The organism is Acinetobacter zhairuonensis (assembly GCF_022601715.1).
Lineage (GTDB): Bacteria > Pseudomonadota > Gammaproteobacteria > Pseudomonadales > Moraxellaceae > Acinetobacter.
Window position 1 is genome coordinate 1 of record NZ_JAKVIM010000017.1, and the last position, 86,221, is coordinate 86,221.

The 86,221-nt window shown below is 42.9% G+C and carries 78 protein-coding genes, 4 tRNA genes, 1 pseudogene and 1 riboswitch; of the genes and pseudogenes, 54 read left to right on the forward strand and 29 right to left on the reverse strand.

Annotated elements, in window-relative coordinates; genetic code table 11:
- Positions 1 to 545 precede the first annotated feature (545 nt).
- The 3 genes from MKI85_RS13095 (at position 546) to MKI85_RS13105 (ending at position 3,389) form a co-directional block, all read left to right on the forward strand.
- Positions 546 to 1,895: an aromatic acid/H+ symport family MFS transporter gene (locus MKI85_RS13095; protein WP_241628231.1), complete on the forward strand. Its 1,350-nt coding sequence runs from the start codon at positions 546 to 548 to the stop codon at positions 1,893 to 1,895.
- A 490-nt stretch (positions 1,896 to 2,385) separates the two neighbouring features.
- Positions 2,386 to 2,676 (forward strand): hypothetical protein, encoded by a 291-nt coding sequence (locus MKI85_RS13100; RefSeq protein ID WP_241628232.1) that lies wholly within the window; start codon positions 2,386 to 2,388, stop codon positions 2,674 to 2,676.
- Between the two features lie 464 nt (positions 2,677 to 3,140).
- Entirely contained in the window at positions 3,141 to 3,389 is a 249-nt protein-coding gene (locus tag MKI85_RS13105; RefSeq protein ID WP_241628233.1) for a hypothetical protein, read from the forward strand.
- A 197-nt stretch (positions 3,390 to 3,586) separates the two neighbouring features.
- Here MKI85_RS13105 and MKI85_RS13110 read toward each other — a convergent pair whose 3' ends face one another.
- The gene (locus MKI85_RS13110; protein ID WP_241628234.1) at positions 3,587 to 4,132 is read right to left on the reverse strand and encodes an NADPH-dependent FMN reductase; all 546 of its coding nucleotides are present in this window, start codon (positions 4,130 to 4,132) and stop codon (positions 3,587 to 3,589) included.
- Positions 4,133 to 4,378: 246 nt separating this feature from the next.
- Here MKI85_RS13110 and MKI85_RS13115 point away from each other — a divergent pair, with 246 nt between their 5' ends.
- The 3 genes from MKI85_RS13115 to MKI85_RS13125 all read left to right on the forward strand — a co-directional run bounded on the left by MKI85_RS13115 (position 4,379) and on the right by MKI85_RS13125 (position 9,292).
- Positions 4,379 to 5,746 carry an MFS transporter gene (locus MKI85_RS13115; protein ID WP_241628235.1) on the forward strand — a complete coding sequence of 456 codons (1,368 nt, stop codon included), beginning with the start codon at positions 4,379 to 4,381 and terminating at the stop codon, positions 5,744 to 5,746.
- 272 nt (positions 5,747 to 6,018) lie between these two features.
- Positions 6,019 to 8,418, forward strand: a complete 2,400-nt coding sequence (locus MKI85_RS13120) for a YgiQ family radical SAM protein (RefSeq protein WP_241628236.1) — start codon at positions 6,019 to 6,021, stop codon at positions 8,416 to 8,418.
- Between the two features lie 328 nt (positions 8,419 to 8,746).
- Positions 8,747 to 9,292 (forward strand): DUF2726 domain-containing protein, encoded by a 546-nt coding sequence (locus tag MKI85_RS13125; RefSeq protein WP_241628237.1) that lies wholly within the window; start codon positions 8,747 to 8,749, stop codon positions 9,290 to 9,292.
- A 39-nt stretch (positions 9,293 to 9,331) separates the two neighbouring features.
- Here the strand turns inward: MKI85_RS13125 and MKI85_RS13130 are convergent, their stop codons facing one another.
- The 4 genes from MKI85_RS13130 to mdtD form a co-directional block, all read right to left on the reverse strand.
- Positions 9,332 to 9,688 carry a RidA family protein gene (locus MKI85_RS13130; RefSeq protein ID WP_100242609.1) on the reverse strand — a complete coding sequence of 119 codons (357 nt, stop codon included), beginning with the start codon at positions 9,686 to 9,688 and terminating at the stop codon, positions 9,332 to 9,334.
- A gap of 415 nt (positions 9,689 to 10,103) precedes the next feature.
- Positions 10,104 to 11,159, reverse strand: a complete 1,056-nt coding sequence (dinB, locus tag MKI85_RS13135) for a DNA polymerase IV (RefSeq protein WP_241628239.1) — start codon at positions 11,157 to 11,159, stop codon at positions 10,104 to 10,106.
- Between the two features lie 100 nt (positions 11,160 to 11,259).
- A complete protein-coding gene (locus MKI85_RS13140; RefSeq protein WP_241628240.1) occupies positions 11,260 to 12,030 on the reverse strand; it encodes a glycoside hydrolase family 25 protein in 771 nt (256 codons plus the stop codon).
- Between the two features lie 76 nt (positions 12,031 to 12,106).
- Positions 12,107 to 13,498 (reverse strand): multidrug transporter subunit MdtD, encoded by a 1,392-nt coding sequence (gene mdtD, locus MKI85_RS13145; protein ID WP_241628242.1) that lies wholly within the window; start codon positions 13,496 to 13,498, stop codon positions 12,107 to 12,109.
- A 328-nt stretch (positions 13,499 to 13,826) separates the two neighbouring features.
- Between mdtD and MKI85_RS13150 the strand changes: the two genes are divergently transcribed.
- Positions 13,827 to 14,792: a hypothetical protein gene (locus MKI85_RS13150; RefSeq protein ID WP_241628244.1), complete on the forward strand. Its 966-nt coding sequence runs from the start codon at positions 13,827 to 13,829 to the stop codon at positions 14,790 to 14,792.
- Between the two features lie 62 nt (positions 14,793 to 14,854).
- Here MKI85_RS13150 and MKI85_RS13155 read toward each other — a convergent pair whose 3' ends face one another.
- Positions 14,855 to 15,475: an LOG family protein gene (locus MKI85_RS13155; protein ID WP_241628332.1), complete on the reverse strand. Its 621-nt coding sequence runs from the start codon at positions 15,473 to 15,475 to the stop codon at positions 14,855 to 14,857.
- A gap of 335 nt (positions 15,476 to 15,810) precedes the next feature.
- Between MKI85_RS13155 and MKI85_RS13160 the strand changes: the two genes are divergently transcribed.
- The 6 genes from MKI85_RS13160 (at position 15,811) to MKI85_RS13185 (ending at position 24,483) form a co-directional block, all read left to right on the forward strand.
- A complete protein-coding gene (locus tag MKI85_RS13160; protein ID WP_241628246.1) occupies positions 15,811 to 17,391 on the forward strand; it encodes a TerC family protein in 1,581 nt (526 codons plus the stop codon).
- Positions 17,392 to 17,463: 72 nt separating this feature from the next.
- The gene (locus tag MKI85_RS13165) at positions 17,464 to 17,931 is read left to right on the forward strand and encodes a YchJ family protein (protein WP_241628247.1); all 468 of its coding nucleotides are present in this window, start codon (positions 17,464 to 17,466) and stop codon (positions 17,929 to 17,931) included.
- A 63-nt stretch (positions 17,932 to 17,994) separates the two neighbouring features.
- Complete coding sequence (locus MKI85_RS13170; protein ID WP_241628248.1) at positions 17,995 to 18,639, forward strand: trimeric intracellular cation channel family protein; 645 nt, start codon at positions 17,995 to 17,997, stop codon at positions 18,637 to 18,639.
- 216 nt (positions 18,640 to 18,855) lie between these two features.
- Positions 18,856 to 20,175, forward strand: coding sequence for a niacin transporter NiaP (gene niaP / locus MKI85_RS13175; RefSeq protein WP_241628249.1), 1,320 nt, complete (start codon positions 18,856 to 18,858; stop codon positions 20,173 to 20,175).
- Between the two features lie 260 nt (positions 20,176 to 20,435).
- Positions 20,436 to 22,655 (forward strand): DNA topoisomerase IV subunit A, encoded by a 2,220-nt coding sequence (gene parC / locus MKI85_RS13180; RefSeq protein WP_241628250.1) that lies wholly within the window; start codon positions 20,436 to 20,438, stop codon positions 22,653 to 22,655.
- A gap of 151 nt (positions 22,656 to 22,806) precedes the next feature.
- Positions 22,807 to 24,483, forward strand: coding sequence for a long-chain-fatty-acid--CoA ligase (locus MKI85_RS13185; RefSeq protein WP_241628251.1), 1,677 nt, complete (start codon positions 22,807 to 22,809; stop codon positions 24,481 to 24,483).
- Positions 24,484 to 24,533: 50 nt separating this feature from the next.
- On the opposite strand, the gene MKI85_RS13190 is transcribed toward MKI85_RS13185, so the two are convergent.
- On the reverse strand, positions 24,534 to 24,920 hold the full coding sequence (locus MKI85_RS13190; RefSeq protein WP_241628252.1) for a hypothetical protein: 387 nt from the start codon (positions 24,918 to 24,920) through the stop codon (positions 24,534 to 24,536).
- Positions 24,921 to 25,027: 107 nt separating this feature from the next.
- Here MKI85_RS13190 and MKI85_RS13195 point away from each other — a divergent pair, with 107 nt between their 5' ends.
- On the forward strand, positions 25,028 to 25,426 hold the full coding sequence (locus MKI85_RS13195) for an MAPEG family protein (RefSeq protein ID WP_241628253.1): 399 nt from the start codon (positions 25,028 to 25,030) through the stop codon (positions 25,424 to 25,426).
- A gap of 111 nt (positions 25,427 to 25,537) precedes the next feature.
- On the forward strand, positions 25,538 to 26,062 hold the full coding sequence (ppa, locus tag MKI85_RS13200; RefSeq protein ID WP_241628255.1) for an inorganic diphosphatase: 525 nt from the start codon (positions 25,538 to 25,540) through the stop codon (positions 26,060 to 26,062).
- A 102-nt stretch (positions 26,063 to 26,164) separates the two neighbouring features.
- Here ppa and MKI85_RS13205 read toward each other — a convergent pair whose 3' ends face one another.
- Positions 26,165 to 27,436, reverse strand: coding sequence for an OprD family outer membrane porin (locus tag MKI85_RS13205; RefSeq protein ID WP_241628257.1), 1,272 nt, complete (start codon positions 27,434 to 27,436; stop codon positions 26,165 to 26,167).
- Between the two features lie 1,133 nt (positions 27,437 to 28,569).
- Here MKI85_RS13205 and MKI85_RS13210 point away from each other — a divergent pair.
- Positions 28,570 to 29,316 carry a TorF family putative porin gene (locus MKI85_RS13210; RefSeq protein WP_241628258.1) on the forward strand — a complete coding sequence of 249 codons (747 nt, stop codon included), beginning with the start codon at positions 28,570 to 28,572 and terminating at the stop codon, positions 29,314 to 29,316.
- Between the two features lie 37 nt (positions 29,317 to 29,353).
- Here the strand turns inward: MKI85_RS13210 and MKI85_RS13215 are convergent, their stop codons facing one another.
- Together MKI85_RS13215 and MKI85_RS13220 are read right to left on the reverse strand one after the other, a co-directional pair.
- Entirely contained in the window at positions 29,354 to 30,838 is a 1,485-nt protein-coding gene (locus MKI85_RS13215) for a YifB family Mg chelatase-like AAA ATPase (protein WP_241628260.1), read from the reverse strand.
- Between the two features lie 66 nt (positions 30,839 to 30,904).
- On the reverse strand, positions 30,905 to 31,132 hold the full coding sequence (locus MKI85_RS13220) for an accessory factor UbiK family protein (RefSeq protein ID WP_241628261.1): 228 nt from the start codon (positions 31,130 to 31,132) through the stop codon (positions 30,905 to 30,907).
- Between the two features lie 279 nt (positions 31,133 to 31,411).
- Between MKI85_RS13220 and glnK the strand changes: the two genes are divergently transcribed.
- The 7 genes from glnK to MKI85_RS13255 all read left to right on the forward strand — a co-directional run bounded on the left by glnK (position 31,412) and on the right by MKI85_RS13255 (position 37,541).
- Positions 31,412 to 31,750 carry a P-II family nitrogen regulator gene (glnK, locus tag MKI85_RS13225; protein ID WP_016168502.1) on the forward strand — a complete coding sequence of 113 codons (339 nt, stop codon included), beginning with the start codon at positions 31,412 to 31,414 and terminating at the stop codon, positions 31,748 to 31,750.
- Between the two features lie 58 nt (positions 31,751 to 31,808).
- A complete protein-coding gene (locus MKI85_RS13230; protein WP_241628262.1) occupies positions 31,809 to 33,209 on the forward strand; it encodes an ammonium transporter in 1,401 nt (466 codons plus the stop codon).
- 140 nt (positions 33,210 to 33,349) lie between these two features.
- A complete protein-coding gene (gene nrdR, locus MKI85_RS13235; protein WP_116762406.1) occupies positions 33,350 to 33,811 on the forward strand; it encodes a transcriptional regulator NrdR in 462 nt (153 codons plus the stop codon).
- An 8-nt stretch (positions 33,812 to 33,819) separates the two neighbouring features.
- A complete protein-coding gene (ribD, locus tag MKI85_RS13240) occupies positions 33,820 to 34,905 on the forward strand; it encodes a bifunctional diaminohydroxyphosphoribosylaminopyrimidine deaminase/5-amino-6-(5-phosphoribosylamino)uracil reductase RibD (RefSeq protein ID WP_241628263.1) in 1,086 nt (361 codons plus the stop codon).
- Positions 34,902 to 36,197, forward strand: a complete 1,296-nt coding sequence (locus MKI85_RS13245) for a DNA adenine methylase (protein WP_241628264.1) — start codon at positions 34,902 to 34,904, stop codon at positions 36,195 to 36,197. Before ribD ends, MKI85_RS13245 begins: the two co-directional genes overlap by 4 nt.
- A 26-nt stretch (positions 36,198 to 36,223) precedes the next feature.
- Positions 36,224 to 36,883, forward strand: a complete 660-nt coding sequence (locus MKI85_RS13250; RefSeq protein WP_241628265.1) for a riboflavin synthase — start codon at positions 36,224 to 36,226, stop codon at positions 36,881 to 36,883.
- A 109-nt stretch (positions 36,884 to 36,992) separates the two neighbouring features.
- Entirely contained in the window at positions 36,993 to 37,541 is a 549-nt protein-coding gene (locus MKI85_RS13255; RefSeq protein WP_241628266.1) for a VTT domain-containing protein, read from the forward strand.
- A gap of 44 nt (positions 37,542 to 37,585) precedes the next feature.
- Here the strand turns inward: MKI85_RS13255 and MKI85_RS13260 are convergent, their stop codons facing one another.
- The 4 genes from MKI85_RS13260 to MKI85_RS13275 all read right to left on the reverse strand — a co-directional run bounded on the left by MKI85_RS13260 (position 37,586) and on the right by MKI85_RS13275 (position 40,438).
- Positions 37,586 to 37,804 carry a hypothetical protein gene (locus MKI85_RS13260; protein ID WP_241628267.1) on the reverse strand — a complete coding sequence of 73 codons (219 nt, stop codon included), beginning with the start codon at positions 37,802 to 37,804 and terminating at the stop codon, positions 37,586 to 37,588.
- Between the two features lie 130 nt (positions 37,805 to 37,934).
- Positions 37,935 to 38,567: a cell division protein BlhA gene (gene blhA / locus MKI85_RS13265; protein ID WP_241628268.1), complete on the reverse strand. Its 633-nt coding sequence runs from the start codon at positions 38,565 to 38,567 to the stop codon at positions 37,935 to 37,937.
- Positions 38,568 to 38,589: 22 nt separating this feature from the next.
- A complete protein-coding gene (locus tag MKI85_RS13270; RefSeq protein WP_241628270.1) occupies positions 38,590 to 38,997 on the reverse strand; it encodes a DNA polymerase III subunit chi in 408 nt (135 codons plus the stop codon).
- Positions 38,990 to 40,438, reverse strand: coding sequence for a leucyl aminopeptidase (locus tag MKI85_RS13275; protein ID WP_241628271.1), 1,449 nt, complete (start codon positions 40,436 to 40,438; stop codon positions 38,990 to 38,992). Before MKI85_RS13275 ends, MKI85_RS13270 begins: the two co-directional genes overlap by 8 nt.
- Before the next feature lie 159 nt (positions 40,439 to 40,597).
- On the opposite strand from MKI85_RS13275, the gene lptF reads away from it, so the two are divergent.
- The 4 genes from lptF (at position 40,598) to MKI85_RS13295 (ending at position 45,631) form a co-directional block, all read left to right on the forward strand.
- Positions 40,598 to 41,698, forward strand: coding sequence for an LPS export ABC transporter permease LptF (gene lptF, locus MKI85_RS13280; protein WP_241628273.1), 1,101 nt, complete (start codon positions 40,598 to 40,600; stop codon positions 41,696 to 41,698).
- A gap of 2 nt (positions 41,699 to 41,700) precedes the next feature.
- Complete coding sequence (lptG, locus tag MKI85_RS13285; protein WP_241628275.1) at positions 41,701 to 42,771, forward strand: LPS export ABC transporter permease LptG; 1,071 nt, start codon at positions 41,701 to 41,703, stop codon at positions 42,769 to 42,771.
- A gap of 122 nt (positions 42,772 to 42,893) precedes the next feature.
- Positions 42,894 to 44,441: a 2,3-bisphosphoglycerate-independent phosphoglycerate mutase gene (gene gpmI / locus MKI85_RS13290; RefSeq protein ID WP_241628276.1), complete on the forward strand. Its 1,548-nt coding sequence runs from the start codon at positions 42,894 to 42,896 to the stop codon at positions 44,439 to 44,441.
- 23 nt (positions 44,442 to 44,464) lie between these two features.
- The gene (locus MKI85_RS13295; protein ID WP_241628277.1) at positions 44,465 to 45,631 is read left to right on the forward strand and encodes a S41 family peptidase; all 1,167 of its coding nucleotides are present in this window, start codon (positions 44,465 to 44,467) and stop codon (positions 45,629 to 45,631) included.
- On the opposite strand, the gene MKI85_RS13300 is transcribed toward MKI85_RS13295, so the two are convergent.
- The 3 genes from MKI85_RS13300 to gacA all read right to left on the reverse strand — a co-directional run bounded on the left by MKI85_RS13300 (position 45,632) and on the right by gacA (position 49,294).
- Positions 45,632 to 46,978, reverse strand: a complete 1,347-nt coding sequence (locus MKI85_RS13300) for a sigma-54-dependent transcriptional regulator (protein ID WP_241628334.1) — start codon at positions 46,976 to 46,978, stop codon at positions 45,632 to 45,634.
- An 85-nt stretch (positions 46,979 to 47,063) separates the two neighbouring features.
- Positions 47,064 to 48,623 carry a sensor histidine kinase gene (locus MKI85_RS13305; protein ID WP_241628278.1) on the reverse strand — a complete coding sequence of 520 codons (1,560 nt, stop codon included), beginning with the start codon at positions 48,621 to 48,623 and terminating at the stop codon, positions 47,064 to 47,066.
- A gap of 35 nt (positions 48,624 to 48,658) precedes the next feature.
- Positions 48,659 to 49,294, reverse strand: a complete 636-nt coding sequence (gene gacA, locus MKI85_RS13310; protein WP_100242578.1) for a response regulator transcription factor GacA — start codon at positions 49,292 to 49,294, stop codon at positions 48,659 to 48,661.
- Positions 49,295 to 49,510: 216 nt separating this feature from the next.
- Here gacA and pbpG point away from each other — a divergent pair, with 216 nt between their 5' ends.
- Positions 49,511 to 50,569, forward strand: coding sequence for a D-alanyl-D-alanine endopeptidase PBP7/8 (gene pbpG / locus MKI85_RS13315; RefSeq protein ID WP_241628279.1), 1,059 nt, complete (start codon positions 49,511 to 49,513; stop codon positions 50,567 to 50,569).
- A gap of 180 nt (positions 50,570 to 50,749) precedes the next feature.
- Here the strand turns inward: pbpG and thrC are convergent, their stop codons facing one another.
- From thrC to xerD, 4 genes are all read right to left on the reverse strand, one after another.
- On the reverse strand, positions 50,750 to 51,889 hold the full coding sequence (gene thrC, locus MKI85_RS13320; protein WP_241628280.1) for a threonine synthase: 1,140 nt from the start codon (positions 51,887 to 51,889) through the stop codon (positions 50,750 to 50,752).
- A 57-nt stretch (positions 51,890 to 51,946) separates the two neighbouring features.
- Positions 51,947 to 53,251: a homoserine dehydrogenase gene (locus MKI85_RS13325; protein WP_241628281.1), complete on the reverse strand. Its 1,305-nt coding sequence runs from the start codon at positions 53,249 to 53,251 to the stop codon at positions 51,947 to 51,949.
- 124 nt (positions 53,252 to 53,375) lie between these two features.
- A complete protein-coding gene (locus MKI85_RS13330; RefSeq protein ID WP_241628282.1) occupies positions 53,376 to 54,191 on the reverse strand; it encodes a DsbC family protein in 816 nt (271 codons plus the stop codon).
- A 108-nt stretch (positions 54,192 to 54,299) separates the two neighbouring features.
- Positions 54,300 to 55,217: a site-specific tyrosine recombinase XerD gene (xerD, locus tag MKI85_RS13335; RefSeq protein ID WP_241628284.1), complete on the reverse strand. Its 918-nt coding sequence runs from the start codon at positions 55,215 to 55,217 to the stop codon at positions 54,300 to 54,302.
- 171 nt (positions 55,218 to 55,388) lie between these two features.
- Here xerD and MKI85_RS13340 point away from each other — a divergent pair, with 171 nt between their 5' ends.
- From MKI85_RS13340 to ftsW, 5 genes are all read left to right on the forward strand, one after another.
- Positions 55,389 to 55,652: a FeoA family protein gene (locus MKI85_RS13340; RefSeq protein ID WP_241628336.1), complete on the forward strand. Its 264-nt coding sequence runs from the start codon at positions 55,389 to 55,391 to the stop codon at positions 55,650 to 55,652.
- Positions 55,649 to 57,505 (forward strand): ferrous iron transporter B, encoded by a 1,857-nt coding sequence (gene feoB / locus MKI85_RS13345; protein WP_241628285.1) that lies wholly within the window; start codon positions 55,649 to 55,651, stop codon positions 57,503 to 57,505. Before MKI85_RS13340 ends, feoB begins: the two co-directional genes overlap by 4 nt.
- 20 nt (positions 57,506 to 57,525) lie before the next feature.
- Positions 57,526 to 57,780, forward strand: coding sequence for a DUF6587 family protein (locus tag MKI85_RS13350; protein WP_241628287.1), 255 nt, complete (start codon positions 57,526 to 57,528; stop codon positions 57,778 to 57,780).
- A 159-nt stretch (positions 57,781 to 57,939) separates the two neighbouring features.
- On the forward strand, positions 57,940 to 59,286 hold the full coding sequence (gene murD, locus MKI85_RS13355) for a UDP-N-acetylmuramoyl-L-alanine--D-glutamate ligase (protein WP_241628289.1): 1,347 nt from the start codon (positions 57,940 to 57,942) through the stop codon (positions 59,284 to 59,286).
- Positions 59,287 to 59,309: 23 nt separating this feature from the next.
- Complete coding sequence (gene ftsW, locus MKI85_RS13360; RefSeq protein WP_241628291.1) at positions 59,310 to 60,506, forward strand: putative lipid II flippase FtsW; 1,197 nt, start codon at positions 59,310 to 59,312, stop codon at positions 60,504 to 60,506.
- A 98-nt stretch (positions 60,507 to 60,604) separates the two neighbouring features.
- Here ftsW and gluQRS read toward each other — a convergent pair whose 3' ends face one another.
- The 6 genes from gluQRS to MKI85_RS13390 form a co-directional block, all read right to left on the reverse strand.
- A complete protein-coding gene (gene gluQRS, locus MKI85_RS13365; RefSeq protein WP_241628293.1) occupies positions 60,605 to 61,525 on the reverse strand; it encodes a tRNA glutamyl-Q(34) synthetase GluQRS in 921 nt (306 codons plus the stop codon).
- 2 nt (positions 61,526 to 61,527) lie between these two features.
- Positions 61,528 to 62,055 (reverse strand): RNA polymerase-binding protein DksA, encoded by a 528-nt coding sequence (gene dksA, locus MKI85_RS13370; RefSeq protein ID WP_241628295.1) that lies wholly within the window; start codon positions 62,053 to 62,055, stop codon positions 61,528 to 61,530.
- Positions 62,056 to 62,266: 211 nt separating this feature from the next.
- Positions 62,267 to 63,076: a 3',5'-cyclic-AMP phosphodiesterase gene (gene cpdA / locus MKI85_RS13375; RefSeq protein ID WP_241628297.1), complete on the reverse strand. Its 810-nt coding sequence runs from the start codon at positions 63,074 to 63,076 to the stop codon at positions 62,267 to 62,269.
- Between the two features lie 10 nt (positions 63,077 to 63,086).
- A complete protein-coding gene (locus MKI85_RS13380) occupies positions 63,087 to 63,707 on the reverse strand; it encodes an NUDIX domain-containing protein (RefSeq protein ID WP_241628299.1) in 621 nt (206 codons plus the stop codon).
- Between the two features lie 75 nt (positions 63,708 to 63,782).
- Complete coding sequence (thiC, locus tag MKI85_RS13385) at positions 63,783 to 65,678, reverse strand: phosphomethylpyrimidine synthase ThiC (protein WP_241628301.1); 1,896 nt, start codon at positions 65,676 to 65,678, stop codon at positions 63,783 to 63,785.
- A gap of 109 nt (positions 65,679 to 65,787) precedes the next feature.
- A riboswitch (TPP riboswitch) is annotated at positions 65,788 to 65,909 on the reverse strand.
- A 108-nt stretch (positions 65,910 to 66,017) separates the two neighbouring features.
- Entirely contained in the window at positions 66,018 to 67,076 is a 1,059-nt protein-coding gene (locus MKI85_RS13390; protein WP_241628303.1) for a hypothetical protein, read from the reverse strand.
- 250 nt (positions 67,077 to 67,326) lie between these two features.
- On the opposite strand from MKI85_RS13390, the gene abuO reads away from it, so the two are divergent.
- Together abuO and phoU are read left to right on the forward strand one after the other, a co-directional pair.
- Positions 67,327 to 68,649: a multidrug efflux outer membrane protein AbuO gene (abuO, locus tag MKI85_RS13395; RefSeq protein WP_241628305.1), complete on the forward strand. Its 1,323-nt coding sequence runs from the start codon at positions 67,327 to 67,329 to the stop codon at positions 68,647 to 68,649.
- A 98-nt stretch (positions 68,650 to 68,747) separates the two neighbouring features.
- Positions 68,748 to 69,470 (forward strand): phosphate signaling complex protein PhoU, encoded by a 723-nt coding sequence (gene phoU / locus MKI85_RS13400; protein WP_241628307.1) that lies wholly within the window; start codon positions 68,748 to 68,750, stop codon positions 69,468 to 69,470.
- A 451-nt stretch (positions 69,471 to 69,921) separates the two neighbouring features.
- Here the strand turns inward: phoU and MKI85_RS13405 are convergent, their stop codons facing one another.
- On the reverse strand, positions 69,922 to 70,194 hold the full coding sequence (locus tag MKI85_RS13405; RefSeq protein ID WP_241628309.1) for an oxidative damage protection protein: 273 nt from the start codon (positions 70,192 to 70,194) through the stop codon (positions 69,922 to 69,924).
- A gap of 11 nt (positions 70,195 to 70,205) precedes the next feature.
- On the reverse strand, positions 70,206 to 71,636 hold the full coding sequence (gene argH, locus MKI85_RS13410) for an argininosuccinate lyase (protein WP_241628310.1): 1,431 nt from the start codon (positions 71,634 to 71,636) through the stop codon (positions 70,206 to 70,208).
- Between argH and MKI85_RS13415 the strand changes: the two genes are divergently transcribed.
- From MKI85_RS13415 to MKI85_RS13505, 19 genes and pseudogenes are all read left to right on the forward strand, one after another.
- The gene (locus tag MKI85_RS13415) at positions 71,627 to 72,781 is read left to right on the forward strand and encodes a sensor histidine kinase (RefSeq protein ID WP_241628313.1); all 1,155 of its coding nucleotides are present in this window, start codon (positions 71,627 to 71,629) and stop codon (positions 72,779 to 72,781) included. The two genes, argH and MKI85_RS13415, sit on opposite strands and share 10 nt — an antisense overlap.
- Positions 72,782 to 72,837: 56 nt before the next feature.
- On the forward strand, positions 72,838 to 73,575 hold the full coding sequence (locus MKI85_RS13420; protein ID WP_241628314.1) for a LytR/AlgR family response regulator transcription factor: 738 nt from the start codon (positions 72,838 to 72,840) through the stop codon (positions 73,573 to 73,575).
- Positions 73,576 to 73,681: 106 nt separating this feature from the next.
- Positions 73,682 to 74,599 carry a hydroxymethylbilane synthase gene (gene hemC, locus MKI85_RS13425; protein ID WP_241628315.1) on the forward strand — a complete coding sequence of 306 codons (918 nt, stop codon included), beginning with the start codon at positions 73,682 to 73,684 and terminating at the stop codon, positions 74,597 to 74,599.
- A 3-nt stretch (positions 74,600 to 74,602) separates the two neighbouring features.
- Positions 74,603 to 75,382: a uroporphyrinogen-III synthase gene (locus MKI85_RS13430; protein ID WP_241628316.1), complete on the forward strand. Its 780-nt coding sequence runs from the start codon at positions 74,603 to 74,605 to the stop codon at positions 75,380 to 75,382.
- Complete coding sequence (locus tag MKI85_RS13435) at positions 75,379 to 76,233, forward strand: hypothetical protein (protein WP_241628317.1); 855 nt, start codon at positions 75,379 to 75,381, stop codon at positions 76,231 to 76,233. The genes MKI85_RS13430 and MKI85_RS13435 overlap by 4 nt, the downstream gene beginning before the upstream one ends.
- Position 76,234: 1 nt before the next feature.
- Positions 76,235 to 77,428 (forward strand): heme biosynthesis protein HemY, encoded by a 1,194-nt coding sequence (locus tag MKI85_RS13440; protein WP_241628318.1) that lies wholly within the window; start codon positions 76,235 to 76,237, stop codon positions 77,426 to 77,428.
- An 8-nt stretch (positions 77,429 to 77,436) separates the two neighbouring features.
- Complete coding sequence (locus MKI85_RS13445; protein ID WP_241628319.1) at positions 77,437 to 77,865, forward strand: acyl-CoA thioesterase; 429 nt, start codon at positions 77,437 to 77,439, stop codon at positions 77,863 to 77,865.
- A gap of 150 nt (positions 77,866 to 78,015) precedes the next feature.
- Entirely contained in the window at positions 78,016 to 78,342 is a 327-nt protein-coding gene (locus MKI85_RS13450) for an H-NS histone family protein (RefSeq protein WP_116763490.1), read from the forward strand.
- Positions 78,343 to 78,507: 165 nt separating this feature from the next.
- Positions 78,508 to 79,251 (forward strand): type II secretion system protein N, encoded by a 744-nt coding sequence (gene gspN / locus MKI85_RS13455; protein ID WP_241628320.1) that lies wholly within the window; start codon positions 78,508 to 78,510, stop codon positions 79,249 to 79,251.
- Positions 79,251 to 80,078 (forward strand): type II secretion system protein N, encoded by an 828-nt coding sequence (locus MKI85_RS13460; RefSeq protein WP_241628322.1) that lies wholly within the window; start codon positions 79,251 to 79,253, stop codon positions 80,076 to 80,078. The genes gspN and MKI85_RS13460 overlap by 1 nt, the downstream gene beginning before the upstream one ends.
- 42 nt (positions 80,079 to 80,120) lie before the next feature.
- Positions 80,121 to 82,379 (forward strand): type II secretion system secretin GspD, encoded by a 2,259-nt coding sequence (gspD, locus tag MKI85_RS13465; protein WP_241628324.1) that lies wholly within the window; start codon positions 80,121 to 80,123, stop codon positions 82,377 to 82,379.
- 71 nt (positions 82,380 to 82,450) lie between these two features.
- On the forward strand, positions 82,451 to 83,134 hold the full coding sequence (locus MKI85_RS13470; RefSeq protein ID WP_241628326.1) for an FHA domain-containing protein: 684 nt from the start codon (positions 82,451 to 82,453) through the stop codon (positions 83,132 to 83,134).
- Between the two features lie 70 nt (positions 83,135 to 83,204).
- Entirely contained in the window at positions 83,205 to 83,876 is a 672-nt protein-coding gene (locus MKI85_RS13475; protein WP_241628328.1) for an HAD-IA family hydrolase, read from the forward strand.
- Between the two features lie 115 nt (positions 83,877 to 83,991).
- On the forward strand, positions 83,992 to 85,485 hold the full coding sequence (trpE, locus tag MKI85_RS13480) for an anthranilate synthase component I (protein ID WP_241628330.1): 1,494 nt from the start codon (positions 83,992 to 83,994) through the stop codon (positions 85,483 to 85,485).
- A 99-nt stretch (positions 85,486 to 85,584) separates the two neighbouring features.
- A tRNA-Thr gene (locus tag MKI85_RS13485) sits at positions 85,585 to 85,660 on the forward strand.
- Between the two features lie 54 nt (positions 85,661 to 85,714).
- Positions 85,715 to 85,798: transfer RNA gene (locus MKI85_RS13490), tRNA-Tyr, on the forward strand.
- Between the two features lie 36 nt (positions 85,799 to 85,834).
- Positions 85,835 to 85,910 (forward strand) — tRNA-Gly (locus MKI85_RS13495).
- A 12-nt stretch (positions 85,911 to 85,922) separates the two neighbouring features.
- A tRNA-Thr gene (locus MKI85_RS13500) sits at positions 85,923 to 85,997 on the forward strand.
- A 147-nt stretch (positions 85,998 to 86,144) separates the two neighbouring features.
- Positions 86,145 to 86,221: pseudogene (locus tag MKI85_RS13505) on the forward strand (hypothetical protein); the annotation flags it as partial.

Sequence of the window (86,221 nt, forward strand, 5' to 3'; positions counted from 1 at the left end):
AAGTCATCGCCAGCTCATTAATTCTAAAAACACCCCCTTCTACTAAGAAGGGGGTGTTTTTTTATTGTCGGGAATAATTAAACGGCTTGAATGGTTGAAAATTAAACATTCATAAAATTGGGTTTAGCTGATCGAGAATAAAATAAAATGTGAAGAATCTATAATCATTAATCAATGTTTTCTTGGTATTGTTTGGAGATTTTAAACCTTATACTTTATTTTGGATTATCTAAAAAATTTATTAAGTCACTTAGCTTAATATATTTAATTTCAGTTTAATTGTATTAAACAAACTATTTTAAGTTTGAATTTGCTTTAATTATTTTTTTCTTACTATTTTAAAATAAACAATATAAAACAATAAGTTAAATATAAAATAAATATTAGTTAGACTAATGTTGAATTTTTATATCGCCATAAGATATGTGAATATTGTCTAAATTACTTTAGTGAATGACTTCTGTTTAAACTGGATATACAGATTATAAAAACCGAAGGGCGCTAGTTAAAGTGCAATGAAACAATCGATTCACAGGGGGTGGGTAATGTCAGCTAAAGCAGTAAATGTGAATGATATTATTGATCACGCAAAATTTAAGCCATTTCATTTTAATGTTGTCGCTTGGTGCCTACTAATCATTTTATTTGATGGTTATGATTTGGCGATTAATGGCGTCGTTTTACCATTATTGATGGATGAATGGGGCTTAAGTGCCGTACAAGCAGGGATGCTGGCAAGTACTGCATTGGCAGGAATGATGTTTGGTGCGATGACCTTCGGTTCTTTGGCCGATAAAATTGGTCGTAAAAAAGTCATCATGATTTGTATCGTGTTGTTTAGCGGTTTAACTTTCGCAGGTGGTTTTGCTTCAAATCCAACAGAATTTGCGATCTTACGTTTTCTTGCTGGTTTAGGGATTGGTGGGGTGATGCCAAACCTTGTTGCGCTGACTTCTGAATATGCTCCTAAGACCATGCGTAGTACATTGGTGACCACAATGTTTAGTGGTTATGCAGTTGGTGGTGTCATGGCGGCATTATTAGGTGCAGCATTTACCCCAACTTTTGGTTGGCAGATTATGTTCTTTATTGCAGGGATACCATTATTTTTATTGCCTGTAATTTGGAAATTCTTACCTGAATCTTTAATGTTCATTGTCAAAGAAAACAAACAAGAACAGGCACGCCCGATTGTTGCACGCTTGGCTCCTGAATTAAGCATTACTCAAGAGACAACCTTTGTTTTACATCAGACCAATGAGCCTGAAGCGGCGAATGTGGTGAGCTTGTTTAAACGTGGTCGTGCCATGAATACGTTGCTGTTCTGGCTGGCTTTCTTTACCTGTTTACTGACCATGTATGCTTTAAGTAGCTGGTTGCCTAAACTAATGATGGCAGCAGGTTATTCTATGAATAACAGCTTAATGTTCATGATGATCATGAATGTAGGGGCTGTGGTTGGTATTATTGGCGGTGGTGTACTGGCAGATCGTTTCCATCTCAAACCAGTCTTGATGTGTTTAGGCATTATGGGGGCGATTGTGATGAGCTTGATGGGCTTTCAATCGAACCAGTTCTTGCTTTACATGTTGGTCTTCTTGGCGGGTGCAGCATCGATTGGTTCACAAATGCTGTTGTATAGCTATGTGGCGCAATATTATCCTTTAGCTGTACGTTCGACGGGAATCGGTTGGTCATCTGCGATTGGTCGTATGGGGGCAATTGTTGGTCCTATTCTAATCGGTGCTTTGCTTGGCATGAATTTACCTGCACACTTCAACTTTATTGCGGTGGGTTTACCTGTATTAATTACTGCGATAGCTGTCGCGTTAATTATGGATGAAAGTGACCTCGAAAAGATCAAAAACAATGCTTCTGTTACGGCTAAAGCTTAAGTTGTTCTAAATCTAATAGCGTCTATGCAAGAATCCAAATACCCAAATCGATCGATTTGGGTATTTTTTTTTGGCAAATTTGCGAATGAGAGTTTTGCAGAATAAGATTGTTTTTGCTGAAAATATGATCTAATTTAAAATTAACGAAGAATAACAATATGTATACCTATCTAGAAAAAGCATAGGAGGATTTATACTTGGAAATTCAATCAGCTGAATCTGCTTTTCGTGCCGTTTGGGTTGCTCCTTCAATTATTTTAAGTTTGGGCATCACACGGCTGTGTTCAGATATGATTTTATGGGTGCGATCCTATCGACACTTTTCTTTAGATTGGATTCCGCTCACATGGTCAGCCTGTATTTTTATTTGGCAAATTCAATATCTCTGGGCAATTATTGAACTCCCAAGTTTGATTCGAACATGGACCTTACCTGAGTTTTTGGCCTTGCTTTTATTATCCTTGACCATTTTTTTGCGAGTGCACTGGTTGTGCCTCAGCAGGAAAAAGATATCCAAGGTATTCATGAAGAGCGCACCATTTGGCGAGGGCGTGGTGCCTTAATTGCCGTGTCAACTTGGGGGCTGGTTGCAGTATTGGTCGATGTCTGGATGTTTAAAGAATCATTATTTGCGTTGGGCACAATTTTAATGTTTGGCGTGGGCGTAATGCCGCTCTTGTTTTTGCTGACGAAGAACCGCTGGAAACGTGGTGTAATCACTATAGTTAATTTTATACTTACGCTTTGCGCTGCTTGGATTCAATCACCGAAATCTTATTAAAAATCTTGCGAGCCTACATTGGCAACATCGAGGAACTTTGTCTCATTCAACGTATTGCATTTCTAATTTAAAAATAACACCTTTCCAATCTAGCTTAAATTGCAGATATGCTCTGACGAAGTCCCATCAATGGCATTTGTGCTTTGCTTGAAGTGTAAACAAAAATATCAAAAAGTACCGCAGAAGAGCGTCGCGTATCATGCTAGCAAATAAAAGGGAAAAATAGGGCACGCTTTGCTTGAAAAGCTAGAGCCAGTCTACTCTTGATGATTGTCTACAAGCGTTCTATATTGAGTGAAAATTAAACAAATAAAGGTGGTGTCAGCATCCAGTAACTTTTCCTCTCGTACTTGTTATTTAGCCCATGAACTTTGATTTTCATTCAATTTCAGGAGATTTTATCTATTAAAAATTAAAGCTACACGCAACTCAGGCGTGGAAAGGAGATAAAAGAGGATACCCTCATGGGAACAACATTAATTCACAATTCACGACGGCTTTTCATCATCGGACAGCGTATTCCAGCAATCTATGATGTCGTCATCCCAAAAAATTGTCCTCCTGCTCATCCATGGAAAATTAATCGATATTATTCAACAAAGGTAAACCATCAATCACTTTCATCACAAGCATTAAGCATAGTGAATGTGGCAGAATTTATACGACTAGCATCAGTTGATTTAATGAAAGAGACTAAAAGGATGAGATTGTAACCAAAGTTATCAATCGCTCAATGAAGGAGATCAAGTCTTAAAGAAAATATACTGAATCATCCATACATGGATTTAAAAAGAAACAGGAAAAAATCAATTCACGTAGAGTTAACAGTTTTGAAAACGAGTATTAGATTAAGATAAGAAACGCTGTTAGACAGGGTTTCTTATCTTCAAAATAATAAAAAGAATTATATTTAGCGGGTTGCAGCATATTTCAGCAGTTTGTGCAGCATCGCTTGCAAGCCACGGACTTCAAATTCATTCGCCTCAAAAATTTCATCTTTATTGCGTTTAAAAATATCACGAATTTCAAGCACGGCATTTGGATCAATCATGCCTAAACTCGAGGTCACTTGACGGATTTGGCTGATGGAGCGAGAGCCATTGGTTGCGCCATAGCCGATAAATGCCGCGGGTTTGTCTTGCCATTCTTTGCCCACATAATCCAAGGCATTTTTCAGTGCGGGGCTATAACCATGATTGTATTCAGGGCTAATAAAAATAAAGCCCTCAGCTAAGGCAATTTTATCTGCCCATTGTTGTTGTTGTGGCTGATCATAAATGCCTGTTGCAGGCGGATGTGATCCCGCAAAGAGCGGCAAATCCCATTGTTTGAGATCGACTAACTCAATTTTCAGGTCATTCAATGCAAAGCTGGGGATACACGCATTGACCCAGTTTGCGACTTTAATGGCGGTTCGACCTTCACGAACACTGCCCACAATAATGTAAATCAGCATGATGTTTCCGATATTTTATTCTTGTTGTTAAATTAACCAGAGCATGCAAATTTTCCCAGTGTAACTTTGTGAATAATACCGGAAAATAGCTCGATCTATATCTTGAACAATATAAAAACGTGAATAATTAAGTAATTGCATACCTTTATGGCATATCTATATATGCAATCGGTTTTGGACAATAAAGTAGCTTTGCCGCATTGTGGAGGTCTAATTTTGGACTACTTCACAGATTGGAGGTGAAGCGTGAGTACACAAAACTTAAATATCAACACGGTGGTTGATGAAGCCAAATTTAAGCCTTTTCATTGGAGTGTTTTGATTTGGTGTCTGCTGATTATTATTTTTGATGGCTACGATTTGGTGATTTATGGCGTTGCCTTGCCTTTACTGATGCAGGAGTGGGGGATGAGTGCGGTACAGGCAGGTTTACTCGCCAGTACGGCATTATTTGGGATGATGTTTGGTGCCATGAGTTTTGGTACTTTGTCCGATAAATTGGGTCGTAAGAAAACCATTATGATCTGTGTGGCGATCTTCAGTGGTTTTACTTTTCTGGGTGCATTTACTTCGTCACCAATTGAATTTGGTATTTTAAGATTTCTAGCGGGATTGGGCATTGGTGGGGTGATGCCGAATGTGGTTGCCTTGATGACTGAATATGCCCCAAAGCGCATTCGCAGTACTTTGGTTGCGGTGATGTTTAGTGGTTATGCCATTGGTGGTATGACCTCAGCTTTACTTGGTGCATGGCTAGTCGCTGATTATGGCTGGAAAATCATGTTTATTATTGCAGGTATTCCTTTCATTGCTTTGCCGATCATTTGGAAATTTTTACCTGAATCTTTGATGTTTTTAACCAAAAAAGGTGACACGGAACAAGTGGCGAAGATCGTTCAGAAAATTAGTCCTGAACAAAAAATAAATCCCGAAACACAGTTTGTGCTGAATGATGTGATTGCTGGAGATGAAGCTCCTTTACGTGCCTTGTTCCAGCAGGGTCGTATGTTTAGCACCCTGATGTTCTGGGTTGCCTTTTTCATGTGCTTGTTGATGGTCTATGCTCTTGGTAGCTGGTTACCAAAACTGATGATTCAGGCTGGTTATTCACTTGGCGCGAGTATGTTATTCCTGTTCGCCTTGAACATTGGTGGCATGGTGGGGGCGATTGGCGGTGGGGCTTTGGCGGACCGTTTTCATCTAAAACCGGTACTCAGCATTATGTTTACCGTCGGTGCATTAGCCCTGATTTTACTGGGCTTTAAAAGTCCGCAGGCAATTTTATATGCCCTGATTGCGATTGCAGGGGCTGCTACCATTGGTTCGCAAATTTTACTTTATACCTTCGTCGCGCAGTTTTATCCAACCGCAGTCCGTTCAACAGGGATGGGATGGGCATCAGGGATTGGTCGTATCGGTGCGATTGTCGGTCCGATTTTGACGGGGGCATTGCTGACTTTACAATTACCGCATCAGATGAATTTTATGGTGATTGCCATTCCAGGTGTGATTGCGGCACTGGCGGTATTTATGGTGAATCTAAAAGCTTCAGTCGATGGGGCTTCCCAGAAACAAGCTCCGTTACAGACTTCCAAAAGCTCAGCAGTAAGTTAAGCTTTTGTTCTGAACTCGCTTAAAAAGATAAATGACCACCCGTAGATGCTTCGGCAATTAACTGGGTGGTTTTTTATGTGAGCAGAACTCTAAGCGTGGCAAGTGCGCTAAATGTGCAGGGTTTTGATTTTAGAATAAACATTAATTTTTAGATGCTTGTTTTTGTATATATTTTAATCAAGCAAGCTGAATGGAATTCATGGTAAAATGATCGGCTTTCATCTTTGATCTATTTTTTGGATCTTCCATCTGCCAGCCGAGAATTGCTAGCCATGTCTACTGCTTATACCATGCAGACTGCGCCAAAAGCGTTGTTTGATTACGACAAATATTGGGCGTCATGTTTTGAACCCGCACCATTTTTGCCGATGTCACGCGAGGAAATGGATCAACTCGGTTGGGATAGTTGCGACTTTATTTTGGTGTGCGGTGATGCGTATATCGATCATCCCTCATTTTGTTCGGGCATTATTGGTCGTACTTTAGAAGCACAAGGCTTCCGTGTCGGCATTATTGCGCAACCTGATTGGACCAATGCTGAAGCATTCCGCGTTTTGGGTAAACCGAATATTGCTTGGGGCGTGACCGCAGGTAATATGGACTCGATGATTAACCGTTATACGGCTGATCGCAAGATTCGTTCCGATGATGCCTATTCTCCAGACAATGTCCCGAACAAGCGTCCAGACCGTGCTGCAACGGTGTATTGCCAACGTGTACGTGAAGCTTTCCCTGATGTGCCAGTATTACTGGGCGGAATTGAAGGTTCTTTACGTCGTATTGCGCATTATGACTACTGGTCAGATAAAGTACGTCGTTCGATTTTGATGGATTCGAAAGCCGACTTATTGATGTATGGCAATGGTGAACGCTCAATTATTGAAGTGATGCACCGTCTAGCCAAAGGTGAAAAAATCCACGAAATTACCGATGTTCGTGGTACTGCATTTATTATTAATAAACACAATCGTGCTTCTAAAGCACAGTTTGTAGAAATTGCCTCGAATGATGTTGATGCCATTGGTCGTGTTGATCCGATCATCAACCCGTATGTTATGACGGAAGATATTGATGGTTGTGAGGTTGAAAAAGAAAAAGGCAATTCACTCGCCCAATATCAAGATTTTCAAAAAGAAATTGTAGCAAACCCGATTGTCCGTGAAGGTGATCAGCTAGATCCAGATACGCAAATTGTTCAGCTTAAAGCAGCCCCATCGAAAGCGATTAAGCATAAATTACCGCCACGAGAGCTGGCAGTCATTCGTCTGCCATCTTTTGAGCAAGTCACGGATGATCAGGTGCTGTATGCGCATGCCAACCGTATTTTGCATTTAGAAACCAACCCCGGTAATGCACGAGCGTTGGTTCAGCGTCATGGTGAACGTGATGTGTGGATCAACCCACCGCCAATTCCGTTAACGACGGAAGAAATGGATTACGTATTTGATTTGCCGTATGCACGTTTACCGCATCCTGCTTATGGCAATGCGCGTTTCCCTGCATTTGATATGATCAAATTCTCGGTCAACATTATGCGTGGCTGTTTTGGTGGTTGTACTTTCTGTTCGATTACTGAACATGAAGGTCGAATTATTCAGAACCGTTCGGAAGAATCGATTCTGCGTGAAATTGAAAAGATTCGCGATACTGCACCACAATTTACTGGCATTATTTCGGATTTGGGTGGCCCAACCGCCAACATGTACCGTTTGCACTGTAAAGACCCTGAGATTGAAAAGAACTGTCGTAAGCCTTCGTGTGTCTATCCAGGGGTGTGTCAGAACTTACATACCGACCATGCACCTTTGGTACAGTTGTATCGTAAGGCACGTGCAATTAAAGGCGTGAAGAAGATTCTGATTGGTTCAGGTCTACGTTATGACTTGGCGGTACTCAACCCAGAATATGTGAAAGAACTGGTTCAGCATCACGTTGGTGGTTATCTCAAAATTGCACCTGAACATACTGAGAAAGGTCCATTATCTAAGATGATGAAACCGGGAATCGGAACCTATGACCGTTTCAAACAAATGTTTGATCGTTTCAGTAAAGAAGCAGGCAAAGAGCAATATCTGATTCCTTACTTCATTGCTGCGCATCCGGGTACTACCGATTACGACATGATGAACCTTGCGGTGTGGTTAAAGAAAAATGGTTTCCGTGCCGATCAGGTGCAAACCTTCTATCCATCACCAATGGCGACTGCAACCACCATGTACCATACGGGTAAAAACCCATTGGCGAAAGTGGCGCGCTATACGGAAGTTGTTGACATTGTCAAAGGTGAAAAACGTCGTCGTCTGCATAAAGCCTTCTTGCGTTACCATGATCCAAACAACTGGCCTTTACTTCGTGAAGCTTTGAAGGATATGGGACGTGCGGATCTGATTGGTAATTCGAAGCAGCATTTGATTCCGACTTATCAGCCGCAAGGCACTGAAGGTGAATATAAATCTGCACGTAAGAAAAACTCGACCGTTGCAGGTGATTCGCAGAAACGTACCAGTGCAACAGGGGCACGTAACTCAAATAGCCAAGATCAAAATAACCGTCCGAAAAAGGGACAGGTCTTGACTCAACATACGGGCTTACCGCCACGTGAAACAGGCGAGAAACGCCCATTCAATACCAATGCGGCGAAGAAAGGAAAAAAGCCTAAAGCGCGAGCTTAACAGGATTGAAAAAGACGCTTCGGCGTCTTTTTTTGATTCTGTTTGTCGGAATTGTCTTACATAAGGCGTAAGATGAATTGCATCTAGTCTTAGAATTGGGCTAAAGTAAATTTTATAAGTATAAGCAGAATTGTGTCTATAAAATGTACAAATTGGCTTAATTTTGTCAAGTGAGATGCAGTCAGTTTTTATTATAATTTTCGTCAAGATGAATGTAATTTTTTAACTTGAACGCTTGAATAAAAATAGAGGCGCTATAATCGCGTTTCGGCAAGAAAAATCGGTATAAAGCCGCAGGATTATAAAAATAGAATTAAGGAATAAATTTATGAGTATGTATTTGTTGATTGGTCTCCTTTTGTTGTTCAGTTTAATGGTATTTAAAGGTCTTAATAATCAGTCAAAACAACAGGATAGTGTGCTTAAACGGCGTGCGGTATTCAGTTTCAATGAGCAGTTGGCATTTGCACGGTTAAAAGAAATGCTCCCGACACATACCATATTGGCGCATGTGTCCTATGATGCTTTAATGACCACCAAATATGCCCGTACCCGCAATAAGTATCGAAATTTATTGGCTGATTTTGTGGTGATGGATGCATCACATCAAATTGTGGCGATTATTGGCTTAGATGATTCGAATGTATTAAAGCGATTCCAACAGGCACAATATAAAGATGCATTATTATCTATGGCCGGCTATCGGGTCATTCGCTACGATGAAGTGCCGAGTTATCAGCAAATTCGACGCGATTTTTTGGGGGAGTTACGCAAGGAGTGGCAGGAACCCGATGCTCAAGAGCTGGATACATCTTTGAAAAAGTATAATTTTTATCATAACCACGAAAAGCGTAAGCTGAAAGTTTGGGGATAAAATCAGCTTAAACCTTGGTTTAAGCTGATTTTATAAAGATTATTCTGGACGAACCGCTACGACGGTCATTTCAACCAGCACATCAGGGGTATACATCTTCGCTTCCACACAAGTACGCGGCAAAGCTTGCATATCTGCACACCATGCATCCCAAACTTCATTCATACCTGCATAATCATTTTCAATATCTTTTAAAAAAATCATGACGGATAGAATATGGCGTTTGTCTGTGCCTGCATCGGCAAGGAAACGATCAATAATGTCTAAAGTCTGTTGGGTTTGGCCTTTAATATCGAGACTGGTGTCTGCAGCCAATTGTCCTGCAAGATGAACCAAGTTTCCTGAAATGGCAATTTCAGAAAAACGTTTTTCGACATGTAAACGTTGAACCGTCATGTGATTTCCATGATGTAAAGAGAAAGCTCAGTTTACGTGATCTGCGATGAACTGCAAATGCTGTTTTGTCGGCGTAATAAGGTCTTGTACAGAATAATTAAGGTAGGTTGAATTAGAGAAAGTCTAAGAATCTGAATAAGAACAGAAAGATGAAATGCGATAGTGTTGAAGTTTTTTAGAAGAAGACAATTTATTGAAACCATGCGACTTGTTCAGAATTGCCCTGTAATACTCGGATTGGATCGTCGCGTTCATCACAGGACAACATGCTAAAAGTAAAGGTGATTTTTAGCAGTTCAGCGTTTACATGGATAATGTCTCGCGTGAACTAGGTTAACCTAAAAATAAAAAAAGTGTAGTTCTAATTGTTGTGTTTTTATTCTTTTGTCTAAAAAATAAACAAAAAGTATCGCGCTTACCACAGGCTAAGTTGTGGTTGTTCATCACTGCTACTTAATTGATAGACCCCCACACCAATCAGTCGGAATTGATAGGTATCGGGAATATGCATTTCACTGAGTAGTAGCTCCAGCACTTGGGTAAGTTCGACAAGACTACGAAGCGGGTTTTTAAAACTTTTACTATGTTGCAGTACTTGAAAGTTCTTTAATTTCAGTTTGACGGTGACGCCCCGTGCCAGTAGTTGTTTCCGATTTAAACTCTCCCAGACCTGAGCTGTTAACGTGGACCAATAAGGCTGACATTGCTGCAAGGTAAAATCATCATCAAAGGTGGTTTCTTTGGAAATTTGCTGGCGTTCACGTTCCACCTGTACAGGACGCTCATCAATGCCCTGTGCGTATAAAAACAGTTGGTGACCATATTTACCAAAGTGATGAATCAGGATGCTTTCCTCGATTTTTTGTAAATCACCCAATGTTTCCAGGTGTAGTTGTTTTAATTTTTCTTGGGTGACTTTTCCAACCCCAGGAATTTTTTTCAGGGGTAAATGTTGAATAAAGCTTTGGACTTGGCTGGGTTTGATCACACACAGACCATCGGGTTTATTCCAGTCTGAGGCGACTTTTGCCAGAAATTTATTTGGTGCTACACCTGCGGAGGCAGTCAGTCCCGTGGTCTGAAAAATCTCAGCACGAATGCGCTGTGCCACTTCGGTTGCACTGGGTAAATGAAACAAATTTTCTGTGACATCCAGATAGGCTTCATCTAAAGACAGCGGTTCAATGAGTGGGGTATATCTTTGGAATATTTGATGAATTTGTGTGGAGACTTCACGATATTTATTAAAATTAGGCTCTATCACCACCACGTGTGGGCATAGCTTCTTGGCTTGGCTCATAGACATGGCGGAACGTAGACCAAACTGGCGGGCAGGATATGATGCAGCAGCAATGACCGCACGTGGATGATGCGAGGAAATCACCACAGGCAGATGCTTGAGTTCGGGGCGATCACGCAATTCGACTGATGCAAAAAAAGCATCCATATCAATATGTATGATTTTTCTCATAACACTCAAATCAAACTTCCTGAAGCTGAGAGTATGGCATGCTCAGGTATCGCTGTGTAGTCTCACTTTTTACAGCGCGACAAAGTATGACGGTTATCGTTTAAGGTGACGTTGGCGTAAGCGGTTGAATGCCATTTTTTTGCAAAAAGATGCTCCAGTCGTAGACAGAACCATGAAAGACATTCATGTCGACAGGTTTGTTGATCCCTTGAATTTTGCCTTGACTGGTATGTTGCCAAAAGGTCCATTTTGGATTGCCTTTGAGTTCAGGTTGACCTTGATATTCGCGCACCCAAAGCGGCGTTTGTTTAAATTCACCTGCCAGCACGATGTTATAGAAGGTTTTGGAAATATAGAAAATCGGCTGTTTCCCGTAGTGCTGTTGCAACTGGTCATGCATGACCTGAATCTCGGATAACAGCTGTTCTTTGGTATAGGTATTAATACAGTTGCTGTCATATTCCAAATCGATCACAGGCGGTAGGGCATCAGGTTTATTGGGTACCGTTTCAATAAAATTCTGTGCTTGAATTTGACCATCGCGGCAGAGACGATAAAAGTGATAAGCCCCGACCAGAAAACCTTGTTCTCGTGCTTGTAGCCAGTTGTCCTGAAACTTACGATCTTTAAAATCACCACCTTCTGTGGCTTTTAAATAGATAAATTGGAATTTTTTACGCGGAATCTGTTTCCAGTGAATCTCTCCCTGATGATGTGAGACATCGAAACCCTGAACAGGAAATTCCTGCGCAGACGCAGGATTCTGATGAAAAATGAAGAGATAAAGTACAACGGCAAGCGCAAATGTGCCTAACCCAATACAGGAGGCAAGTAAAGAGTTTGATTTTTTCTTGCGCGTTGGTTTAGTCATGCGTGTTCTATATGAATAATGTGCCACTATGATAACGTGATCATAAAAGTGACTCCATCTGCATTTTGCAAAAGCATTAGAGCGTACTATCTTTTGGAATTTGCCAGAAAATTGCCGCAGTAATGATATTGATCGTACCCAAACAAATTAAGGTCAGGTGAAACGCTGTAGTGACTTGTTCCACACCATAATGTGCCGTAAACAGATTGACCAGGGTTCCTGCCAGTGCGACCCCAATACTCATAGACAGCATCATGATCATGGACAGGAAACTGTTACCGCTGCTGGCATTTTGCTGAGAGAGATCTTTTAAGGTAAAGGTGTTCATGGCGACAAACTGAGTCGAATTGAGCATCCCAAAGATAAAGAAATGGAGTGTGCGTAGCCACAGCGGTGTATCTGCTGTGGTAAGGGCAAAGCTTGCAATACAGCTGCCGACCAGAAGGGTATTGATGATCAGGACACGTCGATAACCCAATTTTTGGATCAACGGTCGGACCAGTGGTTTAGATGCCAATGAACCGAGCACCGTGGGAATCATTAATAAACCGGTAATAAAGGGTTCAAAATGAAATGCGACTTGCAGCATTAATGGTAGGAGAAAGGGTAAGGCATTGCCCCCCAGTCGTGCAAAGAAATTGCCGAGAATACCAATTGCATAGATTTTATTTTTAAACAGGCGACTTCGAAATAAGGCATTTTCATGCGTGTGGGCATGATAGGCATAAATGGCTGTACTGAGTAAGCCCAATCCGACCAAAGCCAGTCCTTGCCAATGACCATGTTTGGGGCGGGCAAAACTTTCGATACCCAAGGACAGTCCGATCATCGCCACCACAAGCCAGAGGAAACCACTAAAATCAAAAGTTTTTACAGTTGGTTCAGTTGCATTTGGTAGCGCCTTTAACGTGACCAAAATCCCTAAAAGCCCCATAGGTAAATTAATTAGAAAAATCCAGTGCCATGTTGCCACTTCGACCAGCCAACCGCCCAGCGTGGGACCAATTAAGGGACCAATCAATCCTGCTAAACTCATTAAACTCATGGCAGACAGGAATTGATCGCGTGGAATCAATTTCAGCATGGCTAGACGACCCACAGGTAAAAGTAATGCTCCGCCGATACCTTGAATAATCCGAAAAACCAACAGTTGATTTAGACTTTGTGAAAGTCCGCAGCCAAGTGAGGCGAGGGTAAAAATCACAATCGCAGCAAAGTAAGTATTGCGGACCCCAAATCGATCAGCCAGCCAACCACTGAGCGGAATACATGCAGCCACAGCCAAGACATAAGCCACCACCACACTGTGCATATTCAATGGGTCTTCTTGTAAATGTGCGGCCATAGCAGGAATGGCGGTATTTACAATAGTGGTATCCAGCGCTTGCATAAAAAAGCCGATGGAAACCAGTAATACCAAGAGTCGGTATTCAGGTTGTAAGGCTTGATGCGGCGTGGATTGGCTCATAGCTACGAAGTGTGAATAATCAATGAAATTGAGAATTTTATCATAGCAAAACGTAGCTCATGAATGCTCAAAAAGCATATGAGCCGATTAATTAAATTAAAGTGCCGGGCTCTGGAAGGGAGATTTGCTGTACTGAAACGGAAATAATTTAGCATTGATGTATTTGAGTTGTTTTAACTTTAACCAATTGAAATAAAAGTAATAATTTTTGTTTTCTTCGGTAATTATACCGTTGGTCACTCTAGTGTCATTAAAATGAAATAAAAATGTCATAATTTATGAGCCTTCCCCATAAGGGGTCCTTTTTACTGACAAAGGTTTAGGTTTTATGACAATCGAGATTTTGATGATTGTAGGCTTCTGTTTAGCAGCTTACTCAATTGTCGGAAATGATGTGCCACAAACTTTGGGGACCTTTATTTCCTCCAATGCACACCGTCCTTGGTGGGTTCTTTGGCTCTATACCAGTAGTATTCTCATCGTTGTATTACTCTATGGTTGGTATGCTTCAGGGATTGGTGATGCGTCTTATGGACGTTTGGAAACCATTCCTTTTCCAGAAACTGGGATCACTTGGCTGTATATTGTTCCACCGATTTTACTGATTATATTGACCCGTTACGGGATTCCAGTCAGTACCACCTTCTTAGTACTGACCATCTTTTCTCCAAGTAGCTTAAGCTCCATGCTGACCAAATCCATGATGGGCTATGCAGTAGCCTTTGTGGTGGCGATCTTGGTTTACCGCTATGTGATGAAAGGGATTACGATTTACCTGAGTAAAACCCGTCACAAAGAACCTTCGCATATTTGGGTGGGCTTACAGTGGGTATCGACTGCATTTTTGTGGAGTCAGTGGCTGATTCAGGATTTAGCCAATATTTTTGTCTATGTACCGCGTCAAGTCCCGTTTGAATTCCTGATTTTTGGCATTCTGGTCTTTGTGGTGTTACTCGGCTGGATTTTCTACCGCCGTGGTGGGGCAATTCAAAATATTATCGATACCAAAACTGGGGTTGCAGATATTCGCTCAGCCACCATTATCGACTTTATGTATGCGTTGATTTTGTTGGTGTTCAAAGAGTGGAGCAACATTCCAATGAGTACCACATGGGTCTTCCTCGGTTTACTTGCAGGTCGTGAGTTCGCCATGTCGATGCATCTGGCTGAAGTGAACAAATACCGTACTTCACGCAATGTGAGTAAGGATGCTATGAAGCTGATGTTTGGTTTGGCAGTGAGTGTCTTATTGGCAACAGGTTTACCTTGGTTGTATCAGCAAATTTCAGGTTAAATTTGCCTAGAATATGAAAAAAGCGAGCTGTTGATGCTCGCTTTTTTATAACTAAAATAAAGTTAAATCACGAAGCGCGCTGGTGCTTGTAAACTTCTCAATGCATTTAGAATCTGATCGGCATGGTTGCAGATAATGAGCTTGGCGCGATGTTGAGGGGGTAAGAAGCCTTCTTGTACCGCATGATCCAGTTGTGTAATTAGGGCATCATAAAAGCCATTCACGTTGTACAGCATCATCGGTTTTTGGTGTTGGTTGAGCTGCCCCCAAGTGGCAATTTCTAAAATTTCTTCAAAAGTGCCTAAGCCGCCAGGTAAGGCAACAAAAGCACTGGCACGCTCCGCCATCATGGCTTTGCGTTCATGCATGGTTTTCACGATGTGTAATTCAGTCAATTGATGGTGTGCAATTTCGTAGTCCAGCATAAATTCAGGAATCACGCCCACGGCTTGACCACCATGCTCAATCACGCTGTCTGCAACTTGACCCATTAAGCCAATACTGGCACCACCATAGACCAAACCGAAGCCTTGTTCTGCCATTGAGCTTGCCAATGCAATGGCTTTTTCTTGATAAATTGGACGATTTCCAGAACGTGAACCACAGTAGAGGGCAATGAGGGGCTGAGTTGTTTTCGTTGTTACTTTTTCATGTTCTACAGTCATTTTTAATACGCTATTCATCATTCTCTGTTTTACCTTATCACTTTCTTGTTTGCTGCTCTAGCTTATGCAAGAAATATGACAAGGCAATGTTAAGTGTAGTGAGGCACGGTATCTTTAATGTTGTCGCTCAGTGAAGCAGCCTCGATCAGGTACCGAAAAAAAGATGAATTTAGCGTTAATCTTGCCTATACTGATGTTCTGTTTTACAACAAATGAATCAACATGAGTCGTGGTTGTTGTCACATAAGACGAACACACATTTTTGCCATAATAAAAGAGAAGATGATGCAGAGCCCATCTGCGCTTAAACCTCACCTTATTTATCTTGAAAACATGTCGAAGGAGTACATTCAATGATTTTTGAGTGGATGTCTGATCCTTCCGCATGGGTGGGGTTGGCTACCTTAATCGTACTTGAAATTGTATTGGGGATTGATAACCTCGTTTTTATTGCAATTTTGGCAGAAAAATTACCTCCTGAACAACGCAATACGGCACGTATTCTCGGACTGTTATTGGCGCTTGGTATGCGTTTGATTCTATTGGCATCAATTGCATGGGTCGTGACTTTAACCAATCCTTTATTTCATATCTTTGAACATCCATTCTCAGGTCGCGATTTAATTTTGCTACTGGGCGGGGCATTTTTGCTGTTTAAAGGCACCATGGAATTGCGTGAGCGGATTGAAGGCAAGCCTCCATTGAAAGAAGAAAACCCTGTGCATGCCACCTTCTGGATGGTGATTATTCAGATTGTCATTTTAGATGCAGTGTTTTCTTTAGACAGTGTGATCACGGCTGTGGGGATGGTCAAACATCTTTCGGTGATGATGATTGCGGTGATTATTGCCGTCGGTATTATGTTGTGGGCATCGAAACCGCTCATGGATTTCGTCAATAAGCATCCGACCGTGGTCATTCTGTGTCTGTGTTTCTTGATGATGATTGGTTTCTCTTTGGTGGTGGAAGGCTTCGGCTACCATATTCCGAAGGGTTATTTGTACGCTGCGATTGGTTTCTCGGTCTTGATCGAATTCCTGAACCAAACCGTAAAGAAAAATCAGGAAAAAATGGTCACGACCACCGATTTACGTTACCGCACAGCATCAGCCGTGTTACGTATGATTGGCGGTAAATCCAGTGATGCCCCTGAACATCAAAATGAAGATGTCTTGGCGACCCGTGCATTTGCTGATGAAGTCTTTAATCAAGAAAATGGGGTTTATCACAGTGTGATGGTGCAAGGCGTATTGGGTCTTGCTGAGCGCCCTGTGAAATCGGTGATGACGCCGCGTCCTGAACTGGAATGGCTCGATTTAGACGAAGATGAAGCATCGATTAAAGAGCAGCTGCTGAGTATGACGCATTCGCGTTTGATTGTGGCGCATGGTGAATTGGACAATATTGCAGGTATTGTGCTCACGCATAAGGTCATGAATGAATATATTGAAACTGGTGTACTGAATTTCGAGAAACATTTACGTGACCCTGTGATTGTGCATGAAAATGCGCAGGTACTGATGGTGATGGAACAGTTACGTCAGGCGCCGTTACAATTAGCCATTGTATTGAATGAATATGGTTCGATTGAAGGCATTGCGACCCCGATTGATGTGCTTGAAGCCATTGCAGGCGAGTTCCCAGATGAAGATGAACTGGAAACTGCTGCGGAAAGTCTGGAAGATGGAACTTTGATGTTGGAAGGTTCGACCGATATTCGCCATGTCTCTTTATTATTGGGCAAAGATTTGGTGGATGAGTCTGAACAGTACTCGACTTTATCGGGCTATTTACTGTTCCATTTAGGGCGTTTGCCTGAAAATGGTTCCAGCATTGCCGCAGATGGTTTTATTTTTGAAGTGGTGACCATGGATGGACATAAAATTGAGAAAGTCCATGTCATTCCTCAACATGACGAAGTGAAAGACGGTTAATTCAAAGCAGAGTCTGACTGTAACTTCAGTTAAAATAGCCCGAAGATTCGGGCTATTTTATTGGAAAAATGTATGTCAGACAAACAATGTCCTTGTGGCTTAGGTGTTTATGCAGATTGTTGTCAGCCTTTGCATTTAGGACAACGTGTTGCAGCAAGTGCGGAACAACTGATGCGTTCTCGTTATAGCGCTTTTGCCAAGCATCAGATTGATTATATTGTGCAAACCACAGCATTGGGACAGCAGCGAGCCTTAGATGTCCCAGCGATTAAAGCATGGAGTGAATCCAACCAATGGCTTGGACTGGAAGTGGTGCAGGCGCAGGAAAAGCTGGACAAAACTCATGCGCAGGTGGAATTCAAAGCCCATTATCATGATGGGCAGCAAGCACAAACTCATCATGAAATTTCACATTTTGTGAAGCAGGCGCAGCACTGGTATTTTCTCGATCCGACTACAGCGCAAGTTGTGACCATGAAACAACCTTGCATTTGCGGCTCAGGGAAAAAATTTAAGCAATGTTGTGCACAATTTTTATAACGTTCAGTTCTGATATGGCTTAGAATAGCCCGCATCTTAACCCTTCAATGGAAGCGCAGGGCGATGTTATTGACCATAATTTATATTATTGCGATTACGGCTGAGGCCATGACTGGAGCGCTGTCTGCGGGTCGACGTAGTATGGATTGGTTTGGGGTGATTCTGATTGCCTGTGTCACTGCACTCGGTGGTGGTTCCGTCCGTGATGTATTGCTGGGGCATTATCCTTTGACGTGGGTCAAGCATCCTGAATATCTGGTACTGACCTGTTGTGCGGCACTGTTTACTATTCTGATTGCCAAATGGATGCGTCATTTACGCAATATCTTCTTGATTCTGGATGCTTTGGGTTTAATTGGCTTTACCATTATTGGTTGCCAAATTGCCTTGTCGATGGGGCATGGTTTTGTGGTTTCTGCGGTGGCGGGAATTATGACGGGGGTATCGGGCGGGATTTTGCGCGATATTCTGTGTAATGATGTGCCGTTGGTGTTCCGTCGTGAGTTATATGCCAGTATTTCCTTTGTCGCAGTGATTTGCTATTGGGTCTGTCAAGAGATTGGACTATCACTCGAATTGACCGTGATTTCCACCTTAGTTTTCGGTTTCACGCTGCGTCTGATTGCGATTTATTTTGGTTTGGAAATGCCGAAATTTATTTATAAAGAAGATGACGGTGACTCGGCTTCTTCAACCGATGCACATTAATTCGATTTAAAAAAGTTGAATCTCTAAAACCCACTAGCCCAAAACCTGATTTGGGCTAGTTGAAGCAGATAAAAATCAAATTCATTTTCACATCCCCAGACAGAATTTTATTAAAATAGGGGAATCTGCCGTTTTTCTTATTCAACCACTTGAGCACGCTATCGTGAGATTACATCAAGTGCTGTTGTTTTCCTTTTCCTTACTCGAGTCATCACTATGGATTTAGTTTCACGTGTACAACGTTTACCTGTTGGAAAGTTCCACTATACCTTGCTGTGGGTGATTGGCTTGGGCTGGATGTTCGATGCCATGGATACAGGATTGATTTCCTTTATTCTGACCCAGATGGCAACCGAGTGGAATATGAGTCCTGCCGAAAAAGGCTGGGTGGTGTCGATTGGTTTTGTTGGCATGGCAATTGGTGCGGTGTGTTCAGGCGCTTTGGCAGACCGTTGGGGACGTCGTAACATCTTTGCTGCAACATTGGTAACTTATAGTATCGCAACGGCTTTGTGCGCTTTCGCTCCGAATTTGACTTGGCTGTTAGTATTTCGTTTTATTGTCGGCTTGGGATTGGGTGGGCAGTTACCTGTGGCAGTGACTTTGGTCAGTGAATACATTCCTGCACAGGTGCGCGGGCGCTTTATTGTATTGCTAGAAAGCTTCTGGGGACTGGGCTGGTTGGTCGCAGCGTTGGTGTCTTATTTTGTGATTCCGAGCTATGGCTGGCATGTGGCGTTCTTAATTGGAGGTCTGCCTGCCTTATATGTGTTTATGATTTTAAAGAAAGTACCTGAATCGGTGCCGTATTTAATTAATCGTGGACGGATTGAAGAAGCACATGCCTTGGTACAAAAACTGGAGCGTGAATGCGGCGTTGAAGTGATTCAGCAAATTGAAGTTCAACCCGTTGCTGCCAAGCAAAGCGTATCTTTTTCACAACTCTGGTCAAATCCTTTTGCCAAAAGAACCTTGATGCTGTGGCTGATCTGGTTCGGAATTGTTTATTCTTATTACGGCATTTTTACCTGGTTGCCAAGCCTGTTGGTGAAACAAGGCTATAGCATTGTGCAGTCCTTTGAATATGTACTGGTGATGATCTTGGCACAACTGCCTGGCTACATCGCCGCCGCATGGTTGGTGGAAAAGCTGGGACGTAAATTAACCTTGGCAGGTTTTATTGGCTTTTGTGCTTTATCCGCTTACTTCTTTGGACAAGCCAACACGGTCACTCTGATTATGTTCTGGGGCTGCCTGATGTCATTCTTTAATTTGGGCGCATGGGGCGTACTGTATACCTACACGCCAGAACAGTATCCAACCAATATTCGTGCCTTTGGTTCAGGTTGGGCATCAGCAGTTGGACGGATGGGGGGCATTCTAGCACCGTTGATCGTCACCCAGATGATGGTGCAGCAAAACGGATTTAATCATGTGTTTATGATGTTCACTGCTGTATTGCTGGCGGTAGCATTGGTGATTTTGGTTTTGGGTGAAGAAACTAAAGGTAAAACCTTAGAGTCGATTGGCTTGTAAAATACGCAGGCTGCAATGGTGATGTAGCGTTCACCATTCGGCTTTTCTAGCACGTACACATGTGCTCTAAAAATGGATTCTTTGGGAAATAAAAATTATAAGTTGATCATTTATTTAAAAGTGGATAATTTTACGACATCAGTGCCTCGTTAAGACACAAATTGTCGTGGTAGTGGATGGCACACCCTTGTGCAGTCACAGTCTGAGACTTAGCATAAGAACTTAGTGAAAAGAACTATTTATTAGGATAAAAGGTTGTTATGACAAACCTTGCACATCAAGCAACAGAAAACCGTTCTGTCGCAGAATTTACTGAACGTGCCTACCTCAACTATGCCATGTACGTAATTATGGACCGTGCTTTGCCTCACATCAGTGATGGTTTAAAGCCTGTGCAACGTCGTATTGTCTATGCCATGAGTGAACTCGGTTTAAAACCAAGTGGTAAGCCGAAGAAATCTGCACGTACCGTGGGTGATGTGTTGGGTAAATACCATCCGCATGGCGATTCAGCCTGCTATGAAGCGATGGTGTTGATGGCGCAACCATTTAGCTATCGTTATCCATTTATTGAAGGACAGGGCAACTGGGGTTCACCTGATGATCCGAAGTCCTTTGCTGCGATGCGTTATACCGAAGCCAAACTATCTGCCTATAGTGAAGTGCTATTGGCAGAGCTGGGACAAGGGACTTGCGACTGGCAAGACAACTTTGATGGCTCCTTAAAAGAACCTGTGAATTTGCCTGCACGGGTACCGAATATTTTGATGAATGGCACCACGGGTATTGCCGTGGGTATGGCGACCGACATTCCACCACATAACTTGCGTGAAGTGATCAAAGGTACTATTGCCTTGATTCGTAATCCAAATTTAAGTGATGAGAAAGTTGCAGAATATATTCCTGCGCCTGATTTACCGACCAAAGCTGAAATTATTACTCCGCCTGAAGAATTACTCAAAATTCAAACCACAGGGCGTGGTAGCTACCGTATGCGTGCAGTGTATACGATAGAAAAAAATGAAATCGTGATTACTGACTTGCCGTATCAAGTCTCAGGTTCAAAAGTCATCACCCAAATTGCGGATCAAATGCAGGCGAAAAAACTGCCATTGGTCAGTGATATACGAGATGAATCAGATCATCAAAATCCAACCCGTTTAGTGGTCGTCTTGCGCTCCAACCGTATTGATGCGGAAGCGGTGATGAGCCATTTATTTGCCACCACCGATCTAGAATCCAGCTATCGCGTCAATATGAATATGATTGGTGCAGATGGACGTCCGCAAGTGAAATCGATTCGTCGCATTTTGCTGGAATGGATCGAAATCCGTAAAGACACCGTGACCCGTCGTCTGCAATATCATCTCAATAAAATAGAAAAACGACTGCATATTTTGGCGGGTTTACTGATCGCGTATCTGGATCTGGATACCGTGATTCGAATTATTCGTGAAGAAGATCATCCCAAAGCAGAATTAATATCGCATTTTGGCATTGATGAGATTCAGGCCGAAGCCATTTTGGAATTGAAATTACGCCATTTAGCGAAATTGGAAGAAATGGAAATTCGCCGTGAGCAGGAAGAATTGGAAGCCAAGGCGGCCATTATTCGTGAACAATTGGCGAATCCAGAGTCTTTAAAATCATTGATTATCAATGAACTTAAAGAAGATGCGAAACGTTTTGGTGATGATCGCCGTTCGCCGATTGTACAACGTGCTGAAGCAACTGCGATTAGCGAGCAAGATTTGATGCCTGCGGATCCTGTGACTGTGGTGTTGTCAGAAGCGGGCTGGATTCGTAGTGCCAAAGGGCATGAAGTCGATGCCGAGAATCTGAATTTCCGTGCCGGTGATCAATACTTGAGTCATGCACAAGGTAAATCTAATCAGAAAGTGTATATCTTGGATCAGACGGGGCGCAGCTATGCGCTGGCTATCAATAGCTTGCCATCGGCACGTGGTTTGGGTGAACCGTTAAGTTCTAAGCTGGCACCTGTCAGTGGCGTCGGTTTTCTGCAAGTGCTGATTGAAGATGATGAGTCAGAAATTTTAGCAATGAGCAGTAAAGGCTACGGCTTTAAAACCCAAGCCAAACAGCTGGATACCAGTGCTAAAGCAGGTAAAGCCTTCCTGACTATTCCTGAGGATGCGAAACCGTTACCGTTATATCCTTTACAGCAAGCCAGCCATTTGGCACTGTTAAGTTCGGCTGGACGTTTACTGATTATCGATTTGTCAGAATTGCCAATCCTGAATAAAGGGAAAGGTAATAAATTGATACAACTCGAAGAGAAAGATCAGATTATTGCTATGATAACCTTGAATTTAGATGAAATAATTCAGGTGGTTGCGGGACAACAACAATTGAAATTAAAAGGTGACGATTTACAAAAATATATGGGCAAACGTGCGACAAAAGGGCAACTGCTACCACGTGGATATCAAAAAGCAAATAGACTGTTGGTTCAGAGATAAAGCTAGCATGTGGTTGTTGAAATAAGTTATATATGTGGCAGTGTTCGTGAAAATGGATACGGGAATGTGCATTAACAAGCTAAATAAACACGCACATACCCGAAAAAAAAGCTGCATATTTTAAGGACTATAGATTGGAGAGATTGGGATTATGGAAAAGATTTGGTTCGCTGAATACCGCAAGACAGGCATTCCTGAAACAGTAGAATTACCGCCAGAGAATACCTCCTTGGTGGACGTATTTGAGCGTAATTTCCAAAAATTTGGCTCACGTGATGCCTTTATCTTTATGGATAAAGCACTGACATTTAGTGAACTTGACGAAGCGAGTCGTAAATTTGCTGTTTATTTGCAAAGTTTAGGTTTAGCGAAAGGTTCTCGTGTAGCAGTCATGATGCCAAACGTTCTCCAATATCCAGTGGTTGCTCTTGGTGTATTGCGTGCGGGGCTGGTGCTGGTGAATGTTAATCCACTTTACACTGCACGTGAATTGGAACATCAATTAAATGATTCTGGTTCTGAAGTTTTAGTCATTATTGAAAACTTTGCTTCGGTTTATCAAAGCATTATTGGAAAAACTCCAGTCAAGCATGTGGTCGTGGCTTCTGTGGGCGACATGCTTGGTACCCTAAAAGGCACTTTAGTGAACTTTGTGTTACGTTCAGTACGTAAACAAATTCCAGCATGGAATATTCCGGGTCATATCCGTTTCAATGCGGCGATGTCTAAAGTTAGTCCAAGCAACTACAAACGTCCAAATCTGACTTTAAGCGATACGGCTGTGCTTCAGTACACAGGGGGGACTACGGGTGTATCTAAAGGTGCAGAGTTAACGCATCGTAACCTTGTGGCGAACTTATTACAGTGTGATGGTATTTTCCAAAGTAAATTTGGTGTGCAAGACGGTTCAAGCACGGATCGTATTTTCTGTGCTTTACCGCTGTATCATATTTTTGCATTCATGGTTTGCGCCATGTACGGCATGTATAAAGGTCAAGCCAACGTCTTGATTCCAAACCCGCGTGATTTACCTGCGGTGATGAAAGAATTACGTAAATATCAACCCACTTTCTTCCCAGCAGTCAATACACTGTTTAATGCGCTTGTGAATAATGAAGAGTTTAAACAGCTCGATCACAGCAAGTTAAAAATGGCGATGGGTGGTGGTATGGCAGTACTGCCTTCGACTGCTGAAGCGTGGAAAAAAGTCACAGGAACCAATATCATTGAAGGGTATGGTTTGTCTGAAACTTCACCTGTGGCAACAGCAAACCCACCGGCTTCAGATGAATTTAGCGGAACCATTGGTATTCCATTACCGTTAACAGATATTGCAATCTTAGATGATGATGGCAAAGAAGTTGCTTTGGGTGAACAGGGTGAAATCTGTATCCGTGGTCCTCAAGTCATGAAAGGCTATTGGAACCGTCCAGATGAAACAGAAAAAGTTATGGTGAATGGCTTCTTCCGTACAGGTGACATCGGTGTCATGGATGAGCGTGGCTATACCAAAATTGTCGATCGTAAGAAAGACATGATTTTGGTATCTGGTTTTAACGTTTATCCTTCTGAAATTGAAGAAGTGATTGCGAAGCATCCAAAAGTATTGGAAGTTGCTGCAATTGGTGTACCTGATGAAAAATCAGGCGAAGTACCAAAGTTATTCGTTGTGAAAAAAGATGCATCTTTAACGACTGAAGAAGTACTTGAGTTCGCGAAAGAAAACTTAACCGGTTACAAGCGTCCACGTTATGTCGAGTTTATGGAAGAATTACCGAAATCAAATGTCGGTAAGATTCTACGTAAAGACTTGCGTAAGAGCGCGTAAGAACTGGATTTAAAAAAAGCGCCTATGGGCGCTTTTTTTATTGGATTCAATTACTTTTTCTTCATCAACCAACGATCGAAATAAGGGCGTCCGACCCCTGCAATCCCGACAAAAATGAAGATAGTACCGAACTGACGGCTAAAGCCAGAACGATTAAAAGTGCCGTAGCTGAGGAAATTATCCACTAAGCAATAAATAAGGGTAATTAGCACCCAATGCCAGAGAGGAAGGCGACGAATGCCTACTGCCCAAAAGGCAACCCAGAGCAGAATAAAAGTACAGACCGTCGACCAAATGTTCATGTTGGCGCAAATGATCGTCAGTAAGAAAGCAACAATGGGGAACACGATGGCGAGTACACGATCCATCTGCCGTTGATGTTGCTGCTGTTTCTCCAGCTCATCAAACAGTTTGTGCTGATCTGCATTGAATGACATAGCAATTCCCGAAAAGCTTGGTTATAAAAACACTATATTTAACAAAAAATATTCCAGAATTGCCATGCTATGATTGGTCTTATTGCTTCTTCAAGAGAACAAAATTAATGCAAAGCATTAGCGGGATTGTCTATCTCATTTTAATTGCATGCTTATTGCCGTATGTGTTTAGCTTTATTTCCAGATTAGCAGGTGGTTTTCAGGTTAAAGATAATCAACATCCGCGTGATTTTTTAGCGCAAACCACCGGTTTGGCAGCACGCGCCAATGCTGCACAACAAAATAGTTTTGAAGGGCTACCTTTGTTTATTGCTGCTATTTTGATGGCAGAATACATGGTGGTATCGCAATCTATTATTATGACCTTTGGCATTGCCTATTTGGTCTTACGCGTGATTTATGGCATGTGTTACCTAGCGAATTGGGCAACTTTACGCTCAATTGTTTGGTGCCTGTCCTTATTGTGTCCAATTTCTCTGCTGATTTTGGTGATCAAACTCAGCTAATGAACGCACATATTCCCTATTTTTACGGGGCAGATGTATAATCGCTGCGTGATTAAACCGAATACGATTATTTGGCTTTCAATATAAATTAATTCATTCAAGAGTGATGCTATGAGCTACAGCAATATCCCAGCGGGTAAAGATGCGCCAAATGACATTTATGTCATCATTGAAATTCCTGCAAACGCAGCACCAATCAAATACGAAATCGATAAAGACTCTGACGCGTTATTTGTAGACCGTTTCATGGGTACAGCTATGTTCTACCCAGCAAACTACGGTTATGTACCAAATACGTTGTCTGAAGATGGTGACCCACTTGACGTACTTGTTGTGACTCCACACCCAGTTGAGCCAGGTTCAGTGATTCGTTGCCGTCCAGTAGGCAAATTGAACATGGAAGATGATGGCGGTATTGATGCGAAATTGATTGCTGTTCCACACGAAAAATTAACACCGTTGTATAAAGATATTCAGGAATATACCGATCTTCCTGCATTGCTGATTCAGCAAGTAGAACACTTCTTTGCACACTACAAAGACTTAGAGCCTGGTAAATGGGTGAAGTTGACAGGTTGGGAAGGTGCAGATGTAGCGAAAGCTGAAGTACTTAAAGCAATCGAAGCTGCAAAATAATCCTTTCAAGGATTGAGATTGAACTTTATTTTGTAAAGTTCAACCCATAAAAAACCTGCACATTGTGCAGGTTTTTTTTAGATCTCTGAAAATTACTTCAAATTAGAAGAATTTTACAGGGATATCTAACCAAATACGCCATTCATTGGTGTCACCGATGTACGCAGATTGGTAAGAGTCACTTGCACGGTAGTAAGAGTGACGTAAACGTAAGCTTGCATCTTTAGCAAAACCAGATTGAACGGTATATTTCACTTGGTTAAAGAACTCGCGTTCTTGAGCATCATCAGTTACATCTTTAACTTTGATATCCCAACCGTAAACAAAAGCAGTTGTCCACGTTAAACCAGGAAGGTTCATACCAGCAAAGTTGTAAGTGTATTGTAGTTGTGCTGATTTTTCATCGTTACCGATGAAATCAGAAAGGTAAGAGTTTGGTAGGTAGATACTTTGACCACCATCCGCATTCTCACCATAGTCATAACCAGTGTTACCGCTGTTTTGTTGGTAAGCCAACATCACGTTGTGGTTGCCAGTATTGTATGTACTTGAAATCGCGAAAATATCGTTTTTACGATCAGAAAGGTCATCTGTAGTTTGTGAATAAGTGCTCGCTGCCTCATCCCACTCAGTGTGATAACCGCTAAAATCAAATGTTAACGTGCTGTTATTCGCTAGTGGGTGAGCATAGTTTGCATTGATATAATGACGTTCAAGCGCATTTTTACTGTCTAAGCCATAGTAAGATGCATTGATTTGGTCATTAAACTTGTATTTAGCACCCCAAACTACAGCGCGGTCTAAGTGGCGACCATCAGTTTCGATTTGGTCTGAGTATTGGTCTTTGGTAAATTTACCTGCAGTTAACTCTAAACCGTTAATCTCGCGGCTAGTCGCTAAAACACCTTCAAAGTATTCAGGAACTAAACGTGCTGTGTTACTTGCAAGTACAGGAAGATCAAGCACTTGAGTACCATAACGAACTTCAGTGTTGGAGATGCGTGCTTTTACGATACCGCCACCACGACCCCAGTGGTCATAAGCAGAACCATCGTTATGCTTAGGAATCATTTGGTTGCCAGCATTTTTGTTTTCACCAAGTTTGAATGAGCCGTCACCAATGACGCCCACACCAAAACCAACGATCCCTTGGGTATAACCAGATTCGATTTTAACCATAGCAGTTTGAGCAGCCGAGCTCGTATCTGCTACACCATTTTTCTTGTCGCGAGAAAGGTAACCAGTGCGGAACAATACTGATCCTTCAGCATCTTCTACAAATCCTTTTGCTTCACTTTGTTCGCTTGCATAAGCGGTAGTAATAAGGGCAGCCTGAATTAATACTGCTAATGTAAGTTTTTGCGCCTTTGGCATAAGAAACAACCTCAAAAAAAGATAGATTCAGAATTTCGTTTTTTGGCATAACTCGAAATTTTATAAATTGTATAATTAATCTATAAAAAAGATAGATTTTTATTAATTTTATTTCATTCTTGTTACACGCTACTTGACGAAATTGCATTCTTGTTGTTGGAAAAAACATAACCATATTTTATACATAAGCTATTCATTCATAATAAAAATATATTTTACTGAACGGAAAATTTAGCCGTATTTAGTTTTAAATCAAGATAAGAAAAATGCCAATTCTTTTGTTTATATTTTCTTCACTATTGGATTGTTTGCTTGTTTTTTATGCTAATTGTGACTTGTTTTTATTTTTAAATGCTATTTCTAATTGAAAATGAGAAATGTTTCATTTTGGTTCATCAAAATATTCCCTTTGAAAAAGTAAAGCAGCGTAAGATGGAGTTGTGATTTTGTTGATGAGCGGAATTTGGTTGTGATCTGTTGTGGTGCATATATTTTGTACAATATTTAATGTTGAGTTGAACTGTTGATCTAAAATGAAGCATTTTAAAGGAAAAATTATGCTGTACTTATCAATCGTTCTAAAAAATTGCCATTTTCATCATAAGGCTTATTTGTCTCTCTCAATCTGATCAGCAAAGGCGTTGAATTACTCTAAAGTAACATTGGAACTTCACCATGCTGGTTTAATTCCTAAGATCATGCGCCATTCCGAACTTGAATGGCTTTAAAAGTCTGTACTACTTGGAAAGATTAAATAATGGATTACAAAACATAGTGAATTCCCAGTCTTGCTTTAACTGAATTAGATGCAATGTCTGATTAGATCTAAGATAATTACTTAAATAATTGTTTTTTAAATAAAAAGTTAAAATTTATGTACTTTTTACGGTACAGATCCATTTTGCTGCTCTAGTTTATGATGATTACTTTGTATCAGGTTTTAAATGATGAGATTCTAATTATTTTTACTAAATAAGAACTTAGATTTTTTTGATGCCGATTTTATACATGTTTCTGCGAAAAATTGATGCGTGTCAATTATTTTTTAAAAGTTGGCATAGCGCTTGCTAATACATCAAGGAGTTTATTAATTACAGCAAAAACGTCGTAATTCGATGTGGGGGAACCTTAGAATGAAATTCACATTAAAAGTATTATCTATGGCTGTTGTTGCAGCGGCTTCAACATTGACCTTTGCGGATGAAACATCATCGGCACACAGCATTTCAGGCAATATTGGGGTTTTCTCTAGCTACAACCTCCGCGGTATCACCAATGTTCCTGAAAACAGTGGAGCAACGGTACAAGGCGGTTTGGATTATAGTCATTCATCAGGTTTTTATGCGGGTTGGTGGGGTTCAACATTAGATTACAATGCAGAAACACCAGAAGGCAGCTCTGACACATTTGAAAATGATTTCTATGCGGGCTACAAAGGCAGCATTACTGAAGACTTAGGCTTCACCCTTGGTGGTATTTACTATTTATATTACCCAGCGGATGATTCAGATGTTTTCGAAACCTTAGTGGGTTTAAATTATAAAGACTTTGCGATTAGTGCCCAAACTTTAACTGATGATGTGAAATGGGGTAATGCGGGCGATACATATTTCTTAGCGACTTACAGTTATGGCTTACCGCGTGACTTTAGTGCTAACTTCGCTTTAGGTGCGTATCTTTACTCAGACAGCGGTGACTTTGAAGGCAATACTTTAAATACAACAGAAGACTTTAATTTCCGTCACTTTACTGCGGGTTTGAGCCATCCATTGGGTGATACTGGTGCAAGCGTGAGCATGGATTATATTGTTGGCGGTTATGACCGTTCAGATGTAAAACAGAAAAACAAAGTCGTATTTGGTTTGAAATACGCGTTCTAATACAGGCGTGAAGGAAAGGCGACATGGGTCGCCTTTTTTATTGGGGCTGTCTATATGATAAGGCTTCACTTAAATGAGTTGTTTGAATTTCTGTCGCATTTGCCAAATCAGCAATCGTTCTTGCCACTCTTAATACCCGATGATAAGCGCGGGCGGATAAATTCAAACGTTGCTGTGCAAGTTCCAACATGTGTTTGGTTTGCGCATTTAAATAGGCATATTGTTCAAGTTGTTGAGGACTCAACGCATGATTGAGACAATTCTGGCGTTGTATCTGTTGCTCATAGGCTTGAATGACCCGTTCCCGAACTTGTGTTGAACTTTCTGCTGCACTTTGTGCCTGTAATTCTTGCACTGTCAGTGGTGGGACATCGATATGCAAATCAATGCGATCAAGAAGGGGGCCTGAAATTCGGTTTTGGTAGCGTTTAATTGATTCCGCTGAACATTGGCAACGCTGGTCCTGATTAAAAGCATAACCACATGGGCAAGGATTCATGGCTGCAATGAGCTGGAAGTTTGCAGGATAGGTAATTTGCCGAGATGCCCGAGAAATGACAATTTCTTTGGATTCTAGAGGTTGTCTTAATACTTCTAAAACTTTGCGATCAAACTCTGGCAATTCATCTAAAAATAGTACCCCTAAATGGGCCAAGGTGATTTCACCAGGTTTGGGCTGCGAACCACCACCCACCAGTGCAATGGCAGAAGCGGTATGATGCGGTGCACGAAACGGACGTTGCCCAAAACGATGCTGAGTATTGGCAACTGAATAAATACTCGCAACTTCTAAATTCTCTTGCGTATCTAAAGGCGGCAGAATGCTGGGTAAGCGTGATGCCAATAAGGTTTTTCCTGTGCCTGGTGGACCACGAAAAAGCAAGGAATGTCCGCCAGCCGCAGCAATTTCTAATCCACGTCGAGGACGCAATTGTCCTTTGACATCTGCCAAATCAAATTTATAAGCCTGTCTATGTGAGTCAGCCTCAACTTTCACGGCCGGCAAGGGATGAGTCTGGCTTAAATGTTCGCAGACGTCTTTGAGATGTTTTGCAGCATACACCTCAAAATGGGGCAGTTGTGCTGCCTCCAATGCATTTTGTTCGGGCAAAATTAAACGATGCTGTGCTTGCTGACAGGCAATGGCAATACTCAAGGTACCTGTGGTTGGACGTAATTGACCGTCTAAAGCCAATTCTCCAATAAATTCAAGCTGATCGACTGAATGTTCTGGTAATTGCCCAGAAGCAATTAAAATGCCCAATGCAATAGGTAAATCTAGGCGTGAACCATCTTTGGGCAAATCTGCGGGTGCAAGATTAATGGTCAGTCGCTTACTGGGGAACTGAAAACCACTATTAATAATGGCAGATCTGACCCGATCTTTACTTTCTCGAACAGCCGCTTCGGCTAATCCAACAATAGTAAGTGATGGTAATCCTTGACTTAAGTGGACTTCAACTTCAATGAGCGGGGCGTGCAGACCCAATAGCCCTCGCGTATTTATTTTAGCAAAAGACATCTTGTTGTTCCGTTTTGGTGCGTTATTTTTGGTCGGTTTTTGTCTTTTATTGCACTAAATGTGTGCTTATTTTTTGTGCTGTAACTTTTGTTCGAGTGCTTCGACTTGAGTAAGTAATTCATTCAAACGCAGATTGGCATTGGCGAGCGCAGTTTTCTGGCGTTCAATTTCATCACGAGAAACCAAATCCATTTTTGTCACTGCTTCATTCAGCAAGGCTCTTAAGTTGTGTTCTAAATCACTTTTGGGTTGTTCTAATTGTTCTAGAATGGCTTGTAATAAAGTTTCAATCATTGTGTTATCCATACTGATGGAGACGAGCGCGAGCAGTGTATCACTGCTCTGACACAGACTGTAGTGCTTTCCCGTGAATCATTAAATATATCTCGCTAAAATCGTCATATTTCTGCGAAAAATGTCCGATATTGAAGGTCTAAGCTTCGATTAACTGGAGAAAATAGGGTATAAATAGAGGCGTGTATAAGGTTTTTAATTTCCCCCAACCTTAAAAATCTTGGCACGAAAATTGAACATAAAACCTTACTGGTGAAAAAAGCCGAAGGAAAAACAAACATGAAGCTAGTAACTGCAATTGTAAAACCCTTTAAATTGGATGATGTGCGTGAAGCATTATCAGAAATTGGTGTTCAAGGGATCACTGTAACTGAAGTCAAAGGTTTTGGTCGTCAAAAAGGTCATACTGAGTTATATCGCGGTGCTGAGTATGTCGTTGATTTTCTACCGAAAGTTAAAATTGAAATCGCGATTAGTGATGAAATGGTTGATGCAGTGATTGAATCTGTAACTCGTGTTGCTAGCACTGGAAAAATTGGTGACGGAAAAATCTTTGTGACTAACTTAGAGCAAGTTATCCGTATTCGTACAGGTGAAACAGGGCCAGATGCTGTTTAATTTGGCATAAAGTTTGCAGAGTATCGAATAACTCGCAAAATTAGGTTGGGGGACACGAATGAAAAAAATGCTACTTGCGCTGAGTCTATCAGGCGCACTCTTAGGAGGTTCTGTTGCTTGGGCTGAAGAAGTCACAGCATCTGCTCCATCAGAAGAAATCACAACTTCAGTTGAAACTACTGCAGCAGCTTTACCCGATGCACAGGCAGTAGCAACACCAGCTCCAGCTGAAGAAGCTGCAGCACCTGTCGCAGAGCCAACTCTTGATACGGGTGACACGGCTTGGATTCTAGTTTCTACTGCATTGGTCTTGTTAATGACCATTCCTGGCTTGGCACTCTTCTACGGTGGTATGGTCCGTAAGAAAAACGTGTTAAGCACCATGGCACACAGCTTTGTTGCGGCAGCAGTGGTCAGCCTTGCTTGGGTGATTGTTGGTTATACGCTTGCCTTTACGGAAGGGAATGCCTTCATTGGTGGTTTTGATAAGGTCATGCTTTCAGGTATTACCACAACTGCCTTAACCGGAACGATTCCAGAAATTCTCTTTGTTATTTTCCAAATGACATTCGCCATTATCACGGTAGCGATTATTAGTGGTTCTATCGCAGAGCGTATGAAATTTGGTGCTTTCGTCGCGTTCATTGCCATTTGGGTCGTGGTCGTCTATGCACCAATTACTCACTGGGTATGGGGTGGTGGTTGGTTATTCAATGACGGTGCACTCGATTTCGCAGGCGGTACAGTGGTCCATATCAACTCAGGTGTTGCAGGTCTAGTGGCTGCATATATGTTGGGTAAACGTATGGGGCTGGGTCGTGAATCTATGGCACCACATAATCTGACTTTAACTGTTCTCGGTGCGAGCCTAGTATGGGTAGGCTGGTTTGGTTTCAATGGTGGTTCAGCATTGGGTGCAAATGGCTCAGCGGGTTATGCACTTGTGACGACACAAGTTGCAGCAGCAGCAGCGGCAGTGGCTTGGTTAATTACTGAAAAAGTTGTACGTGGTAAAGCTTCTGTTCTTGGTGGCGCATCTGGTGCAGTTGCTGGTCTGGTCGTTATTACACCTGCGGCTGGTTTTGTGACTGTCGGTGGTGCATTAGCGATGGGTCTGATCGGCGGTGTGGTGTGCTTCTGGGGGATTACAGGTCTGAAACGTGCCCTTAAAGCTGATGACTCATTAGATGCTTTTGGTTTACACGGTGTGGGTGGTATTGTGGGTGCGATTTTAACTGCATTCTTCGCAAGTGAATTCATCATGGGTGATAACGCTCCTGCGAACATGATGAGCCAATTATGGGTTCAAATTGAAGGTGTACTTGCAACCATCGCTTACTCTGCAGTCTTAACGTTTGTGATCTTAAAAGTGATTGATGTCGTGATTGGCATTCGTGTTGAAGCTGATGATGAGCGTATGGGTCTCGACTTAAGCCAACATGGTGAACGTATTGAATAATTTTATAACGATATAATCAATATATTGTGTAAAACAGCCCGAAAGGGCTGTTTTTTTTCCATATCTAGCGTAATGCTCTACAAAAACCATAATTTTTGCTACACTCAGAATTCAAGATTGTTTTGTTTAATTCAACCGCCATGCATTGTCCCTTTTGCAACGCCGCAGACAGTAAAGTCATCGACTCGCGCTTAGCCGCAGAAGGCTGTCAAATCAGACGTCGCCGTGAATGTATCAGTTGCGGTGAACGCTTCACGACATTTGAAAGTTATGAAGTGGTCATGCCGCGCGTGATTAAATCAGATGGTAAAAATGAACCTTTTGATGAAGCCAAGTTACGTCGTTCATTGATGCATGCTTTACAAAAGCGTCCTGTTACGCAAGAACAAATCGAAGCAGTATTAAGCGATATCCAACTGCATATTCGTCGATTAGGTGAACGTGATGTGAAATCACGGACCATCGGAGAAATTGTGATGCAAGCTTTATTTGCACTGGATCATGTGGCTTATGTACGTTTTGCTTCGGTCTATCAAGACTTTCAGGATGTAGAAGCTTTCCGTCGTCAAATTGAACAAATGCAACAACGTGAACATGAGTGAGTGTGCCTGTGTCTGAGTTAAGCCAAGACCAAATCTGGATGCAACGTGCCATTCGTCTCGCACAACAAGGTCAGTATTCGACTCGACCAAATCCAAATGTTGGCTGCGTGATTGTCAAAGATGGACAAGTGGTGGGGGAAGGATTTCACCCACGAGCGGGGCAGCCACATGCCGAAGTCTTCGCTATTCGTGACGCGGGTGCGTTGACCCAAGGGGCGACTGCCTATGTCACTTTAGAGCCTTGTGCGCATTATGGACGAACCCCACCTTGTGCTAAAGGTCTAGTAGAAGCAGGTATTGCACAAGTTGTAGTGGCTTGTTCCGATCCAAATCCACTGGTGGCGGGTAAAGGCATTCAAATTCTTCAGGAAGCAGGCATTCAGGTCACTACAGGTGTATGTGAAGCTGATGCAGCAGTATTGAACCGTGGTTTTCTGAAAGCCATGGCAACAGGTTTGCCTTATGTCCGTTTAAAAGTTGCCTCGAGTTTGGATGGGCGAACAGCCATGGCATCGGGTGAGTCAAAATGGATTACTGGACCAGAAGCAAGACAGGATGTGCAGCACTGGCGTGCCATTTCTGGGGCTGTGATTACGGGAATTGAGACCGTTCTGGCGGATGATTGTCTATTGAATGTCCGTCAATTGCCTGATGTAGATGATATCAATACTGTGGTACAACCCAAGCGGGTGGTGTTGGATCGTCAAGGTCGGTTACCTTTAAATGCCAAAATTTTACAACAGCCTGATACCGTGATGGTGATGGGACCTTTTCGTGCTGAACTGGCGCAACTGGGTGTTATCCAGTTAGAAATTCAGTCTTTACATAGTTTGCTACGCACGCTGAAAGATTTTCAAATTTACGATGTGTTGGTAGAAGCCGGTGCAACCTTATCTAGTGCGTTCTTGCAACAGGGTTTGGTGGATGAGCTCATCAGTTATGTCGCACCAACTTTATTGGGTCAATCCGCACGCGCGATGTTTAATGCAGAATTTGAGCATTTGGCAGAGCAACTTCGATTTAAGCTTATCGATGTTTCCCAAATCGGAAATGATGTGCGCTTAAGACTAACTCCCCTTCAAGAGTCTATATGAATCAAGAGTCTACGGTTTATCATAAACGACGTCACGCGGCACGGACCACAGACGAATACTTATTTCATCAATTGGTTCCTTATTTAGGAAACAAGCGTCGTTTATTGCATCTGATTTTAGAGGCACTTGAACAAACAGGGACCTTGAATGCCAAAGGTCGTGCGCCGATTTTTGCTGACTTCTTTGCAGGCAGTGGCGTAGTATCGCGTTTAGCCCGTCAAAATGGATATCGTGTCATCGCCAATGACTGGGAACCTTATAGCCATGCCTTGAACCACGCTATTTTGGCTTGTGTTGATGCACCAGCATTTAAAGAGTTGGGTGGCTATCAAAAGGCAATTGATTATTTAAACCGTTTGCCTGAAGTGAAAGGTTGGGTCACGCACAATTTGTGTCCACGCAATGACGAAATTTATGATCCTGCCCGAGACCGATTGTTCTTTAAGCGTCGTAATGGTATGCGAATTGATGCCATTCGCCAGCAAATCGCCACTTGGCAGGCACAAGGTGCGATTGATGATGTCGAAATGAGTGCTTTACTGGCACCACTATTGTATTCGGCCAGTTTCGTCAGTAATACCAGTGGTGTTTTTAAAAGTTTCCATCATGGCTGGGGGGGTAAAACCCAAACAGCATTGGAACGTATCGAATCTTTATTGTGGCTGACACCGAGCCGTTTTAGTGAAGTGGGGAATAATAAACAAAAGACCCCGATGGCTGAAATGTGGTGTGTCGATGCACAGCATCTGGCGAATCAGATGAGTGGCTTTGAAGTGGATGTCGCCTATTTAGATCCTCCATATAACCAGCATGCCTACAGCAGTAACTATCATGTGCTCAATGCCTTAACCTTATGGGATCAGGTGGATTTGCCGAGCCCAGATACCAAAGGCTTTAAGAGTGGGATTGACCGTGCTTGGCGTAAAGAGCGCCCGAGTCCGTACAACTCTTCTAAATATGCCAAAGAAGCCTATGAAAAATTACTGTCAACGATCAATGCTCGTTATATTCTGACCAGTTATTCGACCGATGGTAATATTGAAGCTGCTGATCTGCTCAAAGCCAATCTTGAGCGTGGACGCGTAACCCTGTTAACCCAAGATGTACCACGTTATCGGGTCAGCAAGCAGCGTCAGTCTGAGCGCGCACGCGTATTGGAATTTATTGTGATTACCGATACCCATGCTAAACCTGGTCCACCATTACGTCAGTTGTTGGGTCAGTTGTATCACTTTGCAGAGTTGGGTGGAGTCGATACTTCGGGCGTGAGTACCCAATTGGCATTGTGGTAAGTCCAAATTCAGGAAAGAGAAAGATTATGTTTACAGGAATTATTGAAAGTCTTGGTCGCGTCGAAAGCTTACAAAGCGTGGGTGGTGATGTACGTTTACGTATTCAAACTGATCTGGACATGTCGGATGTACACTTAGGTGACTCGATTGCCACTAATGGCATCTGCCTGACCGTGATTGAATGGGGTGACAATTGGTATGCCGCTGATGTTTCGCGTGAAAGTCTGAATCGAACGACTTTAGGCCACTGGAAAGTGGGTCAACCTGTGAATGTGGAAAAAGCCATGTTGCCGACCACACGTTTTGGTGGACATATTGTCAGTGGACATGTGGATGCTGTAGGTGAGATTACGTTGGTACGTGAAGATGCACGCTCCCTCTATTTTGAAGTGACTGCGCCTGCGGAAATTGCTAAATATTTAGCAGAGAAAGGTTCGGTAACAGTAGATGGCATTAGTCTGACCATCAACCATTTACGTGGCAATATCTTGAGTTTGAATTTGATTCCGCATACGGCTGAACGAACCAATATTGGCACTTGGAAAGTCGGTTCTAAAGTGAATTTAGAAGTGGATGTTTTGGCGCGTTATATCGAACGTTTGCTTTTGGGCGATAAAGCGGCAGAGACCCAAGAACAGTCTAAAATCAGTATGGACTTTTTGGCGGAAAACGGCTTTTTGAAATAAAAACTATATATTCGCTCTGAAAACAGCCTAGAATACTAGGCTGTTTTCGTTTCATATTTGAGTGAAATAAAGCGCGTGATACTTAAATTGAATAGCGTAGATTTATGTAATGCTTGATTTTTTTCTAAATCTTGAACAAATGCTGCCGATGCTATTGGCTCAGTATGGCACATGGATCTATGCCATCTTGTTTCTGATTATTTTTGCAGAAACAGGCTTTGTGTTCATGTTTTTTTTGCCTGGCGATAGCTTATTGATTGCCGTGGGTGCATTGTGTTCATCTTCAGCCATCATCCAACTACATAGTATGGGGATCGTGCTGATTATTGCTGCGATCTTAGGTTATGCCGTTAATTACTATACAGGCAAGAAACTGGGCTTTAAGTATTTGCATCGCCATTCGCGTTGGATGAAACCCGAATATTTAAGCAAAACCAACCATTACTTTGTTAAACATGGTGGCAAGACCATTATGTTGGCGCGTTTTATTCCCTTTGTACGTTCCTTTGCGCCTTTTGCTGCGGGGGCAGGGCATATGAAACTTTCCAGTTTTATGTGGTACAACACCGTTGGCAGTTTGATCTGGATTGGTGTCTTGCTCAGTATTGGTTATGGTGCGGGCAATATCTTTTTTGCGACACTGGAATTGGTGGAGTGATCTGTTTACAGATCACTCAATGACTTCAGATAAATGTTTGAAGTTTAGTGTTTGATAATGGTTACAGCAGGTTCATCGTGCCAAGTGAGGTTTTCACTTTTTGGGGATAGGCTGAAATGTCCTTTTTCAGATTCGCGGGTTAAAAACACTGAAAGTGATTGAAAATCAGCTCGACTAATCAGCAATTTTTGCGCAGATACTATCCATTGTTCGCCTGAATCGAGTGCAGAAATGCGGTGAGAAACGTGGTTCAGTAGGTCCATTTTTTCTTCCTGATTTATTGATAAGTCAATTTTTGGCGTGGTCACTTTAAACCGTTCGTTTTAAAGTGATGACCATCATGTGACATTTATGTGTCAATTTCATGACATTGGTAAAATCAGAAAGAAAAAATTAAATAATTGGTTTTACATCAGAAAAATTAGAATTTTGTAATATATATTCAATTTCTTCTTGCGCTGCAGCACGCAGTTTGTGGCGGAATTGATTGACCGCTTGTTCAATTTGGGCTTCGGCTTCAAGCTCCAGACGTAAGCGTACGCTTTCCAGTTCAGAGTGAATGCGCTGGTCAAAATGTCCAAGACCAGGTGCAAAGTCTAGGGTTTGGCTACTATCATTTTGATGGTAACGCTCGGCATAGTCGAGGGTTTCTTGTTCAATCTGCTGGCGTAAATGAGCTAAGGTTTGGGTCTGCTGGGCAAATTGACGCCCTTCATCTTCCCACAATTGTTGCGCATAAAGTGCAGCTGCTGCGCGCTTTTCTGCCAGAGATTTTTCTAGCGCCAGTTGGCGACGAATCCGCGCTTCTTCAATTAAGCGTGCTTTTAAGTCAGCATAAGCCTGTTCAATAATTTGCTGCGCTTGATCTTGAGCTTTTTGATCTGCTGCCAACCACAATTGCGTCTGGGTATTCGGCTGTAATAAATCACAGATATGGTTGAGGTCATCCATAAATGTCTGACGCACAGCTTCGGGCGCATCTAACCAGCGCTGTTTAAAATCTGGACCGACATTTAATGCCACCATATATCTCCCTGAGGTTGAACAATTACAGCTTGAAAGTTTGAGGTTCAATGCCTAAGCGTCGATATTGTTTAAATTTTTCACGACCGAGCTGTTTGGCAGACTCATTATTCTCAATAATTTCTATAATTTGGCTAAATTCATGCAATTGATCAAGTGCCTGATTGTTAAAATTAAAGACAATCCAATCATTTTCTTTGGGCAAGTGTGCAGAGATGCAGACGCGTGCCTGCTCTTGATCAATGCCATGACCGATAAAGCTGGTGTCGTCAAAACTCCATAAGCGTTCATCCAGTTGTTGCTGTAAATCAGCATCGGGGCAATACAGCCAAATCCGTTTTGGTTGACGCAGAATTTTACGGCACAAACGGCAAGTACTTTCGACTTGCCGTTCTGGACTTTTTTCAAACAGATAAAAGCTAACTTTAGCCATTCGTGTTAACGCGGTTGGCTAAGAATTGCATTAACAATGGGACTGGACGACCAGTTGCACCTTTGCTGCTGCCAGATAACCATGCTGTGCCAGCAATATCTAAATGCGCCCAGCGGTATTCACGAGTAAAGCGCTGTAGGAAGCATGCTGCGGTGACGGAACCTGCTTTTGGACCACCAATATTGGCGATATCCGCAAAAGGTGAATCGAGCTGTTCTTGATAATCATCAATTACCGGCATGCGCCAGACACGGTCAAATGCGGTTTGCCCAGCCGCATTAATTTCTGCTGCAAGTTCATCATCAGGGGTGAACATACCTGTTAATACAGAGCCTAATGCCACTACACAGGCACCTGTTAAAGTCGCAATATCAATGACTAGCTCTGGGTTAAAGCGTTTGATATAGGTTAAGGTGTCGCACAGCACTAAACGACCTTCGGCATCGGTATTTAAGATTTCGACGGTTTGACCACTCATACTGGTGACAATATCCCCTGGACGGGTCGCCTGACCTGAAGGCATGTTTTCCGCAGCCGCAATGGCACCCACCACATGAATTGGTAATTTCGCTTCACATAACGCTCGTAAAGTGCCAAGTACTGAAGCCGCACCACACATGTCGAATTTCATTTCGTCCATGCCGAGACCAGGTTTGAGTGAAATACCACCTGTATCAAATGTTACGCCTTTGCCGACCAAAACAATTGGTGCTTGTTCAGGCTGACCTTTATATTCAAGGGTAATGATACGACCTGGACGATTTGAACCACGGCTTACTGCGAGGAAGGCAAACATGCCCATATCCGCCATTTCCTGCTCATTGATGATGGTTACTTTGAGTAGTTCTGGATATTGCTGTGCTAAAGCTAAGGCTTGATCGGCAAGATATTCTGGGAAGCAGATATTGCCAGGACGGTTGCCTAAGTCACGTGCATAATTCTGACCCGATTGAATGGCTTGAATCAGACTTAACTGTTGGCTGCTTAATGGACTTTGCGCTGCAACCAGTCCAACTTCGCTGAGTAAAAATTCATTCTTTTTCGATTTGAATTCATCATAACCATAGGCTGCTTGGGTCAGGCTCAAGGCGAATACATAGTGTAAGGCTTCAGGCAAAGCATTCAGATCAACTTGAATCTGCTGATATTTTTTTTGTGAAGATTTGATAATAGTTTGTGCAATTTTTGCTAATTTTGCAGGCTGTAAGTCTTCAACTTTATCCAGTCCAATTAAGACAGCATGAGCATAGCCGGGAATCTTTGCCAACAAAGGCAATGTCTCATTTAAGCCCGCTTTAAATTGAGTTGCTTGAGCAATCTGTTCTAAGTCATTGATTTGATATGTGGCTGCAATCTGAGCGAGTTGAGAGTTGGTGGCTAAAATGAATAAAGCCTGATCGGTAGCGGGGCTTGGTAGAGCGGTATTCAAGCTGAGTTTCATAGGGGGTCTTCACGCCTTTGAGAGTGTTAAGTCATTCAGCCATTGAAACATTTTTAGGGATAGAGTTTCAATGCAGATGCAGGGGAATAGGTTTTATATTTTTAACATTCGGGTAAACTATCGTTAGTTTTACTCTTTTTAAAAATTGGAAGAATCAATTTGATTATTCGGCGTTATTTAGTCAAGCAAGTGGTCTCTACCTCATTGGTTGTAATTGCCTTATTGACCTTAATTATGATGGGTGGCCGATTAATCAAATATTTCGGCGTGGCTGCTCAAGGTCGTTTAGATGCCAGCATTTTATTTAGCATCATTGGCTATCGCTTACCTGAATTTTTAACCTTGATTCTTCCTTTAGGTTTTTTCATTGGTTTAATGCTAGTCTTTGGTCGTTTATATGTCGATCATGAGATGGCCGTCATGAATGGCAGTGGGGTGAGCCGTCATCAGTTGGCGCGTTTACTCATCCCAATGACCCTGATTTTTATGTTGGTTCAAGCAGGTTTAATGCTGTGGATGTCTCCGTGGGGGCTACGTCAGTTTGAACAGCTCACCACCAGCCAAGCGGTACGTACTGGCTTCGATCTAGTTCGTCCCAAAGAGTTTATCTCTTCGGGTCCCTATACCATTTATGCAGGGGATTTATCCGAAGATCGCCGTAATCTGAAAGATATTTTCTTCTACCAGCGTGCGGAAAAAGAAGGCAAGCCAGATGTGATGATTCTGGCGAAGGAAGCCACACGAGTGGAAGTCGCGAATGACAGCGCCAATGTGGTGGATCTGGTGCAAGGACGTCGTTATGAAATCTATTCAGGTAAGCCCAAATACACCCAAGCCGAATTCCAAAGTTATCGTTTACGTTTAGAAAGTGATAAAGAAGCCAAATTTGAAAGTGCGGAAGTTGAAGCGCTCCCGACTGGAAAGCTATGGCAAAACCGCAATGATCCAGTAGTGGCGAGTGAATTGGGTTGGCGGATTTTTGTCCCTTTGGTGATGATTGTGGCATTAGGCTTGGCAGTTGCATTATCTGAAGTGAGTCCGCGTCAGGGACGTTATTTAAAACTGTTCCCTGCCTTATTGATTTTTGCCAGCTTGATTGTGGCAATGATGGCGATTAAAACCCGCGTGAGCAAACAGGAAATTGGGGTTTGGGCTTATCCATTGGTGTTATTTGTCTATGCCATTGCAGCTGCGATTTTCTCGCGTAAGCAAAAATTAGCCCCAAAAATTAAGAAACAGATTCAGCGAGTGAGGTCTTAAAAATGTTTGCACGTCGTATTGTCGCGAAACATGTGACCAAGACCACCGCCTATGCCATGTTGGGGGCAACAGCGGTCCTATCTGTCTTACAAGTTTTATTTACCTATTTAGGGGAGCTGGGTGATCTCAACGACACCTATACCGCTTGGCAGGCGCTAATTTATGTATTGTGGGGTGCACCACGGTATCTGTATGAAATTTTACCAATTGCCGCACTGATTGGGGCTGTGCTCGGTTTAGGTACTATGGCATCCAACAGTGAATTGATTGTGATGCGTTCCATCGGGATCAGTCTCTGGCGCATTGTAGGGTGGGTCATCCGTTCCGCATTAATTCTGGTGGTTCTCTCTTTTGTGCTGAGTGAATGGGTGATTCCTTATACCAATGAACAAGCCAAAAGCGTGAAGAGTCAACGGAGCGTGGCAGCTTTGGGCGAGGTCAAGGGATATTGGACGCGTGAAGGTCAGCGCTTTATCTATATTGATTATGCCAATTCCCAAGGACAGTTACGTAATATTCAAGTGGTCGATTTTAACCAAGAATACCGTTTGAATAGTGTGCTGAATGCAGAGCAGGGGCAGTTTTTACGAGATGGTCAGTGGAGCTTAAAAAATACCGAGCAAATGGAGATTCAGGCGGCTGGTAATGCGACTTTGCAGCGTACTGTACAGCAACCATTAGCATTGGCATTACAACCTAAATATGTGCATATGGTCACCATTGATCCTGAGGATTTGTCACCAAGTCAATTGGTCAGTTTCATGCGCTATATGCATGAATATAGCCAAGTTCCGAAAACCTATCAGTTGGCCTTTTGGCAAAAAGTGGGTTCACCGTTTGCTCTGATTGCGCTAGTTTTAATTGCTTGTTCGTTTATTTTTGGACCTTTACGCCAGCAATCCATGGGTTTCCGTTTGGTCATCGCTTTATTTATCGGTCTTACCTTCTTTTATTTGCAAGACTTTCTAGGTTATGCCAGCTTGGTCTATTCACCTTCACCGGCTTGGTTCGTATTTGTGCCGATTGTCTTGATGTTTATTGTCGGCGGTTATTTATTACGCCGTGCTCGCTAATATTTTGTGCAGATTGGAGAAAACAATCTGCACAAGCAAGTTTAACCCTGTTGCATACATGGAGTCTTGAGCGAAAATTCGGTAATATAGTGCGACCAATTTATAGACAAAGAGTGTAAATCATGACGGATGCAACTGCTGGCAAAGTTCCGCACGTATTGGTAATTATGGATGGTATCGGTCACCGTGAAGCGGTTGAAGATAATGCTTTCCTTGCTGCACAACGACCAAACTTGACGGCTATGCAACAAAAGCATCCGCATGGATTGATTTCTGGTTCTGGTGAAGATGTGGGTCTTCCAGATGGTCAAATGGGCAACTCAGAAGTTGGACATATGAACTTGGGCGCAGGTCGTGTGTTGTATCAAGACTTTACCCGTATTACTAAAGACATTCGCACAGGTGCTTTTTTTGAACATCAAGTGCTGATTGATGCGGTTGAAAAAGCCAAAGCAGCTCAAGGCGTGGTTCACATTATGGGCTTATTGTCTGAAGGCGGTGTGCACTCACATGAAGATCATATTGTGGCCATGGCAGAATTGGCATTGAAGCGCGGTGCGAAAGTCTATTTACATGCGTTCTTGGATGGTCGTGATACTCCGCCAAAAAGTGCGCAACCTTCTTTAGAGAAGTTGGATGCCTTATTTGCACAATATCCAAATCAGGGGCGTATTGCGACCCTAATTGGTCGTTATTTTGCCATGGATCGTGACAATCGCTGGGATCGTGTAGAACAAGCCTACCGCTTATTGACTGAAGGTGAAGCGGTTCGTACAGCTGCAACCGCTGTTGAAGGCTTGGAAATGGCTTATGCAGCCGATGAATCAGATGAATTCGTTAAAGCGACACGTATTGGTGAATTGGCAAAAGTAGAAGATGGTGACAGCATTGTATTTATGAATTTCCGTGCCGATCGCGCGCGTGAAATTACCAAAGCTTTTGTTGAAAAAGACTTTGTTGGTTTTGAGCGTAAAGTCGTACCAAACTTGTCTACGTTTGTGATGTTGACCCGTTATCAAGCAACCATTGACGCGCCTGTGGCTTATATGCCAGAAGCATTGCATAACTCTTTGGGTGAATATCTGTCGAACTTGGGTAAAACCCAATTGCGTATTGCTGAAACCGAAAAGTATGCACATGTGACTTTTTTCTTCAGTGGTGGTCGTGAAGATGAATACCCTGGTGAAAAGCGTATTTTAATTCCATCTCCAAATGTCGCGACTTATGACTTAAAACCAGAAATGAGTGCCTATGAAGTGACGGACGAATTGGTTGCAGCCATCAATTCGGGTGAATACGACCTATTGGTGGTGAACTTTGCCAATGGTGATATGGTTGGACACACAGGAGTCTTCCAAGCCGCAGTGAAAGCGGTAGAAGCGGTGGATACCTGTTTAGGTCGAGTGTATGACGCCGTGATGGCGAAAAAAGGTCATATGCTGATTACAGCCGATCATGGTAATGTGGAGCAAATGCAGGATTATGCGAGCGGGCAAGTACATACTCAGCATACCACTGAATTGGTCCCATTTATTTATGTGGGTCCAACACAAGCAACGATTGCGGAAGGTGGTGTATTGGCTGACGTAGCACCAACCCTGTTAAGCTTGATGCACTTGCCGATTCCAGCAGAAATGCAAGGTCGTAACCTAATTACCCTACAAGCCTAAGCAGGCTGATTACAGGTGAATCAATGACGCAACACTTGAAATTTGTTATTCCTTTAACAGCGTTATTCATGTGTTGTGCTCATGCCACTGGAGCAGTTAATGAAATTGACACTGCTCCAGATTTTGATGAAGTCGAGCAAAGCTACCCTGAAGTACCCGTGGAATCGATTCAGCAGTTTGTGCAGATTTATGGCATTGTCAAAGACAACTATGTCGATAATAAAAATGATGAACAACTCTTCCAACAAGCCATTCAAGGTTTGGTCAGTGGGCTAGACCGTTATTCACGTTATTTATCTCCCGAAGATTACAAACAACTGGTGCAATATACCGATGGTGATCTGGCTTCGGTGGATTTTAATTTAAGTTATGACAATCAGCGACAATGGACTATTCAAGGTTTAAAGCCTGAAGCAGATGCCTATAAACAAGGCTTACGCAACGGGGCTTCCGTCTTTAAAATTGATGATCAAGAATTACGTAAACTCAATCGAGAACAGGTCAATGCCTTGTTGTATGGTGCGATAGGCTCAACGCTGAGCGTGCAATTGGGGCAAACCAGTCAAGCAATCAGTCTGGTTCGTACCAAAAAAATTGAAACCGACATCGAATCGCAACTGTTGCACAATCAGGTGTTACTGCTGAAAGTTCGAGTTTTCCAACAAGATACTGCCAATGAAATTAAGCGTTTAATCGAAGAAAATAGTTCACCACGCCTCAAGGCAGTACTGATTGATTTGCGCAATAACCCCGGTGGTTTACTTTCTGCTGCAGTTGAAACAGCGGATCTGTTTTTAAATCAGGGCATTATTGTCACCACCAAAAGTCGATCGGAAGGCAATCAGCAATTCCAAGCCCTACCCAGTTCTGAATTTCAGAATCTTAAAGTGGGAGTGTTGATCAATGCTCGTTCTGCATCTGCTGCGGAGGTCTTTACCGCTGCAATGAAAGAGCACCGCCGTGCTTGGGTAATTGGCGAAAAAAGTTATGGCAAAGGAGTGGTACAGAAATTGTTCCCTTTATCCAATGGTGCTGCCTTGCAAATGACGGTGTCGCATTATTACACTCCGACAGGTAAGATGATTGAAGGCATTGGCATTCAACCCGATCAGCAGTATCCCTTGCAACATGATATGAAAGAAGAGACTTATCTGGATCATGTTGCAGAGATGATTGCCAATCGCCGTTAATTATTCATCGGTATCCAGTCCAAACTTCTTCAGACGATAGCGTAAAGAGCGGAAAGACATCCCCAGTTTTTTCGCCGCTAAGGTACGATTCCAGTGGGTGATGTTGAGTGCATTCAACAGAATTTCTTTCTCGATATTCTCTAAATACAGCTCCAGACCTTCATCAGGTAATTTCTTCGAACTCAGGGTGAGTTCTGAAGAAGTCGTCAACATCTGATCGACTGAAGGGGTTTGCATCTGGACACTGCGGCGAAGCGGTGCGCTTTGTAAATGCTGCACATCAATATAATCTTCATCACTTAAGGTAATGGCACGTTCGATGATGTTGCGCAGTTCACGGACATTGCCTGGATAATACTGGGCAAGTAAAAACTCTTTGGCACGTGGAGTTAAGGCTTTGGCTGGAATTTCCCATTCACGGCTGACCTTTTGAATAAAATGTTGTGCCAGAATCAGGATATCCTGACCACGTTCTCGTAGCGGTGGCAGGACTAAGTCCATGACATGAATTCGGAAAAACAGGTCTTGTCGGAATTTGCCCTGTTGTACCAAGCTTTCTAAGTCTTGATGACTGGCACTGATTACTCGGAAATCGACATCAATTTCAGTTTCGGAACCAATTGGGCGGATAGATTTTTCCTGCACTGCACGCAAGAGTTTAACTTGCATATTCAATGGAAGTTCTGCAATTTCATCCAGAAATAAACTGCCGCCATGTGCGGACTGGATTAGACCTTGTTTGTCTTGTGTTGCACCAGTAAAGCTGCCTTTTTTGTGTCCGAATAATTCACTTTCGAGTAAATCCGTAGGAATGGCACCACAGTTAATGGCAATAAAAGGACCTTCATTACGATTACTTAAACGGTGCACCAGATTGGCAACTACTTCTTTGCCTGTACCAGATTCACCTGTAATAAACACGGGGGCTTGTGAGCGAGCGATCTTGTTTAAGGTCACGCGCAGTTGTTGAATCGGTAAAGACTGCCCAATCAGCATACGTTGTTCAAGTGCATCTTCTTGTTGAGCTTGCTGTAGCGGTTTATTCAAGGCTTTTTGTAGTAGCTGTTCAAGATGGGTTTGTTTGATCGGTTTGCTGACAAAGTCAAAAGCACCTGCTTTGAGGGCTGCAATCGCAATATCCATATTGCCATATGCTGTTAGCACGGCAACTGGGAGTTGAGGATATTGTTGTGAAATTTCTTCAACCAGTTCTAAACCATTGCCATCAGGCAAGTTTAGATCGGTGAAACACACATCATATTGATGTTCAGATAACATTTTGCGTGCCTGTGACAAACGATAGGCCACATGCGTTTCAATCCCCATACGACTCAACATCATTTGCATGAGCGTACATAAATCTTCTTCGTCATCTACAAATAAAACGAGTGGTTGTTGCGCCACCTTATCACCCCAGTAAAAATTGAAATCATTAAGTCAGCTGTCGGCATTCAATCCGAAAGCATGCTCCCTGTTGTTGTTCTACATAGCTTAAAAGCGCCTGATTGGCCTCACAGAAGCTATGCGATAAATATAATCCTAAACCAGTTCCCGAAATTTCTGTACTAAAGAACGGTTGAAATAGGCGGGCTTGATCATGAATGGCCACACCTTCCCCAAAATCGCACACATCTATGTGAATATTGTTGTTCTGCGTATAGCAGTGCAGCTCTATTGTACTGTGTTCAGGTGAATTATGTCGGATCGCATTACGAATTAAATTAATTAAGACTTGTCGAAATTGTGCTTCATCGAAGCTCAAGTTTAGCTGCGGTGCAATATGACAGACAATTTTAGTTTTAAGATCAGGTAAATCTTCTTGAATAAATAGCGGGATAAACCGATCCAGTTGAATATCAATCGGTTGGGTGCCCTTATTGCGCACCATACTTAAGGTGTCTTGTACAATTTTATCAATCCGCTGCGTCTGTTTATTAATCATCTGACTCAGCGTGTGTTGTTGTTCAGTGGTGCTGTTGGGCAGTAGTTCATTGGCTTGTACAATCGCAGCTAAAGGATTGCGGATTTCATGGGCAATACTGGCAGACAATTGCCCTAATGCCGCCAGTTTCAATTGTTGCACCTGTTGATTGATCTTTTGCCCGTCTTGGATGACCAGCAGCGTAAGAATCTGCTGCGGGACAATCAGTTTTTGCACTTCAATATGTAAATGATAATGGCTAAGCTGCGACTCAAATTGAAATTTTTCCCCATTTTGGACTTGATCAAAATTGAGTAATTCAAATAAATCGGGCTGTAGCTTATATAGTGGATACTTATCAAAGGCATAGAAAGGGGAAATGCCTAATAGCGCACAGGCTGCGGGGTTGCTTAATACGATATGGCAATTTTCATCCAGCACCAGATAGCCAGTTTCAATCTGCTCCAGAATATAACGGTTGATGTTTTGAAGCCGTTTTAGTTCTTGCGATTGTGAGAAATTGACATGATCCAATAATTGAAAACGTCGAACTGCAATTTGCCCGCAAATATAAAAAACGATAAACAGCACCGCCAAAATAACGCTATTGCTGAGATTTTGGAGTGAATGCAGGGTCAGAAAGCTGATAACAAACTGTTGATAAATGACAGCAATTATTGCAATAAGCGTGATGGCTAAAGCTTTTTGTTTACTCAGAAGCAATGAAGCTGCAAAAATGGTCGTTAAAAATAAGACGCTGATACTTAAACTTGGCCCATTGGTGGCAAACGTCAGTAAACTTAAAGCGATGACATCGACAATGAAAATAAAAGCAAATTGCTGTGGAATATGCTGTTTAAAATGTTTGAGATTAAAGAACTGAACACAGTTAATGAAAAAATAACCCAACAGTCCATAGAAATACAGTTGGGGATATTCATAATTGCTGGCCAGCTCATCTTGGGTCAAAATAAAAATTAAGACCAGGCAGCTGGTAATCAGTAAGCGGTAGGCGGCATACCAGATCCCAAAAAAGTATTGATTTAATTCGAAATATTGGGAATGTTGCATGCTGCAAACCGATGATGAGATTTAAATAATGGTAATTAAGGTTTGATGAGACCGTAACGAATCGCTAAATGGGTGAGTTTGACATCGCTATCGATATTGAGTTTTTCAAAGATGCGGTAACGATAGGTGTTCACCGTTTTTACGCTGACAAAGAGCTTGTCGGCAATTTCCTGTGCGCTGATACAGTTCACCACCATCATTGCCACTTGCATTTCTCGCTCAGATAGTGAGTCAAAAGGGGACTGCTGTGTATCAGATAAATACGAGCTAGCTAACTGTTCAGCAATGTCTGCACTGAAGTACTTGCCACCTTGCATGACTTTGTTGATGGCACGCACCATCTCACTGACTGGGGCACCTTTGGTGATATAGCCTTTGGCACCTGCTTTGAGGAGTAAAGAAGGGTAAGGTTCTTCTGCTAAACCGCTCACCGCCAAAACTTTGGTTTCGGGTGCGGTTTGTAATAAACGGCGTGTGGTTTCGACACCACCAATGCCAGGCATATTGACATCGAGTAATACAACATTGGGGTGATGTTGGCGAACCAGATTGATGGCTTCCTCACCAGATTCCGCTTGACCAATCACTTGAACATCTGCATGGTCTTCTAGCATTCGACAAATACCAGTACGGACTAATTCATGGTCATCTACCACTAAAACTGTAATCACCGATTTCTCCCTCTGGCTAAAAAATTACATAATTTTTGTTACATAAAGCAAAATAAGCTTGCAATGAAACGACAAAATTAGCAATCCTATTCTTATTCCGAAATTAAAAGTTTTGCACAATATCGTGAATCAAAAATTCCCGTTACTGTGTAAATGTAAGGCATATTTGAGGTAATACGCAAATGTATCTTACCTCCCTGAGTTGAGTAAACGATTGTGAAAAATTCTAAGAAGTCATTCATGCATGTGTTGAGTATGTCCATTCTACTCAGCCTGAGTTCAACAAGCTTTGCTGAACTCGTCATTAATCCTTCCTCGGGGAGTACAGGTCAGGCTTCGATGAGCTGGTCTTCAGAGGAAGCAAGTCAATTATTAAATAGTGATGTTTCTGCGCTCGGCGAGGAAATATCTCCGCAGGGTTCAACCAAAGTGACCACCACGGTTCGCAGTTCAAATGGGGTACCCACCTATTCTGCACCAAAAACGGTTCACATTATTGATACCTCTGCAGGCTATATTAGCCAACCTTCTGTAAGTGCCCGTGCCGCGCTGGTCATGGATGCACAAACAGGTGAAGTACTCTATAGTAAAAATACCAATACCGCTTTACCGATCGCATCTATTACCAAATTAATGACCGCGGTTGTGATTGCTGATGCACGTTTAGACATGACAGAAGAAATTACATTACAGTCGATTGATTTTGCAGGGGCGGGCGGTAAAAACTCAAGTTCGACCTTACGTGCGGGCGATAGCATGAACCGTGCTGAAGCGTTGCTTTTTGCTTTAATGAAATCAGAAAATCCAGCAGCGGCAGCGTTAGCGCGAACGTATCCAGGAGGACGTAGTGCTTTTATTGCTGCAATGAATGCCAAAGCGCGTGCGTTAGGCATGAACTCAACCCATTATGTTGAGTCTACAGGTTTAGACCCACACAATGTAGCTTCAGCACGTGACTTGGGTATCTTGGTTAGTACTGCATCACAGTATGGTTTAATTCGTCAGTTTTCAACGACAGCAAGTTATGATTTTAACTTGGGATATCGCGTCCTAAAATCAAACAATACCAATGCTTTAGTCCGTAATGGCGGTTGGAATATCAACCTGTCTAAAACAGGTTATATCAATGAGGCAGGGCGTTGTGTCGTAATGCATACCACCTTGAACTCACGCCCTGCGGTTGTGGTAATTCTCGGTGCAAGTTCGACACAAAATCGTAATAATGATGCGACGAGTTTAATGACTTGGGCAAGCCAATTACCAAAACGCATCTAAATTTTAATTCATTCCTAGATTCAGAAAAAACTCTTCTTTAGGAAGAGTTTTTTTATGGCGAGCATTGAAGAAAATAGGGTGAGGACTTTACTGGGTCTATAGCACTTAAGACGCATTGCTTAAGGCAATAAAAAAACCAGTTGCGAGCAACTGGTTTTGGAATGCAATGTGCTTCTAGGCTTACATATTTGAAAGAATAGAGTCTTTTACTTGCGACATGGTTGCATCAATAGACAACATTACCGCATCCGCACATTGCTTGATAGCTGTATCTGGATCTTTTAAGCCATTACCTGTTACGGTGCAGACAATCACAGAACCTTCAGCAATTTTACCTGCTTTAATGTCACGGATTGCACCACCAATCGAAGCAGCAGATGCAGGTTCAACAAATACGCCTTCATACATAGAAAGTAAACGTTGTGCTTCTAAGATTTCAGCATCTTGTAGCTCATCGAACCAACCTTTAGAGTCACGTACGACTGCTTTAGCATGATTCCAGCTTTGTGGGTTACCAATACGAATCGCAGTTGCAACGGTTTCAGGCTGTTCAACTGGCGCACCGCGTAAGAACGGAGCAGCACCCGAAGCTTGATAACCCACCATGGTTGGTAAGCCTTCAGGTTTAGGGCCGGTGAATTGGTCTGTTGCAGCATCATAAACCACTTGTTCAAACTGATCAGCAGGTTGGTTGGCAACAGCCTCGGTATAACCCATCCAGTGCGCAGTGATGTTTCCTGCATTACCTACAGGTAGGCAGTGATAGTCTGGCGCACGACCTAAAGCTTCAACGATTTCATAAGCAATGGTTTTTTGACCTTGTAAACGGTATGGATTAATCGAGTTTACAATTGTCACAGGCGCTTGATCGGCAACTTCTTTAACTAGGCGCATACCATCGTCAAAGTTTCCACGAATTTGCATCGTGATTGCACCGTACATCATTGCTTGAGCCATTTTACCCATGGCAATTTTGCCCTCAGGAATGAGCACAAATGCTTTGATGCCCGCACGCGCGGCATATGCTGCTGCAGCGGCAGAAGTGTTACCTGTAGATGCACAGATAATTGCTTTTGAACCCTCTTCAACCGCTTTGGTCACAGCCATGGTCATGCCGCGGTCTTTGAATGAACCTGTCGGGTTCAAGCCTTCGTACTTCACATAAATTTCAACATCTTTACCAATAATACGTGGAATATTCTCCAACTTAATCAGCGGGGTATTACCTTCGCCTAAAGAGATTCCACGAGTAGTAGCAGACACTGGTAAACGGTCACGATAACGGTCAACTAAACCAGTATAACGATTGGCATTCGACATGATGATGTTCCAATTATGGGTAGAGCTTGGCAAGGGGGAATCGCCCCCTTGACCCGATTAATTATCAAGCGATTCTAAACGAATTCGCACAATTTCGCCATGAATAGCTGGCAAGGCTTGGATTTGCTGTAACGCTTCATCCATCTTTGATTCAACCACTGGATCGGTCAGAATCACGATAGGAATCAGGTCTTTTAAGCGTGACTGCTGCATGATGGCGTCAATGCTGATGCCTTCACGACTCAGAATGGTCGTAACATCTGCAAGAACACCCGTTTGGTCTTCAGCATTTACGCGAATGTAGTATCCCGTGGTCATTTCTTCACGACTGAGGATTGGCATATCGGTTAATGCTTCAAAGGCTAACTGAGGAATGGTGCCTGCACCATCTTCGGTATAAGAGATATCACGTACGATATCAATGACATCGGCAACAACGGCAGATGCAGTCGGACCTGCGCCAGCACCCGCGCCATAATACAACGTCGGACCTACGGCATTGGCTTGAACCAGAACGGCATTTTTTACACCATTAACATTGGCAATCAGCTCTTCCGCAGGAATTAAGGTTGGATGAACACGGAGTTCAATGCCTTTTTCAGTGCGGCGCGCAATACCTAAATGTTTAATGCGGAAACCGAGTTCTTCAGCATATTTCACATCTTGTGCTGTGACTTTGCTGATACCTTCGGTATAAACCTTGTCAAACTGTAAAGGAATACCAAATGCACAAGAGGCTAAAATCGTGAGTTTATGTGCAGCATCAATGCCTTCAACGTCAAAGGTTGGATCGGCTTCGGCATAACCCAATTCTTGCGCTTCTTGTAGAACATCCTCAAAGGCACGACCTTTGTCACGCATTTCAGTCAGAATGAAATTACCTGTACCGTTAATAATGCCTGCCAACCAGTCAATTTTGTTGGCAGCCAGACCTTCACGGATTACTTTAATAATTGGAATACCGCCAGCAACCGCAGCTTCATAGGCGATTTGTACGGCATTGTCTTCAGCTGCTTTGAATAATTCATTGCCATGTTCGGCAAGCAGGGCTTTGTTTGCAGTAACCACTTGTTTGCCATGTTTAATGGCTTCCATGATCACGTCATAGGCAGGATGAATACCACCCATTAATTCAACAACGACATCAACATCTGGTTGACGTACGATGTCCATCAGGTCGGCACTTTGTTTGATTGAATCTGGAAGATCAAGGTCAGGGCGAGGACGACGGGTACCCACGTGGGTAATTTCAATTCCTCGACCGGTGCGACGTTTGATCTCAGCAGCGTTTTCTTTTAGTAGTTTAAGGGCACCACCACCCACAGTACCAAGACCGAGGATTGCCAGACGAACTGGTTTCACGTCACACTCCATATATTTCTTCAATTTTACGCGAGTCTAGATCATAGCTAAAAAAACGCTCAGACTCTAGGGTAGAGCGAAGATAATCTCTACCTATAACTAATAGTAAAATAACAAATAAAAATTAGTTATTTAAGCGCTTGTCTAATTCTTCAGGACTGAGGTATCCACCGAGGTAAACCCCCTCAGTATTGTAAATTGCAGGTGTACCGTTCACGCCCATATTCAGACCGAGTTGATATTGCTCACGGACTGGATTTTTACATGTGGCTGGCGGCAATTGCGCACCTGCGATGGCTTGGTCAAATGCGGCATGGCGGTCTGCACTGCACCATACGCTTTCCATTGCAGGCATGAATTGTTCGCCACGTGGCCATGCAATGTAACGAACTTCAATACCTTTGGCGGTAATTTCAGGAATATGCTCATGTAGTTTGTGGCAATACGGACAGCTGGCATCGGTAAAGACGTAAATCACATGTTTGGTTTTGCCTTGGGCAGGATAGACCAAGAGATCTTCTGTTTTTAGGCTGGCTAAATGTTTTTTATTGGCTGCTGCTTGTAGATTGTCGCTGACATTATGCAGTTGTTTGTCACCTAAACGGATGACATCGCCTTGAATCAGGAACTTACCATCGCTAGTGGCATAAACCGAGCTCATGCCTTCTAGATTGATCCAATAGAGGTTTGGAACTTCAGTGGCTTTTACATCGATAATTTTGGCATTAAGACCCGCAGTTTTAAAATGTTGTTCCAGCGTTTTGATTAAACGCTGCTGTGCATTACGCTCGGAAAGATTAGAGGCTTCACCTGTTGCAGGGGCACTCGCCGTTAAGGTGTTTTGCTTTTTGTCATCATTATTTGAATTGGAACATGCCGTGAGGGCTAAACTGCCTGCCAAGGTACATGCAATAAATAATTTTGTGCGGGTAAATGACATATACAACCCTTTCTTTTAGGTATAGAAACTGGACGCTAGCATAGCAAAAAAATCTTTCGTGCGTTGTATTTCTTGGTGGACACTATTGTGAAGCGAATCTAACTTTATTTAAGCACGTGGATGAAACTCAGCATGTAATTGCTGCATACGGACTTGTGCCACATGGGTATAAATTTGCGTGGTCGATAAATCGCTATGCCCCAATAACACTTGTACCACGCGTAAATCAGCTCCGTGATTGAGTAGATGGGTGGCAAAAGCATGCCGTAAAGTATGCGGGGAAAGTTCAGCTTGAATCCCTGCCTGTAGGGCATAACGTTTAATTGCATACCAGAAGTTTTGCCGACTCATGATGCCGCCCTGCTGGGTGAGGAACACATAGTCAGTTGCCGATTTATACAGACTCGGTCGGGCTTGTGCCAAATATCTTTCAATCCACTGGCAAGCGACTTGTCCTAAGGGAACCAAGCGTTCTTTATTACCTTTACCGACAATCCTTAAGTAGCCTTGTTTTAAATTGATCAGTTCTAAACGTAAATTTAACAATTCTGATACACGTAGACCGCAGGCATACAAGACTTCAAACATGGCACGATCACGTAAGCCCAAAGCGGTATTGGTATCTGGAGCAAGAATCAGGGCTTCAACATCTTGTTCTGAAAGATCTTTAGGTAAGGCACGTCCAATTTTCGGAGTGCGATGACTGGCAACTGGATTGTCACTCCGCAGCTTTTGTTCTCTTAAAAATTTAAAAAATGAACGTAGGGCGGACAGGCTACGAGCGATGGAGCGCGGACTTTTACCTTGTTGCGTCAGGTTAAGCAATACATCCGCAATGTCTTCACTTTGCCAATCCAGCATGATTTTTTCATGACATTCGCTACATTGAATTAAATCGGACAAATAAGCATTGCGCGTGTGGGGACTAACGGTTTGGGCAATCAGATAGTCACGGAAACCCTGAAGAAAGCTGAGATTTTCTGGAATTTGGACAGGGGTGGGGATTCTAGGTTTTTTATTTAACATCTTAGCTTCAGATTCAGGAAACCGATTTAGAATGACCATCTTAACTAATTTTACGACATTTTTCTGGATTGACCTTGTGGTATAAAGTGAATGCGAATTGGAATCAAACCTTATTTGGTAATTATTCTCATTTGCTTGTATACTACAGAAAATATTATAGGGTTTAGTGCGGTGCTTTTATCTGATTTGAAAGTCAAGCAAACAGCCATCATCCGTAACGTCAAACGTCAGGTGGATGGTGATGCGGCTCAGACCGACCTTGTGGCCAGCCGTTTGGAGACTTTGGGTTTTATACCTGGGACTTCGGTTCAGGTGGTGACTAAAGGTATTTTTGGTGGCGATCCGATTTTAATTCAGATTGGATTTACCCGTTTCGCACTAAGAAAAATTGAAGCAGCCAAAATTGAAGTCGATATGGAAGGAGCACCTGCATGAGTGATGCGTTGCGTATTGCCCTTGTTGGGAATCCTAACTGCGGTAAAACCTCTTTATTTAACCATTTAACGGGAACCCGTCAGAAAGTTGCCAACTATGCTGGGGTAACGGTTGAGCGTAAAATGGGGCAGTTCTCTTTGCCTTCAGGCAAGCCTGTACGTGTTTTGGACTTGCCAGGGACTTATAGCCTAGATGCGACCAGTCCTGACGAAGCCATCACCCGTGATGTAGTACAAGGTAAAATTGCTGAAGAAGGTCATCAGGATGCATTTTTATGCGTGGTGGATGCCACCAACTTAAAACTGCATTTAGGTTTGGTACTGGAAATGATCGAATTGGGACGTCCAATTCTGTTGGTACTGAACATGATGGACGAAGCACGTCGTCGTGGCATGCAAATCAATACCCAGAAACTGTCTGAACGTTTGGGTATTCCTGTGGCAGAAACCGTTGCTGTGCGCAATGCAGGCATTGAAAATTTACTCAATGCTTTAGATCAGGCTAAATATACCGTACCGCATACTGAACTCAGTGGTTTGAAAGGCTCGCATCATCAAAAAATCGAAACGATTTTGCATGACGTGGTGCAATACGCTGATCAAGAAGATAAGCGTTCTGATTTCCTTGATAAGATTTTCTTACATCCTGTACTTGGTTTAGTCACCCTTGCTGTGATGATGTTCGTCATTTTCCAAGCGGTTTTTGCTTGGGCAGCACCGTTTATGGATGGGATTGAAAGCCTATTTGGCTGGTTGGGCGAAGTGATCGGGGCTTATATTTCCCATCCTTTACTGAATAGCTTGGTGGTCGATGGAATTATTGCAGGCGCTGGTGGCGTAGTGGTGTTCTTGCCGCAGATTATTATCCTGTTCTTCTTTATTTTAGTGTTGGAAGAATCGGGTTATTTACCTCGTGCCGCATTCCTATTGGATAAATTAATGTTTAAAGCGGGCTTAAGTGGTCGTGCCTTTATTCCATTGTTATCCAGTTTCGCTTGTGCGGTACCCGGCATTATGGCAACCCGTAGTATCAGTGACCCACGTGATCGTTTAACCACGATTTTTGTCGCACCGTTGATGACTTGTTCGGCACGTTTGCCAGTATATGCCTTGTTAATTGCCGCTTTCATCCCTGCGCAAACCGTATGGGGGATTTTCAATTTACAGGGTCTGGTGCTGTTCGCGCTGTATATGGCGGGTATTGTTAGTGCTTTGGCAGTCTCGTTCGTGTTGAAATTTTTCCAGAAAGACAAGTCGCAACATGCCTTGTTGATGGAATTGCCAAGCTACCGTTTTCCCGATGTGAAAAGTGTTTGGATTGGTTTGTTGGACCGCACCAAAATCTTTATGAAGCGTGTCGGGGGTATTATCTTTGCCTTATCTGTGCTGCTCTGGTTCTTGTGTACCTTCCCACAACCACCAGTCGGTGCAACCATGCCTGAGATTGACTATTCCTTTGCAGGGATGCTCGGACATTTGATGCAACCGATTTTTGCTCCATTAGGCTTTAACTGGCAAATTTGTATTGCACTGATTCCAGCAATGGCTGCGCGTGAAGTGGTGGTGGCTGCGTTAGGGACCGTCTATGCCTTATCTGCGGTTGATGATGATGCCATGTCGCAAGGTTTGTCAGCATTGATTGGTGGCAGCAGTGATTTGGGTTGGTCATTGGCAACAGGCTTGTCATTACTGGTTTGGTTTGTTTACGCACCGCACTGTTTAGCTACTTTAGCAACGGTACGTCGTGAAACAGGTTCATGGAAAACCGTGAGCTTTATGACGGCATATTTGTTTGGCTTGGCGTATTTGATGTCATTCCTGACCTATCAAATTGCCTCGCACTATTTCGGTTAATCTGATGGGAGACTCTGAACATGGTTGAAATTCTGATTGTTGCAGTCTTGGTACTGTGGAGCACCGTGGTGGTGTTTAAGAAAGTTTTTCCGAAAACAGCCAACAAAACCTTTGGAGCACTCGCAGTACTGACTCAAAAGCAGGGCTGGAATACGGTTTCAAAATGGTTAAAACCAGCACCAGTTGCAGGTTGTGGTGGCGGTTGTGGCTGTAGCCAAGACGATACACCCAGTGCAAATAAAAATACTGAAATTCAAGCAGTGAAGTGGAAATAAGTAATTTTCCTCGTATCACACAAAAGCCGTCAAATTCGACGGCTTTTTTACGCGCTGACACAAAAAAACAGAGAGAAAGTCAAAACAGAAAAAGCATTCAAAACAGCAAAGTGCTAACATTTTGACAGTTTTACCAATCAACCAAAACATGGGGCAAAAATGTTAATACAACGTGGTGGATTAAAAGTCGTTGCAGGGCTGGGAATTTCAGGTGTTGCAGCAGTAAATTTCTTACATGAAAATGGCTACCGCGTTGCAGTAACAGATTCACGAGAGGCTCCCCCAGGACACGATCAGATTCCTGCGGAGGTACAAACCAGTTTTGGTCAGTTGGATCAAGAGCTGTTATTACAAGCAGAAGAAATTATTGTCAGCCCAGGTTTGGATCTCAAACTTCCAGAACTTCAGGCCGCTGTTGCACAGCAAATTCCAGTCGTCAGTGAAATTCAAATTTTACGCCGTGCCACGGATAAACCGATTGTGGCGATTACAGGCTCAAATGCGAAAAGTACCGTAACCACACTGATCGGTCTAATGGCTCAAGAAGCGGGGAAAAAAGTTGCGGTTGGAGGGAATTTAGGACGTCCAGCACTGGATTTAACCAAGGATGATCCTGAGCTTTACATTCTAGAATTATCAAGTTTTCAGCTTGAAACCACGTCAAGCTTGAACGCTGCGGTTGCAGTGGTACTCAATATGAGTGAAGACCATTTAGACCGCCATGGCGATATGTGGGGCTATCATCAAGCCAAGCACCGTATTTTCCAAGGCGTGAAAAAAGTGGTGTATAACCGTGATGATTCATTAACCCGTCCTTTGGTGCCAGATGTGACGCCAATGCAGAGCTTTGGTCTGAATGCCCCCGACCTGAATCAATACGGTATTTTAAGAGACAGTGATGGTGCGATTTGGTTAGCACGTGGTCGTGAGCGTTTATTAAAAAGCTCTGAGATGTATATTCAAGGCACACATAATGTCGCGAATGCTTTGGCATGTTTGGCTTTGGGTGAGGCGATTGGTTTGCCACTCGAATCGATGCTGAACACTTTGAAGCATTTTAAAGGTTTGGAACATCGCTGCGAATTCGTTAAAGAAGTGAATCAGGTACGCTACTATAACGACTCGAAAGGTACCAATATTGGCGCAACCTTGGCGGCAATTGATGGTTTAGGCGCGGCAATTGAGGCGCAGCAAGGCAAAGTCGCGATTATTTTGGGGGGGCAAGGCAAGGGACAGGATTTTACTGCACTGAAAGATTCTTTGGTGAAATACAGCAAACTGGCGGTACTGATTGGTGAAGATGCCAACCAGATTGAACAGGCGATTGCAGGAACCACAACCATCTTGCATGCTGCGACGCTAAAAGAAGCGGTAGAGTTGTGCCAAGCGCATACGCAAGCGCACGATGTGGTGTTATTGTCTCCAGCCTGTGCAAGTTTTGATATGTTTAAAAGTTATGGTGATCGTGGTCATCAGTTTGTCGATTGTGTAAATGCTCTAACTTAAAAGAATGATAAGGAGAGAGTTGTATGGCGGGTTTAGCTCAGACAACGATCAATAAAGTGCAGCAAGTCTATGACCGTGTCAGCCCAAGAATTCCAGCGGAATTTACTGCACGAAATGTGCTGATTTTCTGTGTAATTGCTTTGCTGTGTTTAGGTTCTATCATGGTGGCTTCGGCGTCTATGCCTTATGCAGATCGGATGATGGAAAACCCTTTCCATTATGTCGTGCGTCATGCCATTTCAATTGTGGTAGCTGCCGTGGCTGCCTTTTTGGCATATCGGGTTTCACTGAACGTATGGTTTAATAATACTTTTCCATTGTGGCTGATCACCATTGCATTGCTTACCGCGGTGCTGGTGATCGGGACAGAAGTGAACGGTTCGACCCGTTGGATTCGTATTGCAGGCTTTACCCTGCAAGCCACAGAGGTTGCCAAAGTGATGATGGCAATCTTTACCGCGGACTATGTGGTCCGTCGTGCTGCTGAAGTGCGAAATAACGTCAAGGGTCTGGTACGTCTAGCTGCGATCATGATTCTCACGGTAGGCTTGATTATTGCCGAGCCTGACTTGGGTGCAACGGTGGTGATTGTATTGATGATGCTGGGAGTGTTCTTCTTGGCGGGTGCCCCCGTAATTCAATTCGGTATCGCCCTTGGTGCAATTTTGATCGCCTTCTTTTTCCTGATTGTATTTGAACCCTATCGTTTTGAACGTCTCATGTCCTTCTCGAATCCGTGGAATGACCCTCTAGGCGCAGGTTATCAGCTTTCCAATGCGTTGATGGCGTTTGGTCGCGGTGAATGGGCTGGGGTTGGCTTAGGACATAGCATTCAAAAGATGTCGTATTTGCCTGAAGCACATACCGACTTTATGTTGGCGGTATTAGGTGAAGAGTTTGGTTTCATGGGTATTACCGTGGTGCTGCTGTTGTCTTTTGGCATGTTGGTTTGTTGTATCAAAATCGGTCATCGTGCGCTACGTAATCAGTATCTCCGAGCAGGCTATTTAGCCTACGGCATCAGCATTATTTTCTTGCTGCAAATTCTGGTGAATGCAGGCATGAATATGGGCATGTTGCCGACAAAAGGTCTGACGTTACCGTTTATTAGTTATGGTGGTTCTTCGTTGATTATGTGTGCTGTGATGATCAGCTTAATCCTGAAAATTGATGCGACCACGCAAGACATTAATCCAAGTAAGGAAGAGTCGAGCTTCTGATGATGTTGGATTGCTTGGGTCATTAAGTAGCAACTTCAAAACAATATTTTCATTTTGAAAAACTCCAGTCCACTGTGACTGGAGTTTTTTATGGAAGCTTAGAGATAGTGTCCTTCTAATTCGATGCTATGTGGAATCAGTTCGGAATTCCATTGTGCTACCGCTTGTTGCAGCATCACTTCAGGTCTGTCTAGATCCACTTCGGGTTGATTCAAAGCGTGCAGTGCCTGTTGTAATAATATAGGGGCTTGTGTCGGGTCTAAGGCTTGTGCGAGGTTTTGTTTCGACAGCTTTTGTCCCTGATCATTCATTGCCAAAGGTAAGTGCATATAATTTAAGATAGGGTAACCCAACAGCTGCGCCAGCCAGATTTGACGTTCGGTATTATCTAGTAGATCTGCACCACGCACCACATGGCTAATACCTTGCAAATAATCATCCACCACAACGGCGAGTTGATAATTAATAATGCCATCGCGACGTTTCAGGACAAAATCACCCAAGTCCGCTTTTAAATTGGAACAGTGTTGACCTTGCAGTCGGTCTTGAAAGCAAATGCGCTGATCTTCGACTTTGACGCGAATGGCTTGATGTTCAAATGCCAGACCTAAATCACGGCAAGTCCCTGCATAGATATGATTGGAACCGAGCATTTTACGGGTACAGGCACAGGCGTAGACTTGATGGGTTGTTCTTAATTGTTCAAGCACTGCTTCATAAAGTTCTAAGCGATCTTTTTGAAAGATAATCTCAGCATCAGGATAAAGCTGGAAGGCGTCTAAGCATTGTAAAATATGCTGTTCACTACCCGGATAGATGCGTGGAATATCGGTGTCTTCGACCCGAACCAACCATTGTCCTTGTTGCGCCTTGGCATCGCAATAACTCGCAACTGCAGTCAGTAAGGAGCCAAAATGCAAAGGGCCGGTTGGCGATGGCGCAAACCGACCCACATAAGCCATCCTGTTGTCCCCCTCCTTAGTTAAAGCAGGGGTTAGGGGTGGATTATTGAATAACATGCTTAACCGTTATTTTGCTTCTCTTTGATTTCAGCCAAAGTTTTGCAATCAATACACAATGTCGCTGTTGGACGTGCTTCTAAACGGCGTAAACCAATTTCGATACCGCAAGTTTCGCAGAAACCGTAGTCATCATTTTTGATGGCTTCGATGGATTGTTCAATTTTACGAATCAATTTACGTTCACGGTCACGTGTTCTTAATTCAATTGCAAATTCTTCTTCTTGCGTTGCACGGTCATTCACGTCAGGCAATGCAGTATTTTCGTCTTGCATGGTGTTGAGGGTACGATCCACTTCAGACATGAGCTCTGCTTTCCATGCCAGTAAAATCTGACGGAAGTGCTCAAGCTGCCCTTCAGACATGTATTCTTCATTCTTTTTTGGCTGATAAGGTTCAATACCAAATAAGCTCGCAGTAGAACCACCTTCTGTTGCCTTCGGCTTTGCTTTACGTACGCGCTTGGTAGATTTCTCATCTACAACATCTGTATGTTCATCCAAGACTTGGGTTTGGTTGTCATTCGCCATATAGGGCATTCCTCATCATATACGTACATCTATACGCAAAAAATATGGTGATATGCAAGTGTTTTTATCTACCGCCCATGCGGAGATTGTTCCACAGGGGTCGTCATCATATAGACTTTTTTCAGTTCTGGATAGTCTTTGATGTTTCGATTTAAGCTATCACCTTTTATTTAGCAGCCATAACATAATGGAAATAAAATGAAATGAAAAGTTAGTACCCTGTAATTTCGATATTTATTTTTTTCTGTATATGCTGTGTACGATGAACTTGAGTACTGAACTCGCCATTGGCTTTTAAATGGATGACACGATAGCCTGGAGCTTCATCATCCAGCGCAAAATCATCGCTGCGTGGTTTGAACTGTACGCAGGTCGAAGGAGTGGACAGAAAATGAATGCCATGCCATTGATTTTCCGAAGCTTGATGCACATGCCCACAGAGGACCAGTTTCACATTGTTATGCTTGGCTAAGACATCGGTCAGATGTTCAGTGTTTTTTAGGATATGTTGATCGATCCAACGTGACTGCATTTCAAATGGATGATGATGGCAGGCAATCAAGATGTGTTGTTCGGCATGTTGATTCAGAATCTGATCCAATTGCTGTAATTGTTCAGTTCCGATCCAGCCATCAATCTTTCCTTTGACAGCACTGTTTAACAATACGAAGCACCAATTCCCCATGGAAATGGCGTGGACTTTGTTTTGCTGGTCATGAAATGGAAAAAATTCCTCACTATCATGGTTACCAGGCACTTGATAATGCTTAAAGCCAGTGTCTTGCATAAAGCTCAGATAGCGCTGATACGTCTCAGGCACAGGTACCTGTGCCAAATCACCCGTATGAATCACAGCATGCGCATGTGGATATTCGTGTTGAATTTGTGCCATCACGCGATGAAAGCTTTGTTCAGGATTCATATGCACAAATTCTAAATCGTCCTGATTCATTAAATGTGTGTCTGAAATCTGTATGATGGTCCAGCTTTGTGGCTGGTCCAGCGATTGTTTCAAAGTCATGTCCTTCCCCTTAGACATTCCTTATTGTTTTAATATGTTGTTCTAACCATTGCAATGCCATGATGACGGGCGCATTTCTGAGCCGACCATGGGTCAATAGGCTACATATATCCGCATAATCTAAAATATGCAGTTGGATATTTTCGCCTTCGTCCGCAACGCCAAAAACTCCACCCTGTTCTGGTAATATCGCTTCTGCACTATATAAATGAAACAGTTCTGCACAAGCACCTGCAGATGGATAGAAACTGAATAGATGCTGTAACTGTTGTAATTCACAACCTGATTCTTCTAGGCTTTCGCGGCGGATACAGCTTTCAGGTGATTCATCACCATCGAGCACGCCTGCAATCACTTCCAGTTGCCACGGTGAATCTTGATCATCCATTGCGCCAATACGAAATTGCTCAATTAAAGCAAATTTTTGTTGTTGATCATTATAAATTAAAACCCCTGCAGCTTCAGGACGTTGAATTAATTCCCGATGAATGACAGAGGTATAGTCGCTTTGCTGAAATAAACGATGCCGAAGGCTGACTTTTTCAACCTGAATAAAGCCGCGAAATAAATATTCTCGAGAAAGAATGTCTACTTCGTCGCTGCTATAGGTGGCTCGTTTAATAATATTCATAAAGCTCGGTCAGGATGAAAATGACTATTTCATCCTAACGGAGTTTTTTCTGAACACCAATGTTTTTTTAGCCAATTACACCTTGTGGTATAATTTTTGACCATGTTCGTGGTAGGCATTTTTCATGGCTTCTAGACCTGATTCTACTTCTGAATCGATTGCTTCTGAAGCTAACGCATTTTTTTGATTTTGCGCATAATCTCGCACATTTTGGGTGATTTTCATCGAGCAGAATTTCGGTCCGCACATGGAACAGAAGTGTGCAGATTTATGCGCTTCTTTCGGCATGGTTTCATCATGCATGCTACGCGCGGTGTCTGGGTCTAAAGCCAAGTTAAACTGATCTTCCCAACGGAATTCAAAACGGGCTTTAGATAAGGCATTGTCACGAGCTTGAGCACCAGGATGTCCCTTCGCCAAGTCTGCTGCATGTGCGGCAATCTTATAGGTGATAATGCCGTCTTTAACATCTTTCTTATTTGGCAAGCCCAAATGTTCTTTAGGGGTGACGTAGCAAAGCATGGCGGTACCGTACCAGCCAATCATGGCTGCACCAATCGCAGAGGTAATGTGGTCATAACCCGGGGCGATGTCAGTCGTGAGAGGACCAAGAGTGTAAAATGGTGCTTCTTTACAGACTTCTAGTTGTAGATCCATATTTTCTTTAATCATGTGCATTGGTACATGACCTGGACCTTCAATCATCACCTGTACATCATGTTCCCATGCGCGATGCGTCAGTTCACCCAGCGTTTTTAGTTCGCTAAATTGGGCTTCATCATTGGCATCTTGCACACAACCTGGACGTAAACCATCACCTAAGCTGAAAGACACGTCATAGGCTTTCATGATTTCACAGATTTCATCGAAATGGGTGTATAAGAAGTTTTCTTGATGATGTGCCAAACACCACTGCGCCATGATTGAACCACCGCGCGAGACGATACCAGTCAATCGATTGGCTGTCATTGGAACATAGCGTAATAATACCCCAGCATGAATGGTGAAGTAATCTACGCCTTGTTCGGCTTGTTCAATCAAGGTGTCTTTAAAGATTTCCCAAGTCAAATCCTCAGCTACGCCATCCACTTTTTCAAGTGCTTGATAAATGGGTACGGTTCCAATAGGAACAGGGGAGTTGCGGATAATCCATTCGCGAGTTTCATGGATATTTTTGCCTGTCGATAAATCCATGATGGTGTCTGCACCCCAACGGGTTGCCCACGTCATTTTCGCCACTTCTTCATCAATGCTTGAACCCAGTGCTGAGTTGCCAATGTTGGCATTGATTTTGACCAAGAAGTTGCGACCAATAATCATTGGCTCAATTTCTGGATGGTTGATGTTGGCTGGAATAATCGCACGACCTGCGGCAATTTCTTGACGCACAAACTCTGGGGTAATTTCACGTAAGTTTTGTGCCCCAAAATTTTGCCCTGCATGCTGACGCATATCGACGCCTTCACGTTGGCGCTGATTTTCACGAATTGCGATGTATTCCATTTCAGGCGTGATAATACCTTGCTTGGCATAATGCATTTGCGTGACATTTTTGCCTGCTTTGGCACGACGCGGGTTCTGAATATGGGCAAAACGAATTTCAGCGGTGCGAATGTCTTTCAGACGTTCTTGTCCAAATTTTGAGGTTAAACCTGTTAAGACTTCGGTATCTTCGCGCTCTTCAATCCAACTTTGGCGTACCCATGGTAAGCCTTTATTTAAATCAATCGAAACATTCGGGTCGGTATAGACCCCAGAGGTGTCATAGACGCGTAAAGGCAGGTTCTGTTCACCACCTAAACCGGTTGGGGTATCGGTCAGGCTGATTTCACGGAAAGGAACACGAATATCGGGGCGTGAACCTTCAATATAGACTTTGCTTGAAGCTGGTAAAATTCGAGTTAAATCTTTTGCATCTTGCTCATGTTGAGCTGAAACTTCAGCAGGGGAAAGATTCGTTAATTGGTTCATAGCATGATCCTTATGAATGACATCAACGAATCAAGCACGACCAAAACTTGGCTGGTCTTCTGGTTTGAATTCTAGTCGTAAATTCACCAGATAGACGGAGGGCGGCAGTTTATAGGGAGCGCTTGATTCCTACGCAGGTGTTAACCTGATCAGGTTCAACGGTACTTGTGCTCATGTTCTAAAGAACTACACAATCTCAGCGAGGTATTACTCGCGCTCCGTCAAGCTAGGGCAAATGGTAGCATGCAATCTAATAAATGCCCATGCATATTTCATGACATTCGTTGCGGATAAAAATGATTCAGATTGTGCTAAATGCGATAAAAAAATTAAGGTGGTTTAAGCTGCGGGAGGAAGGCAAATGGCATCGCGGAAACAGTCACGAGGCGAGCGTGGATTGAGTTCAGGCAGACCCAAAAATTGATCCAGTTGTTTCAAGGTGAGTAAGTTGCTTTGACCAGACTGTTTTTGTTGCGGGGTCAGTTTTACCGGAATTTGTGTTTGGCGTTGCTGCTCAGATAAATCTACAAATTGCAGGAAGCGTTGCGCTTGCCATGCAAAATGCGACTGCTTTAATTTCGCCAGTTTTTCAATTTCAAATAGGCTACTACTCCGAATTGCATTTTGGTCGCTGTAGCTTTCGGATACAGGCGAATTATTCATCCCCTTAAATAAGAAGTGGGTATACATCTGCAACAGATATTCTGCATCACGTCGATAGCTGCTCTGTGGGTATTGTTGTAAATAATTTTCCCAGAATAAGGCACGCGCCACGATTTCTTGTGGGTCAATGGTCAAGGCACCATCCAGAAATGGGGCTTGCATGTTTTGCTGCGCCAGTTCAGTGATAAAAGCTTTTTCAGCTTCAGGCATGTAGGGAGCAAAGACAATCGCGAGATATTGCGGGCTGCGGCGGTAAGCGAGCATGCCTTCACCTTGGTCAATCAGTTCAATATAGGCTTGCCCCTGATGTTTAATCAGGTATTGGTCACGTAAAGAGAATTGCTCAAAGTGGCTTTGTTGAATGGTGGGGTGCTGCGCCATGTCAAAAGCATATTGCTCGAATGCCAATTGCTGTTGCGGAGTGCGCTCGACGTCTAAGAAATTGGCGTACATGCGGGTAGACAGTTTCAGGAGTTCTTTTTGTTCATTTAATTTTAAAAGGGGTAGGCAGACTTTTAAATCCTGATTAATTTCTTCTAGAGCAAAGGTGGTGCGCTGATTATTAATCTCAGACATATTCTTTTTGAGGTTTTTACACATTTCAGTTAAATCAACTGCTGCTTCTTGCTGTTGTTGCTTAGGCGGTTGTTCTTGAATCTCTGGAGACTCAGGTTGTTGGCAACCAAAGAGAAATATACTGCACAACAAGGCAAAGCAGGGTTTAATTGAAAGCATAAACTTGAATTTCACAATCGTTGGAACGTAAACCTAAAAGAAGCGTAGAGATAAAACATTATTTTAAGCCTAAAAAATGCGTTGGGTTTGTACTATTGTGAGGGAGTTTGGTTACCAAGAGCAGGGTTTCAGGTATAGAAAAGGGTGGAAAAAATCGTGCAAAAGTGGGGCAATCACGTTAATTTATCTGCGTTTGTGTAGGTTCTTGCGCAGAACATGCCATGAGTGACGCTTTACATCAGGGATAAGAATGAAAAAACATTGGCTGCTTGGTTTGTCTTTATGTGGGTTTGGTTTTGAGGCACATGCATTGGACTTGGTACAGGCTTATGCCAGAGCGCAACAGACCGATCCAAATTGGCAGGCGAACAAGTTGCAGTACGAAGCAGATCAACTCAATTTGGGTATCGCCAAAGGCAATTTATTACCAACCATCACCGTTTCAGGCAGCAGTATCCGTAAAGCACAGCAGAATTCAGATGCAGCGCAAGCGAGTTTGTCCATTCCTTCCGCTACGACCACACATCAAATTGCAGTGACGGCACGCCAGCCTTTGTTTCGTTGGGATGCCTGGGAAGGCTACAAGCAGGTGGAAACTTCGGTCAATTTGAGTGAAGTGACCTTAAAGTTACAGCAACAGCAGCATATTTTAACGGTGGCGGAAAGCTATTTTGATGTGTTACGTCAGCAAAGTTTGACCCAAGCCTATCTACAAGAAGAACAAGCTTTATTGCAGCAATTGAATATGATGAATGCCAAATTGCGGGAGGGCTTGGTTGCGAAAAGTGATGTCAGTGAGGCGCAGGCACAGTACCAGAACGCACGTGCAAATCGTATCTCGACTCAAGTCCAGTTACTTTTGGCTCAAGAGCAACTACAACAACTGATCGGACCTTATCGGGAAAACTTGGCGGTGATACGGGATGATTTTGTTTATCAAAAGCCCCATCCAGCGCAACTGACTGCATGGGAAGATTTGGCGCGTACGCACAATCTGGAAATACAGCAAGCGCGCTTACAACAGCGTTATGCAGAAGACCAGAAGCGGGTGGAAAAAGCTGCACTGTATCCACAACTCGAAGCAGTGGGGACTTATGGTTATACCCAGCAGCAACCTTCGAGTGTGCTTTCCAGTGATGGTCAATTTGACCAGATTGGCATTGAAATGAACTGGAATGCCTTTACGGGAGGCACAACCCAGCGTTCCATTCAAAAAGCAGCGGTTAATGTACGTAAGACTGAAGCACAATTAGAGGCGGCTATTCGTAAGACTCAAACTGAGGTGAAAAAAGCTTATTATCAGGTTGAAACCGACCAAGCCAAACTTGAGGCGCGTCAGGCGGCGATGCAGTCTTCTCAGGTGGTTTCAGAGGCTTCGCAGGCACAATATCAGGAAGGTTTAAAAACCATGGTGGATGTATTGCTGGCGCAGCGCAATGCATTTTCAACCAAGCAAGACTATGTAAATGCCAAATATGACTATATTTTGAATGTCCTGCGTTTAAAAGCTGCGGTTGGACAATTGAATGAGCACGAGCTGGAAAAAATGAATGTCTGGCTGGTCGAAAAATAGTAAGGTGATATTTGTGTTGTCATCAAATGTTCATAATAGATATGCTTTAATATTGAGCGAAAGCGTTTGTCTTTAACCGCTGTTGTGGAGTATGCATTTTGAGCCCAAGTAACCCTGTTTTAAACCATCATATTTCTTCGCAATTTAACGAAGATTTACAGGCGGTCAATACCAAATTTATGACCATGGGTGGGTTAGTTGAGCAGCAAGTGGCGAATTCAATTCATGCGCTGTTAGATACCGATGCGAATCTGGCGATTGATGTACAGTATCAAGACAATACCGTGAATCGCTATGAACGGGAAATTGATGAAGCACTGACCTTAATTCTCGCGCGCCGTCATCCCGCTGCAATTGACTTACGTATGGTGATTGCCATGAGTAAGGCCAATACCGATTTAGAGCGTATTGGAGATGAAGCTGCAAAAATCGGCCGGATTGCACAAAGCTTGTGTGAAGAAGGGGGTTCACCACGCGGCTATATGGAAACCCGCCATATTGGCAACCAAGTACGTGTCATGATTCATGATGCCTTGGATGCATTTGCACGGTTAGATGTCGATCAAGCCTTACGAGTCATGTTGGCGGATGCCGATATTGACCGTGAATACCAGTCGGCAACGCGTACCTTAATGACCTATATGATTGAAGATCCGCGTCATATTTCACGTGTGATTAATGTGATGTGGGTCTTGCGTTCACTCGAGCGTATTGGTGATCATGCCCGTAATATTTCCGAGCAAGTCATCTATATGGTGAAAGGTTTGGATGTGCGCCATACCAGTGTGGCTGAAATTGAAGAAAAAGTACAAGAACGCTAAGGATTTAGACTTTAAGTTGGGATTGTTGATTTAAAGTCGAAGCTATTTTCTAAAGACTCATGCATGAAATGTATGGGTCTTTTTTATGGTGTGGATGCGGTTTGAAATAGAGGGATTAATTTACTAGAGGGCGCAAGTTAAAAAAAATCCCAGACTTTGGGGGAAATCTGGGAAGAAAATGAATTTGGGGGATATTTTTTTTGTATTCAGAGATGTCTCCATCTCCTTAACTGTCATTATAGTGAGATGCTGCACATGACTCATGTAGGATATTGTGTGTAAATGTAGCCTTATTTATGGATATGTAGCTTTTTTTATATGATCCCTTGAAATCATAATGATCATCCCAAAGCTTGATAGAAATGTATTTTAATTCGATAAAATTCAAGTTGATGATCATAAAAAAGACCAGCACTGATGCTGGTCTTTTGAAGATAAAACATACTAAAGCTTAAGCTTCAGGTTTCCAGCCTTCGGCAGTTTCAATGCTGCTGTCATTGCTGAAGAACTTTTCACGCTGTTCTTCTAAAAACTTCTTCGCTTCAGGTTCAAACACATTTAAACGCTTTTCATTAATGAGCGTGGTCTGGTGCTTTAACCATTCTTGCCATGCCTGTTTAGAGATGTTATTCAACAGCTCTTCACCTTTGGCGCCAGGGAATGGAGCAAAATCTAAACCTTCCATCTCTTTTTGATATTTACGGCAAAATACTTGGCGAGACATATTAACGCTCCTTAAGCGTAAAGCTTTTCTAAACGAAGATGCGCACGTGCAATTGCCGCTTCAACTTGAGCAGGGGCTGTGCCACCAATGTGATTACGTGCATTGACTGATGCTTCAAGTGTTAAAGCTTTTTCAAATACATCTGCTTGAATCAAATCAGAGAACTGCTGAAGTTGTTCAAGGGTTAATTCAGATAAATCTTTACCTTCTTGTACCCCAAGCGCTACCGCTTTGCCGACAATTTCATGCGCATCACGGAATGCAACGCCGTTTTTCACCAGATAATCGGCTAAGTCAGTTGCAGTCGAGAAACCACGTAGCGCAGCTTCACGCATGATCTCAATGTTCGGGACTAAAGCCGGAATCATGTCGGCAAAAGCCATGAGCGAGCCACGAACGGTATCGATGGCATCAAATAGCGGTTCTTTATCTTCTTGGTTGTCTTTGTTGTAAGCCAATGGCTGACTTTTCATTAGGGTCAATAGGCTCATCAGATCACCGTAGACACGACCTGTTTTACCACGCACCAATTCTGGAACATCAGGGTTTTTCTTCTGCGGCATAATTGAAGAACCTGTGCAGAAACGGTCTGGGATATTCACAAATTTAAATTGTGCAGAGGTCCACAAAATGAGTTCTTCTGACATGCGCGATAAATGCATCATGATGAGTGATGCTGCAGCATTAAATTCAATACCGAAGTCACGGTCAGAAACAGCATCGAGTGAGTTTTCAGACACCGCTTCAAAGCCAAGCAATTCAGCAGTAAATGCACGGTCGATTGGGTAAGTGGTACCAGCAAGCGCAGCAGAGCCTAATGGCATACGATTCACACGCTTACGGCAGTCAATTAAACGCTCAGAATCACGCACCAACATTTCAAACCATGCCAACAGATGATGACCAAAAGTCACAGGTTGTGCAGTTTGTAGATGGGTGAAACCTGGCATAATGGTGTCGGTATTTTTTGCCGCTAACGACAGAATCCCTTTTTGCAATTTTGCCAGCAATTCTAAGATAGCATCAATTTCGTCACGGACATAAAGACGGATATCGGTTGCCACTTGGTCGTTACGGCTACGACCTGTATGTAATTTTTTACCGGTGATGCCAATGCGTTGAGTCAGGCGTGACTCAATATTCATATGCACATCTTCCAAGTCAATACGCCATTCAAAATGACCCGCTTCAATTTCGGCTTGAATGGTACTTAAACCCTGAATAATGTCATCACGTTCAGATTCAGTCAGTACGCCAACTTTTGCCAACATAGTTGCGTGGGCGATTGAGCCTGCAATATCTTGTTTATAAAAGCGTTGGTCAAATTGAACAGATGCGGTAAATTCTGCAACAAAAGCGTCAGTCGCTTCCGTAAAACGACCGCCCCACATGCCAGAAGTCTGGGCTTGTGACGGATTAGAGGAATTAGAAGATGTGGTCATGTCGGCTCAGTAAAATAAAAAATCGGCAAATCAAACAGAGTATAGCAAATTCAAAAGCAGTTGCCGAAGTCCAAGCAGCGCATTCTTTCAGACAAAATCAATCTGAACCTACTTATTCTTATTTTTTTAGCACGGCAGGACGTTGGCAGAATTTAGCTGAGTTGTGTGTTGCGGGAAATCTTTTAGCCATTTTACTGGCTTTAGCAGAAGCGCATTCATGGCAAGCATTAAGTTTGTCGCAAGTCGTGATGTTTATATTGTATATCAATTGGGTACTACTGTCTTTTACCGCCATTATTGAGCGCATACAACCGCGCTTGCAACAGTGGGGACTCACCGCTTTGCTGGTGTTTGGTTTTGTTTTATTGCAAGGTATTATTTTTAGCACTACCTTAATTTTAAATGTATTTTTATTTTTTGGGCAGAACTTTACCTTTAGGGATTTAACCTTGGGAACGGCATTGCAGGGTGTGATTCTGCATTTAAGTTATGGCGGCTTGTTGGGTGCCTTTTGTTTCCGCTATTTGTATATTCGGGAGCAATGGACACGGCAGCAGCATAGCGAGTTAAATGCCCGCATTCAGGCGATGCAGGCAAGAATTCATCCACATTTTTTATTTAATAGCTTAAATAGTGCCATCAGTTTAATTGCAGTTGATCCCGATAAGGCGGAGCAGATGCTTCTGGATTTATCGCGCTTATTTCGTGCCAGCTTTCAAGAATTAAAATTGGTCAAGCTGCAAGATGAAATTGAATTGTGTCAACGTTATTTAGCGATTGAGCAAATTCGCCTAGGGAAGCGCTTACATTTAGAGTGGAAGTTACTTCATCCTGAATTATTTTCACAGGTGCAAATTCCGCTACTGACGTTACAACCTTTGCTAGAAAATAGTATTTTTCATGGAGTTGAGCAAAATCTATCCGCCAGTACCGTCAGCGTATTGGTCGAAATTACACACAATCAAGTCAATATCGTCATTACAAACCCCTACATACAGGATAAAATAAATTTACGACAAGGACACGGTATTGCCATTGATAATGTAAAACAACGCCTGATGGCATATTATGGGCGTGCGGTCATCTTTCGAACCTTTGCAGGGGATGGGATGTATACCACTGTGGTGCAATATCCGTATAAGTAGAACAGTGGCAGTTAACTTATAAAAATAAACGACGTTAACTGAATGAAGGAGTAAGAATGGACATCCTAATTTGTGATGATGAGCCTCTTGCAGTAGAGCGTTTATCCAGATTGGTCACACAAATGGGGCATCAAGTGATTGCAACAGCAGGCTACGGCCAGCAAGCAATTGAAATGGTGCAATTTTATCAACCCGATGTGGTGTTGTTAGATATTCAAATGCCAGAAATGGATGGTTTGACCTGTGCGCAATATTTACGTCAGTTAGAACCTTCACCCGCCATTGTGTTTTGTACAGCGTACGATCAGCATGCCTTAGATGCATTTAAATCTCATGCTGAGGGCTATTTGCTAAAACCGATTATGCAACAGGAATTGCAGCAGGTTTTGGATCAACTGACGAAACTCACCCAAGCGCAGGTAAGTCACTTAGAACAAAAAGAAGATATGGATAATCAAGAACAACGTCATCAAATCGCGGCGAAAACTTATCGTGGTGTGGAATTGGTGCCCGTCGAAAATATTTATTATTTTTTAGCCGATCAAAAATATGTCACGGTCCGCCATAAAAATGGCAGTGTACTGATTGATGAAACCTTAAAAGATTTGGAACTGGAGTTTGGTCATCAGTTTATCCGCATCCATCGCAATGCCTTAGTTTCGGTGCATTATTTGGAGGGTTTGGAGCTGATTAATTCTGGGCAATATCAGGTGCGTTGTCGTGAATTGGATGAGCGTTTATCGGTAAGTCGACGCCATTTACCGTATTTGCGTGAGCGAATTCAGAAGCTTTGAACGTGAATGTGCGATTTCACGCATGGAATTGGTAATTCTGCTTGCATTTTAAAGTTTGCAAGTTAAGTTTAGAATAACTGACTTCATTCAATGTATCTAAAAATTTATGAAAACTTTGAAGATTGCAACACGCCAAAGCCCTCTTGCTTTATGGCAGGCAGAATTTATTCGTTCTAGCTTAGAGGAGCGTTATGCCGATCTAAAAGTAGAATTGGTAACATTTGTGACTCAAGGCGATAAAATTTTAGATACCCCACTGGCAAAAATCGGCGGTAAAGGCTTATTTGTAAAAGAGCTAGAAGCCGCTTTATTGGATGGTCGCGCTGATCTGGCGGTACATTCCATGAAAGATGTTCCGATGGCGCTGCCTGAAGGTTTAAGTCTGGCAGTGATTTGTGAGCGAGAAGATCCTTTTGATGCCTTTGTCTCAAACAGTTATGCGCATTTTGACGACTTGCCACAGGGTGCTAAAGTGGGAACCTCAAGTTTGCGCCGTAAGTGTCAGATATTAAAACAGCGTCCAGACCTTGAAATCATTGATTTGCGTGGCAACGTCGGCACGCGCCTGTCTAAGCTGGATGCAGGTTTATATGATGCGATTATTTTGGCCAGTGCCGGATTAAAACGTCTCGGGCTTGCAGAACGTATTCGCCATTCTTTGCCTGCAAGTGTGAGTTTGCCAGCGGTTGGACAAGGCGCGCTAGGATTGGAATGTCGAGCGGATGATCAACACGTCTTAGATTTAATCCAACCGTTATTGCATGCCGAAACTTCAGCCTGTGTCCGTGCAGAACGTGCTTTTAATGCGTATTTAGAAGGAGGCTGTCAGGTGCCGATTGCAGGTTATGCAACGCTGCAAGCTGACCAGTTACATCTGGAAGGTCGCGTTGGGAGTGTGGATGGTGCTCAGTTATTGGTTGCTGAATTACGAGGACCTGTGACGGAAGCAGAGCAATTGGGTGAAACTCTGGCAAAACGCTTATTAGATTTAGGTGCTGGAGAGCTGTTACGAGCTTTACATTAAGCTATGTTATTTATTAATACTCGCCCCAAAGCACGCGCGACTGAGCTGAGCTTTGCCTTGCAGCAAGCAGGTATTCAAGTTTTAGAGTTGCCTTTATTGGAATTGGAACCGTGTGCTTGGTCTACAGCGTTGCAGAGCTTGTATCTGCAGTTGCCACAGGCAAGCTGTATAGTCGTGGTCAGTCCTTCGGCGGTTGAATTTGGAATGGCTGGCTTGCAACAGAGTGGATTGACCTTGCAGGATCTACAAGCCCTACAATGGATCGCCGTTGGAGAAAAAACTGCGCAAGCTCTGGCAGCATATGGGATTCAAAGTCATGTACCTGAAGTTGAAACCTCAGAGGGCATGTTGCAAATTCCATTACTGCAGAATTTATCTTCATCTTCATGTATTGCTTTTTGGCGAGGGCAGGGTGGACGCCAATTTATGATGGAGAACCTGCAACAACAGGGTGTGTCGATTTTAAATTTTATTTTGTATCAGCGTCGTTGTCCGACGCAAACGATGAAAAATTTTGAGCAAGTTGTCGCACAATTACAACAACATCAGTCTTATAGTGTGCTGATTAGCAGTGAAGCCAGTTGGTTGAACTGGCTGGCTCTGATGCAAACCCATCCAGCCCTCTTTGCACATGGGCACTTTATGGTGCTGGGTGAGCGGTTGTTTCAACTGCTGTTCAAAGCGCAAGCGCAGCAGCATTTAGCATTCCATCTTCATTTATTATCCGATTTAAGTACTGAAACGATATTGCAATGCCTGCGGGCAATGCCGAGAAATGCATGAAAAAGTTTTTAATTATTGTGATTTTGGTCTGTGTGGCATGGATTGCCAAACTCAGTTATGACCTTTTTCAATTGACTCAAACCCAGACGGTCATGCAGAACACATTGCAGCAATTAGAAAGTAATAGCGCCAGTCTGAACGATCAACTTGTGGCGTTGCAACGCCAGAATCCCAATCCGCCTGAACCAGCAGCTGCGGCTGAATCAGCGTCTGCTGCCGCGGGTACACCAGTAGCAAATACCATGCTACAGATTGATCCGATGATATTGGTTCGTCAACAATTAGACTTGGTGGATTTTGCCTTACAGCAACAGCAATATCATTATGCTTTAGAAAAGTTGGCTCAGCTGAATGTGAAACTGGAGCAGTATGCTTTAGCACCAGCCCTAAAACAAAGTTTGCATCAAGCGATTGCAAAAGATCAGAAATTGATCCAGCAAACAGTGCAAGCGCGGACAGAACAACAGCAACAAATACAACAATTATCACAACAACTTGACTTGGTTTTAACCCAAGAAATCAAACAAGGGCAAATGCATCCTGTGAGTGCGGAGAGCCGCTCTTTCTGGCAACGCTGGTTTGTATTGCAACCCGCCACTCAGCCTGCAACACAATTGATGCAACGTGCCATTATTTTAAAAGAAGTACAGTTGCGGTTATTGGTCGCGCGGGAGGCATTAACGCAGGGACAGTACTTGGCATATCAAAAAGATTTGAATGAGATCATCCAGATTTTAGCCAGCTTGCCTGATGCACAAGCGCAGAAATTGCGTCAGCAAGTCGAAAGAATCAAAGGCTTTAGTATTATTCCGATGCCTGTCCTGAATACGCGCGCTTTGCTAGGGTCTTAATATGAAACAGATTCTTTTGGCTTATGCATTTATCTGCCTGATTCTGATCGCATTACTCAGTGTGTTGAGTTATGGCTATGGTGCAGGGTATGTCTATATTTACTGGCGTGAATGGCAACTCCAGAGCAATGTTTGGTTCGTGTTTATCGTATTGGCTGTATTGGGTTTTATCTTTCAGCTGATGTGGTTATTGCTCAAACGCTATTTTACCCGTGAGCAACGAAAGCAAACGGAAATTTATGACTTCAAAACCTTGCATCCGTATGAGCAATTGGCTGTGATTTGGCTCCTAGATGCAGGGCGTGAACAACAGCAGTTTATTCAAAATGCATTCACCCAGTCGGGATTGTTGCGTGGTGTGATTGATTCGCGTTTGTACTTGATGCAGCAACAATATCGTGAAGCCTTGTCGGTATTAAGTCACAGTCATGCTATGGCATTTGAGTTGGCAGAAATTCAGCGGATTCAGGTTTTTCTTGCACAACAGGATGCAGAACAGGCACTGACGCATCTTGAGTTTTTAACCCAGCATGAACTTTCTCCATGGTTGAAAGATGTACAAACGGCCTATGAGCAGCGTTTAACTGAGTTATGGGGCGCTTTTGCGGTACAGTTTCCTTGGCAATATTTACGTTCCATGCAATATGGTCATCTGGATGAAGCCACCAAGCAAGCTTGGTTAGAACAACTGTTACAGCAGTTTGATCGTGCCAGTGTAGAAAATTTGCAAGATTTACAGCAGCGCTATTTAGATTTGTCGACAGAAATCGAAACCCGTAGCTATTCCATTAAAACCTTATGGTTGAAATTATTGTCGCGCTTACCCGATTTAAGTCAGCAACATGAAGATTTGGCCTTACATTTGCTTGATCAGCAATTTAATGCAGAAGTGTTTTATTTGTGGTTCCAGCAGCAACTGTTAAAACAAGTGCCGAATTATAGTGATGTAGAACAGCATATTCAGGACTGGGAATTGAAGTATCCATCTTTGCCTGTTTTAACCTTTGCTAAATGGCATGTCTATGACGCGACTGGTCGGTTCAATAAAGCAGATGAATTATTAACTTTATATCCTGATAATGTACTCATGAATTATTTGCGGATTAAATCGACGTTGAAAAATCGTGAAGATTTGATTCAGCAGTTAAATTTTATCTTTGAAAATAATGCAAATTTTGTAAAAATTAAGATTTAAGGGAATATATGTCTTTATTCAGTGAATATCCAGTCGTGTATGAGCAAAATGTAGCATGGGGGGATATGGATGCTTTTGGTCACGTAAATAATGTGATGTATTATCGCTATATTGAAAGTGCACGAATTGATTATTTTGATGCATTAAATATATTTGAACAAAAGGTATTAACTGTCGTTGCATCAAATCAGTGCAAATATTTACGTCCGGTATTTTATCCTGATCAATTAAAAATTGCGGTCAGGGTGGAAGAGTTACGTAATAGTGCGATGCGCATGAGCTATCAATTATTCAGCACTGCACAAAATGCACTCGTGGCAACGGCAGAAGCGGTGATCGTGTGTGTGGATCAAAATAATATGCAAAAAGCGGCAATCCCAGAGGATATTCGTGAAAAAATTCTCAAAATGGAACATGCGGTTGGACATTTAATTTAATTCTGATGCAATATTAAATAGTGAATCTAGATTATCTTATTTAAACTGTTTGTATATTGTTGTGAATTTAAATATAAGTGTTGAATATTGGGTTTAATAAAAATATGATAATCCAGTGTTATAAATTAAATCGTATTTAATGGAGTTAATATGATGCCAGACATTAGTAATTTATCTGTAGAAGAGTTAAAGCGTTTACAAGTAGAAGCGGAAGCCTTAATCGTTTCTAAAAAAGATCAAGCGATTGAAGATGCTTATACTCAGATTATGGATATTGCTGATAAAGTAGGTTTGAGTATTGAACAAATCTTAGAGTTTGGCGCAACTAAACGTAAGAAAAGTACTCGTAAATCTGTAGAACCTCGTTATCGCAATAAATCAGATGCTTCAGAAACTTGGACGGGTCGTGGTAAACAACCGCGCTGGTTAGTGGCTGAATTGGAAAAAGGTGCAAAACTTGAAGATTTTCTCATCTAATCTTCATAAGATTGTCATCCAATCTGATTAAATTATTTAAACCAAGCAAAACTGCTTGGTTTTTTTATATTGATCAATTGGCGGTGAAAAAAAAGTGTGCATAATGGGTGGCAAAGATAAAATATATATTTCAGGAAGAATAATAGTGATGTTGGTTGTGGTGGGATGACAAAAAAAAATAAGCACCTTGCATGGAGCATGTTTGCCTTAAGTAGTTTTTTATTTTTCGTAGTGCTGCAAATTCCTGCAGCTTGGCTCGTTTCTAAATTTTATAAAAATAACCAAGTGCTACAAAATGTCAGTGGCAATATTTGGCAGGGGCAGGCGGACTGGCATCAAGGTGCATTAAATGGCTCACTCAATTGGCAGGTACGTCCCCTAGATCTATTGTTACTCCGACTCGGTGCTCAGGTAAATATTCATAGTGGTCGTACCCAATTGCAAGGGATTGTCGGTTATGGTTTGGGGCAGCGTTGGACGGTTAAAGAGCTTTCTGGCGAAATTGCACCCGAAACCTTAAAGCGAGTTGCAGATTGGCAATGGCCGAGTAATCCGATTCAACTGCAAGATATCCAGTTTAAGTATCAAAAAGCACAAGGCTTTCAACACGCTGAAGGTTCCACGCAATGGACTGGTGGAGAACTTTCCTATCAATTTGCACAACGCCAAGAGCAAATGAATATACCAGCTTTAAAAGGAACGTTGAGGGATCGCGATCAAGCCCTGAATATTGAGGTACGTGATCAACGCGACCAAAAAATGATAAATCTGTTGTTGGATAAGAATCTGATGCTCGATGTGCAGATTACTCAGCGCATGTTAATGAATGTGCCTTCTTATCAAGGCAAAGCAGGTCTGGATACTTATGTAGTGAGCTCACGTCAACCGCTACTGAAAGGTGGTATGTGATGAGTTCTTTACAAATCAAACTACAGAAACTCAACATCGGGCAATTGGACCGTTTTGCACCGTGGTTTTTGGCGTTATTGTTGACCTATTTAAGCTGGAAATTGGCCAGTATTTTTTGGTTGTGGGTAGCTCCGCCAATGCCTATGCAGCTAGAGCGTGTACAGTTGGGTTCACAACAACCGCAAGTTCCAAATATCAGTACGTTTGCTTTGTTTCAGGAATCTAACACTGCCAGCATGAGTAATCTCAGTAATTTGACTCTGCAAGGCGTAGTGGTGTCCTATCCGAATCAATACTCTTCTGCGGTGATTAAAGTCAATCAAGTGGCAGATCGATATCGTGTCGGTGAAACACTGGCAGGTACAACTTTTCAGTTGGCAGAAGTGTATTGGGATCATGTTGTACTGCGGGATTTGGCAGGACAAACCCGCGAAGTAGCGTTTAACCGTATTGCGAATGGTTTAGATCAACCGATCGTCCCGCCAGTAGGGACAAGCTCATTGCCTACAGCTACAGCACCAACGACGACTCAGCATGCATTGGGGCAGGCAGTGCAGCAAATGCAACAAAACCGTGACCTGTTTTTGACGGATATGGGGGTAGGGTCGGCAACTGGTGAAGGCTATGAGGTGACCAGTAAAACGCCAGCAGCATTACGCAATACATTGGGGTTGCAACCTGGAGATCGGATTTTGTCTTTAAATGGACAAAATGTGGGGCAGGGACAGAATGATGCACAATTACTTGAACAAGCCAAACAAGCAGGGCAAGTCAAACTTGAAATAAAACGTGGTGATCAAGTGATGACCATACAACAAAATTTTTAAATGATGAGAAATCGCCCCTAGGGTTAGGAAACACAGAAGTATATGGCTTTATTTCATAATAATCGTCCAGTTTGGGCTTTGCTCGCAAGTGCGCCTTTGATTGCTGCTGTCAGTAGTAGTGCTTATGCGCAAACATGGAAAATTAACCTGCGTGATGCAGACTTAACGGCATTTATTAATGAAGTAGCCGATATTACGGGTAAAAACTTTGCTGTTGACCCGCGTGTGCGTGGCAATGTCACGGTCATTTCCAATAAGCCACTGAATAAAAGTGAAGTTTATGACCTGTTCCTAGGGGTGTTGAATGTGAATGGTGTGGTTGCCATTCCATCAGGGAATACCGTCAAAATTGTTCCAGACAGCAATGTAAAAAGCTCAGGTATTCCCTACGATGCACGAAAGCGTGCCACAGGGGATCAAATTGTCACGCGTGTGATCTGGTTGGAAAATACCAATGCCAATGATTTAATTCCTGCGTTACGCCCATTAATGCCACAGTTTGCAAATTTGTCTGCTGTGCCAGGGGCGAATGCCTTGATTGTTTCGGATCGAGCCAACAATATTTATCAACTGGAAACCATCGTTCGTAATTTAGATGGTACTGACCAGCATGATATCGAAGCCATTACTTTGCAATCCAGCCAAGCTGAAGAAATGATCGGTTTGTTGGATTCCATGACGGCAACAGGCGCAGCCAAAGATCTGAAAGGTGCTCGCGTGCGTGTGATTGCGGATAGCCGTACCAATCGCATCTTAATTAAAGGGGATACAGCAACTCGTAAGCGCCTACGTCAACTGATTGAAATGTTAGATGTGCCTGCTGCGGACCGATTGGGTGGATTGAAAGTTTTCCGTCTGAAATATGCCAGTGCCAAAAATTTGGCTGAAATTTTACAAGGTCTCGTAACGGGTCAAGCAGTTTCAGGATCAGAGAGTAAAGCGAACAGTGCTTCGAATTCGAACAGCAGTATGCTGGGGAATACGAATAGTACTTCCTCGGGTAGTTCATCTTCCTCAAGTATTTCAACCCCTGCCATAAACTTGGGTGGCGGGTCTTCAGGAAGTAACCCCAATAACATCACCAGTTTTAATGCCAATGGCATCAGTATTATTGCAGACAGTTCGCAAAATGCTTTAGTGGTCAAAGCCGATCCGCAATTGATGCGTGAGATTGAATCTGCCATTCAGCAATTAGATATCCGTCGTCAACAAGTCCTCATTGAAGCAGCAATTATTGAAGTCGAAGGCACCGATGCAGATCAGTTGGGTGTGCAATGGGCTTTGGGAGATATTAGCAGCGGGGTCGGTTTAATCAGTTTTGATAATGTGGGTTCAAGTCTAGCCAGTTTGGCAGCAGGTTATCTAAGTGGCGGTGCTTCTGGTTTAGGGCAGGCATTGACCAGTGCAGGCAGTTCATTGGTGCTGGGAGATTATAAAGAAGGCAGCAATGGCTCACGTCAGCTTTATGGCGCGCTGATTCAGGCACTCAAAGAAAATACCAAGTCAAATCTACTTTCTACCCCATCCATTGTCACTATGGACAACGAAGAAGCCTATATTGTGGTGGGTGAGAACGTACCGTTTGTCACAGGTTCGGTGAGCACCAGTAATGGTACAGTCAATCCCTATACCACCATTGAGCGTAAAGATGTGGGTGTCACACTGAAAGTGATTCCGCACATTGGGGAAAATGGCACGGTACGCTTGGAAGTGGAGCAGGAAGTTTCTGGGGTTAAAAATAGCAAAGGTCAGGCTTCGGACTTGGTCACCAGTAAGCGTGCCATTAAAACCGCCATTTTGGCAGAACATGGACAAACCGTGGTTCTCGGTGGTTTGATTTCGGATAACTCGGTTTATAGTCGTCAATCTGTACCGGGTTTGGGGGCGATTCCTGGTGTCGGGCGCTTATTCAGATCCGACTCAAAATCCAATCAGAAACGCAATTTATTGGTCTTTATCCACCCCACGATAGTTGGTAGTGGTGATGATGTACGTCGCTTATCGCAGCAACGTTATAGCCAGCTGTATAGCTTACAGCTAGCGTTGGATAAAGATGGTAGCTTTGCCAAGTTGCCTGAGCAGGTGGATGATGTCTATATGCAGCGATTGCCTGTGAAACCTGGCGCACCACGTACCAGTCCTTATCAAGCAGTGCCTTCTGCTGCACAACCATCCAATGCTGCGACTGTAACTACCCCTGTTGCGATTGAACCTGTGATTAGCAATACGCCTGCGCCTAAGTCAGAAGTTGAAAAAACTAAAAATACCGTGACCACCATCAGTGTTCGCCCAGCGTCTTAATGGTGAAGGGTCAAAATTGAAATGTACAACTTGCATGGTATGATGATGCAAAATCATAAAGAGATAATGTGATGACTTGGAAGATACAGGCAATTACGGGCGAATTCACGGGGCAGGAGATCAGCATCGACCACGATATGTTGGTTGGGCGTCATCAGGAAGCAGATGTATTGCTGCAGTCTGCAGAAGTGTCACGTAAACATGCCGCACTGTTGTTAAAAGAACAGGCTTTATGGGTGCAAGATTTAAACTCATCCAATGGCACTTTTGTGAATGACTTAAAAGTTGAAAATGAAAGCCAGTTGCATGATGGTGATATTGTTCAGTTCGCGAGTTTTAAATTTTCCGTGTTAGCCCCTGCGCAAATGGCAGAAGTTGTTGAAACTGAAACTGAAACTGAAACTGTAGCAGTACAACAGCCTGCGGAAGCGGTTGCACCATCTGAAACAGCGGCAGAAAAAACGGTAGCAGAACAGATGAATGATCAGGGCATGCCGAGCTTGACTGAACGTGATAGCAATGTGCAGTTAAGCCGTGACGGTATGCCGCAGAGTGTCGCTGTACCAAAACCTGCACCTATTCCAGAAGGTGTGGACGTGTCTAAGGTCACTCCAAATCCAGAGCCAGTTCCCGTTGAGCAACCTGTTTCTCGTGTTGAAGAAGAGCATACACAACAGAAAAATGCATCGCTGGGTTTAATCACGATTATTGTTTTGGTGATTTTAGCCATCTTGGCGTGGGTGATGTTTAAATAATCTGGGAAATCCCTACAATAAAGGCATGCTATGGCATGCCTTTTTTATTACTAAAGAATTTGGGTCGCTTATGAATATTGCACAATTAGATCGCCGTGAATTAATGCTCTTTGATTTGGATGGAACTTTGGTCGACTCTGCGACTGATTTATATCGTGCAATGAATATGAGTCTAAATGTGCTACAGCTACCACTGGTCACGGAACAGCAAGTCCGCGTTTGGGTGGGTAAGGGTACTTCAATTTTCTGCCACAGTACTTTGGAATATCTCACAGGCGAAGTTGATCCTGCACAGCACAAACAACTGCTGGATACCTTTTTGCAGATTTACAATGCAGAGCCTTGTGTCGAAACACGCCCATTCCATGGCATTCTGGAGTTTCTGGAATGGGGTTTGCAACAGAACAAGAAAATGATTTGTGTGACCAATAAGCCTGAGCTACCTGCACGTATGATTGTTGAAACACTGGGCATGTCCAAATACTTTGTCGATGTAATCGGTGGTGATCGTTTCGAAGAGCGTAAGCCACATCCTCGTCAATTGCTGCATTGTGTGGACGAGTATCAGGTTGAAAAATCTCAGACCCTGATGTTTGGTGATTCGAGTAATGATGTTGAGGCAGCACGACGTGCGGGTATTGATTGTATTGTCGTAAGCTATGGTTATAATCATGGTGAAGATATACAGGATTGCCAACCACAACTTGTGGTGGATGATTTAAGAGAATTAATCAAAGCATAATTTGTAGATAAGGAATAAAGACACATGAGTCGTTGTAAAGCATTTCGATGGCGTCGCTCAGTCTGATGTAACGAAAAATTGAATTGACCCTACTCGAAAATTTAAAGAGAACCTCATGACGACTCAAGTGCAATACGAACAATTAAAAGCGCAAGGCTACAATCTGATTCCAGTGTACCGCCAGCGTTTGGCTGATACCGAAACTCCATTATCTGTTTTTGCCCGTTTAAAGGGTCATAAGCAAGCCTACTTATTTGAGTCGGTTGAGGGTGGTGAAAACTGGGCACGCTATTCCATTATCGGTTTGGGTGAATCCACCGTGTTTTCCTGTAATGCGGGTCAACTCACCATTAAACATGTCGATGGTTCACATGAAAAGCAAGCCTGTACCGATCCTTTCGAATACATTCGTGATTTTCTATCGCAATTTAAAGTGCCTACACAAGCAGATTTACCTGCTTTACCAAACTTTACGGGCGGTTTAGTAGGTTATTTTGGCTATGACGCCGTCCGTTATATTGAACCACGTCTCAACAATGTACCTGAAGCCGATCCAGTTGGGTTGCCTGATATCTGGATGATGCTGTCTAAAACCGTCATTGTGTTTGATAACTTAAAAGACACCTTGTTTTTGATTGTGCATGCCGATGTGAATGATCCAGAAGCTTATTTTAAAGCGCAAACTCAGCTCGATATATTAGAAAGGTTGCTAGCAACCCCTGTGAGTTTGCAGGCGAAGAAACATACAGCACCGCATTTTGAATCGTTAACTGGCAAAGAAAAGTTCTTAGAGTCAATTGAAACGGTCAAAGAATATATCCGTGCGGGGGATGTGATGCAGGTGGTGCCTGGGCATCGTATGGTTTCAGATTTTGATGGTGAAGCGTTACAGGTTTATCGTGCTTTACGTCACTTAAATCCATCGCCATATTTGTTCTTGGTGCAAGGACAGACGCTAGAAGATCAGAAGCCGTTCCATATTGTTGGTTCATCACCAGAAATTTTATCGCGTTTGGAGAATGGCGTGGCTACAGTGCGTCCTTTAGCAGGCACACGTCCACGTGGGAAGACCAAAGAAGAAGATTTGGCTTTAGAAAAAGATTTACTTTCCGATGAAAAAGAAATCGCAGAGCATTTAATGCTGATTGATTTGGGGCGTAATGATGTTGGTCGCGTGTCAAAAATTGGTAAAGTGCAGGTGACTGATCAAATGGTGATCGAACGTTATTCACATGTAATGCATATCGTCTCCAATGTGCAAGGCGTAGTGCGTGATGATGTTGATGCATTGGATGTTTTTAAAGCAACTTTCCCTGCTGGAACACTTTCTGGTGCGCCAAAAATCCGTGCCATGGAAATTATTGACGAAGTTGAGCCAGTAAAACGTGGAATTTTTGGTGGAGCTGTTGGTTATTTAGGCTGGCACGGTGAAATGGACATGTCGATTGCGATTCGCACCTGTGTAATTCGTGAAAATAAGGTCTTTGTTCAGGCTGGAGCAGGGCTTGTTGCGGACTCAAATCCTGAATCTGAGTGGAATGAAACCCAAATAAAAGCTCGCGCAGTGATCAAAGCGGTTGAATTATCATCAAATGGATTGATTTTATAAGTTTTTCGCAATTTTTTTGAAAAAAACACTTGCAAGGATTCTAAGTTTTGCTAAACTGCACACCGTTCCGATACGAAACGTACGAAACACTAAGAAAGAGCCGGCATAGCTCAGTTGGTAGAGCAACTGACTTGTAATCAGTAGGTCCACAGTTCGAATCCGTGTGCCGGCACCATCTTAAAGGTGTGTAGTAGTGAAGTGAAGAGCAACACTGAAATAAGTGTGAAATGGTGAGATTCCCGAGCGGTCAAAGGGGGCGGACTGTAACTCCGCTACGAAAGTTTCGAAGGTTCGAATCCTTCTCTCACCACCATTAACTTCGATTGAAGTGGTATATTACCAACATTAAGCGGGAGTAGCTCAGTTGGTAGAGCGGTAGCCTTCCAAGCTACATGTCGCGAGTTCGACCCTCGTCTCCCGCTCCATCGAAGAAGATTGCTCTTATAGCTCAGTGGTAGAGCACTCCCTTGGTAAGGGAGAGGTCTCGAGTTCAAATCTCGATAAGAGCTCCAGATACAGTTTAGTAGATATTCTACAAAGATTTTAAAAAGCAGGCTTATTAGTCTGCTTTTCAAGTATTGGGTGTCTGCTTTTTTAGGCGATATGTCGATGCTGAGCTTTTCTCAGAAGTGTGTTCGACGTAAACGAGGAATATAAACATGGCTAAGGCTAAGTTTGAACGTAATAAGCCACACGTAAACGTGGGCACAATCGGTCACGTTGACCATGGTAAAAC

Excerpts from the sequence above, each read along its gene's own strand:
- MKI85_RS13095 (WP_241628231.1), top strand. The coding sequence starts at position 546 with ATGTCAGCTAAAGCAGTAAATGTGAATGATATTATTGATCACGCAAAA.
- MKI85_RS13105 (WP_241628233.1), top strand. The coding sequence starts at position 3,141 with ATGGGAACAACATTAATTCACAATTCACGACGGCTTTTCATCATCGGA.
- MKI85_RS13110 (WP_241628234.1), bottom strand. The coding sequence starts at position 4,132 with ATGCTGATTTACATTATTGTGGGCAGTGTTCGTGAAGGTCGAACCGCC.
- MKI85_RS13120 (WP_241628236.1), top strand. The coding sequence starts at position 6,019 with ATGTCTACTGCTTATACCATGCAGACTGCGCCAAAAGCGTTGTTTGAT.
- MKI85_RS13125 (WP_241628237.1), top strand. The coding sequence starts at position 8,747 with ATGAGTATGTATTTGTTGATTGGTCTCCTTTTGTTGTTCAGTTTAATG.
- MKI85_RS13130 (WP_100242609.1), bottom strand. The coding sequence starts at position 9,688 with ATGACGGTTCAACGTTTACATGTCGAAAAACGTTTTTCTGAAATTGCC.
- dinB (WP_241628239.1), bottom strand. The coding sequence starts at position 11,159 with ATGAGAAAAATCATACATATTGATATGGATGCTTTTTTTGCATCAGTC.
- MKI85_RS13140 (WP_241628240.1), bottom strand. The coding sequence starts at position 12,030 with ATGACTAAACCAACGCGCAAGAAAAAATCAAACTCTTTACTTGCCTCC.
- mdtD (WP_241628242.1), bottom strand. The coding sequence starts at position 13,498 with ATGAGCCAATCCACGCCGCATCAAGCCTTACAACCTGAATACCGACTC.
- MKI85_RS13150 (WP_241628244.1), top strand. The coding sequence starts at position 13,827 with ATGACAATCGAGATTTTGATGATTGTAGGCTTCTGTTTAGCAGCTTAC.
- MKI85_RS13155 (WP_241628332.1), bottom strand. The coding sequence starts at position 15,475 with ATGAATAGCGTATTAAAAATGACTGTAGAACATGAAAAAGTAACAACG.
- MKI85_RS13160 (WP_241628246.1), top strand. The coding sequence starts at position 15,811 with ATGATTTTTGAGTGGATGTCTGATCCTTCCGCATGGGTGGGGTTGGCT.
- MKI85_RS13165 (WP_241628247.1), top strand. The coding sequence starts at position 17,464 with ATGTCAGACAAACAATGTCCTTGTGGCTTAGGTGTTTATGCAGATTGT.
- MKI85_RS13170 (WP_241628248.1), top strand. The coding sequence starts at position 17,995 with ATGTTATTGACCATAATTTATATTATTGCGATTACGGCTGAGGCCATG.
- niaP (WP_241628249.1), top strand. The coding sequence starts at position 18,856 with ATGGATTTAGTTTCACGTGTACAACGTTTACCTGTTGGAAAGTTCCAC.
- parC (WP_241628250.1), top strand. The coding sequence starts at position 20,436 with ATGACAAACCTTGCACATCAAGCAACAGAAAACCGTTCTGTCGCAGAA.
- MKI85_RS13185 (WP_241628251.1), top strand. The coding sequence starts at position 22,807 with ATGGAAAAGATTTGGTTCGCTGAATACCGCAAGACAGGCATTCCTGAA.
- MKI85_RS13190 (WP_241628252.1), bottom strand. The coding sequence starts at position 24,920 with ATGTCATTCAATGCAGATCAGCACAAACTGTTTGATGAGCTGGAGAAA.
- MKI85_RS13195 (WP_241628253.1), top strand. The coding sequence starts at position 25,028 with ATGCAAAGCATTAGCGGGATTGTCTATCTCATTTTAATTGCATGCTTA.
- ppa (WP_241628255.1), top strand. The coding sequence starts at position 25,538 with ATGAGCTACAGCAATATCCCAGCGGGTAAAGATGCGCCAAATGACATT.
- MKI85_RS13205 (WP_241628257.1), bottom strand. The coding sequence starts at position 27,436 with ATGCCAAAGGCGCAAAAACTTACATTAGCAGTATTAATTCAGGCTGCC.
- MKI85_RS13210 (WP_241628258.1), top strand. The coding sequence starts at position 28,570 with ATGAAATTCACATTAAAAGTATTATCTATGGCTGTTGTTGCAGCGGCT.
- MKI85_RS13215 (WP_241628260.1), bottom strand. The coding sequence starts at position 30,838 with ATGTCTTTTGCTAAAATAAATACGCGAGGGCTATTGGGTCTGCACGCC.
- MKI85_RS13220 (WP_241628261.1), bottom strand. The coding sequence starts at position 31,132 with ATGATTGAAACTTTATTACAAGCCATTCTAGAACAATTAGAACAACCC.
- glnK (WP_016168502.1), top strand. The coding sequence starts at position 31,412 with ATGAAGCTAGTAACTGCAATTGTAAAACCCTTTAAATTGGATGATGTG.
- MKI85_RS13230 (WP_241628262.1), top strand. The coding sequence starts at position 31,809 with ATGAAAAAAATGCTACTTGCGCTGAGTCTATCAGGCGCACTCTTAGGA.
- nrdR (WP_116762406.1), top strand. The coding sequence starts at position 33,350 with ATGCATTGTCCCTTTTGCAACGCCGCAGACAGTAAAGTCATCGACTCG.
- MKI85_RS13245 (WP_241628264.1), top strand. The coding sequence starts at position 34,902 with ATGAATCAAGAGTCTACGGTTTATCATAAACGACGTCACGCGGCACGG.
- MKI85_RS13250 (WP_241628265.1), top strand. The coding sequence starts at position 36,224 with ATGTTTACAGGAATTATTGAAAGTCTTGGTCGCGTCGAAAGCTTACAA.
- MKI85_RS13255 (WP_241628266.1), top strand. The coding sequence starts at position 36,993 with ATGCTTGATTTTTTTCTAAATCTTGAACAAATGCTGCCGATGCTATTG.
- MKI85_RS13260 (WP_241628267.1), bottom strand. The coding sequence starts at position 37,804 with ATGGACCTACTGAACCACGTTTCTCACCGCATTTCTGCACTCGATTCA.
- blhA (WP_241628268.1), bottom strand. The coding sequence starts at position 38,567 with ATGGTGGCATTAAATGTCGGTCCAGATTTTAAACAGCGCTGGTTAGAT.
- MKI85_RS13270 (WP_241628270.1), bottom strand. The coding sequence starts at position 38,997 with ATGGCTAAAGTTAGCTTTTATCTGTTTGAAAAAAGTCCAGAACGGCAA.
- MKI85_RS13275 (WP_241628271.1), bottom strand. The coding sequence starts at position 40,438 with ATGAAACTCAGCTTGAATACCGCTCTACCAAGCCCCGCTACCGATCAG.
- lptG (WP_241628275.1), top strand. The coding sequence starts at position 41,701 with ATGTTTGCACGTCGTATTGTCGCGAAACATGTGACCAAGACCACCGCC.
- gpmI (WP_241628276.1), top strand. The coding sequence starts at position 42,894 with ATGACGGATGCAACTGCTGGCAAAGTTCCGCACGTATTGGTAATTATG.
- MKI85_RS13295 (WP_241628277.1), top strand. The coding sequence starts at position 44,465 with ATGACGCAACACTTGAAATTTGTTATTCCTTTAACAGCGTTATTCATG.
- MKI85_RS13300 (WP_241628334.1), bottom strand. The coding sequence starts at position 46,978 with ATGCAAATGATGTTGAGTCGTATGGGGATTGAAACGCATGTGGCCTAT.
- MKI85_RS13305 (WP_241628278.1), bottom strand. The coding sequence starts at position 48,623 with ATGCAACATTCCCAATATTTCGAATTAAATCAATACTTTTTTGGGATC.
- thrC (WP_241628280.1), bottom strand. The coding sequence starts at position 51,889 with ATGTCGAATGCCAATCGTTATACTGGTTTAGTTGACCGTTATCGTGAC.
- MKI85_RS13330 (WP_241628282.1), bottom strand. The coding sequence starts at position 54,191 with ATGTCATTTACCCGCACAAAATTATTTATTGCATGTACCTTGGCAGGC.
- xerD (WP_241628284.1), bottom strand. The coding sequence starts at position 55,217 with ATGTTAAATAAAAAACCTAGAATCCCCACCCCTGTCCAAATTCCAGAA.
- feoB (WP_241628285.1), top strand. The coding sequence starts at position 55,649 with ATGAGTGATGCGTTGCGTATTGCCCTTGTTGGGAATCCTAACTGCGGT.
- MKI85_RS13350 (WP_241628287.1), top strand. The coding sequence starts at position 57,526 with ATGGTTGAAATTCTGATTGTTGCAGTCTTGGTACTGTGGAGCACCGTG.
- murD (WP_241628289.1), top strand. The coding sequence starts at position 57,940 with ATGTTAATACAACGTGGTGGATTAAAAGTCGTTGCAGGGCTGGGAATT.
- ftsW (WP_241628291.1), top strand. The coding sequence starts at position 59,310 with ATGGCGGGTTTAGCTCAGACAACGATCAATAAAGTGCAGCAAGTCTAT.
- gluQRS (WP_241628293.1), bottom strand. The coding sequence starts at position 61,525 with ATGTTATTCAATAATCCACCCCTAACCCCTGCTTTAACTAAGGAGGGG.
- dksA (WP_241628295.1), bottom strand. The coding sequence starts at position 62,055 with ATGGCGAATGACAACCAAACCCAAGTCTTGGATGAACATACAGATGTT.
- cpdA (WP_241628297.1), bottom strand. The coding sequence starts at position 63,076 with ATGACTTTGAAACAATCGCTGGACCAGCCACAAAGCTGGACCATCATA.
- MKI85_RS13380 (WP_241628299.1), bottom strand. The coding sequence starts at position 63,707 with ATGAATATTATTAAACGAGCCACCTATAGCAGCGACGAAGTAGACATT.
- thiC (WP_241628301.1), bottom strand. The coding sequence starts at position 65,678 with ATGAACCAATTAACGAATCTTTCCCCTGCTGAAGTTTCAGCTCAACAT.
- MKI85_RS13390 (WP_241628303.1), bottom strand. The coding sequence starts at position 67,076 with ATGCTTTCAATTAAACCCTGCTTTGCCTTGTTGTGCAGTATATTTCTC.
- abuO (WP_241628305.1), top strand. The coding sequence starts at position 67,327 with ATGAAAAAACATTGGCTGCTTGGTTTGTCTTTATGTGGGTTTGGTTTT.
- MKI85_RS13405 (WP_241628309.1), bottom strand. The coding sequence starts at position 70,194 with ATGTCTCGCCAAGTATTTTGCCGTAAATATCAAAAAGAGATGGAAGGT.
- MKI85_RS13415 (WP_241628313.1), top strand. The coding sequence starts at position 71,627 with ATGTGGTCATGTCGGCTCAGTAAAATAAAAAATCGGCAAATCAAACAG.
- argH (WP_241628310.1), bottom strand. The coding sequence starts at position 71,636 with ATGACCACATCTTCTAATTCCTCTAATCCGTCACAAGCCCAGACTTCT.
- MKI85_RS13420 (WP_241628314.1), top strand. The coding sequence starts at position 72,838 with ATGGACATCCTAATTTGTGATGATGAGCCTCTTGCAGTAGAGCGTTTA.
- hemC (WP_241628315.1), top strand. The coding sequence starts at position 73,682 with ATGAAAACTTTGAAGATTGCAACACGCCAAAGCCCTCTTGCTTTATGG.
- MKI85_RS13430 (WP_241628316.1), top strand. The coding sequence starts at position 74,603 with ATGTTATTTATTAATACTCGCCCCAAAGCACGCGCGACTGAGCTGAGC.
- MKI85_RS13435 (WP_241628317.1), top strand. The coding sequence starts at position 75,379 with ATGAAAAAGTTTTTAATTATTGTGATTTTGGTCTGTGTGGCATGGATT.
- MKI85_RS13440 (WP_241628318.1), top strand. The coding sequence starts at position 76,235 with ATGAAACAGATTCTTTTGGCTTATGCATTTATCTGCCTGATTCTGATC.
- MKI85_RS13445 (WP_241628319.1), top strand. The coding sequence starts at position 77,437 with ATGTCTTTATTCAGTGAATATCCAGTCGTGTATGAGCAAAATGTAGCA.
- MKI85_RS13450 (WP_116763490.1), top strand. The coding sequence starts at position 78,016 with ATGATGCCAGACATTAGTAATTTATCTGTAGAAGAGTTAAAGCGTTTA.
- gspN (WP_241628320.1), top strand. The coding sequence starts at position 78,508 with ATGACAAAAAAAAATAAGCACCTTGCATGGAGCATGTTTGCCTTAAGT.
- MKI85_RS13460 (WP_241628322.1), top strand. The coding sequence starts at position 79,251 with ATGAGTTCTTTACAAATCAAACTACAGAAACTCAACATCGGGCAATTG.
- gspD (WP_241628324.1), top strand. The coding sequence starts at position 80,121 with ATGGCTTTATTTCATAATAATCGTCCAGTTTGGGCTTTGCTCGCAAGT.
- MKI85_RS13470 (WP_241628326.1), top strand. The coding sequence starts at position 82,451 with ATGACTTGGAAGATACAGGCAATTACGGGCGAATTCACGGGGCAGGAG.
- MKI85_RS13475 (WP_241628328.1), top strand. The coding sequence starts at position 83,205 with ATGAATATTGCACAATTAGATCGCCGTGAATTAATGCTCTTTGATTTG.
- trpE (WP_241628330.1), top strand. The coding sequence starts at position 83,992 with ATGACGACTCAAGTGCAATACGAACAATTAAAAGCGCAAGGCTACAAT.